This is a genomic window from Trinickia sp. (assembly GCF_051953955.1).
GTDB lineage: Bacteria > Pseudomonadota > Gammaproteobacteria > Burkholderiales > Burkholderiaceae > Trinickia.
The window spans coordinates 1-87,975 of the sequence record NZ_JBQCIF010000132.1; the positions used below are offsets into that span (position 1 = coordinate 1).

General features: G+C 63.9%; 67 protein-coding genes, 1 tRNA gene and 1 pseudogene. 35 read left to right on the forward strand and 34 right to left on the reverse strand.

What is annotated here, in order from left to right:
* Positions 1 to 141: YbiU family protein (locus tag ACTHNZ_RS24700; protein WP_440545288.1), on the forward strand; the 141-nt coding region annotated here is incomplete at its 5' end.
* A gap of 98 nt (positions 142 to 239) precedes the next feature.
* On the opposite strand, the gene ACTHNZ_RS24705 is transcribed toward ACTHNZ_RS24700, so the two are convergent.
* The 3 genes from ACTHNZ_RS24705 to ACTHNZ_RS24715 form a co-directional block, all read right to left on the reverse strand.
* Positions 240 to 326 (reverse strand) — tRNA-Leu (locus tag ACTHNZ_RS24705).
* 111 nt (positions 327 to 437) lie between these two features.
* A complete protein-coding gene (locus ACTHNZ_RS24710) occupies positions 438 to 2,195 on the reverse strand; it encodes a ShlB/FhaC/HecB family hemolysin secretion/activation protein (protein WP_440545223.1) in 1,758 nt (585 codons plus the stop codon).
* Positions 2,196 to 2,266: 71 nt separating this feature from the next.
* Entirely contained in the window at positions 2,267 to 2,800 is a 534-nt protein-coding gene (locus tag ACTHNZ_RS24715) for an acyltransferase (protein WP_440545224.1), read from the reverse strand.
* A gap of 761 nt (positions 2,801 to 3,561) precedes the next feature.
* On the opposite strand from ACTHNZ_RS24715, the gene ACTHNZ_RS24720 reads away from it, so the two are divergent.
* A complete protein-coding gene (locus ACTHNZ_RS24720; protein ID WP_440545225.1) occupies positions 3,562 to 5,139 on the forward strand; it encodes a hypothetical protein in 1,578 nt (525 codons plus the stop codon).
* Here ACTHNZ_RS24720 and ACTHNZ_RS24725 read toward each other — a convergent pair.
* From ACTHNZ_RS24725 to ACTHNZ_RS24740, 4 genes are all read right to left on the reverse strand, one after another.
* The gene (locus ACTHNZ_RS24725; RefSeq protein WP_440545226.1) at positions 5,075 to 6,397 is read right to left on the reverse strand and encodes an O-antigen ligase family protein; all 1,323 of its coding nucleotides are present in this window, start codon (positions 6,395 to 6,397) and stop codon (positions 5,075 to 5,077) included. The two genes, ACTHNZ_RS24720 and ACTHNZ_RS24725, sit on opposite strands and share 65 nt — an antisense overlap.
* A gap of 18 nt (positions 6,398 to 6,415) precedes the next feature.
* Positions 6,416 to 7,591, reverse strand: a complete 1,176-nt coding sequence (locus ACTHNZ_RS24730; protein ID WP_440545227.1) for a polysaccharide biosynthesis/export family protein — start codon at positions 7,589 to 7,591, stop codon at positions 6,416 to 6,418.
* An 18-nt stretch (positions 7,592 to 7,609) separates the two neighbouring features.
* The gene (locus ACTHNZ_RS24735; RefSeq protein WP_440545228.1) at positions 7,610 to 8,992 is read right to left on the reverse strand and encodes an undecaprenyl-phosphate glucose phosphotransferase; all 1,383 of its coding nucleotides are present in this window, start codon (positions 8,990 to 8,992) and stop codon (positions 7,610 to 7,612) included.
* 95 nt (positions 8,993 to 9,087) lie between these two features.
* Positions 9,088 to 10,005, reverse strand: coding sequence for a helix-turn-helix domain-containing protein (locus ACTHNZ_RS24740; protein ID WP_440545229.1), 918 nt, complete (start codon positions 10,003 to 10,005; stop codon positions 9,088 to 9,090).
* A gap of 590 nt (positions 10,006 to 10,595) precedes the next feature.
* Between ACTHNZ_RS24740 and ACTHNZ_RS24745 the strand changes: the two genes are divergently transcribed.
* The 15 genes from ACTHNZ_RS24745 to ACTHNZ_RS24815 all read left to right on the forward strand — a co-directional run bounded on the left by ACTHNZ_RS24745 (position 10,596) and on the right by ACTHNZ_RS24815 (position 31,181).
* Positions 10,596 to 12,140, forward strand: coding sequence for a mannose-1-phosphate guanylyltransferase/mannose-6-phosphate isomerase (locus ACTHNZ_RS24745; protein ID WP_440545230.1), 1,545 nt, complete (start codon positions 10,596 to 10,598; stop codon positions 12,138 to 12,140).
* Positions 12,141 to 12,227: 87 nt separating this feature from the next.
* Positions 12,228 to 12,398, forward strand: coding sequence for a hypothetical protein (locus ACTHNZ_RS24750; protein WP_440545231.1), 171 nt, complete (start codon positions 12,228 to 12,230; stop codon positions 12,396 to 12,398).
* A 103-nt stretch (positions 12,399 to 12,501) separates the two neighbouring features.
* Positions 12,502 to 14,784, forward strand: a complete 2,283-nt coding sequence (locus ACTHNZ_RS24755) for a polysaccharide biosynthesis tyrosine autokinase (RefSeq protein WP_440545232.1) — start codon at positions 12,502 to 12,504, stop codon at positions 14,782 to 14,784.
* A gap of 89 nt (positions 14,785 to 14,873) precedes the next feature.
* Positions 14,874 to 16,001, forward strand: a complete 1,128-nt coding sequence (locus tag ACTHNZ_RS24760; RefSeq protein ID WP_440545233.1) for a glycosyltransferase family 4 protein — start codon at positions 14,874 to 14,876, stop codon at positions 15,999 to 16,001.
* A 28-nt stretch (positions 16,002 to 16,029) separates the two neighbouring features.
* On the forward strand, positions 16,030 to 17,463 hold the full coding sequence (locus ACTHNZ_RS24765; RefSeq protein WP_440545234.1) for a hypothetical protein: 1,434 nt from the start codon (positions 16,030 to 16,032) through the stop codon (positions 17,461 to 17,463).
* A gap of 59 nt (positions 17,464 to 17,522) precedes the next feature.
* A complete protein-coding gene (locus ACTHNZ_RS24770) occupies positions 17,523 to 18,557 on the forward strand; it encodes an ATP-grasp fold amidoligase family protein (RefSeq protein WP_440545235.1) in 1,035 nt (344 codons plus the stop codon).
* Between the two features lie 212 nt (positions 18,558 to 18,769).
* Positions 18,770 to 19,777 (forward strand): glycosyltransferase family 2 protein, encoded by a 1,008-nt coding sequence (locus tag ACTHNZ_RS24775; RefSeq protein ID WP_440545236.1) that lies wholly within the window; start codon positions 18,770 to 18,772, stop codon positions 19,775 to 19,777.
* A gap of 87 nt (positions 19,778 to 19,864) precedes the next feature.
* Positions 19,865 to 21,181 (forward strand): lipopolysaccharide biosynthesis protein, encoded by a 1,317-nt coding sequence (locus ACTHNZ_RS24780; RefSeq protein ID WP_440545237.1) that lies wholly within the window; start codon positions 19,865 to 19,867, stop codon positions 21,179 to 21,181.
* A 264-nt stretch (positions 21,182 to 21,445) separates the two neighbouring features.
* Positions 21,446 to 22,405, forward strand: a complete 960-nt coding sequence (locus tag ACTHNZ_RS24785; RefSeq protein WP_440545238.1) for an MBL fold metallo-hydrolase — start codon at positions 21,446 to 21,448, stop codon at positions 22,403 to 22,405.
* 55 nt (positions 22,406 to 22,460) lie between these two features.
* Positions 22,461 to 24,197 (forward strand): FAD-dependent oxidoreductase, encoded by a 1,737-nt coding sequence (locus tag ACTHNZ_RS24790; protein WP_440545239.1) that lies wholly within the window; start codon positions 22,461 to 22,463, stop codon positions 24,195 to 24,197.
* A complete protein-coding gene (locus ACTHNZ_RS24795) occupies positions 24,194 to 24,406 on the forward strand; it encodes a DUF2783 domain-containing protein (protein WP_440545240.1) in 213 nt (70 codons plus the stop codon). Before ACTHNZ_RS24790 ends, ACTHNZ_RS24795 begins: the two co-directional genes overlap by 4 nt.
* A gap of 169 nt (positions 24,407 to 24,575) precedes the next feature.
* On the forward strand, positions 24,576 to 25,943 hold the full coding sequence (locus ACTHNZ_RS24800; protein ID WP_440545241.1) for a TolC family protein: 1,368 nt from the start codon (positions 24,576 to 24,578) through the stop codon (positions 25,941 to 25,943).
* Positions 25,944 to 25,945: 2 nt separating this feature from the next.
* Positions 25,946 to 26,989: an efflux RND transporter periplasmic adaptor subunit gene (locus ACTHNZ_RS24805; protein WP_440545242.1), complete on the forward strand. Its 1,044-nt coding sequence runs from the start codon at positions 25,946 to 25,948 to the stop codon at positions 26,987 to 26,989.
* Positions 26,986 to 30,063, forward strand: a complete 3,078-nt coding sequence (locus tag ACTHNZ_RS24810; RefSeq protein ID WP_440545243.1) for an efflux RND transporter permease subunit — start codon at positions 26,986 to 26,988, stop codon at positions 30,061 to 30,063. Before ACTHNZ_RS24805 ends, ACTHNZ_RS24810 begins: the two co-directional genes overlap by 4 nt.
* Before the next feature lie 44 nt (positions 30,064 to 30,107).
* A complete protein-coding gene (locus tag ACTHNZ_RS24815; RefSeq protein ID WP_440545244.1) occupies positions 30,108 to 31,181 on the forward strand; it encodes a cytochrome C nitrite reductase in 1,074 nt (357 codons plus the stop codon).
* Between the two features lie 127 nt (positions 31,182 to 31,308).
* Here ACTHNZ_RS24815 and ACTHNZ_RS24820 read toward each other — a convergent pair whose 3' ends face one another.
* The 7 genes from ACTHNZ_RS24820 to ACTHNZ_RS24850 all read right to left on the reverse strand — a co-directional run bounded on the left by ACTHNZ_RS24820 (position 31,309) and on the right by ACTHNZ_RS24850 (position 39,260).
* Positions 31,309 to 32,319 carry an ABC transporter substrate-binding protein gene (locus tag ACTHNZ_RS24820; protein WP_440545245.1) on the reverse strand — a complete coding sequence of 337 codons (1,011 nt, stop codon included), beginning with the start codon at positions 32,317 to 32,319 and terminating at the stop codon, positions 31,309 to 31,311.
* A 73-nt stretch (positions 32,320 to 32,392) separates the two neighbouring features.
* Positions 32,393 to 33,766: a sensor histidine kinase gene (locus ACTHNZ_RS24825; protein WP_440545246.1), complete on the reverse strand. Its 1,374-nt coding sequence runs from the start codon at positions 33,764 to 33,766 to the stop codon at positions 32,393 to 32,395.
* Positions 33,763 to 34,440 (reverse strand): response regulator, encoded by a 678-nt coding sequence (locus ACTHNZ_RS24830; RefSeq protein WP_440545247.1) that lies wholly within the window; start codon positions 34,438 to 34,440, stop codon positions 33,763 to 33,765. Before ACTHNZ_RS24830 ends, ACTHNZ_RS24825 begins: the two co-directional genes overlap by 4 nt.
* A 162-nt stretch (positions 34,441 to 34,602) precedes the next feature.
* Positions 34,603 to 35,652 carry an ABC transporter substrate-binding protein gene (locus tag ACTHNZ_RS24835; protein ID WP_440545248.1) on the reverse strand — a complete coding sequence of 350 codons (1,050 nt, stop codon included), beginning with the start codon at positions 35,650 to 35,652 and terminating at the stop codon, positions 34,603 to 34,605.
* A 91-nt stretch (positions 35,653 to 35,743) separates the two neighbouring features.
* Positions 35,744 to 36,628 carry an ABC transporter permease gene (locus ACTHNZ_RS24840; RefSeq protein ID WP_440545249.1) on the reverse strand — a complete coding sequence of 295 codons (885 nt, stop codon included), beginning with the start codon at positions 36,626 to 36,628 and terminating at the stop codon, positions 35,744 to 35,746.
* Complete coding sequence (locus tag ACTHNZ_RS24845; RefSeq protein ID WP_440545250.1) at positions 36,625 to 37,467, reverse strand: ABC transporter ATP-binding protein; 843 nt, start codon at positions 37,465 to 37,467, stop codon at positions 36,625 to 36,627. The genes ACTHNZ_RS24840 and ACTHNZ_RS24845 overlap by 4 nt, the downstream gene beginning before the upstream one ends.
* 272 nt (positions 37,468 to 37,739) lie before the next feature.
* Complete coding sequence (locus ACTHNZ_RS24850) at positions 37,740 to 39,260, reverse strand: DcaP family trimeric outer membrane transporter (protein WP_440545251.1); 1,521 nt, start codon at positions 39,258 to 39,260, stop codon at positions 37,740 to 37,742.
* Positions 39,261 to 39,526: 266 nt separating this feature from the next.
* On the opposite strand from ACTHNZ_RS24850, the gene ACTHNZ_RS24855 reads away from it, so the two are divergent.
* A complete protein-coding gene (locus ACTHNZ_RS24855) occupies positions 39,527 to 41,113 on the forward strand; it encodes a methyl-accepting chemotaxis protein (protein WP_440545252.1) in 1,587 nt (528 codons plus the stop codon).
* On the opposite strand, the gene ACTHNZ_RS24860 is transcribed toward ACTHNZ_RS24855, so the two are convergent.
* The 9 genes from ACTHNZ_RS24860 to ACTHNZ_RS24900 form a co-directional block, all read right to left on the reverse strand.
* Entirely contained in the window at positions 41,114 to 41,323 is a 210-nt protein-coding gene (locus tag ACTHNZ_RS24860; RefSeq protein ID WP_440545253.1) for a hypothetical protein, read from the reverse strand. It abuts the gene before it with no gap.
* A 406-nt stretch (positions 41,324 to 41,729) separates the two neighbouring features.
* Positions 41,730 to 43,259 (reverse strand): trypsin-like peptidase domain-containing protein, encoded by a 1,530-nt coding sequence (locus ACTHNZ_RS24865; RefSeq protein WP_440545254.1) that lies wholly within the window; start codon positions 43,257 to 43,259, stop codon positions 41,730 to 41,732.
* A 207-nt stretch (positions 43,260 to 43,466) separates the two neighbouring features.
* Positions 43,467 to 44,039, reverse strand: coding sequence for an AidA/PixA family protein (locus ACTHNZ_RS24870; protein ID WP_440545255.1), 573 nt, complete (start codon positions 44,037 to 44,039; stop codon positions 43,467 to 43,469).
* A 182-nt stretch (positions 44,040 to 44,221) separates the two neighbouring features.
* On the reverse strand, positions 44,222 to 46,465 hold the full coding sequence (locus ACTHNZ_RS24875) for a TOMM precursor leader peptide-binding protein (RefSeq protein WP_440545256.1): 2,244 nt from the start codon (positions 46,463 to 46,465) through the stop codon (positions 44,222 to 44,224).
* A 130-nt stretch (positions 46,466 to 46,595) separates the two neighbouring features.
* Positions 46,596 to 46,955 carry a BMA_0021/BMA_0022 family TOMM bacteriocin gene (locus ACTHNZ_RS24880; protein WP_440545257.1) on the reverse strand — a complete coding sequence of 120 codons (360 nt, stop codon included), beginning with the start codon at positions 46,953 to 46,955 and terminating at the stop codon, positions 46,596 to 46,598.
* A gap of 1 nt (position 46,956) precedes the next feature.
* Positions 46,957 to 47,316, reverse strand: a complete 360-nt coding sequence (locus ACTHNZ_RS24885; protein WP_440545258.1) for a BMA_0021/BMA_0022 family TOMM bacteriocin — start codon at positions 47,314 to 47,316, stop codon at positions 46,957 to 46,959.
* On the reverse strand, positions 47,313 to 51,398 hold the full coding sequence (locus ACTHNZ_RS24890) for a TOMM system kinase/cyclase fusion protein (RefSeq protein WP_440545259.1): 4,086 nt from the start codon (positions 51,396 to 51,398) through the stop codon (positions 47,313 to 47,315). Before ACTHNZ_RS24890 ends, ACTHNZ_RS24885 begins: the two co-directional genes overlap by 4 nt.
* Positions 51,399 to 51,408: 10 nt before the next feature.
* Entirely contained in the window at positions 51,409 to 52,242 is an 834-nt protein-coding gene (locus ACTHNZ_RS24895; protein WP_440545260.1) for an FHA domain-containing protein, read from the reverse strand.
* A 241-nt stretch (positions 52,243 to 52,483) separates the two neighbouring features.
* Positions 52,484 to 53,185: a cytochrome b/b6 domain-containing protein gene (locus ACTHNZ_RS24900; RefSeq protein ID WP_440545261.1), complete on the reverse strand. Its 702-nt coding sequence runs from the start codon at positions 53,183 to 53,185 to the stop codon at positions 52,484 to 52,486.
* A 366-nt stretch (positions 53,186 to 53,551) separates the two neighbouring features.
* Here ACTHNZ_RS24900 and ACTHNZ_RS24905 point away from each other — a divergent pair, with 366 nt between their 5' ends.
* Positions 53,552 to 54,937, forward strand: a complete 1,386-nt coding sequence (locus ACTHNZ_RS24905; protein ID WP_440545262.1) for an NCS2 family permease — start codon at positions 53,552 to 53,554, stop codon at positions 54,935 to 54,937.
* A 337-nt stretch (positions 54,938 to 55,274) separates the two neighbouring features.
* On the opposite strand, the gene ACTHNZ_RS24910 is transcribed toward ACTHNZ_RS24905, so the two are convergent.
* Positions 55,275 to 55,544, reverse strand: coding sequence for a hypothetical protein (locus ACTHNZ_RS24910; RefSeq protein ID WP_440545263.1), 270 nt, complete (start codon positions 55,542 to 55,544; stop codon positions 55,275 to 55,277).
* Here ACTHNZ_RS24910 and ACTHNZ_RS24915 point away from each other — a divergent pair.
* Both ACTHNZ_RS24915 and ACTHNZ_RS24920 read left to right on the forward strand, forming a co-directional pair.
* Positions 55,543 to 56,676 carry an NHL repeat-containing protein gene (locus ACTHNZ_RS24915; protein WP_440545264.1) on the forward strand — a complete coding sequence of 378 codons (1,134 nt, stop codon included), beginning with the start codon at positions 55,543 to 55,545 and terminating at the stop codon, positions 56,674 to 56,676. The genes ACTHNZ_RS24910 and ACTHNZ_RS24915 overlap by 2 nt on opposite strands.
* 311 nt (positions 56,677 to 56,987) lie before the next feature.
* A pseudogene (locus tag ACTHNZ_RS24920) lies at positions 56,988 to 57,182 on the forward strand (MFS transporter); the annotation flags it as partial.
* A 42-nt stretch (positions 57,183 to 57,224) separates the two neighbouring features.
* Here the strand turns inward: ACTHNZ_RS24920 and ACTHNZ_RS24925 are convergent.
* On the reverse strand, positions 57,225 to 57,989 hold the full coding sequence (locus ACTHNZ_RS24925; RefSeq protein WP_440545265.1) for an IclR family transcriptional regulator: 765 nt from the start codon (positions 57,987 to 57,989) through the stop codon (positions 57,225 to 57,227).
* Positions 57,990 to 58,205: 216 nt separating this feature from the next.
* On the opposite strand from ACTHNZ_RS24925, the gene sauS reads away from it, so the two are divergent.
* From sauS to ACTHNZ_RS24940, 3 genes are all read left to right on the forward strand, one after another.
* On the forward strand, positions 58,206 to 59,651 hold the full coding sequence (gene sauS, locus ACTHNZ_RS24930) for an acylating sulfoacetaldehyde dehydrogenase (RefSeq protein ID WP_440545266.1): 1,446 nt from the start codon (positions 58,206 to 58,208) through the stop codon (positions 59,649 to 59,651).
* On the forward strand, positions 59,648 to 61,282 hold the full coding sequence (locus ACTHNZ_RS24935) for an AMP-binding protein (protein WP_440545267.1): 1,635 nt from the start codon (positions 59,648 to 59,650) through the stop codon (positions 61,280 to 61,282). The genes sauS and ACTHNZ_RS24935 overlap by 4 nt, the downstream gene beginning before the upstream one ends.
* A 79-nt stretch (positions 61,283 to 61,361) precedes the next feature.
* Positions 61,362 to 62,744: an MFS transporter gene (locus ACTHNZ_RS24940; protein WP_440545268.1), complete on the forward strand. Its 1,383-nt coding sequence runs from the start codon at positions 61,362 to 61,364 to the stop codon at positions 62,742 to 62,744.
* An 80-nt stretch (positions 62,745 to 62,824) separates the two neighbouring features.
* Here ACTHNZ_RS24940 and ACTHNZ_RS24945 read toward each other — a convergent pair whose 3' ends face one another.
* A complete protein-coding gene (locus ACTHNZ_RS24945) occupies positions 62,825 to 64,462 on the reverse strand; it encodes a GMC family oxidoreductase (RefSeq protein WP_440545269.1) in 1,638 nt (545 codons plus the stop codon).
* 356 nt (positions 64,463 to 64,818) lie between these two features.
* Here ACTHNZ_RS24945 and ACTHNZ_RS24950 point away from each other — a divergent pair, with 356 nt between their 5' ends.
* Complete coding sequence (locus ACTHNZ_RS24950) at positions 64,819 to 65,811, forward strand: AAA family ATPase (protein ID WP_440545270.1); 993 nt, start codon at positions 64,819 to 64,821, stop codon at positions 65,809 to 65,811.
* Positions 65,808 to 67,547: a cobaltochelatase CobT-related protein gene (locus ACTHNZ_RS24955; protein ID WP_440545271.1), complete on the forward strand. Its 1,740-nt coding sequence runs from the start codon at positions 65,808 to 65,810 to the stop codon at positions 67,545 to 67,547. Before ACTHNZ_RS24950 ends, ACTHNZ_RS24955 begins: the two co-directional genes overlap by 4 nt.
* Before the next feature lie 107 nt (positions 67,548 to 67,654).
* Here the strand turns inward: ACTHNZ_RS24955 and pta are convergent, their stop codons facing one another.
* The 3 genes from pta to ACTHNZ_RS24970 form a co-directional block, all read right to left on the reverse strand.
* Entirely contained in the window at positions 67,655 to 68,698 is a 1,044-nt protein-coding gene (gene pta / locus ACTHNZ_RS24960) for a phosphate acetyltransferase (protein ID WP_440545272.1), read from the reverse strand.
* Between the two features lie 13 nt (positions 68,699 to 68,711).
* Complete coding sequence (xsc, locus tag ACTHNZ_RS24965; protein ID WP_440545273.1) at positions 68,712 to 70,529, reverse strand: sulfoacetaldehyde acetyltransferase; 1,818 nt, start codon at positions 70,527 to 70,529, stop codon at positions 68,712 to 68,714.
* Between the two features lie 150 nt (positions 70,530 to 70,679).
* A complete protein-coding gene (locus tag ACTHNZ_RS24970) occupies positions 70,680 to 71,084 on the reverse strand; it encodes a nuclear transport factor 2 family protein (protein WP_440545274.1) in 405 nt (134 codons plus the stop codon).
* A gap of 371 nt (positions 71,085 to 71,455) precedes the next feature.
* Here ACTHNZ_RS24970 and ACTHNZ_RS24975 point away from each other — a divergent pair, with 371 nt between their 5' ends.
* The 3 genes from ACTHNZ_RS24975 to ACTHNZ_RS24985 are packed head-to-tail and all read left to right on the forward strand — an operon-like array spanning position 71,456 to position 74,143.
* Positions 71,456 to 72,313, forward strand: a complete 858-nt coding sequence (locus ACTHNZ_RS24975; RefSeq protein ID WP_440545275.1) for an ABC transporter permease — start codon at positions 71,456 to 71,458, stop codon at positions 72,311 to 72,313.
* 25 nt (positions 72,314 to 72,338) lie between these two features.
* The gene (locus ACTHNZ_RS24980) at positions 72,339 to 73,358 is read left to right on the forward strand and encodes a taurine ABC transporter substrate-binding protein (RefSeq protein WP_440545276.1); all 1,020 of its coding nucleotides are present in this window, start codon (positions 72,339 to 72,341) and stop codon (positions 73,356 to 73,358) included.
* Between the two features lie 41 nt (positions 73,359 to 73,399).
* A complete protein-coding gene (locus ACTHNZ_RS24985) occupies positions 73,400 to 74,143 on the forward strand; it encodes an ABC transporter ATP-binding protein (RefSeq protein WP_440545277.1) in 744 nt (247 codons plus the stop codon).
* 100 nt (positions 74,144 to 74,243) lie between these two features.
* On the opposite strand, the gene ACTHNZ_RS24990 is transcribed toward ACTHNZ_RS24985, so the two are convergent.
* Positions 74,244 to 75,059 (reverse strand): IclR family transcriptional regulator, encoded by an 816-nt coding sequence (locus ACTHNZ_RS24990; RefSeq protein ID WP_440545278.1) that lies wholly within the window; start codon positions 75,057 to 75,059, stop codon positions 74,244 to 74,246.
* 291 nt (positions 75,060 to 75,350) lie between these two features.
* Here ACTHNZ_RS24990 and ACTHNZ_RS24995 point away from each other — a divergent pair, with 291 nt between their 5' ends.
* From ACTHNZ_RS24995 to ACTHNZ_RS25010, 4 genes are all read left to right on the forward strand, one after another.
* Complete coding sequence (locus ACTHNZ_RS24995; RefSeq protein WP_440545279.1) at positions 75,351 to 76,766, forward strand: NAD(P)/FAD-dependent oxidoreductase; 1,416 nt, start codon at positions 75,351 to 75,353, stop codon at positions 76,764 to 76,766.
* Between the two features lie 160 nt (positions 76,767 to 76,926).
* Positions 76,927 to 79,884: a molybdopterin-dependent oxidoreductase gene (locus ACTHNZ_RS25000; RefSeq protein WP_440545280.1), complete on the forward strand. Its 2,958-nt coding sequence runs from the start codon at positions 76,927 to 76,929 to the stop codon at positions 79,882 to 79,884.
* Positions 79,881 to 80,621, forward strand: coding sequence for a 4Fe-4S dicluster domain-containing protein (locus ACTHNZ_RS25005; protein ID WP_440545281.1), 741 nt, complete (start codon positions 79,881 to 79,883; stop codon positions 80,619 to 80,621). The genes ACTHNZ_RS25000 and ACTHNZ_RS25005 overlap by 4 nt, the downstream gene beginning before the upstream one ends.
* A gap of 74 nt (positions 80,622 to 80,695) precedes the next feature.
* Complete coding sequence (locus ACTHNZ_RS25010; RefSeq protein ID WP_440545282.1) at positions 80,696 to 81,643, forward strand: dimethyl sulfoxide reductase anchor subunit family protein; 948 nt, start codon at positions 80,696 to 80,698, stop codon at positions 81,641 to 81,643.
* Between the two features lie 27 nt (positions 81,644 to 81,670).
* Here ACTHNZ_RS25010 and pdxR read toward each other — a convergent pair whose 3' ends face one another.
* From pdxR to ACTHNZ_RS25030, 4 genes are all read right to left on the reverse strand, one after another.
* The gene (pdxR, locus tag ACTHNZ_RS25015; protein ID WP_440545283.1) at positions 81,671 to 83,221 is read right to left on the reverse strand and encodes a MocR-like pyridoxine biosynthesis transcription factor PdxR; all 1,551 of its coding nucleotides are present in this window, start codon (positions 83,219 to 83,221) and stop codon (positions 81,671 to 81,673) included.
* Positions 83,222 to 83,398: 177 nt separating this feature from the next.
* Positions 83,399 to 84,844 (reverse strand): LutB/LldF family L-lactate oxidation iron-sulfur protein, encoded by a 1,446-nt coding sequence (locus tag ACTHNZ_RS25020; RefSeq protein ID WP_440545284.1) that lies wholly within the window; start codon positions 84,842 to 84,844, stop codon positions 83,399 to 83,401.
* Positions 84,841 to 85,581, reverse strand: coding sequence for a LutC/YkgG family protein (locus tag ACTHNZ_RS25025; protein ID WP_440545285.1), 741 nt, complete (start codon positions 85,579 to 85,581; stop codon positions 84,841 to 84,843). Before ACTHNZ_RS25025 ends, ACTHNZ_RS25020 begins: the two co-directional genes overlap by 4 nt.
* Complete coding sequence (locus ACTHNZ_RS25030) at positions 85,581 to 86,372, reverse strand: (Fe-S)-binding protein (RefSeq protein WP_440545286.1); 792 nt, start codon at positions 86,370 to 86,372, stop codon at positions 85,581 to 85,583. Before ACTHNZ_RS25030 ends, ACTHNZ_RS25025 begins: the two co-directional genes overlap by 1 nt.
* Before the next feature lie 196 nt (positions 86,373 to 86,568).
* On the opposite strand from ACTHNZ_RS25030, the gene ACTHNZ_RS25035 reads away from it, so the two are divergent.
* Together ACTHNZ_RS25035 and ACTHNZ_RS25040 are read left to right on the forward strand one after the other, a co-directional pair.
* Complete coding sequence (locus ACTHNZ_RS25035) at positions 86,569 to 87,243, forward strand: FadR/GntR family transcriptional regulator (protein ID WP_440545289.1); 675 nt, start codon at positions 86,569 to 86,571, stop codon at positions 87,241 to 87,243.
* 196 nt (positions 87,244 to 87,439) lie between these two features.
* Positions 87,440 to 87,975: SDR family NAD(P)-dependent oxidoreductase (locus ACTHNZ_RS25040; protein ID WP_440545287.1), on the forward strand; the 536-nt coding region annotated here is incomplete at its 3' end.

An 87,975-nucleotide genomic window follows, 5' to 3' on the forward strand; every position in this document is an offset into this window, starting at 1 on the left:
AAACGGCAACTGCCGACATTCCAGAAAGGCGAGAGCCCGCCCGACTTCCCGGCAGACAACTTCGAGTGCGATTTCGTCGGCCGCGCGACCGAAGCCAGTTTGACGGAACTGGGAAAACGGCAGCTCGGATTCGATCTCTAGTCCCCGCATACCAGCATGCGGGGGAAAGTGTGCAGGCACTTTGCTTCCTGGGCGTGATAATGAAAAAAGGCCAGCTAAAGCTGACCTTTTTAAATACTTGGTGCCCAGGAGAGGACTCGAACCTCCACGGTGTTGCCACCGCTAGGACCTGAACCTAGTGCGTCTACCAATTCCGCCACCTGGGCTCGCTGCGAAAGCGAAGGCGCTATTGTAGCCAGTCCGGCGCGGCTGTCAACGGCCATCGACAAATAAATTTGCCCGTCGACACTGCCGGCCCTGAGAGGGCGCGATTTCCCTCAACTCCCGATCACCACGAACACCTGCGCAATCGGCGCCTTCGATCCGCCCGGCACCACGGCCCGCAGCGGTTGCCCATACGTCAGCCGAGCATTGACGAACCGCGACCACTGAAACCGCACCCCCATGCCAACGCTCGACAACATCCCCGCCTGCACTTCGCCAGGCTGATCGATCTTGTTCCAAACATGCCCCGCATCGACGAATGCGAACGGCTGGAATGCGGGCCCGTCATCGCCGAAGAACGCGAACGCGGGCGTGCGCAACTCGGTTTGAACGTTCCATCCGCGGTCGCCCTGCACGCTGTAAGGCTCGTACCCACGCAACGTGTCATCGCCACCGAGCCCCATCTCTTCGCTAGGCAACAACGTATTGGGCGTCCATTGAAATCGCCCGCGCGCCGAAAGCATGAAGCCAGCCCCAATCGACAAGCTGCGCTCCCCAAGCAGCTGCAAATACGTGTACCGTGCCGTCGCGCCATTGCGCATGGTTTGAAACGCGGTGTCGTTATTGTCACCGTCGAGACGCCCCGGGCTGCCGATCAACGCGGCATTCGCATGCGTCTGCCCGAGCGCATCGCTCTTGCTCGCGTCGTAGGTCACGAGAAATTGATGCACGTGCGTATTCGCATTGAAAACCTGCACGCCGCCGAACTCCAAGTCGTTATTCGAACGCTTGAAGTCGTAACCGACCTGCACCTGCTGCTGCCATCCATCGACGAACGGCAAATGCCGGTCGTAGCGGAAGCTGAACTGCGAGGATATCCCCGATTGATTGAAGCTGTTGTCCAGTCGTGGCGTGCTCTGTGCAAAGAGGCCGAAGAATTCGACGCGATCGAACCAAGGCAGCGGCGCCGAATAGTTGAACGAGTGCGCCTGAAACCGCGGCCGATTCGGTCGTCCTTCGATCGGCGGATTGCCGCCGAATAAATCGTTGCTGGCCGTGTACTGGTAAGAGATTTCTTGATCGAGGCCGAACAGATTCCCGTAGTCGATGCCCGCGAAGAACCTGTCCCGCCCCAACGAGGCTACGCCTGCGTTGTCATAGCCTGCGGTGACGCGAAGCGGGAGGCGATCGCGCGTCTGCAGAATCACATCCGTCGAATTCGTGGTCTGCCCGGGTGAATACACGACGTCGACGCGCCGATACGGATTGGCGTTCAACAGCGCAAGCCCCGTCGAGACATCGGATTCGCGAATCGCACCGCCGCTCTCCAACGGCATCTCGCGCACGAGTTGCGCTTCGGAGAAATAGCGGTTGCCGCGCGCGGTGACTTTTCCTACGTGGAACTCCGTCACGGCGATGCGAACGACGCCGTTGCTGACATCCTGCTCGGGAACGTAGACGTCGACCAGCGGTTCGCCCTCGGCCCGGAACCGCTCGATCACGGCGCGCCTGATTTCGGCGAGTCGAGCGAACGTCAACGGATGGCCGATGTCGTTCGCGAAGCCGGCGAGGAAAGCGTCGTCGAGCGGGGGCAAATTGATCGCCGCGACCTGCTTGCCCTCCGGCAGGGTTTGGGAACGCACGACGGTATGCCCGTCATCCTTCACGAAAACGAGGCCTCGCAGATCGGCAACCGCCACGCGCTGCGAGCCGCTTTCCGGAGCGCCAGGCGGGGGCGGGGAAGTCGGCCGGCTCGGTGCCGGCGGTGGGGTGGGGGCCACGTCTTTGTACGATTGCGCCGCGGCTGTGGCGCTGATCACGGCCAATGCCGCCCCCGTCCATCTCAGCTTGCCGCCGTATGTCTGCCTCATGCGCATTGGTGCTGCGTCATAGGTTTATCGTCCCCGTATGGTGCGTGGCCCCAATGGCCCGGTGCGCTGCGCTAGGTGCGCTCGATATCCTTGATCTTTCGCGCAGGCACCCCGCCCACGAGCGTGTACGCCGGCACGCTTTTCGTCACCACGGCGCCGGCTGCCACCACGGCCGCTTCATGAATCGTCACGCCCGGCAAGATCGTTGCCCCCGCGCCGATCCAAACCTTGTCTTCCACGCAAATTTCATGATGGTCGAGTCCGCGGCCGACGTTCGGATCGAACACGACGTCATGCGTCGCCGTTTCGAACGAGACGCGAGGGCCGATCTGCACGTCGGCGCCGATCGAGATCCGGCTGTTGCGGCAAGCGAGCCGAGTCTCGGCGTTCAGGTATGCGCGGTCACCGATCGAGATGCCGCGAATCGTCTCTTCGTTCAGGCTCAACTCGACGCTCAACGGCCCGATGATGGTCACGTCTTTGCCGATCGCCATGCCGGCCCTGCGATAAAACGCGGGACGCACGCGATTGAAAGGTCCGTAGGTGGGCATGGCGTTGCCGAGGCTCATGAACACGTGTCGTTTGAATGCCGTCAATAGCTTCATTGTGTGCCTGCTGACCAGCGCATTGCGCTCCGACAGTCGAGCGTAACGCGTTCACGCCCTGCGATCCTCGAGCTGGCGCATTGAGCGGGCGTTTTGTCGCAAATTTCGGCGTTAGCCCGCAGGCGGGGGGGCGACCCGCTCCCTTATTCGCTGGCGCAAAGCCACCGCCGCCAAGCGACTGAAATCGTCATTGATCGGCCAAACTCTGACGCATATGGGGTCGATATCTCTTTTAATGCCCCAATGCACGTCATTCTCTGCGAGACGAAATACTTTCCGAAATTCCTACAAACATGTGCCGGAAATTAGGGCATCCACCTATGTGGTATCGGTAATTGTGCGCCGCCTAACCGTAACAAAAAGATACGAAAATACACACCTCGGCAACTTCGACCGCTTGGCGTTTCCTGCGGCCGTACTGTCGGAAGAATCCTACACATTCTGCTGACGACCTACGTGATGTTCCTCCTAGGCTGATTTCGCCAGTTTGTGCGTTCGCCCATACTTCGCGTCAACCCATTGCAGCCCTGATCCTTCAAGACACGGCGACGCGTCGACGAAGCGGTGAGGCACAGCAGGTCTTCCCGAAAGCGATGCACCAGGCTGCGGCTCGAAGGTTTTGGATTTAGTTAGGACACCTAATCATTTTTCGTTGCTCGCGCATTTATCGGGAAAGGTTGGTTTCGGTTCGTCTTCGTCGAGCCGCTGCCCCGTTCGCCTCGATGGCTCGAGCTGATCTCGCCCGTTAAGAGACCCGCAACATGAAACGACGTCAATTCCTCGGCTGCCTGACGGCAGCGGCAAGCAGCTACGTCCTCGTCGCCTGCGGCGGCGGTGGTGGCGGCTCAGGCGCGGGCAGCGCTTCGAATGCGGCAGGCAGCACCGGCGCAGTGGCGAATGCGAGCACGGCGACGACCTCGACGGCTTCGCCGAACGGCACGACCGTGCCCTCCGCCGCCTCTATCGTGGACAACAGCGCAAACGTTTGGACTCTCGCGAACGGCTACATCTATAAGAACGGCGTGAAAGATCCCGTCTCGTACAACGTCATCATGCTGTTGTGGTACGGCGGCGCTGTCTACCAGGAAAACACGAGCAAGGCGTTCTACAAGTACACGGGCACGACCTGGGTGGCCAGTCTCGATCCGCGCCTGGGCGGCACGTCGGCGGACGGCACGACGATTCCGCCGGCGCCGTACATCATCGACAAGGCCAATAACCAGTGGACGCTGTCGAACGGCTATATCTACAAGAACGGCACGAAGGACCCGTACTCGTACAACGTGAGCCTATTGCTTTGGTACGGCGGCATGATCTATCAGCAAGGCACGGGCGGGCAGTTCTACGTTCTGACGTGGATGAGCACTTGGAAGCCTTGCCGCGATCCGCGCGTGAACTTGGCCGCGACGGCCGGCTCGTTCTACGGCATCAACGGACACTACGATTATCCGTTCACGGCGTCGCAGGTGGTGACGGCGCTGCAAGCGCTCGGCTGCACGACCTATCGCGTGGGCTGCGTCAACACGTCGACGCAAATGAATTCGCTCGTCTCGCTGGCGCGGGCGTTTCAGACCGCGAACATGACGCTGTTCACGCTCATCGACTACGGGCTGCGCGATTCCACGGGCACGCTGTACTCGAGCGAATCGGCCGCCTACAGCGCTGCCTATTCCGGCTCCGCGGCGATTGCGACGGCCCTTGCGCCGTATGGCGTGACGATGTACGAGTGCGGCAACGAACTGACGCGCGATCCGGCGATCATTCTGAACTCCGCGACGGCCGGCACGAGCAATGCCGATTTCAACAACGCGAATTGGCCGATCATGCGCGGCGCGATCCGCGGCATGATCGACGGCATCAAGTCGGTGCAGCCGAACGCGAAGGTGGGCGTGAATTTCTGCGTGGCCGACATCGCGGCATCGGACATGCTCTGGGACGGTTTTCAGCCGGACGGCTCGGGCGGCCACCAGACGGTGCGCTGGGACATCACGACGTGGCACAACTACTCGCCCTACGGCGACATCTTCAACGTCGGCACGGACGGCGCGGGCCCGGGCTTCAACCTGCCGTCGTACTGCAAGGCGCGCTACGGTGTTCCGTTCATGATCACGGAATGGAATCTCGCCCCGGAGCAGAACGAAACGGCCCGCGCGAGCTACGTGACGCAGCAACTCGGCGAGTTCTACGCAGCACGCAAGACGCAAGGCATTCAGTCCGTCATGTACTACGAACTGACGAGCGGCGACTACACCTACGGCATCGTGCTCGACAATCTCACGCCGATCCAGCCGACGTACGGTTCGTTCCAATCGTTCGTGCAGAACCACCCGGATAACTGATCATGCGGGTAGGTACGCGCCGCGGCGTAGCCGGCGGCGTGGGCCGCCGCATGAAGGCCGGGTAGGTGACGCGCACGCGCGAAGCGAGCAGCAGCGAAATGACGAGTGCGATCGGCAGCATGTTCGACGGCGTCGTCAAGCGGTGCTCGGTGGCCGACATCGCCAGCAGGCAGACGGACGCGAGTTCGACGAAGCGGTAGGCGATGAAGTTGCGGCCCTGCTCGCGCATCGACGCTCGCGTGCCTTGCTGGCACCAAGTCACGAGGCGCCAATAGAACGCGAGCATCAGCGTCAAGCCTACGATGCCGAGCTCCGCGAGGATGTTCAGATACGAGTTGTGCGCGTGCGAATCGGTGTGTTCGGCCGTGATGCCGACGGCTCGCCCGAATACGCCGAAGTAGTTGACGACGAGGGAAATCGTATCGTCGAACGAACCGAATCCCATGCCGACGAGCGGGCTCTGGCGGAAGTAGGCGAGGGCACGCGGCCACAGCCACTCGTACCGAATGTCGAGATTGGCCACCTTTTCGTCGGGATTCTCGATGCTGAACTGATAGCCCATGTAATCGGTCGAGCCATGCGTATGGTAGGCCGCGATGAAGAGCGATGCGGCGATCAGGCCGGCGACCATCGTGGCCAGCATCCAGCGTTTGCGGCCGAACACGACGTAGGGCAAGAGCACGAGAATGCCGAACATCGAGCCGCGGCTGTACGTGGAAAACAGCATCATCGCATTGGCCGCCATCAGGGCCAGCATCGAGCGGCTACGCTTCATCGAATAACAGGCGATGCCCAGGCACAGCAGGATGGCCAGGAATCCGCCCGCTGCATTACGCGCGATGAAGTAGCTGCCGAACGTATCGGCAGGGTTGCGGAAGATCGTCAGCACGCCGTTCTGGGCGACATACCACAGATAGAACGGCACGTTGATGAGCACGGCAAAGCAGTAGAAGCGCCGCAGAATCTTATTCAGATCCCAGCGGTGCATATAGACGCAGCCCGCCAAGATCGGCACGTACGAGATGAAGAAATTCCCGTCGTGACGATAAAAGTCGAATTGAAGGAACGAGGCGGGGTTGTAGTACAGCGTCGAAACGAGGGCGAACGCGCCGAACATTACGAGCGGCGTCATGAACGCGGGATAGCGGCGCCCGAAGAATCGCCACCCGCACAGCACGATCGGCACGAAGCCGATCGCGCTGATAGGAACGAAGTTCGTGACGCTGAAGATCAGCGCGATCAGTGAAACGTAAGCCACGTTCGCTCGCCCTCCCGGTTACTTGGTCACGATGGCTGCCGTCAAGCCGGCATTGATCGCAGGCAACAGCAGGCTCAGCACGCGGTTGAAGCGGACGAGCGGGCCATTGTCGACGTAGACGACGTCCTTCGGCCGCAGATCGAATTGATTCGCCAGCAGCATCGAAACGGGCGAGGCCGAATCGAGGTGATATACCTGCGGCTTGCCGTTTTCCTCGCGAATCACATAGAGCTGCCGAGCATTCGAGGTGCTCTGGTTGATGAACCCGGCTTGGCTCAGGGCTTCGCTCAGCGTGAGCTTGCCGTCGGTGGTCGGTGTGGCGGCGATCGGCTTGTTCACTTCGCCCATCACGTAAGCCGTGTTCTCGTCGCGGCCCGTCACGCGCAGCATGTCGCCCGGGGCAAGCATGATGTCCTGCGGATTCTTGCCGTTCTTGATCAGGAGCGTGAGATCGATCGGGTACGACTTCCCGTTGCGCGTGAGCGTCAAATGCGCGCGATCGGCGTTCGACGTGAACCCGCCGGCACGGTTGATCGCCTCCGTCAGCGTCATCGGAATGTCGTTGATCGCCTGTCCGCCCGGGGCGCGCACCTCGCCGTCGACGTACACCTGCGAGGAACGGTACGAGGCCACGCGCACGGTCACCTGCGGCTCGCGGAATTCGCGGCTCAGATCCGAGTGGACTTCACGCTGAACCTGTTCGATCGTTTTCCCGGCTGCGTGAATCGGATGCGAGAGATAGGGGAACGAAAGATTGCCGTTGCCGTCGACCACGAAACCTTGCGCCGGGTCGCCTGGCTTCGCGTTTTGCACTTGCTGGCCGAGTGCGGCGGCGAGTTCGGGGTGATCCCACACGGTGATTTGCAGCACGTCGCCGGGGCCGAGGCGATAAGGGCCCGGCTTCGCGAACAAGTTCAACTCCTTGGCCAGTTCCATCTGGCCCGCACCGCCGTTCAACTGTCGAATCAGATTCAGATCGATCGCTTGGATCGGAATCTGCTCGGCTTGTTGAACGGTGCCGTCAGGCGATGACGAAACGGGAATGGACGGCGGTGTCTCCATATGCTGGCCAGGAACCACGGAGCATGCGGCGAGCAGCGTCGATAGCACGGCGATCGTCATCGTGCTGGTCTTGGCGGCGTAGCCGCGCGTCGAACCCGAGTTCTGGGCAAGCTGTTGTAATGTCGTTTTCATTGTTTGGCACTCCATGCATCAATAAGCGTTCGTGTGGCGCAGGCCCTTGAAGATCGTCGCAAGGATGATCCGCATATCGAGCCGGAACGACCAGTTGCGCAGGTAATAGAGATCGTGGGCGACGCGCTGCTCCATCTTCTCCACACGCTCCGTTTCACCACGAAAGCCGTTCACTTGCGCCCAGCCCGTGATGCCCGGTTTGATGCGATAGCGATGGATGTAGCCCTGAACGATCGGCTGGTAGAGGTTGTCGTGCTCGATTGCATGCGGACGTGGCCCGACGACCGACATCTCGCCGCGCAGCACGTTGATGAACTGAGGGAGCTCATCTAGGCTGGTACGGCGAAGAAAGGCGCCCACGCGGGTCACGCGCGGATCGCCTCGCTTGGCTTGTTCGAGCACGCCGGCTTTCTGCTCGTGCACGCGCATCGAACGGAATTTGTAGATCGTGAAGACGCGGCCGTCCACGCCTTTGCGGCGCTGCCTGAAAAAGACGGGGCCGGGTGAGCTGATCTTGACCGCGATCGCGATCCCGATCATCACGGGTGCCAGCGCGAGCAGGGCGGCAGCCGCGAACAAGCGGTCGAACAGATCCTTCTTGATCAGTGCGCTAGGCGGCACCGGCGAGGCAAGCAAGTTGATCGTCGGCAGACCGAGCAGGCTCGTCACGCTGCCCTCGAACAGCGAAAGCGTGCGCACGTCCGGCATGAAGCGGATATTGACGAGGTCGTTGCGGAATTCGTTGACGAGCTTGAGGATCGCCGCTTCCTCGGTCAGAGGCAGCGCGAGCCAGACCTCGTCGAGCTCGTGCTCGCGCACGAACGAAGCGAACGCGTCGTGGGCTTCGAATACCGGAATTTCCGGATGTGCGATCGGCGCCGCGCCGGGCTTGATGTCATAGATCGCGGTGGCGCGAAAGCCTGTCGTCGGCGAGGTTTCGATCTTGCGGATGATATCGTCGCAATGACTGCCGCAGCCGGCGATGGCCACCTGATGCAAGTTCATGCCGGCCGTGCGCACGCGGCCCAGCAGCGCATGCATCCAGAGGCGCCCGCCGATCATGGCGACGCCCGACAAAACGGTCCAGTAGCCGAACCAAAGGCGCGATACGAGCGTGACCATGTGCAACGAAAACATCAGCGCCATCGCGCCGATCTGCACGAGCGCCCACGCCAGCGCAACTTGCCGGATCAGTGCCCGTTTCGAGCGTCCGCGCCACGATTCGTAGACGCCGAACGAGGGGAACACGAGCAGCGCCAACACGCCGGAAAAGGCGACGAATGCCCAGTACAGGCGGCTGTCGGCAACGCCTTCGAACCGCAACTGCGATGCGATCATGGCGCCGAGCACGATCATGCCGACGTCGAATACGCGCGCCCAAAGATCTTGTAGTCCTCGCATTTCTTCACTCCCAACACCATTGATCGTCGGCTTCGCGCCCTGTCTGCGGGCGATCGGCACGTCGTTGCGCGAACCGGCTCGCGAAGCGGGAATGTCTACTGACTCAACGCATGTTTGCGATAGACGGTGGGTGACACGCCATACCGTTTGCGGAACAGCCGGCCGAGGCGGTCTCCGTTGCCCATGCCGCAGCGGCGCGCGATTTTGTCGACGGGCAGCTTGGTGCCCACGAGCATCGCGCAGATCGCTTCGAATCTGAGCTGCATCAGATACTCGAGCGGCGTGACGCCAAATTCGCTCTTGAAGCGGCGCAGGTAGTTGCGCACGCTCATCGCGGCGACGGCGGCCGCGTCGGAAACGGAAATGTCGCTACCGAAGTTCTCGCGCATCCAGCGCGTCGACTCGTGAATCTTGTCGACGGTGGTGTTCAAGCTCGGCGTTTCGCTGCGCGATTTGACGACTTCGCCCACCGACGGCGGCAGGCTGCTCGCGATTCGCAGCGACATGTCTTCGCCATGATCGGTCGCGATCTGGGTCAACGCCATTTGCGCGGCCTTCTGATTGAGCGCCCAAGCCGGCATCGAGCCGGAACCGATCCAGAAGACGGGCACGCTCGGACGCACGTGCGCGCCGATATCCACGCCGAACGCGGAGGCGGACGGGGGGCGTGTCGCGCTCGCATGCCCCGGCGCGGCGGACCCCGACAGCCAGCGCGCAAGCTGCACGTCGAAGCCCGATGTCACACGAACGTCGTTGCTTGCGACGTATAACGCGTGGAAGTCGCCGACCGAATAGGCGTCGAGCCGCTGCGTCATCACGGCGATGGACGAGGAGCTGGTGACGGGCCCGCCGAGCTTCGACAGCAGCGAGACCCGGTAGGGAGGCTGGCCGCTCGAGAAACGCATCAGTGCGTTGGCCAATTGAAAGACCTCGCTGATCACGCCCGTCGTGAACAGACAGTGACCGTCGAAGATGAGGATCCCGATATGGCGCGCGTCGGCGAGGGACGTCATCTCTCGCCTCATGACGTGCGGTGAAGTAAGTACAGTGGCGTGATCCACGAATCTTTCCTCCGCATGGTGAACACACATAGGGTGTTGCGGTGCATCATCGTAATCATCATGATGCCATGTCGATTTTCGTAGAAAAACCTGGCCGAAATCGCCGTGTATTTGGCGCGTGGGGTCGTGTCTCCAAAAGTTATTCGATGAAGTAATTTTTAAAATTTTGTTATAAATTTTTACAACCGCGCCTTTTTTTTATGCACCCCCTCGGAGCCCCTCGAATGAAGCCGGGGACAGGTCTGGGCGCCTTGTGGGGCCGGGTTCGGTAAAAAATATGGCCTATTAGTCGGAAAGATTGGCGATCCGGATAATTGCATCGGTCTGCCATTTACCGATGTTAAGCCTATGGGCGTTTGTAATGTTTGTCCCGTCTCAACTAAATGCGCCAACAGTCCGGCATTTTGCGACCATCGGTATAACGCTTTCGGTTGTGCCGCTATGCTTCACAGCAACATGAGCCGAAGCGGTCGGTGGGATTGTCGTTTCCGCACGATCTGCCGCGTGGCTCATGCTTTCGGACCCACTAGGAGAACAAGCTGATGAGTACTCCTGTTGAAACAAGGGAGAGACCGCGTGCGAACGGTGCCGCGACACCCGCGGCGCAGCTACGCGCACAGCACGCGCTGGCCGCGCAATCGGCACTGCGTACGCGGGCCGTCGTGCTCGCGGGCGGTTCGGGCACGCGGCTATGGCCGCTCTCGCGCAAGCATTTCCCCAAACAACTCGTCGACGTGCTCGGGGCAGGCTCGTTGCTGCAGATGACGGTCCGGCGGCTGCAGAAACTGGCCGACGTCGAGCTGTCGATCGAGGCGTCGCCGATCATCGTTTGCGGCGCCGAACATCGTGCCATCAGCGCTCAGCAATTGGAGCAGCTCGGCATCGAGGGCAATTTCATCATCGAGCCGAGCGGACGCAACACGGCGCCCGCGCTGTCGCTCGCCGCGCTTCATGCGCTCGAGGACGGCGGGGACGCCGTGCTCGTCGTGATGCCGGCCGATCACATGATCGGCGACGTGGCGGCCTTTCAACGCGCCGTGGCGGTGGCCACGCGTCACGCCGAGCGCGGGGCGATCGTCACGCTGGGGATTCGTCCGACGCGCGCCGAAACGGGCTACGGCTACATCGAGCCCGGCGACGACATCGACGGCACCGCGCGCAAGATCGCGCGCTTCGTGGAGAAACCTCCGATCGAAGCGGCACGTTCTTACCTGGCCTCGGGCAAGCACTTCTGGAACAGCGGCATTTTCGTGCTGCGGGCTAGCGTGTGGCTCGACACCTTGCAGAAAATGCAACCCGAGACCTACTCGGCCTGCTCGGCTGCCTACGAAGCCGGACAGGATAGCGCCACGGGCTACAAGCCGCACGAACAGTTGTTCGCCGACGTGCCGTCGGACTCGATCGACTACGCGGTGATGGAGAACCTCGCGCGCGGCGGCGACGTCGAAGGCGTGATCGTGCCGCTCGAGGCCGAATGGTCCGATCTCGGTTCGTGGGATTCGGTGTGGGATGCCCTCGGTAAAGACGCGGACGGCAACGTGGCGTCGGGCCGGGTGCTGATGGAAGACGCGCATTCGTGCTACGTGCGCGCCGAAAGCAGGCTCGTGTCTTGCGTCGGAGTCTCCGATCTCGTCGTCGTGGAGACGGCGGATGCGGTGCTCGTCGTCGACCGTTCGCGCGTGCAGGACGTCAAGCGCATCGTCGGACGGATCGCGGATCAGCAAGGGCCGGAAGTCGACGCGCACCGCAAGGTGCAGCGGCCATGGGGATGCTACGACTCGATCGACAAGGGCGAGCGCTTCCAGGTCAAGCACATCGTGGTCGAAGCCGGGGCGCAGTTGTCGCTGCAGCTTCACCATCATCGCGCCGAGCATTGGATCGTCGTTCGCGGCACGGCTCTCGTGACGCGCGGCGAAGAGCAATTCCTGCTCGGGGAAAATCAATCGACGTACATTCCGCTCGGTGTGAAGCACCGGCTCGAAAATCCGGGGAAGGTGCCCCTCGAACTGATCGAGGTTCAATCGGGCGCCTACCTGGGCGAGGACGACATCGTCCGATTCGAGGATGTCTACGGACGCGCGACCTGAAGTGCGCGGCTGCTCGGGGCTTCATCCGAGCGGCCGCGGCGCGTTTGCCGGCGGAGCATACGTGGCAACCGTTTTTGAACTCGATCCATGAACGTTTACGACGCTGCGTTGGAGCATGTCCGAAATTCGATCGGAACGGCGGAGGTGTTGGGGCTGAAGTCCTGCGCCGTCCTCGTTTCCGATCTCAAGCTCCTGCTCGAGATGCTGGAGGACGCCTTGCGCGACCAGCAGGGCGGTACGCAACAGAAGGCGCAATAACGGCGGACGCGATCTAAGCAACGCTACATTTTCGAGGACGACGCCCGTGAATGATTTGGCTCTCAATTCTCTTTACGTGCAGACAAGCGGCGAACGCAGCCAAATGTCCGCACGCGACATGCTAAGGCTGCTGCGCGACCACATCTTCGAGGTGCTGGGCATCGCGCTGGCAGTGACTGCGCTCGCGCTCGCCTACGTGTTCATCGCGACGCCCATCTACGAAGCCGACGTACTCGTGCGCGTGGATCAGCCCGAGCCCAATGCGCTTGGGCTTTCCACGCTCAATGGGCAGCAAGGGCAGCAATACGCGCCGCCGGCCCCATCGCCGTCCGCCGAGATGGCCGTGATGCAAAGCCGATCGGTGCTCGAACCGATCATCGAAAAATACCGCTTCGACGTGACGATCACGCCGAAGACGATGCCGGTGATCGGCTACATCGCGAACAAGTTCGCGACGCCCGGAGAGCCGTCGCGCGCGTGGTTCGGCATGAGTTCGTATGCCTGGGGCGGAGAGCAGGTGCACATCGGCCAGATGACGGTGCCGCATTCGCTCGAGGAACGCGATTTGACGCTGATCGCGCAAGAGGGCGGCCGCTATGAACTGCGCGGCCCGGACGGCACGATCCTGACCGGAAAGGTGGGCGAGCTCGCGCGCTCGAGCAATGGTGTGTCGATGCTCGTCACGCAGCTCGTGGCGCGGCCCGGCACGCAGTTCGGCGTGAAGCACTGGGCGATGCTCGATGCGATCAAGCGCTTCAGCAACAACCTGAAGGTCAGCGACAAGGTCAAGGACACGGGACTGGTCCAGATCGCGTATACGGATTCTCATCCGGGCATGGCCGCCGACGTGGCCAACGCGATTTCCGAGCAATACATGGCGACGGCCGTGGCGGCGAAGCAGCGCAACGATACCGCGACGCTGGCGTTCATCAACCACGAACTGCCGCGTCTGCACGCCGAACTCGAAAAAGCCGAGCAAGCGCAGTCCGCCTATCAAACGAACGCGCAATCGATGCAGCCGACGACCGAAGCGCAGGCCTACCTGCAAGGCGGCATCGATTTCGATCGGCGCATCGCGGATTTGCAGATTCAGCGGACCCAGTTGCTCGACAAATACACGCCCGACAGCCGTTGGGTGCGCAACATCGATCAGCAGTTGAGCCAGTTGCAGGCGCAGAAGGATCAGTTCAATGCGCGCTTCACCGCGATGCCGGCGTCGGAGCGCAAGAACGCCGATCTCGCGCGCAATGCGAAAGTCGCCGAGCAGGTCTATCTCGGCATGACGCAAAAGGCGGAAGAGTTGTCCGTGCGCCGTGCGAGCACGACGGGCGGCGCCCATATCGTGGACGCGGCGGAAGTCCCGTTCAAGCCCGTCAAGCCCGAGCCGCTGATCATTTTGCCAGGCGGCGCCGCGCTCGGTCTGTTGCTCGGCGTGACCTCGGTCTTCGTGCGCCGGCACGTGATGGCGGGCGTGACCGATCCGCTGTTCGTCGAAGCTCGCCTCGGCGTGCCGCTGATGGGCGAGGTGTTCTACAGCCAGCAGCAAGTGCGGTTGGACCAGGAGATCGGTGCGCTTCAGCGGCGTTCGCTCGCTTCGCGCAGCAGCCCGTCCAAAGCGGGGCCTCCCGCGCGCTTGCCGCAGCGCCAGGAACCGAGCGACGGCCGCATCGCCGCGGCCGGGGCAGGCGTTTCGAAGGTGCTGGCCGACCGCTATCCGGACGACCCCACGATCGAGGCGCTGCGCAGCGTGCGCACGGCGCTTTCGCTCGACTTGGCCCACGCGCCGAACAACATCGTCATGATGGCGGGGCCGACGCCGTCGGCCGGCAAGAGCTTCGTCGCGGCGAACATGGCCGTGCTGCATGCGGAGGTCGGTGCGCGGGTGCTGCTGATCGATGCGGACATGCGCAACGGTCACCTGGCGTACTTCTTCGGCCAGCCCAATCGCGGCGGCCTGTCGGAAGTGCTCAAGGGCGCGATGCGGCCGCACGAGGCACTGCGGCGCACGAGCGTGGAAGGGCTGACGCTGATGTCGTGCGGCAGCCGCATCACGAATCCGGCTGCCTTGCTGATGCGCCAGAATTTCCGCGACATCTTGCAGCAGTTCTCGCACGAATACGACCTCGTCATCGTCGATACGCCGCCGTTCCTCGTCGTGACGGACGCGGCAATCATCGCGGGCGACGCCGGCGCGACGGTGTTGGTGCTGCGCTCCGGCATGCAAAGCGAAGAGGAAATCGCCGAGACCGTCAGAAAGCTCGAGCGCTCGGAAGCGCGCGTGTCGGGCGCGGTGTTCAACGCCATTCCGCCGAGCCGCAGCCATCGCTACTACGGCTACTACGGGTCGGGCGACGATACCGAGCCCGTTTTCGACGCGACGGCATGAGCCTAGCTGCGGCCGCGCGCGACGCGCGGCCGCACGGTTCTCGCGCAGCCCTGTCCCGTTTCTTCTCGCTTTTTCAATTCAGGAGAACTATGCATCTCGTGGTCAACGGGAAGTTCACCGCGCAGCGCCTCACGGGCGTCCAGAGGGTCGCCTACGAATTGATGCGCGCCGTGCGCTCCGTTAAGGCATCGGCGGACGAGATCGAAATAGCCGTACCCCCCAACGCGGTTGCGTCGGCCTCGCCGATCGATCGGCAACGACAGGTGCCTTGGCTCAAAGGCGATCTGTGGGAACAAATCGCATTGCCGCTCGCCACGCGCGGCGAGTTGCTGCTCAGCTTGTGCAACAGCGGACCCGTATTCAAGCGGCGCCACGTCGTCATGGTGCACGACATGGCCGTCTACGACACGCCTCACACGTTCTCTTGGACGTTTCGGACGTGGTATCGCGTCAAGTTCGCGATGCTGATGCGCCATGCGCCGATTTTGCTGACGGTGTCGGCATTCTCCAAAGCACGCATCTGCGCCCTGCTCGGCGTCGACGAATCGCGCGTGCGCGTCGTGCGTCCGGCCGTCGATCATTTTGGCCGCGTCGCATCGGAACCGGCAATCATCGAGCGGTTGTCGCTCGCCGGCATCAAGTACTGCGTGATCGTCGGCAGTCTCGATCCGCGCAAGAACCTCGCGCGGGTGCTTGCCGCCGTCGAGCGCCTCGGCCATCTGCGCGACGTGAAGTTCGTCGTGGTGGGCGGCGCCAATTCGCGCGTGTTCGCCTCGTCGGGATCCAACGAGCGCGCCGCGGCGGCGCCGCGCTCGAACGCGCAGATCGTGCGAGCCGGCTATGTGTCGGACGGCGAGTTGAAAGCGCTTTACGAGCACGCGGCTTGCCTCGCGTTTCCTTCGTTATACGAAGGATTCGGATTGCCGCCGCTCGAAGCCATGTTCTGCGGTTGCCCGGCCATCGTCTCCCGGCATCCCGCGTTGGCCGAGGCATGCGGCGACGCGGCGATGTCGTGCGACGCAGAGTCGGTCGAGGACATTGCCGAAAAGATCGAACGGATGTTGACCGACGATGCGTTGCGTGAAAGCTACCGCCAAAAGGGTTGGCAGCATGCGCACGCGCACGGGTGGGACAAATCGGCGCGCGAATTGATGAAGATCTTGAGAGGCGAAAGCTACGAAGCCGAATCGGCATTTGCCGTGCGGTCGGCCGCATAGCCCGTGAGCGGGACAGAGGACGCATCGGATGACGGATCAGTTCGAATTCTCCCATCGCCGTCGCGCCTTGTTGGTTGCGATGGCGGCTGCGGGCGCGGCGTCGAGCGTCGGGGCATCCGCGGCTTCGATGCGACGCGTGGCGAGCGCGCCGGGTGGCGGCACGCGGCGGATCAGTCAGCTGATCGGGGCCAACGGCTGGCCCGTGACGCCGGCCGACATCGATATGTGGAAGGCGATGGGCATCACGTGGGGCCGCGACTCCGTCGGACCCGGGCAGCGCCATTCGCCCGAAGACCCCGTCGAAGTCGACAAGACGGGGGCCGCGTTCGACCACGATCTGCCGCCCGCCATCTTGCAGAACGATCGCAACGGGATTCATTCGCTGCTCTTGCTCGGCTATACGCCGAAATGGAACGCGAGCGTGCCGGGCGATAGCCGCTCTGCACCGAAGGACGACAGCGTGTGGACGCGCTACGTCGAGACGGTCGTGCGCACCTATGTCGCACCGCCTTACAACGTGCGCCATTTTCAGATCTGGAACGAGGCGGCCGGGCCGCTCTCGGGCGGCGCCGCGCAGGCGACGTTCTGGCACGGCGGCAAGCATCTCGCCGTGCAGCGCGCGCAGCACGCGCAGGTGACGCCGTACGACCGGGCCATGCAAGACTACGTCGAACTCGTGCACGTGCCGGCCGCGCGCATCGTGCGCAAGTATGGCGGCTATGTCGTCTACGGCGGCTGGCCCGATCAGGGCGGGCTCGAAACCTACATGAAGTGGCTCGAGTACCGCAGCCCGGTCGCGAAAGCCCGCATGATCGATTGGGTCGATTATCTCGACACGCATTACCTCGGCGTCGACGCGTTGACGCCGCTTTACGAGCGCTATGTCACGAACGGTCCCGCGCGCGGCGTGTGGCAGACGGAGATCGGCGATCGTTACATGATGGATCCGCATTATTTGCCGATGTATTTTTTTAAATTTGCGGTTTGGGCACTCGATCATAATTGGGACGACCCCGACAAATATGTGTCGATGATCTATCACTGGGACGGGTTCGAGCCATATCGCCTCACGCATCGCGGCAATCCGCGGACTTACAACGTATCGGGCAGATCGCTCATCGTGCTGAACCAGACCGTCGGCGGTGCGCTGGCCCCCTTCGAGGGGCACGTCGCCTTCGATAGAAACGCGTCGGGCCTGGCGCTGCGCTCGGGCAGCGACGTCGTCATTCAAGTGCGGGCGAGCCCGGGACGGAAAACGGTGAGAGTCGATGGCTGGCAGGGCAGTCATTCAGGTGTGCGCATGATCGATGCATTGACGGGCGAAGCGGCCGATGCAGCGGCCCTTTCGGCGCGTGTGGACGGCAGTAGCGTCTCGATCGATCTTGACGTCCCCGAAGACGTGAACGGAGGAGGGGCGGCACCCGTGCATCTGGCCTATCTCGTCGTATCATCGCGCGCCTGAATGCCGACGGGCGCATGAGAACGGAGACGATGACTCGAGAGTCATCAAGGAGGATCGACGTGAACGAGCTCGAAACAGGACGGCGTCCGCATGCCGGCGATGGCCGGGGCGCCCAGGGCGGTGCGGCGATGGCGGCCGCTGCGGCGGCGCACGGCGCGTCGTTGGATTTGGGTGAATCCGCGTTCGGCGGCGCCATCAGGACGGCATGGCACGGCGCCAAGCAGATGATTCCCGACTCCGCGTTCATCATGCTTCAGCATCGCCGGCTGATCGGACGATGGCCCAATTTGCGCCGGCCCACGGCCTACAACGAATCGATTCTCCTGCGGAGCCTGCATCCGGATCCGCGGTGGGTGAAGTTGACGGACAAGCTGACCGTGCGTGACTACGTGCGCGAAAAAATCGGCGAGCGGCATTTGATTCCGCTCGTCGCGGTGCCGGCTGAATTCACGCGCGAAGTATTCGACGCGTTGCCTGCATCGTTCGTGATGAAGGCAAACCATGGATGTTCGTTCGTCAAGATCGTGCGCGACAAATCGACGACGTCGTTCGAAGCATTGCGCGCACTCGCGAATCGATGGCTTTCGATCGACTTTTCCCGCTACTCGCGCGAGAGACATTATCGCTTCATCGCGCCCAAGCTTTACTTCGAGCAGTTGCTGGTCGACGAATCGGGCAAGATTCCGGCGGACCTGAAGCTGCACATGTTCGGCGGCCGCCCGCAAGGACCGCGCATACAAACGATGGTCATTGCAGACCGCTTCGGCGATGCGCGCGGCGACCTCTACGACGAGCATTGGCAGCGAATGGACGTGAGGTTCGGCCCCTATCGGCCGAGCGATGTGCCCGTCGCGCGCCCCAAGAACTGGAACGAGATCGAGCGGATTGCCGTGCGTCTCGCCGAGGACTTCGATTTCGTGCGCGTCGATCTGTATTCGATGGGCGACGAAGTGTATTTCGGCGAATTGACCTTTACGCCGGGCGCGGGCCTCATGCGCTTCACGCCCGACAGTCACGACTACGACTGGGGTGAAATGTTGAGGGCGTCCGCCGAGGGTTTCGAACGCATGCGGCGTGCAGCTTGCTTGCCATGATTCGAGCGACCTAATCGGTCAAGACCTCGGGATTTTCAGCCCGGTTTGCCTGTCCCTATTTATTGTTGGTTACTCTGCGATGCAACACAAAGGCTGCCGAAAGACCCACTTGGCCAGGGCAGGGAGCGAGGCGGAGACTGCCGACGATTGAATTTTTTAGGGCTGCTCCGCGCGTACCCTAGTCACCGATTGCCAAGAGGAGAAGCGTCCCGATGAAGTCCGTCACGATCGCGATCTGCAACTACAACTACGAGCGATTCCTTGCCGAGGCCATCGATTCCGCGCTCTCGCAGGATTATCCTGCGACCGAAGTTCTCGTCGTCGACGATGGCTCGACCGATGGATCGCGCAAAATCATCGAAGGCTATGGCACGCGCATTCGCGCCGTGATGAAGGAAAACGGCGGGCAGGTCTCGGCCTACAACCGTGCCTTGGACGAGATCGACAGCGAATACGTGATTTTGCTCGATGCCGACGATTTGCTGTACCCGAACGCCGTTACGGAAGTCATGCGGCGGTTCAATTCGGGCGACTATGCGAAGGTGCAGTTCCCGCTGGACGTCATTTCGCTAGACGGGACGGCGACGGGTGTGACGGTGCCGCATTCCGGGGCACCGGCCGATTGTGGCACGCTGCTGCGTCAAGGATGGCTATATCCTTCCCCGCCGGCGTCGGGCAACGCGTACCGTTCGAGCGCGCTGAGACGGTTCTTTCCGATTCCCGAAACGTCGGAGGGCCGCTACGGTGCGGACTTTTTTACGATCTACGGCGCCGCGCTGGTCGGGCAGGTCGCTTCGATCGAGCACGCGTTGGGCGCATACCGCGTACATAAATCGGCACGCGAGGACGTGTCGTTTGCCAATTCGGAAAAAAACAGCAAGGCGCCGAAGGCCTACGCGGCACGTTGGGGCGCGCTGCGCTACCTGGCAAAGCATCGGCTCAATGTCGAGCTGCCGGAAACATTTCATGATTTCTCGCACGAGAAAGCCATTTTTTGCAGCGAGGTGTATGGGGCTCCGCTGATCGATAGATGGCGCTGGTTCGCGTTCGATTCGCGCAACTACCTGCACTCGATCGTGGCAAACCCATTTTGGGGCGTCACGAAAAAAGTCGGCACGATCGGCCTGACATGCCTGTGCCTCTTTCCGTACGCACCGCTTTCGAACTACGCGGTGCGCTTCATTTCCAATCCGCTGGCGCGCCGCAGCGCCGCTCACTGAACAGCCGCGCTCGAACGACGAGCGCGAGGTGGGCAGGCTGGCATGGCGCGCGCCTCGCTCGAAGGCGGCGGCCGATGAAATATTGCTATGGACAAGAAAGAAAACACGCGCGTACTCGTTTTCGTGTACGTCGGCTACATCATGAGGTACTTGTACCTCCTGGTGGTCATCCCGTTCTATGGGCGTGTGCTCGGCGTGACCGAGTACGGCCGCGTGCTCGCGGCCATGTCGCTGATGAACGTCATCTGGATGCTCGTGAGCTTCGGCTTCACGTTCGTCGGCATGCGCGACGCGTCGAAGGCGCATGAAAAGCACGAGCACAACCAGATATTTTCGCTACACGTCAGTGCGCGCATCGCAATGGGGTGCCTGTTCGGCGTCGTGGGCGTCGTTGCGACGTTTTGCTCACCCGTCCTTTCGCAGCGTCCGCTGATCGGCATTTGCGCGACGCTGCTCGGCGTGATCAACGGATGCAACGTCAGTTGGCTGTTTCAAGGACGGCAGCACTTCCGGACACCGATCATCCTCGAAGTGATCGGCTTCGTGATGAGCCTCGTGCTCGTGCTGTCGCTGGTGCATGCACCGGCCGATTCGACGATGGTGCTCGTGAGCCTGCTCGTGGCCGGCGTTGCGACGACGGCGATCGCCTACCAGATGACGGTGAAGGACCTCGGCTGGCCGCGGCTGCGCTTGCGCGGCATCGCGGCGCTCATGCGCGATTCGACGATGTTGTTTCTCTATTCGACGGGCTCCGTCGTGCTGACGTCGGCATCGACCTATCTGCTGACGCTGCTTTCGACGCCGACGGAAGTCGGTTATTACGGCGCCGCGGAACGCTTTGCCTCGATCGGCCTGAGTCTCATGGGGCCCGCTTCGCAAGTATTCATTCCGACGATCTCGCGGCAACTCGCGCAAAACGACCATCACGGCGCACGCGTGACGACGCGGCGCGGCGCCACCTTGCTGCTCGGATACGGCTTTCTTGCGCTGGGCGGAGCACTGGTGCTCTCGCCGTTCGTCCTGCCGTTGATTCTCGGGCAAGCGTTCAAGCCAAGCGCGCACGTTCTGCAAACGTTCGCCTGGATGTTCCCGTTCTCGGCGTTCAACCAGTTCGTCGGGTTCTACATTCTGCTGCCACGCAAGAAGGATCGCCTCATGGCGGTTGCGGGCCTCATGTCCGCGTCGGCCAATCTCACGTCGGCGCTTTTGCTCGCGCCGCACTACGGCGCCGTCGGGATGGCGCTGGCACGGGTCATCGGCGAAGGGACCCTGTCGCTCACGCTGCTCGTCTTCGCCTGGCGCACGGGCCTGCTCGGCGCGATTTTCGGGCGGGCGGTGCCGGGGGAGGAGCCGAAGCGCAAGCCGGTGCCCGGTTCCGCACGTGAGGATAGGGCGGCGGCGTGAGGCGCCCTTTCCGCAGCCACGCGCCCCTGCCGTATCGACTGACCCCCTCGACCTTCGGTCCAGCCTACGGCTAATCGCCGGCTGGCGCCCATCAAGCCATTGCGCGCAAGCCTCGCGCGCTCGACTCCATTCCATTCGACGGTGATCGCGCTCGGCGGCGGCCCGATAGCCGTCGGCGTCGATTCGGCCTACCATGGCTCAATTCGGTCCTCGACTGAGACCGGGAGCACGTCGATCAACATGGAACCTTGGAGCGAGACAACCATGGCAAAGGCATTTGCATCGCAGGCCGATCTCGAACAAAAGAAAATCACGTTCACGCAGCTTTCGGAGAACGCTTATGCGTATACAGCCGAAGGCGATCCCAATTCGGGTGTCGTGATCGGCGACGATAGCGTGCTGATCGTCGATACGACGGCGACGCCCGCGATGGCGCAAGACTTGATCGCCAAGATCCGTTCGATCACCGACAAGCCGATCAAGCACGTCGTGCTGTCGCACTACCATGCCGTGCGCGTGCTCGGCGCATCGGCGTACTTTGCCGAGGGCGCGCAGAACGTCATCGCGAGCCGCGGCACGTACGAGATGATCGTCGAGCGCGGCCAAGCCGACATGAAATCGGAAATCGAGCGCTTTCCGCGCTTGTTCGCGGGCGTGGAGACCGTGCCGGGGCTCACGTGGCCGACGCTCGTGTTCGAGCGCGAGATCACGCTTCATCTCGGCAAGCTCGAGGTCAAGGTCATGCATTTGGGCGCGGGCCATACGAAAGGCGACACGATCGTTTGGCTGCCGTCGCAGAAGGTGCTGTTTTCCGGGGATTTGGTCGAATACGACGCCGCGTGCTACTGCGGCGATGCGCAGCTCGAAGCGTGGCCCTCCACGCTCGACGCGCTCGAGGCACTGGGTGCCGACAAACTCGTGCCCGGGCGCGGCCCCGCGCTCGTCGGGCCAGAACAGGTGAAGGCGGGCATCGGTTATACGCGCGATTTCGTCACGACGCTGCTCGATAGAGGCCGCGAAGCCGTGGCACGCGGGCTCGATCTGAAAGGCGCGATGGCACTCACGCGCGAGGCGATGGACCCGAAGTTCGGCCAGGTGTTCATTTATGAGCACTGCCTGCCGTTCGACGTCACACGGGCCTACGACGAAGCGAGCGGCATCGTGCACCCGCGCATCTGGACGGCCGAGCGCGACCGCGAAATGTGGGCCGCGTTGCAGGAATGAGCGGGGCGACGAGCGGTGACGAGCGGTGCGAGGGAAGACAGCGGGGAGACCGAGCATGACGATCGATTACCAGCGGTTGCGATTCGACTATCGCCCTGCCGCGGAACAGGCGGCCGGTGCGGCGATGCGAGTCCATCCCGTGGTCGTCGTCGGCGCAGGCCCCGTGGGGCTCGCGACGGCGATCGATTTGGCGCAGCGCGGGATCGACGTCGTGCTCGTCGACGATGACGACAGCCTCTCGTCGGGCTCGCGCGCCATTTGCTTTTCGAAGCGCTCGCTCGATATCTTCGATCGGCTCGGATGCGGTGAGGCGATGGTCGAGAAGGGCGTGCGATGGCATGTCGGCAAGGTGTTCCTCAAGGACGAACTCGTCTATTCGTTCGATCTGCTGCCCGAAAGCGGCCATTGCCGGCCTGCGTTCATCAATCTGCAGCAGTACTACGTGGAAGGCTTTTTGATCGAGCGTGCGCGGCAACTGCGGAACCTCGACATTCGCTGGAAGAACAAGGTCGTCGGTATCGAACGTGACGACGACGCGAGCGACGGCATGGCGAGCGTTACGCTCGCGATCGAGACGCCCGACGGCGAATATGCCCTGCAGGCACGCTACGTGGTGGCGGCCGATGGCTCGCGCAGCCCGTTGCGGCGGCTGCTCGGACTCGAAAGTCACGGCCGCACGTTCAAGGATCGTTTTTTGATCGCCGACATCAAAATGGAGGCCGATTTTCCGACGGAGCGCTGGTTCTGGTTCGATCCGCCGTTTCATCCGAATCAGTCGGTCCTATTGCATCGACAGCCCGACAACGTTTGGCGCATCGATTTCCAACTGGGCTGGGATGCCGATCCCGTGCTCGAGAAAACGCCCGAGCGCGTCATCCCGCGCGTGCGTGCGTTGCTCGGCCCCGACGTGGCATTCGAAATCGAGTGGGTCAGTGTCTATACGTTCTCGTGCCTGCGCATGGACAGCTTTCGCCACGGCAACGTTTTGTTCGCTGGCGATGCCGCGCATGGCGTCTCGCCGTTCGGCGCGCGCGGTGCGAACAGCGGCGTTCAGGATGCGGAGAATCTCGCCTGGAAGCTCGAGATGGTGTTGGCGGGCCGCGCGCCCGACCGCTTGCTCGACAGCTATGCGCGCGAGCGTGAATACGCGGCGGACGAGAACATCCTCAACTCGACACGTTCGACCGATTTCATCACCCCGAAAAGCGCGGTGAGCCGCGTCTTTCGCGATGCCGTGCTGACTCTCGCACGGCGTTATGATTTTGCGCGGCGGCTCGTCAACAGCGGCCGGCTTTCGGTGCCGGCCATTCTGCGCGACTCGACGCTGAATACGCCCGATCGCGACCGGTTCGACGGCGGCCTCGTGCCCGGTGCGGCCTGCGTCGATGCCCCCGTGCTGCGGGACGGCGAGCCCGACTGGCTGCTTGCGCATCTCGGCGGGCGGTTCACGGTGCTGTCGTTCGCCGCGGCAAGCGGGATCGACCCGAACGAGCGAGCGGCGATCGACCGCGCGCGCTCGATGGGCGTGCCGATCGACGTCGTCGTCATCGAGCCGCACGCGTCGTTGGAGGCGTCTCGGGCGCCGCGGGGGCTCGCGCTAGCCGACGGTGTGGCGGCGATCGGCGGGAAACGGTTGATCGACGCGGAGGGACGCGTCGCCGAGCGTTACGATGCGTTGCCGGGCACGGCATACCTGCTGCGTCCGGATCAACATGTTTGCGCGCGTTGGCGGCGGACGCAGCCGGCGGACATCGCGGATGCGCTTGCACGCGCATTGGGGAGATCGGCATGACACTGAATCTGCGGCCCAATCTCGCACGGCCGGACGATTTTTATGAAGCGCTGATCGACATGCATCGCGACCTCAGCGATGCGCAGAGCCAAAGCGCCAACGCGCAACTGATCTTGTTGCTGGCCAATCACATCGGCGATCACGCGACGCTCCTCGAGGCGATGCGCATCGCGCGTGAAGGGGTGGTCGGCCCCGGATCGGCCCCATAAGCATCCCTTAAGGCAGCGCACCGCAGACTGCATCAGTTTTCGAGGTGACGCGCGGTGCGCCACGCATCGGAAACGCCGTAAACGGCCGGACGGGACGCATGAACGCATCGCGGGCCGAGCCGTCTCCCCCTCTTTGCGTAAGACTGTCGAAAGGTCTGGGCTGCACGACATGAGAAGCAGACTGTTGTCCATGCTGGGCGCGTTGGCGGGCGCACTCGCGTCCGGCGGATGTGCCTCGTATCATCCGTTACCGCTTGCCGAGCACGCGCAATTGGCCGATCGCATCGGGGCGATCAGGCATACGCTGCCCGCGCCGGAACCGGGGGGGAGCGCCGTGGCGATCGATGTCGATCGTCCGCTCAGCGTCGACCAAATCGGCTTGCTCGCCATCCTCAACGATCCCGAGCTCAGAACGGAGCGCGGCGAGTCGGCGCTCGCCCGAGCGGACGTGACGCAAAGCGCCACGCTGCCCAATCCCTCCGTGAGCCTCGGCTATGCGGCACTGCTGGGCGGGCCGGGCACGACGGGCGCGTTCACGGCATCGCTCGCGCAAGACGTCGCCTCGCTCGTGACCTATCGAAGCCGCGTGGCGTCGGCGCGGGCGCACGTGGCCGAGGTCGACGCGAATCTGCTGTGGAACGAATGGCAAGTCGCGCAAAAGGCGCGGCTGCTGGCCGTCGATATCTATTGGGGCGAGCGTTCGATCGAGCGCAGCCAAACGCAGCTTCGCGCGGTGCAGCAGGCGGCTTCGGCCGTGCAGGGCGCCGTGAGCGCGGGCAGCATGAGCCTTGCGGAATCCGGCCCGTTGTTGGCATCCGCGGCGTCGAGCGAACGTGCGCTCGGATCGATGCGCCTCGACGAGCTCAAGAACTGGCAGGATCTGGACGCGCTGCTTGGCCTGAGGCCCGACGTCAGATTCGCCATTGCGAAGCCCCAAGTTCCCGAGATCGCGCCCGACCTGGATCGGCAGATCGCGACGGTGTCTACCCGGCGCCCGGATCTCGTTGCCCTTCAGCTCGGCTATCGCTCTGCCGACGAAGACGTTCGCGCCGCCATCCTCGGCCAGTTCCCCGCGTTCGTGCTGGGCGGCTCCTATTCATCCGACACGTCGGACGTCAGAACGGCCGGCCCCACCGCGACGTTCGATTTGCCGATATTCAATCGGAACCAGGGGGCGGTGGCCAAGACGCGGGCGACGCGGCTCATCCTCCACGAGCAATATCAGAGCAGGCTCGACGATAGCGCGTCCACTGCGCTCGCGCTCGCCGCCCGCAGCCGCCGCATGACGCTCGAGCTCACGCAGGCCGAGCGCGCGGCTGAAGCGGCCGAAGCACGGGCTGCTGCCGCGAAAAGCGCCTATCAGCAAAACGATCTCGACGCGCGCACGCTGGTCGATTACGAATCGGCGGCGTCGGATCGGCGCCTCGATGCAATCAATCTCGAGCGCGGCCTCGACGAGGCGCGCATCGGGCTCGCCTTGGAACTCGGCTTGGGGCTCCCTTCAACCCGCATCGCCCCGCTCGACCCCGTGAGGTAAACGTGAAGCACCGATACATTCTGACGGTGGCCATGCTGGCCGCCTGGTCGAGCTATGCCTTGGCCGACGCCGGCGAGCCGAGCGTGCTCGTCACGCAAACGGCCTTGCGGCAGGGCAGCCTGCCGCGCACCGTGCAAGCGTATGGCGTCGTGCAGGCATCGGCCGGCGCGAGCCGAACCGTGACGGCGGCGACGTCCGCGGTCGTGCAGGCGCTGTACGTGCGAGAGGGTGAAGAGGTCGCGGCCGGCGCGCCTTTACTGCAATTGAAGCCGAGCCCGGAGACGACGGCCGCTTACGTGCAGGCGCGATCGGCGCTGAAAGTGGCCGGGCAGTTGGCGGCGCGCACGCAGCAGATGGCCGCGCAACATCTCGCGACGGCCCAGCAGTTGGCCGATGCGCAAAAGGCCGAATCGGACGCGAAGGCGAACTTGGCCGCCTTGGACGCGCAAGGCGCGGCCGGCGCGCAGGTGCTGCGCGCGCCGTTTCGCGCGATCGTCCTACGTCTATCGGCCACGCTGGGAACCTTGGCTTCCGCCGGCACGCCGTTGCTCGAGCTCGCGAGTGCGGAGAAGGCGGTGCTCAAGGTCGGCGTCGTGCCCGCACAGGCGATGCTCGTCGGAAAGGGGGATGTCGCCAACGTCGCGGCCGTAGGTGGGGATCAGCGCTGGCCCGGCACCGTCGTGCAGCGAGGATCGATGGTCGATCCATCGACCGGCCTCGTACCGATCGAAATCGCTTTGCCGCCCGGTCATTTCTTGCCCGGGGAAGCCGCCGATGCCACGATCACCGTCGGCAAGACCGAGGGATACGTCGTGCCTCATGCGGCGATCCTCGTGAACGATCATGGGGATACCTACGTGGTACAGGACGACGCGATGAAAGCGCGGAAGGTCGACGTCAGCGTGGCCGGCACGCACGCCGACGAGGACGTCATTCGCGGCGACGGCCTGAACCCCGGCCAGCCCATCGTGCTCTCCGGCAATTATCAGTTGGATGACGGGATGCGCATGCGCGTCGCCAAGCGGGACGGGAAGGAGGCGCAATGACGTTTGCCGGATGGCTCCACCGACATCGCCTCCCTGTCCTGGCCGTGGCTTTCGTCCTGACGCTGGCCGGCATTTACGCTGCGATCAGCTTGCCCGTCGGCCTCTTTCCGTTGACGAGCTTTCCGCGCATTCGCATCGAGGTCGATGCGGGCGACATGCCGGCCAAGCAAATGCTCGTGGACGTGACCGAGCCGCTCGAAGCGGCTGCCCGCGCGGTGCCGGGTGCCGTCGACGTTTCTTCCACGACCTCGCGCGGTTCGGCGGAAATCTTCGTGGATTTTCCGTGGGGCTCGGATATGAGCCGGGCGCTGCTCAGCGTCGATGCGGCGTTCGCTCAAAAGATGGCCGACCTCCCGCAGGGCGTCACCTATGGCGCCATTCAGATGAGCCCGAACGTCATCATGCCGTTCGTCTCGTATGCGCTGCAATCCGATAAGACGTCGCTCTCCGATTTGAGGCAGATCGCGCGCTATCAGATCCTGCCGATGCTGACGGGCATTGCGGGTATTCGGCGCATCGGGGTGCTCGGCGGCCAGACGCCGGAAGTCGAGGTGTCGATCGCGCCGCAGACGCTGCGAGCCTATGGGTTGACCGTATCGGATGTGGCGCAAGCGCTTGCGTCGACGAATACGGTGGCGGCCGTCGGCCGGCTCGAAGACAACGATTTGCTGTACTTGGCCGTCGAGAACAATGCCTTCACGTCGCTCGACTCGGTTCGTCGGGCGACCGTGCATACCGGCAAAGGCGGCGTCGTTCCGCTCGAGCAGATCGCGCAGGTCAAGATGGGCTCGGAGCCGCAATGGCTGCTGGTCAACAACGACGGCCATGCGGCGGTGACGTTCGACGTCTATCAGCAAGACCGCGCCGATTCGCTGAGCCTCGCCAAGCTCGTGACGCAGCGTCTCGATGCTTTCATGAAGACGCAACCGAGCGCGATCCACCTGTACAAGTGGTACGACCAGACCGAACTGGTCCGTTCGTCGATCGCCGCGCTCGAGGAGGCCATCGCGATCGGCCTCGTATTTGCCGCGGGCGTCCTCTTCGCTTTCTTGCGCAATTGGCGCGTCACGGCCGTCGCGATGATCGTCGTGCCGATGTCGGTGCTGTGCAGCGTACTGATTCTGTGGCTGCTCGGCATGACCCTGAACATCATGACGTTGGGCGGCATCGCCGCGGCGATCGGACTGCTGATCGACGACGTGATCGTGATGATCGAGCATATCGCACGCCGAGCCGGCCATCCCGACGAGGAAGACCCTCACATCGGCGTGCTGCACGCCGCGCGCGAATTCCTGTCGCCGTTGTTCGGCTCGACGCTTGCCACCACGATCATCTTCGTGCCGCTGGCGTTTTTGGACGGTGTCACCGGCGCCTTCTTCAAGTTTCTGTCGTTGACGATGGCGTCGTCGCTGATCATTTCGTTTTTTCTCACGGCGTTTACCGCGCCGCTGCTCGCGAGGGCGATGATCGACTTCAAGGCGTGGACCGACCCCGGGCACGGCAAGGAGACATGGCTGCGGCGCACGCACGCGCGTTGTCTCGACGCGATGTTCCGCGCGCCATGGCTGATCGTGCCGGGGCTCGTCGTTTTGGCCGGTGCCGGGTATCTTGCCTATCAACACGTCGGGACGGGCTTCTTGCCGCGCATGGACGAGGGCGGCTTCGTGCTCGACTACCAAACCGCACCGGGCACGTCGCTTGGCGAGACGAACCGCGAATTGCGGCAGGTCGAGGCGATTCTCAAGAACGATCCCTATGTCGATACCTATTCGCGCCGTACCGGGGCAGGGCTCGGCGGCGATCTGACCGAGACCTATCAGGGCGACTTCTTCGTTCATCTCGTCGATCCGTCGAAGCGTCCGAACATTTGGAAGGTCATGGACGGCATTTCGAGCGAGGTGACACAGAAGGTGCCCGGCATCGACTTCGATACGCACCAACTGATGAGCGACATGATCGGGGACATGGTGGGCCGTCGCCAGCCGGTCGTGATTCAACTGAGCGCGAAGGATCCCGACGTGCTGGGCTCGGTGGCGAAGAAGGTGGCCGACGCGATCGGGAAGATTCCGGGCATCGAGCCCGCCTCGGTCGACACCGGTGTCGTGCCGGCCGGTGACGCGCTCGAGATCAACGTCGATCCGGCTGCCGCCGCGCTCGAAGGCATGACGCCCGCCGACGTCAAAGAGCAGGTGTACCACTACCTGAACGGTTCGGTCGTGACGCGTTATCTCGGCAAGGTCCAAGATGTCGGCGTGCGGCTTCGGCTCAGCCCGCCGCAAAAAGTGATCTATCGCGACACGCTCGGCGAACTGCCGATTCGAGGCCCGAACGGCCAGCTGTTTGCCTTGAGTACGGTGGCGAAGACGCGCTTCGTGTCGGGACAGCCGCAATTGACGCGCGACAACCTCCAGCAAATCGTCGCGGTGACGGCGCAGATCAGCGGGGCACACGATCTCGGCTCGACGATCGCCGCGGTGCGCACGACGTTGCAAAAGCCGGGCGTGTTGCCGCCCGGCGTGACCTACGCGTTCGGCGGCGCCTACAAGCAACAGCAGATGGCCGTCAAAGGCATGATCAGAGTGTTCGCGGCGGCCGTGACCGCTGAAATCATCCTGTTGCTGTTCCTCTATCGCGAAGCGCTCGTGCCGCTCATCATCATGGGGACGTCGCTGTTTTCGACCGGGGCGGTATTCATCGGCCTTTGGGCTACCGGCGTCGAGCTCAACATCACGGCCATGATGGGGATGGTGATGATCATCGGCATCGCGACCGAGATGGCGATCTTCCTCGTTTCCGAGTACCAGTTGCTGCGCGAGACGATGGCACCGCGCGAGGCGTTGCGCGAGGCCGCCCTGAACCGTCTGCGCCCGATCACGATGAGCACGCTGGCGATGATTCTCGCGCTCGTCCCGCTCGGGGCGGCGATCAGCGGATCGGGCGATCAGATGCTGCAGCCGCTCGCGATCGCGATCATCGCGGGCGCATTCGTGCAACTGCCGCTGGTTTTGTTGGCGATGCCGGTCATCATGGGGCTGACGGTGCGTCGAAGCGAAGCCGCATCCTCATCATCATGAAAGGGGAGCGCTGCGCCTTGCCTAAATCATTCACGGACGAAACGATGTCGAACCTTGCCCGCACTGCCGCCATTGCGCTCTCTGCTCTTTCGCTTACGCTCTCATTCTTTGCTTGCGCTGACGCGGCCGAGCCCGCTCGCTTGGTGGACCGCATCGTCTTGCCCGGCGCCCCATTGAAGAGCTTCGACATCGGGTTCGCTCAGGGGGGACTCTACGCGCTGTCCGATCGGTCCAACGCAGCCGTCGATCTGATCGATACGCGTAGCCATAGGCTTTTGGCGCGCGTGGGGGGATTCGCCGGAGGACGGGGCGACCAAGCGGGACCGAACGGCGTCGTCCTCGTCGATCAGCGGCAGGTGTGGGCCGGTGACGGCAATAGCCAAGTCCGGATCATCGATCTGAAATCGCATCGTGTCGTCGCACTGGTCTCGACGGGCGGCGCCAAGCGCGTCGACGAGATGGCCTACGACCCGCGCGATCACTTGATCGCGGCCGTCAACGATGCCGAGGAACCGCCGTTCGTTTCGTTGATTTCCTCCAATCCGCCTTATGCCGTTCAATCGAAAATCGTATTGAAGCGCGCGACGAGCGGCGTCGAACAGCCGGTTTGGGACCCGCAAAGCGGCAAGATCTTCGTCGCGATTCCCGAGCTCGACGGCAAGCCGGAAAGGGGCGCGGTGGGTATCATCGATCCGAAGCAGGGCAAGCTCGTGGGATTCGACGAAGTGGCGGCATGCATGCCGGCGGGACTCGTGATGGGGCCCGCGCCGCAAATGCTCGTCGGATGCAGCAACGATGCCGTGCATGCCGGATTCGCGGCGCGCTCGCTGCTGCTCGATGCCAGGACCGGCAAGGTCATCAAAACGTTCAATCGCGTCGGCGGCTCGGACGAGATCTGGTACGACCCGAGCACTCGGCGTTACGCGTTGTCGGCGGTCGCCAACCCCGGTGGCCCCGTCGTCGGCATCATCGATGCCGTGCATCAGCGCTGGCTCGGCAATCTGCCGAGCGGTAACGAGGCGCATTCGGTTGCAAGCGACGACGGCACACTCTTCGTTCCGGTCGCCGCCGGCGACAAAGCCTGTCCGAACGGGTGCGTCGAAGTATTCGCGCATTGAAGCCGCGCGATCATTCAGCCGTTCAGGCGCTGGGGCGCTGGGTCGCTGGGTCTCTCAGCCGTCGCGCCGTCGGCGAAAGCGCAAGGCTCATCCATTTCGTTCCGCGCGCCGCGCCGCTGCCAGGCGGTCACTCGCCCGGTTCGTCCAAAAACGCCGTCGTGTAGGTCTTCGACAAATCCACGTCGGTGGCTTCGACGCTCGGATCGATCGCGGAAAGAATGGCAAGTACCGTCCGCGGGCCACTTTCCGGCATGCGGCCATCGGTGGAAAACGCGGGCTGAAATGCCTTGACCGCGGCAACGTAGAGGGCCTTCCTCTTCTCGTAGTAGCTGCGCGGCAATTGATCGACGATTTGCTCGGCGCTGTGCGAGTGGATGTATCGCAGCGTTTCGACGAAAGCGTGCGTGAGCTTGCGTGCCTCGTCGGGATGCGACTCCACCCAAGCCACACGCATGTAGAGACATCCCGACGGGTAGATGCCGCCCAGCGCCTCGCGCGTGCTCGCTTCGGTTCTCAGATCGATCAACACTTTGGCTTGGCGGCTCGCGAGCAGTTCGGACGCCGTGGGATCGGTCGTCATCCCCGCGACGATGAGGCGACGGCGCATGGCGTCGATGAACGTTTTGCCGGCATCGACGGGTAAGAGCCGATAGTCGTTCCTTTGGAGCCCGAACTTCTTCGTCAGGTACTCGGTCAGAAAGTCCGTTGAAGATCCCAAGCCGGTCACACCGAGCGTGTGCCCCTTGAAATCGGCCGGCGATTTGATGCTGGCCGCGAATGCCGACGAAACGAGCTCGACTTCGCCGGGCGCCGAGGCGAACTGGACGAGCGATTCGACGTTGGTGCCTTTGCTTTGCAGATCGATCGTGTGATCGTAGAAGCCGACGACGCCTTGCACGGCGCCCGCGATCAACTCGTCCTCGGCATTGACGCCGGCCGGTTCGGTCACGACGTCGACGTCCAATCCCTGCTGCTCGAAATAGCCGAGGCGCTTGGCCAGTATGGCGGGCAGGTAGATGATCTTGTCGATGCCCCCGACCATGAGGGTGATCGTTTCCCCGGCGCAGGCGGTGCTCGCCGCCGAGCACGTGCCAAGCACGAACGCGGCTGTGACGACGGCGTTTCTTACGGTACCCATCCTGGTCTCTCCGTTTTATCTTTTGTACTTGCACGTCGCGAGGCGCCGCGTCGTGCAATGTCGAGCATGGTGCTCACGTTTCGTCGAACGGCAGCCGGACGATGGCGCTCAATCCGCCCGTCGGCCGTGTCTCGAGTGCGATCTGCGCACCGCATGCTTTCACGGCTTCGCTGACGATCGCAAGGCCGAGCCCGAAGCCGTCGTTGTCCGACATGCTGCCGCGGCTGAAACGCTCGAACACGCGCGCCTTCAGCGCTTCGGCAATGCCGGGTCCCGTATCGTCGACCTGCAGAACGGCGCCGCCTTCATGGGGCCCGACGTGAACCGTGACGTGGCTGCCATGCGGCGTATAGCGGATCGCGTTATCGACGAGATTGAACGTGATCGCGTGCAGCAGTGTCGGATACGTCCAGATCGAAACCGCGGCGCTGTCGGCGCTCAAGCCGAGATCGATCGACTTGTCGTCGGCGAGGACGGACAAATCGACGAGTACTTCCTGCACGAGCTCGAGGACGTTCGCTCGTTTCCGCGGCAAATTGGCGCCGCGGCTCGACTCGGCGTGCGACAAGCTCAGCAACTGATTGATGAGATCCTTCTGCCGACGGGCGCTGGCACGGATGGCGCGCAACGTCTCGCTCAGTTCAGGGTCGCGCGACAGATGCGCGGCGTAGTCGAGCTGTGTGCTCATGATGGCCACCGGCGTGCGCATCTGATGAGCGGCATCCGCGATGAATCGCTTTTGGATGTTGATTTGAGCGGTCAGGCGCGTTGCGTACTGGTTGATGGTATCGACGATGGGGCGCAATTCCCGCTGAAGCTGCATCGTGCCGAGCGGCCGAAAATCGTCGGTCTCACGCGCTTGCAGGTCGCGGCGCAAGGCGAGCAGGGGCTTGAGCTCCAGCGTGAGCCCGATCACCATGAGCGCGAGGGCGAGCGCCAATAGAGAGGATTCTTGCACGAGCACGGGACGCCACAGCGTTTGCAGCAGATGATGATAGGCATGGCGGCTTTCCGCCACGCTGACGAGAATTGCAGTCGTCTGGCCGCCGCGATAGAGGCGGCGCGTCAACGTGACCATGCGCAGGGCATCGCCGTGGTATTCGAGATTGCTGTAGCGCGGGGCATCTTCGGGCGCGAGGTCGCCCTTCGTCAAATCGGGCCACCCGGCCAGCACGTCGCCGGGCGCCGTCCGCACCTGGAAGTAGACGCGGTCTTGCTCGCGCGAGGCGAACATCTGCAGCGCCGCGGGGGGCGTCTCCGCGCTGATTCGGTCTTGTTGCCAGCGGACTTGGCCGGCCATCACTTCGGCCGATGCGAGCAAGCGGCGGTCTTGGACGAGCAAGGCGGTGCGCCGCGCGTTTTGCCAAGAGACGATGGCCATCAAGGCCAGCACGAGCGTCATGGGCACGAGCACCCACAACAGCAGCCGAACCCGAAGCTGGCTCATGTTGCCGCGTTCGCGTCGCGCAGCAAGTATCCGAGCCCGCGCAGCGTGAGGATGCGCGCTTGCGAACCCGACAGCTTGCGGCGCAGGCGGTGCACGTAAGTTTCGATCGCGTTTTCGCTCGCTTCGCTGCCGATGTCGAACACCTTCACCATCAACTGCGCCTTGGTGACGGTCTTGCCTTGGCGCAGCATCAGCGTTTCGAGCACGTGATGTTCGCGAAGCGTCAATTCGAGCGGCCGTCCGCCCGCGCGGAATTCGTGCGTGTCGAGGTCGAATTGAAGGTCGGCGCATTGAACGACGGATTGGCTACTGCGGCCGTGCCGTCTGATCAGCGCCTTGATGCGCGCGACGAGTTCGCGCATTTCGAAGGGCTTGCCGACGTAATCGTCGGCGCCGAGATCGAGGCAGTCGACCTTGGCATCGACCGAGCCGTTGGCGGTGACCACGAGCACGGGCGTATCGTTGCGGCGGCGTCGAATGCTGCTGAGAACGTTACGTCCATCGATCCCGGGCAGACGAAGATCGAGCAGCAGCAAATCGTATTGGGACCGGCTCATGCGATCGATGGCGGCCGTGCCGTCGTGCACGCATTCCACGTCGAACCGCTCCGCCTGCAGCGCTTTGCTGAGCCAAAGCGCGAACTCCAAATTGTCTTCCACGAGCAGCAATTTCATCGAGGCCACCAAGCTTCCCGTCTACTCGCCGCCGATGCGGACGGCCTGTCGAGTCGGGGGCATTCGCGCTGCCGCGAATATCCCCCAATACGCTTGCCGATTTGCCGGGAGTATTTTAATGATCAATGGAAATTAAATGTCTCCCGGATATTGCGCAATCGGTTATTTCCCTGCATTCCCCTCTTTGGCGAGCATGGCATTGGCTTTGATCACGTAGTCGTCCGTGTAGGTCTTCGCGAGGTCGATCGGCTTGTCGATCTTGCCCGCAAGCTTTTCGACAGCCAGCACGGTTTCCGGGCCGTTCTTGGGCATCATGCCGTCGGGCAGGAACTGTCCTTTATCTTGCGCGAGGGCGTCGATGTACTCCTGCTTCGACGAAAGCTGATTGCTGACGAAGTCGGGCGGGAGATTATTGGCGATGTCGGCCGCGCTATGCGTGTTGATCCAGTGCATCGTGGCGACCATCGCGTTCACGACCGCTTGCGTCTCGGTCGGGTGGGCCTTCACCCAATCGGCGCGCGCGAGCACGCTGGCCGTCGGCCAATACCCGCCGAGCCATTTGTTGACGCCGGGACCCGTCGCGAGGTCGATCGCCGAGACGCCGACCTTCATTTTCTCGACGGCGTTGACCGTCGGCTGCGTCGTCATCCCGCAGACGATGCGATGGTGCTTGAGCGCGCCGATCAGCGTCGGGCCTGCTCCCACGCCCACGCGCGTGAAGTCCTTCGACGTGAGGTGATAGCGGGCGGCCAGATACAGCGTGAGGTCGTCCGTGCCGGAACCGACGTCCGTGACGCCGACGGCCTTGCCTTTCCAATCGGCCGGTGTCTTCACGCCGGAATCGGGCGTGCACATTTCGCGCTCGCCCGGCGCGCCGCTCAGTTGCACGATGCCGATCACGTTCTTGCCGTGCTGCTGGAATTCGAGCGTATGCACGTACCATGCGCCGGCCATGTCGACCTGTCCCGACACCACGGCATCCTCGGCGCCCACGCCGCCCGCCGTTTCCGTGCTCAACTGCATGTCGACGCCGTACTTCTTGAAGAAGCCGAGATTCTGGGCCAGTTGATACGGCAGATAGATCTGCTTGTCGATGCCTCCCACCATCAGCGTGACCTTGGGCAGCGGGGCTGCCATGGCGGCGGAACTGAATACCCCCGCGGCGCACGCCAGAGAGGCCAGCAACATCGTCGCGCGTGATTTCTGCTTCATGACACACATCTCCTTGGTTATCGGAGATCCCATGGCGGGATCTCTTATTGGGTAGACCTAACCTAACTGAACTGCTATCGCCGTTCCGGCTTCACGCGTCGGCTCGGCCGCCGTCGTTCGCGGAAGGCGGTTGCCACGAGAGCAGTTTCTTCTCGAGGATGCCCATGAGCACTTCCGCGCTCAGTGCGATGATCCCGATGACGAGCATGGCGCCGAATACGCCGTTGGCGTCGAACGTGTTTTGCGCGGTGGCGATGACGAGCCCCAGGCCCTGCTGCGCGCCGAGGAATTCGCCGACGATCGCGCCGATGATCGCGAAACCCAGTGCAACGTGAAGGCTTGCGATGATCCAAGTCATGGCCGAGGGGAAGACGACGTGCCAGATCACTTCGAAGCGCGACGCGCCGAGAATGCGAACGTTGGCGATCAGATTGCGATCGACGCTGCGCACGCCTTGGAATGCGTTGAAAAAGACCACGAAGAAGACCAGCACGGCGGCCAGCACCACTTTCGACGGCATGCCCAGGCCGAGCCACATGACGAAGACCGATCCGAGCACGATCCGGGGCAGTGCGTTGACGACTTTGATGTACGGGCCGACGACGTCGGCGAGATACGGGATTTCGCCGAGCAGCACCCCGAGCAGGACGCCGCTCGTGACGCCGGCAACGAAACCGAGCAGCGATTCTTCGAGCGTGACCCAAATCTGCAGCCAAAACGAACCATAGGCCGTGCCTTTCTGCGCCCAATCGACGAGGCGCGTGACGATGCCGCTCGGCGAACCGAAAAAGAACGGATCGATGACGCCCCACGAGGTGAGTAGCTGCCAGCCGCCCACGATGAGCACGAACAATGCGATTCGTCCGAGCAGCACCGCTGTCTTGCGGCGCTGCGCGCGGCGCCGCGCATTTCCCGCCACGTCGCTCGGATCGACGGCCGCTGATTTCAGTTGTGTGCTGGAGTTCATGCTCGTCATGCCGCATTCCCCTTGAGAGTGGAAACGGACGCCGTGCGCGCATAGGCTTGCTCGACTTCCTCGCGCAGCGACTCCCAGATTTGTTGATAGAGATCGAGGAAACGCGGATGAAACCGGATTTCCTGCACTTCGCCGCGAGGGCGCGGCAGATCGATGTCGAATACGGCTTTGACGGTGGCAGGCCCGGCCGTCATGACGACGACGCGATCGGCCAGCGCAATGGCCTCTTCGAGATCGTGGGTCACGAAGATCACCGAAGGACGGGTGCGCTCCCACAGGCGCAGCAGCTCGTTGGACATGATGGCGCGCGTTTGCACGTCGAGCGCCGAGAACGGCTCGTCCATGAGCAGCATCGAGGGCTTGTTGATGAGCGCGGCTGCAAGGCTCACACGCTTGCGCATGCCGCCCGACAGTTGATAGGGGAAATAATCTTCGAAACCGGCGAGCCCGACCGTGCGCAGCCATTCGCGCGCTTCTTCGGTCGCTTGCTTTTTCGGGACGCCGCGGAAGATCGGGCCGAGCGCGACGTTCTTGAGAATCGATTTCCAGGGCAGCAGGGCATCGTTTTGAAAGACGAAGCCCGCATCGCTCGTGATGCCGTCGACGACCTCGCCCGATACGCGCACGACGCCGGCGCTCGGCCGATAGAGCCCCGCTGCGAGCGTGAGGGTCGTGGATTTGCCGCAGCCGGTCGGACCGACCACGGCACAGAACATTCCGGGCTCGATGACGAGGTCGACGTCGCGCAGCGCGGTTTTCTCGGAGCCGTCGCGCGTGGGGAAGCGCTTCGTCACCCCGGAGAACTGAACGCCTCCTCGCCTCGTTGAAGTTTCTGACATGACAAACCTTATTTCATGGGCCCATCGCTGACCGATGGGCGGATTGCATTGATCTTGCGCCGCCGGATTTTTCCGTTTCGCGCTCCTGGCCGATCGCCTTTTCGGGTATCCGTTGCTACGGGACGGGAATCGGAAAAAGCGGCGACTTACCTGATGACGTTGCGTTCGTTGCTGTGCTCGAGTGGCCGGTACGTCCTCCGTGAAAGGGCGGCATGCGGGACCGGGTTTTCCGCATGCCGCTCATGCTGAGGGAATGGCTATGGCGATGGCGATCAGAAGTGCCAGATACCGCCGGCTTCGACGCGCCAAGCCGCCTGGGTGCCGAGGCCGGTGCCGGCTTGGAAGGTCTTTTGCCCGTACATCGTTTCGAGGCCGACGTCGACCGTGGGAACGGGGCGGTAGATCAGGTTGACGTGCACCGTCTTCGTGGTGACGGCGTTCGTCGGATCGGCAGGCAGCCACGAAGCGAGCTGCTGATGGTTGTAGCCGAGGCCGAGATTCGAACGCAGCTTGTGGGTCCACCAGTGCTGGAAGAACAGTTCCGCGCCTACGTCGGGCTGAATTTCGATGTTCGTGGCGCCGGTGGGATTGGCCGCCGTGCCGTTGTTGACGGCGAGCACGGAGGCGACGTTCGCGCCGAAGTCGTCGGGCAGGTAGCGGCCCAACGCGCCGTACCAGACTTGGCCGCCGACGTTGTCCTTGCTGTGCGGAAGATTGAGCGTCACGCCCATCAAGGCCGCCGCGCCGAACTTGGTCTTGCGCGCACCGTTCATATCGGTAAAGCCGAGGTCGCGCGCAATGCCGGACACTTGGAAGTGCCCCCAGTCGCCCTCGCGTTCGTACTTCACCGAGAGGTCGGGGAACGGATTCGTTTTCGTGTTGGCTTCGATGTTGTCGCGCGTGTCTTGATAGCCCGTTTGCGGGTTTTCGAGCGCGAAGGACAGAGCACCGCCCTTGCCGAGCGACATCGTGTATCGGACTTGCGGCGTGCGTGCGGCGGGCAGGCCGGCGGGGCCGGCATTATCGAACGACTCCAACGAATCGGGATCGTCGATGAAGTTCGAGTTCGCCATACCGACGAGGAACGGCCCGATCGTGCCGTAGGCCGTGACGATCCGCGCGCCCCAGCTGTTGTTCTGCAACGCTTGGTTGTTGTCGCCGCCCGACGTGAAGCCGTAGAAGTCTAGGCCGAAGTTCGTCGTGATGTTCCCGTAGGGGCTCGGCGTGCTCGAGCCGACGACCAAGCGCGACACCTTGTCCTGGAAGTGGAACGTGCGTTCCGATTGCGCGCGGGCATTGCTGCCCTTGGGATCGAGATTGCCGATCGCGAATTTCGGGCCCAGGTTCTCGGTCGGATCGTAGATGCCTTGGAAGTTGATGAACCCGCCGATGCTCAGCGACGTATTGGTGCCGGGCACGAGGAACGAATGGGGCATCGCGCCGCGCTGAACGTACTCTGCCGAGGTGCTCAATTGCTCGGCTTTCATGGGGGTGAGCTCGATGCCGGGCGCTTGCGCAACCGCGACGGGACGCGCCAACTGCTGCGCTTGCTTCTGTTGCGTGGCCGCCTGCTTCGCTTGTGTCGCCGCTTGTTGTGCCTGCGCGGTTTTCAGTTGCGCGATCTGCGCCGATAGGTCTTGGACTTCCGCCTCGAGCCGGCTCAGTTGGTCAGCATGCGCAGCCGGCGCCATCGTCAATCCGGCGACGGCGCAGCAAAGGACTTGCGCCGCTAGCGAGGTTGGCCGCTTGACCCACCGCGGACGCTGGTTGCTCGTATTTGCCCACCTGTTCATCCATGTCTCCTGCATTTGATTGTTTTCCAAGTACTGCTTGGCGCATGTGCCGCATCGATCGCGAGAAGCAGTGAGACGCATGGTAGGAATGGCTAGCTGTCTACCGGCTGTCAGCAACGGCGCATTTTTGTCCGTACTTACCCGAGGCAGACGTGGGGAAGGCGCTTCGGCCGGATCGTTGTTACAAACCTGGCGGCCGCTGACAGCTTTCTCGGAAAGAGCCTGCATACAATGCGCAAAAACAACCACATGCTGGGCTTCAGACCATGAGCGTCTTTTTCAAAACGATTAAATTCAAGATTTACGCGTCTTTTCTCGCGTGCATTACGCTGATGGTGGCGATCGGTTTATCGGGGCTCGTCGGCGCATGGAGGATGGCCAAGAATAATGAGGACTCCTATTCACGCGTGACCGTGCCGATCGTCAAGCTCTCGGAAGTGCGCGCGCTGCAACTCAAGGTTCGTGTCGCGCTGCGGCGCATGCAAGCGCTGCGCACCGACACCGGCGTTCAGCAAACGTTGCCCGGATTGCAAGCGGACGTTCAGGCGCTCGATCGCGGATGGGCCGCTTACACCCGTGGCAGGATGTTCCGGGACGAAAAGGAGCACGCGATCGTCGACACCGTCTCGCAAGCCCTGCCGGCCTTCAAAGCGAAGGTAGCGGGCATCGTCACGGTGCTGAAGACGGACAACTTCGACGCGGCCGATGGTGCCATCGCGTCTGCGGAGCAGCTCTCCGATGCACTCGGCCTTTCGCTCGAGCAAGATGCCGCCGTCAACGCGGCAAAAGCGCAGCGGTTCGCGAGCGACAGCCGCTCGACGTTCGACATGGTGTTGTGGACGAGCATCGCTTTCATTGCGATCGGCGTGCTGATCGGGGGCGGCGTTTCAATGTTTCTGATGCGCGCGATCGCCGCGCCGCTCGGCAAGGCGGTCGGCATAGCCGGGCAAATCGCCGAGGGCAAGCTCGGCAATCGCATATCGGCATCGAGGCGCGACGAATTCGGCAAGCTGCTCGACGCTTTGCGCAAGATGGACATGCAGCTCGGCAAGACCGTGCGCGACATCGTGTCGACGTCGGAGACCGTGAGCTCGGCGGCCGACGAAATCGCGAGCGGCAATGCCGATCTGTCCGCGCGCACGGAAACGCAAGCGGCTTCGCTCGAGGAAACCGCATCGAGCATGACGCAGCTGACCGAAACCGTGAAGCACAACGCCGACAATTCGCGTGAGGCGAATGCGCTCGCGACGAATGCGACGATGATGGCCGACGCGGGCAATCGCGTGGTGCAGAACATGGTCGGCACGATCGCCCGCATCAGCGAGAGCTCGACGAAGATTTCCGACATCACGAGCGTGATCGAGGGGATCGCGTTTCAGACGAACATCTTGGCGTTGAATGCGGCCGTGGAGGCGGCGCGCGCGGGCGAGCAGGGCCGCGGCTTCGCCGTGGTGGCGGCGGAGGTGCGTTCTCTCGCGCAGCGTTCGGCCTCCGCGGCGAAGGACATCAAGGAGTTGATCGGACGATCGGTCGAGATGATCGAGGATGGTTCGCGGCAGGCCGCCGAAGTCGGCACGACGATGGAGGAGGTGAAAGACGCGATCAAGCGCGTGGCGCAAACGATCGGCGAAATCGCGGTGGCGTCGAGCGAGCAAAGCCGCGGGATCGAACAGGTGAGCCAAGCCGTCGTACAGATGGACGAGGTGACGCAGCACAACGCGGCGCTCGTCGAGCAGGCGTCGGCCGCGGCACAGTCGTTGAAGGAGCAAGCCGCTAGCCTGCGCAGCGCGGTATCGTCGTTCAGGCTAGCGGACGATGAGGGGCCCGCGAATCTCGGGGCTTTTGCGGCGTGACTAGCTGCGGCCGCGCGAGCCGTCGCTGCCGAACCCGGTGCCCCAGCCGCCATAATGGCCGTCCGACCCGTAGACGACATGGCCGGACGCTGATGCATCGCGTTGCGCGCTCATCGTGGACGTGCAGCCGGAGAACAGCACGAGCGCGAGCATGGCGAGCGCGCCCGATGCGATCCGGCGCGGCTTCGAAATGACGAATGACGATTTCATGGCGAACTCCTTCGAATGCGTTGTGCATCGCGGAAAGGTGCCGGAAAGCGGCGACAAGCGCCCAGTCACGGCATCCTCACGCAGTCGATGCGATGGATCGAGTCCCCAGATTATTGCACTGCAACCTTAAGTTTTTCTTAGCGGGCGTGTGACTCGCCCGCCGAACTCATCGACTTGCCGATGCGCTCCGTCGACGCCAAGCCATCGCGCCGGCCGGATGCGGCCCGTCCGTCTGAGTTGCAGCATCGGCTGTGCCGCAGCCGCGGTGATCGTCCGCCGTCTGCGGATCGTCAGGGTCGGCGGCGGCCGTTCGTGACTCAGCCTCCGCTCAGCGGGGAATCGAGCCGGCCGGTGGCGCTCGGCGGCGAAGCGCAGGCCAACGAAGCACCGGCCAACGAAGCACCGGCTAAGGAAGCGTAAGCGAAATGAAGTTTCGTGCATCGTCGCGCTGGATCAGCAACGCGACTTCCTTGCCGCCCCGCGCAATCGAGCGTTCCAATGCTTCGGCCGAGGCGACGGATTCGCTGTTGACGGACAACACGATGTCGCCCGCTTGAATCCCTGCGCTCGCCGCCGCACCCGCGGCGGTATCCACCATCACGCCGTGCTGCACGCCGGTCGTGCCGCGCTCCGAATCGCTCAATGCATGGACGGTCAAGCCGAGCCGCTCGAGCGCGCTGCCCTGCGCGGGCGATGCGGCACGTGCGTCGGCGTGATCGGCGCGCGAGGCGACGACGATCGCGGTCAGCGGGATCGTTCTTCGATTGCGGACGATCGTGAGCGCGACCCTGGTGCCGGGCTGCAATGCGGCGACGTAGTCGGTCAGCTCGGCTTGACGGGCGATCGCCTTGCCGTTGACGTGCGTGACGACGTCGCCGGGCTTCAGGCCGATTGCCGCGCTGCCGTGCGTGCGCTGCGCGGCGTCGACGACGAGCGCCCCCATCGCGTGCGGTAGACCGAATGCGGCGGCGAGCCCCGGATCGACGTCCTGCAACTGCACGCCCAAGCTTCCGCTGGCCAGCTTGCCTTGTTCCTGCAACTGGGCACGCAGTTTCAGAACGGCCTCGATCGGAATTGCCACCGCGAGGTTCCGATATTGCCCTGCATCGGCGTAGACCTGAACATCGACGCCGATCACCGTTCCGTTGCGGTCGAGCAGCGGGCCGCCCGAGACGTCCGGTTCGCCGGCGATGTCGGTTTCGAGAAACGAGAACGTGCCGCCGTTCGCCAGCGCATGCGGCGTGACGCTGACGAGTCCCGAGGAAACGGCATTTTGCGGGCCGTCCGGCGCGCCGATCGCGAGCACGCGCTCGCCGACGCGCACGCGCGTCGAATCGCCTAGCCGCACCACGGGCAACTTCGCCGCGCGTTCGATCTGAAGCAGGGCGATGTCGCTTTGCGGATCGACGGCGAGCACGTCGGCTTTGAATTGGCGTTTGTCGGTCAACGTCACCGTGACTTGCTCGGCACGATTCACGACATGGGCCGTCGTGACGACGACGCCATCGGCACTGACGATGAAGCCGGAACCCGTGCCCCAGACGACCCGCGGCGGATTGGGCACGCTCGGCTGCGAAGGCGGCGCCGATATCGTTCTGAGCAGCGCGAAAACGGGATCGTCGGCGTCCACGTTGTCGAGGCCCGGGGCGGCGCCGCTCTGGCCCGCTTGATCGCCGGACGGGTCGGCCGTTGCCGCTGTGCTGACGTTGACGACGGCCGGCCCATAGCGATCGACCATCGCCGCGAAATCGATCTGCGCCGGCGCCGAAGTCGAAACGGGTGCCGGAGCCGGCGCATGGGCCGTCTTGGCCGGCGCAACCGCCGTTGGCGCAGCCGCTGCCGATGATGGAAGAACGGCCGCGCCGCCGAGCAATATGATCGTCGCTGCGGTCCGGCGCACGGTCGAGGCATAGGCCCCCGGAATTTGGCTTCGCACGGTTCACCCCCTGCATTGGTTATTCATGCGGGCGGCCGCGCCTTTCCTTTTTAACCGGTCATCGAGTGGTGCCACGGGCGTCGGTCTACCTGCGAGCCCATTGTCGTGGGGACTGCGTGGCGGCGCTGTGAGCCAGCGCACGGTGCGCGCGAAACGAATTCAAGGGGCCCGAACGCATCCGTTGCGATGCGAACGGGCCCCACTCTCTCAGGCTAAGCCGTGCTCATAGGCAGGCTGTTCTAGATGGCCGTGGATCGTGATCGAAGGGTCCCAATAGAAGTACCCTTGGATATTCAAGGCCGCGCCGTGCGCGCCCTTGGCAACGTAAAACCAGACTTGATACCGTTCCATTCCCGTTCCGGTGACGGGGCAATCGACACGGTAGCTGCGCGTGCGCGTTCCTTCGCCGTCGTGGGGATTCACTGTCCCGTCGGCTCGTAGGCGCGGCAGCGCACGCCACGCTCGAGCGAGCCGGGGCTTGGCCGCACCCGTGGTCGGCAACCCGGCGAAGCGCTGAAGGCGGTAAATGACTGCATGCTCCGTGCCGCTGCCCGGAAGCGAGACTGTCCGCCAGCGCACGATGTCCCCGCTGAAGGCGGTCAGTGCCAGATCGGCGGTAGCCTGCGTCGCCAGATCCGGCACGTTCCGCATTGCCGCGACCAGACAAGCATCGTCATGATCGACGGCGGTTGGCGCATTCGGATTACGGCTCGCATTGCGATACTTTTCGTTCAACGCTTGTATATCGAATACGATGGCGACGTCGATTATTTTATTCAATGGTCGGCCTCCGTCGCGCTTTCCCCGTAGCTAGGAAACGCGTTCGACACCTCAGCATCCGATGCACGCCTCGGGCACCTTGGTCGGCGAACGCCTTGCCTTCCCAAGGAAGATATGGCAATGCGCGAATAAACGCGATTACAGTCGATTACGCCAAATGGTGGGTCGGCGGGGGGGCGCCCTCAAAGAAACAGCAACGCTCGGTTGAGCTCCGTTTCGTCGCGGGGACGGTCGAGCCAGCCCTGGGAGACAGGCACCGTGTAGAGCCTTTTCGCGCCGAAGCGCGGCCAAAAGTGACACAGCCCCGGCACGATCGCTTGTACGACGGTCAGGCCGGTGTCCGGCCGCGTTTTGTCGACGACGAGCGTATCCATGCCGAGCGCGGCGAGGCGGCCCACGCAGTATTCGGCGTCGTGCGCGAGATTGGCGCCGCCTACGCGGGGCCAGGTGGTCGCCGTGGTCGCGGGCACGCCGGTGTCGGGATAGAGGAATCGATCGGACGTCAGTTTGGCGCTGTCCCAGGGCGGCGGGGCCTTCGCGGCGACGTCGAGCAGTTGGTTGACCTCGGTGAGCGCGCGTTGCAGCGCAATCGCCGGGTCGAGGTGGCAGCCGAAGCCGATCGAGAATCGCCCGCTCTCGGGTTGGCGCGCGAGCGCGGCGAACGCCGGGATGCGCACGTCGTGCGTGATGTCGATGGCCCAGAGTGTCCATCCCATCGATTCATATTCTTTCGACAAGGTATCGAAGTACGGATCGCGGAAGCTGGCGATATCGACTGCGGGCCGTGGAATCTGGTTGTACCACCAGATCGCGACGGCGTCGCGCTCGATGAGTTCGAGCAATCCTTGCAGCACGGCTTCCTCGAAGCGGCTGCCGGCCGCGCTGCCGTTCGGGTTGTGGATGCAAAAGCTCGCCGCTTGCGCATCGGGCGTTTCGGAAAAGCAATAATCGAGCGGCACCAAGCGCATCGTGCCGTCGACGAGCGACCAAGCCGGCGTCCAATCGATGATCGTGTCGACGGTGAAGCGCCGCGGCACCTGCTTGCGCGGATCATCGGTCGCGGCATTGATCGCTTCGCGCGCCGCGAATTGAAGCGCGCTGAATTGTTGGAGGTCATTCACGTGAATCGGCGCGCCGTTTTGCGAAGCGTCTTCCGCCAATTGCGCCATGCTGCCCCTGATCGTGGCCTCGTCCCCTTGATAGACGCCGCTGAAGCGCTCGAGCGTTTCGCAAAGCGCGCTGACGCGCGCTTGCGCCTCGGTCCTGCCTTTGCCCGAGGCGATTTTGTCGAACCGGTTGCCGCGGGCGGGCAAACGCGGGCAAACGAGGTAGCCGGCGACATAGACGTACCGCGATCCAGCGTGCCGGCCAGGCATCGGATGCAGATACGCAATGGGGCCGGTGACCGGAGAGACGAGATGCTGGTATCGCTCGAACGTCGTATGCGCGTCCTCGGTCCGATAGCCGCCGGTACGATGACCGTTCACGGCGGCGGGGGCGAGCACGGGCCGCCGAAATGCCTGCTCGCGCATCAACGCCGGATTGCCGCAGCAGGGGCACTGCGGACGCTTGACCAAGCGGTGCCATCGGGCTTCCAACGTATCGGCGCGGTGCGTGAAGACGTGGTGGGTCGCCCGAATGCGGCGCTCCCGATTCACGACGATTTGCTCGACGAAGCTGGCGACGAGCGCCGCCGCGGCGCGCAGGCTCGCAGCGCTGTGGACGGCGTGTCCACGCGTGGCGCGCTCGCCGTGCCGGCGTGCCAGCAGCGCTTGGACCGGGCGATTGAGGCCGATCCAGTACCGCACGCAGACCATGCAGGGGCTTGCCGTTTCGCCGTTCGTGCCGAGGAGGGGGCCGACGTGCGTTTGCACGCCGGTGGGGTTGACCAGCAGCAGTTGCGCGCCGCGGGCCGTGGCGCGCTCCTCCGCGATCAACAGCTCCGGATGCATATAGCTATCGCACAACGCGACGACGATGGGCGCGTCATGAGAGACGTCGGTGGAGACGTCGATGCCGGCCGCGCGCAACGCATCGATCTGCGGTTGCGGATCGACACCGTAGGCTTCGACCGCGACGCGGATCGTTTGGCCGCGAGCGCAGGCTTCGTCGCCGTCCAACCCCGATCGTTCGTAAAAGCCACGCACAGCGTCGAGCGAATCGGGTTCGTCGCCGCGCACATAGCCGCGTTGCCGGAAATGATCGAGTGCCCGCACGATTTCCAGATCGGAAAACCGCATCGATAAAGCCGCGACGATCTCCCCGATCGTCATCGCCTCTCGCACGCATGCGGCCAACGCGGGAAAGATCGGACCCGTCAGAACGAAGCGCTTGAATTCGTCGACGATATAAAGCGTCTCGGGCCCATCGTCCAGCAGCAGCAAGTGAGGCTTGAAACGCAGCTTGCGAGAAAGGTCGTCGAGCATGCGCGCTCCGCGTGGAAGCGAACGCGCATGCGCGCTCGCGAGTGTTTCGGCGCGTGCGGGGAGGACAGCGGCCGCTGCTGCTGCCCATACGGCCGCACGAGCATCTTCCTACAACCGGCTTGATTTACCCTCAGCAGCAGGTGAACAAATAAGCCGGACCGGCATCGTTATAGGCAGCCAGTGCGATCGGTTCTTCGGCCGCGTCGGCCGGGCGCGTCGGAACGCCGAACGTCATCGCATGGGGGGGCAGCGTCCAGGTTCCTGTTTTGGGATCCCAGCCGAATCCCTGTTGGGGCTCGGGCTCCTTGACCGTCAGATCGACGAGCCACGGACTGCGGTAGTCGAAATATCGGGCGAGCGCATCGGTTGCATCGGCGAGCAACGCTTGCTTGAATTCAGGATCGCGCCAAGCCAACGCAATCGCGCGCAGGTAAACCTCCTGCAGTTCCAGCAGGGATTCGTAGCTCGGGATGCCGTTGTTCATTGCCATGTCAACGCTCCAGATAAGTCGTCACGGGATTGAGGTGCTTCGCGTTGTAGGCGGCGAGGGCCACGGCCATTTGTTCCTGAGCCGGCGCCGGCGGAAGGATGAGTTCGAGCGCGTTGAGCTGATTCGTCTTCCAGCCGCCGACGAGGTCGGGCAGCCACGTCGACGTATCCCGCTGCACTTTCAATTCGACCGGCACAGGGTATTCGTAGCCGAACTGTTTCTGGAGCGCGTCCTTCGGGTCTTCGACCAATTTATCGAGAAACTTCGGGTCGTTCCATGCGAGGGCGATCGCTTGGATGATCACGGCTCGGAACTCGAGAAACTGGTCGTAGGTCGGTAAGATCGGCGATGGTTGGGTCATTGCGCTTCTCCGGTGGTTGAGTGTGCCACTTCTTCCAGCATGCGCAGTTCGGTCTGCGCTATTTCAACGATGTGCCACATGGCTCCCTGGCGCGCCGCGTCGAGCGCCTGCGTGCAAGCGTCTCGCGCCGCGGCGAACGATCCGCCGTCGCGGCTCTCGCGCAGACAGCGCGCTTTCGTGAGCAGCAACTGCGGCAGGTAATAGGCCTCGCCCGTCGAGTGCGACAGTGCGAGGCATTCTTCGATCACGGCGAGCGCGGAGGGCCAATCGCCGTGCCGCGCATCGAAATCGGCCAGCAGCGAGGCGTAGAACGTGAGCCCGAGCAGGCAGCCCGTTCGTTTCAGCGCATCGACGTTGGCGGCCGCCGTGGCGCGATCGTCGACGCACCATGCCTGCATGATCGCGGCGTAGCGCTCGACGGCATTGAGCCCGTAGATCCTCGACAGATTCAGAATGGCCGCGGACGTTTCGCGGGCGCCGTCGCGATCGCCGACCCATTGCTGCATGCGCGCCAGATACATCATCGTCACACCGATCGTCGGCAGATTGTCGCTGCAAGTTGCGGCCCATACGGCGTCGCGCGCTTGCGCCACCGCTCGCTCGGAGTCGCCGTCCATGCACCAGTGCACCGCTGCGAGCGAGGACATCGCCCAAGCGTGCGTATCGAGGCCGAAGACGCGGCGATGATCGTGATCGCGCGCGGGGACATACTGGGCGAGGGCCGACTCGAGCGCGACGCGCGCTTGCGCGTAGGCGCCGTCCATCCAGTGGTTCATGGCGAGAATCGTGTCGGCCACCATCGCGAGATCGTCGTGGCCGGACGTGTCGGCGAGCGCGGTCAGTTGCGCCCCGATGCGGTGCGACGCCGTGCGATTGCCGGCGACGTGGTGATAGAGCGCGACGGTCCACAGCGCTCTGCCCGCGAGCGCCGTGTCGGATAGCGTGGGGGCTTGCGCGAGCATGCGGTCGGCGGACTCCAGCACGTGCGGCGCCCCCCATCCATAGCGAGCCATCAGCGCGTGGGCGAGCGTGAGATCGATCGCCACGCAATCGGCGTCGTGGCCCGGATAATCGCAATGGCCGAGCCATTCGCGCGCCGCTTGCGCGTAGTGGATCGCATCGTCGTGCAACGCGCGCTCGAGCGCCCGGCGCGCGGCGCGCATGCCGAACGGCACCGCTTCCGCAAAGGCATGGGCGCGCGCGAAATGATCGGCGATGCGCGACGAATAGGCGACGGAGTCATCGCCTGCCGCGTGCTGCGACAAGGCCTGGGCGACGCGCAGATGGCTATGGCGCCGCGCCCTGGCCGGCATCGATTCATAGGCGGCATCGCGCAGCAGCGCGTGACGGAAGACGTACGTGACGCCGCTTATGCGGTGTTGCGCATAAAGGATTCGGCCTTCGAGCAAGCGATGCAGATCTTCTTCGACGACGGTTGCGGAATGCGGCGACGCATGCGTCAAGAGCTGCGCGTCGAATTCCAGCCCGATCGCCGAAGCCAATTGCACCGTGTCGCGCGCGCCGTCGACGCGTTCGAGCGCAAGCTCGAGTACTTCGCGCAAACTGCCGGGCAACGGGCCGGTTTCGCTCGTCGCGAGCGGCGAGGCGGGGGTGACGGGCTGCGCGAACGCGCCGCGCGACTCCAATTCGCGCACGAGTTCTTCCACGAAAAGCGGAATGCCGTCGGCACGGCTGACGAGCCGGTCGAGCGATGCCGCATCGACCTCGACGTCAGGCATCAACGTCGTGGCGAGCCGGCAGGCGGCGGCGCGCGAGAGGCGCCTCAGCGAGAGCCGCTCGGCACGATGCTTCCACCGCTCGAGTTGCTCAGGCCGCGACGTCAGCACGACATGGACACGCTCGCAGCGTGGATGCCGCAGCAGCGCGTCGAGAAACGCAATCGAGACGCTGTCGATCCACTGCGCGTCTTCGACGATCAGAAGGACGGGGCCGCCGGGGCTCAGCGATGCCACGAGTTGGCCGAGCATATCGAACAGCGCTTGCTGTTGGCGTGCGCCGGACCAGCGCGTCAGATCGGCACCGAGCGGCCGCCCAAGCCATGCCGACAGCGTCGCGCGCGCGGCCGCGAGTTCGCTTTCTTCGAGTTCGAGCAGGGGTTGGAGCGCGAGCAACGGATCGGGGCCGCCGGGCGCTCGGGCATCGAGGTGCCAGCGCGCCTTCACGAAGCGCAGCAGCGGCGCGAGCGCGTGATTCGTCTGATCGGGCAGGCAGACGCAGTCGGCGTAGGCGTGGCCGCGCGAGCGGACCGTTTCGCGCAGCTCATGCACGAGGCGGGATTTGCCGATGCCCGCCTCGCCGACGACGAGCGTGGCGCGCGCGCCTGCCGCGCGGCCCGGCCCGTTTGTCTCGACGCCTTGCCACGCGCGCAGCAGCGCGGCGAATTCGCGCTCGCGGCCGACCATCGGCTGTGCCTGCCCGTGCTCGAGGGCATCGAACGGCGCGTGCTCGTAACGCTCGCCGCGCAATTCGTGGACTGGCTGCGGCGCCGATCCGGGAAGCGCGAAACGCTCAGGCAGCGCGATCGAGTCGATGTGGCGCTCGAGCCGCCGCGCGGTATCGCCGCTGAGCACGATGCGCCCGGGACCGGCCGCGCGCAGCAAACGCACCACGGCGCTCGCCGTCGTACCGCCCGCCATCGCGCCCGCTTGCGATGCGATCATGCCCGTGTGGATGGCGGCGGCCACCTCGACGCGCACGGCGGCGCCGCCGCTCGGGCCGGATCGCGCTCCATCTTGCTCGAGCGATTGCGCCGCATGCCGCGTCATTTCGAGCGCGGCGCGGCATGCGCGCTGCGCGGGGCGATCGATGCCGTCGGGGTAGCCGAAGTAGAACAGCAACGTGTCGCCCAGCGCCCCGACCGCGTTGCCGCCGTAGCGGATCGCGATATCGGTGCAGCGCGTGAGCCATTGCGCTTGATACGCGTCTAGCGCTTCGGACGAGACGTTGGCCGCTTCCGGCGCATCGTCCGCGACGATCGAGACGCTGCAGCTCAGCGCCGTGGCTTGACGGACCTCCGCGGCGCTGAGCGATGCGGCAGACGGTGCGTCCGGTTCTCTGCTGGACCACGAGGGTGCAGCGCGGCGCGCGGGACGATAGCGCAGTGCGCCGACGAGCGCGGCGAAATGGACGGCTCGGAAGCGTTCGGCGAGGTCGTCGGCCGAATCGGCGCGTTGCCGCGGATCTTTGTTCAATGCATCGCGCAGGACGGCGCCGAGCGGATGGGTGGCGATGGCGGGCGGCAAGGCGACGTCGACGGGGCTCAACTGCTGATAAAGAATTTCCGCCACGCTCGCGCCCTGCATGACGGGCTGACCGGTCAGGCATTCGATGACGACGAGGCCCCACGCGTAGAAATCGCTTTTTGCGGTGGGGGGTTCGCCGCGCAACTGCTCGGGCGAGCAGTATTGGGGCGAGCCCAGCACCTCGTCGGAGCGAGTCAGCGTGAGCTCATCGCCGAGCTGTGCATTGGGGAGCAGCGTGCCGATGCCGAAATCGAGGATCTTCGCCTGCAGCGCGCCCTCGGTCGATACCACCATCACGTTTTGCGGTTTCAGGTCGCGATGGACCACGCCGCCGCGGTGCGCGTGCGCGAGGCCGTCGAGGACCTGCGCCATCAAGGCGCCCGCGGCTTCGGCCGGCAACGGTCCGTCCGCCGAGAGCATCGCGCGCAGCGTTCGCCCCGGAACGTGTTCGAACACGGTGAAGAGCCGCCCGTCGGCCGTTTCGCCGCTGTCGAGCAGCGCGACGACGTTCGGATGAGCGAGCCGCGCGCACAGCTGTGTCTCGCGGCGAAAACGAGCCCGCGAGCGGGCGCGCTCGCTTGCATCGCGCGTCGAGTCTTCTCTGAGGACCTTGATCGCGACGCGTTCTCCGGTATCGACGCGCGATGCCTCATGGACACGGCCCGTCGCGCCCTCGCCGATCAGCGGGCCGAGCCGATAATGGTACTGGCCTACCAGTTCGCCGTCGGGTTGCGGGCCATGTGCCGGAGCAGGCGCGGCGGGCGTTGCCGAGGCCAGCGGAATGGGCGTCGTACCCGACGAAGGGAGTGCGCGAGACATGTACCGGGCTTTAGCGCATCGACGCGCGAGCAATTTCGATCGCGGACGGCTCGAGCGACGAAGCCTGTGTGGGCGCAGGCCGGGTTTGGAGGGCCGCGCTGAGAGGGGACTGGCATTCGAGGCTATCGGCGCGCACGATGCGAAAGGGCATCGAGCCGAACCGCACGCCGCCGCGCCGGCGCTCGACGAGTTCCGGCGAGCCCGGGGTCAGCACGGCGCCGAACTGCATGCGTGCGCGATGAATCTGAACGTTGACGTGCGACAGGTCGAGCCCGAGCATCTGCGCCAGGATTTCGAGGTCGATCCAGCCTTGCGAGGCGTTGTCGTAGCCGGCTTGCGCATCCGCATGGCGCTTGCGCGCGAGCGTGACGAGGCAATAGTGATGAGCGCGCATGCCTAGATCGAGCGCGGCGCCGCGCGTATGCAACGTGGCCGCGACGTGCTCCTCGTTGCGGCTGACGCTGAAATCGATGCGCTGCAACGGTGACTCGCATTGCGCCGCGCTCGGCAGGGCCGCCGTCGTGTCGTGCGGGGCGGCTTCGGCCGGGGCGTCGAGATTGGTCACGTGCCAGGGGGTCGATGCCGGACTGCCGAAGTGGAGGATGTCGCCGATGCTCAACGCAACGTGCCGGCCTTCGCTGACGAGCGTGCCCGAGACGAGCGTGCCGTTGCGGCCATGATCGTGCAATTCCCACCGCGCGCCTTTCCAGCGGATCGTGGCGTGAATGCGCGACACGAAAGGATGCTCGATGACGGTATCGCAGCGGTGAGCATCCCGACCGACGACGTGATCTGCCCGCAGCAAGCAGGATTGCCCCGTGAGCCCGCTTATCAGTATTGCCATTTCGCTACGCCTTTAATGAACGCGCGATCGTCATGCGGCCGCGCCGCGCGCATTCGTCGACGGCTACGTCAATGCGTTCAACGAAATTCGAATAGATGGGCTTCGATCATAGGGAAGTCGTAACTCGCCTGCAAGCTGTGATTGCGTGTAATTGGGTGTAATGGACGAGATATACAGAGCAGTCTATTTGTATCGGGTTGGGCCTGATGCACGGGTCCGATGGAGTCGATCGCGATGCGTCTTACATGTATTTCGCGAGCGCCGTCACGGCGGCCGCGGCGACGATCAACAGCAACAACGCGAGCGTTGCCGGCGCGCGCCGCGGCTCGCCGACGTCGACGGGCACGGTTTTGCGACCGGTCAGCATCGGCCGCAGCAGATTGTGACCTTTGACGACGGCATAGAGGACGATCGCGAACACGTGAAGCGCGACGGCCGCGACGATCGCGTCCCACAACAACGCGTCATGGAGCACCGAGATCGCGTAGGCGATCGGCGCCGGCACGACGGCGGTCAGCCGTCCGACGTCCGAGACGTCGTTGTAGTCGAACAGCCCGGTCAGCGTTTCGCCAAGCAGCAGCGCCAACAGCAGCAGAACCATCCAACCGCCGGCCGGATTGTGGCCTACTTGCAGATCGGGGCCGCGCTCGCGCTCGAATAGATGCCGCAGGTGGCGCACGGCGGCGGCGGGCGCGGCGACGAAGCTGTGAAAGCGCGCGGTTTCGCTACCAATGCAGCCCCACAACAATCGGAACAATACGAGCGTGAGCAGGGTCTTGCCGATCCGGACGTGCCAATCGAGCAGATTCAAACGGATGGTCACGTAGGCCGCCACGACGAGCACGACCGTGAGCCAATGAAAGAGCCGCGTCGGGACATCCCACACGCGTACGGTGTGCGCCGAGGGCTGTCGCGGCTCGGCTTGTCGTTCGTTCGTCTCCAAGCGCCTACCTCCTATCGCCGGTGCCCGTTCGCGGGGCGGGTGCCCCGAAGCGTCGGCCGATTTCCGCGCGATGGCGCCATTGTGCCCCCGTTCTTCGCTTTCGATCGCACAGGTCAAATATTCGTCATCACGATTTCACACTAGGCGTAAACGCGTGGTCCGGGGCGGCCAAACCCTGCTGTCATGCGGATATAAGCGCGCTGACATGGGCTGCATGCTCCTCGTCTGATAGGCCGTCGATGCGGGTTCCTCTAACCTTCGCTACGTCGAAGCGCATTGACGACCCCAAACCTACCTACTAGATCCGAGACAAACCTGACGACGGCTACCGAGGCCGTTTCAGCATGCTGATAAAGGAGCAACCTCATGAGTGATACCCCCGCGCAGCCGACCGTCGGCGTCGGCTCAACCACCGGCTTCGGCCCATCGGGTGTCATCGATCGATACTTCGGGATTTCCGCGAAAGGCAGCACGCAGCGCGGTGAAATCGTCGCGGGTGTCACGACTTTTCTGGCCATGGTGTATTCCGTGTTCGTCGTGCCCGGCATGCTGGGCAACGCGGGCTTCGATACGAGTGCCGTGTTCGTTGCCGTCTGCCTCACGACTGCGTTCGGCTCATTGCTGATGGGCTTATGGGCGAAGCTGCCGATTGCAATCGGCTGCGCGATCTCGCTCACGGCGTTCACCGCGTTCGGGCTCGTGCTCGGCAAGGGCATCTCGCCTTCGGTCGCGCTCGGCGCCGTGTTTCTCATGGGGATCGTCTTCACGGGCATCTCCGTCACCGGCGTGCGCTCGTGGATATTGCGCAATCTGCCTGCCGGCGTCGCGCACGGGACCGGAATCGGCATCGGCTTGTTTTTGCTGCTCATTGCATCGAACGACGTCGGTCTCGTCGTCAAGAACCCCGGCGGCGGCTTGCCGCTTGCGCTCGGCCACATCGGCGCATTTCCGGTGATCATGTCCGTGATCGGGCTGGCCGCGATCTTCGGCTTGGAGAAGCGGCGCGTGCCGGGCGGGATTCTGCTCGTCGTGGTGGCGATTTCGCTGATTGGTCTCGTATTCGATCCGAGCGTGAAGTATCACGGCATCTTCGCGCTGCCTTCGCTGAGCGCACCGGGGCATGCGTCCTTGATCGGTGCGATGGACATCAAAGGTGCGCTTTCGGTGGCGGTGCTGCCGAGCGTGTTCGCGCTCGTGATGACGGCCGTGTTCGATGCGACCGGCACGATTCGCGCGGTGGCGGGGCAGGCGGGTCAACTCGACGAGAACGGGCGCATCATCAACGGCGGCCGCGCGCTGACCGCCGATTCGTTGAGCTCGATTTTCTCCGGCTTCTTGGGCGGCGCACCGGCCGCGGCTTATATCGAATCGAGCGTCGGCGTGGCTGCCGGCGCGAAGACGGGCCTTGCCGCCGCCGTGGTCGGCGTGCTGTTCCTCATCGTCATGTTCTTCTCGCCGCTGGCCGGTCTGGTCCCCTCGTATGCGACCGCGCCTGCGCTGATGTACGTCGGGCTGCTGATGCTGTCGAACGTCGGCAAGCTGCATATGGACGACAAGGTCGATGCGATGTCGGGCCTCGTGACTGCCGTGTTCATCGTGCTGACGGCCAATATCGTCACCGGAATCATGCTCGGCTTCGCGACGCTCGTGATCGGCCGCCTCGTGAGCGGCGAGCACCGCAAGTTGAACGTCGGCACGGTGTCGATCGCTGTGGTGTTGGTGGCGTTCTACCTTGGGGGCTGGGCCATTTGAGCTGAGCACGCTGCCATTCGAGGCGCGTTGTCGAATGACGTTGCAGCAGGGTCGGCAACGTCGTGACGAGACGATGCGAGGTAGTCTCCTTCGCCATTTTCTTCGTTGGTGGATTGAAGCCCGGGAACGGTTGTTTCCGGGCTTTTTTTATGGGCGAGTGCGAACGGAATGCGAAATCGGCTTGTGGCTCAGGCGAGAGCGTCGAGTGTACGCGTCGTCAATCCCCGATGCGCGCGGTGTGTCATTTTGTGCAAAGGTGGGCTGTAGATTCATCGAGGGATGATATATTTCGCGACAAACGAGATTCGAGGGTATCGTAAAGCAACATTGCAATACCTTAATAACGACTTACAAATTCGGGGCTTAGAGAGATGCCGCGCAGTACGCCTGATTTCCACTCGCCGCGCAATGCGGCGACGTCGTCGAGCATTGCTGTAATCCATGACAGGCGGATCGTGCGCGCTGGGCGCACATAACCCGTTGCAGCAGGCTCATCTATCGAATGCCTCCGGGCGCACCTAGCCACACTGGCCAGTGTGCGGATCCATTCGCATGTCGTCTCCGGTGATTCCTTTCCGTCTTCCATTAGCATTTCCATAATGATCATGCGTACTTTGCACTCGTTTCGCCCCGTCGCCCAATTGGCCGTGGCCGGTATTCTCGCGTTTGCCCTGACCGGTTGCGGCGGGGGCGGTGCGGCAACGACGACCTCTTCCGGGACGACGTCCTCCGCTCCAACCTCCACCCCCTCGGCCCCGGCAGTGCAAGTATCCACGCTCGCGGGATCGGGCGCGACGGGCTCGGCCAACGGGCAAGGCACGGCCGCGTCGTTCAACGATCCGGTCGGCGTCGTCGTCGATGCCAGCGGAAACGTATGGGTAGCCGATACGGGCAACCATCTGATCCGCAAGATCGACGCGAGCGCCAGCGTGACGACGGTCGCGGGCTCGGGTGCTCCCGGCTCGGCCAACGGCCAGGGAACGGCCGCGTCGTTCAATTTTCCGAACCGCATCGCCATCGATTCGAGCGGAAACATCTATGTTGCCGACTCGACCAACAACCTGATCCGCAAGATCGACGCGAGCGGCAACGTCACGACGTTTGCGGGGTCCGGCGCCTCAGGCTCGGCCAATGGCCTTGGTACGGCCGCATCGTTCAATTTCCCAGCCGGCATTGCTCGCGACGCGAACGGCAACCTCTATGTGGCCGATTTGGGCAACAATCTCATTCGCAAAATCGACACGAGCGGCAATGTCACCACGTTTGCCGGGTCCGGCGTTCAAGGTTCGGCCAACGGGCAAGGCACGGCCGCGTCGTTCAACGGTCCGCGCGGCATCGTCGCCGACGGCAGCGGAAACCTGTACGTAGCCGACTCGCGCGGCAACCTCATCCGCAAGATCGACGTGAGCGGCAATGTCACGACGCTCGCCGGTGCCGGCGCACAAGGTGCAGCGAACGGGCAGGGTACGGCCGCATCGTTCAATACCCCCGAGGGCGTTGCTGTCGATGCGAGCTCAAACGTGTATGTCGCCGACACCGGCAACAACCTCATCCGCAAGATCGACGTGAGCGGCAACGTCACCACCCTCGCAGGTTCCGGCCAAGGATCAACGAACGGCGGCGCCACGACCGCGTCGTTTTTCTCGCCGTCGAGCATTGCCGTCGACGCAAGCGGAACCCTATACGTGGCCGATACGCTCAACAATCTCATCCGCAAAATCGTGATTGCGCATTCATAACTCGGCAAACTGAAACGTTTTTCCCTCTTTCGTCCCAGAACGGTTCAGGGCGCCCCAATTCCCTTGAACTGCCGTTTTCGGCTCAGTCAATAGAAACGACCGGCCGCCACGCGATGAGCTAGGCGGTACGAACAATCGCCCCCTGGAGGAGACGCTCGAGGGGGGCTCCCCGCGCCCGCGCGCGGCACGGTCTTCTATCGGAGGAGCCGTCTCATGTCATCTGAGCCAGGCATCGATTCCCGCATGCTTCGCCGCGTCGCACTCGCCAGCGTGATCGGCGCGACGGTCGAATGGTACGACTTCTTCTTGTTTCGGGGATTTTCGCGAGCGGTCTCACGCCCATCATCGCCACGGCGCTGTGGAAGCTGAGCGGGGGAAAGTGGTGGACGATTTGCGCATACGCGCTGTTTTCGGCGCTCGTATCGGCCTGTTCGGCACGCGCGATCGAACGCGGCCGAAATGGTCGCTTGCCATCCGGTGACAAACGGGCGGTGAGCTTGTCCTGACGCCGGGAGGTGGGGGCGCCCACCTCCCCACCAGCCGCCTTTTCACATCCGAAAAGTCTTCGCGGTTTCTTCCGCCGTATGCCGAAGATCGGGCTCGAACGCAAGCAGATCGTCCAACGCCATTCTTCCCACGGGGGCTTGCACCGCAATGGCCGCGCAGGCGCGATGGCGGTCGAGCATCACCGGTACCGCAATCGCTATCAGGCCCTGCAAGTGTTCCTCGTTGTTGATGGCGAGCCGGCGCCGCCGTGTCACGGCCAGTTCTTTGCGCAGCGCGTCGCGGTCGGTGATGGTTCGCTCCGAATACGCACGCAGCGGAAGCGTTTCGATCATTCGCTCTCGCCGGTCTTTCGGCAGAAAGCTGATCAAGAGCTTGCCGCTGGCCGAGCAATGCAGCGGCACGTGCGAGCCCGGCTGAAGATGCATGCGCAGCGGCCATTCGGTTTCGACGCGGTCCACGTAGACGACGTCGTTGCCGGACAGCATCGTCAAGTTGCAGGTCTCTCCCACCTTCGCGACCAGTTGGTCGAGCAGTACGTGCCGCGCGGCGGCCGGGCCCGCGTGCATCAGCACGTTCACGGCCAGCGTGCGCACGCGCGGCGAGCATTCGTAACGCTTGTCGCCGGCACCGCGCGTGACGAGCCACGCATCGGTCAGCTGAACGAGGATGCGATGCACGGTTTGCTTCGGCAGGCCAAGTTCGTTCACGAGATCCATCAAGGAGAGTGGGGCGCCCGCCGCCGCCAACGTTTCGAGTACGCGAAACGCACGCACCGCTGCCGCGTTCGATTGATTCGATGTCGACATCGTCTCCTCTCTTGATCGCGTGGTGCCGCCGCTGAGCACACTAACTGCATTGTGTATCGGAATGCCCGGATTTCGGGACCCGGGGAAGTCCCGAAATCTGCGGTTTTCGTGGTGAGGCTCGGTGCTGTCGACGAATGCTCGAGAAACGGGACTCGCGATGCGCCGGCGACGCCTAGATTGGCTCTACCGCTAATTCTTTCGATCGGAGTGCCACGTATGAATGTCAGGGCAACAGCTACCGAAACCGCCGAGGCGCATGCGGACGAGGCAGTGAACGAGTGCGTCGCCGCGCTCGTGGCGCGGGCGCGCGAGGCGCAGCGTGCGTTCGAGTTCTCGGGCCAAGCGACGCTCGATACGGCCGCCGCCGCTTGCGCGTGGGCGATCATGGAGCCGGCGCGCAATCGCCAACTCGCGGAACGGGCGGTGCGCGACACGAGCCTTGGAAACATAGACGACAAGATTCGCAAGAACTGGCGTAAGACGCTGGGGTTGCTGCGCGATCTACACGGGCAGAAGACGTGCGGCGTCGTGGCGAATGATCCTACCAAGGGCATCGTCGAGATCGCGCGAGCCGTGGGTGTCGTGGCCGCGGTGACGCCGTCCACGAATCCGGCTGCGACGCCGGCGAACAAGATCATCAACGCGCTCAAGTGCGGCAATGCGATTATCGTCGCCCCCTCGCCGAAGGGGCATTCGTCTTGTGCGTTGCTGATCGACTTCATTCATGCGGAATTCGCCAAGGCTGGGCTGAACCCGGCGCTCGTGCAGTGCTTGCCCGCGCCCGTCAGCAAGGCGGCGACGGCCGCGCTGATGCGGCAGGCCGATCTCGTCGTCGCGACCGGTTCGCAATCGAACGTGCGCATGGCCTATACCAGCGGGACGCCCGCCTTCGGCGTCGGCGCAGGCAACGTCGCGTCGATCGTCGAGCGATCGGCCGATCTGCACGATACGGCGCACAAGATTGCGCTGTCGAAGACGTTCGACAATGCGACGAGCTGCTCATCGGAAAACAGCGTCGTCGTCGAAGACGCGGTGTACGACGCGATGTTGTCCGCCCTGAGCCGTTGCGCAGGCGTGCTGCTCGACGCAACGCAAAAGGCGCAACTGCAAGCCGTGATGTGGCGTGACGGCAAACTGTCCGAGCATTGCACGGCCAAGTCGGCCATGGAAATCGCGCGCGCGGCGGGGCTCGATGACGTTGCGAGCCGGGAGCCGCGGTTCCTCATGGTGGAGGAGACGGGCTTCGGTGCGGAGCACCCGTTCTCGGGGGAAAAGCTCTCTCCCGTGCTGACGATCTACCGCGCGCGCGACATCGCGGATGCGGCAGATATCGTCCGCCGCATCTACGCCTACATGGGCGCGGGGCATTCCGTCGGATTGCATACGGCGCGGGCAGCGCTTGCGGTGGCGCTCGGCGAGCAGCTTCCGGTGGCACGCGTGATCGTCAATCAGGCGCACTGTTTCGCGACGGGCGGCAACTTCGACAACGGCTTGCCGTTTTCGTTGTCGATGGGGTGCGGCACCTGGGGACGCAACAATTTTTCGGGAAACCTCGACTTCCATCATTACCTGAACGTCACGCGCGTCGCGTATCCGATCGCCGAAGAAATGCCGGAAGTCGATGCATTGCTCGGCGACTATTTCCGGAGGGTCGCCCGATGAGCGCGCCAGCGACCGTGCGTGCGCTCATCGATGAGCGCGCGATTCAACATCCGAACAAACCGTTTTTGCTGTGGGCCCCGGATCCTAGCGACGATGGGGGGCCGATGAGCGCTTCCCGTAGTGCGGCCGTGACGTTTTCGGTGCTGCGCGAGCGCTGCCGCCTGCTTCAGGCACGATTCCACGCGGCAGGCTTGCGGCCGGGCGACGTCGTCTCGGTGTTTCTGGGCAACGGCGTTCAAACGGCCACGCTCTTGCTGGGTGCGATGTACAGCGGACTCATCGTGCATCCGCTGAATCTGCTGTGTCAGCCGTCGCAGCTGCGCTATATCGTCGAGCACTCTGACTCGCGGATGATCTTTTTCTGTGACGAAACGTCCGACGCGATCGCCGCCGTTTGTGCCGAGCTGCGCGAGCAGGGCGTGGCCCGAGACATCGCGCTTGTCCACACGGCTCCCGATGCGATCGAGGTGCCGGCGTTGCCGGCTGCCGAAGCGGCGCTGTCCGGAGCGACTGAGCCAGCGAGCCTCGGGAGCGGCGACGAAGTGCCCGCATCGCTGCCTGACGGTCCAGTGCCCGCGGACGTCGCGCTGCTGATGTACACGTCCGGCACCACGGGCGCGCCGAAGGGCGTGCTGTTGAGCCACCGGAACCTGTTGGCCAACGCGCGCAGCATCAGCATCGAGCATCGGCTAGGCGCCGACGATCGCGTGCTGGCATCGCTGCCGCTTTACCACATCAATGGCCTGGTCGTGACGCTCCTCGCGCCGCTGTATCACGCAGGCTCCGTCGTCATGACGCCGCGCTTTTCCGCGCGCACGTTCTGGCGCGAGGCGGCGCGTTCCGGGTGCACGTGGATCAACGTCGTCCCCACCATCGTCGCTTACCTGCTCAACGCCGACGAGCCGCGAGGTCTGGACCTGTCGGCGCTCAGATTCTGCCGCAGCGCGTCGGCGGCACTCCCGGCCGAGCATCACCGGGCGTTCGAGGCGCGTTTCGGGATCGGCATCATCGAGACGATGGGAATGACGGAGACCGCGGCGCCGATATTCACCAATCCATACGAATCGCAACGGCGGCGGATCGGCAGCGTGGGCCTGCCTTCCGGCGCCCAGGCGAAGGTCGTCGATCGCCAAGGACGCGAATGCGCGGCGCACGAGGCAGGCGAAATCGTCGTGCGCGGCGAACAGGTGATGCGCGGCTACTACAAGCGCCCCGACGAAACCGTCAAGGCGTTCACGGCTGACGGGTGGCTGCGCACGGGCGATCTCGGATATCGCGACCGCGACGGCTACTTTTATATCAACGGCCGCTCCAAGGAACTGATCATCAAGGGCGGCGAGAACATCGCGCCGCGCGAGATCGACGAGGCGCTGTTGCGCCATCCGGGCGTGCTCGACGCCGCGGCCGTCGGCGTGCCGGACGCAGCTTATGGCCAGGAGATCATCGCGTTCGTCGTGCCGCGCGAGGTGAACGGGACGGGTGCCCCGAATGCCGACGAACTGCGCGCGCATTGCCTGCGCGAGCTCGGCCGCTATAAGACGCCCAAGGAAATCCGCTTCGTGACCGAGTTGCCGCGCGGTCCCTCGGGCAAGGTCCAGCGGCTCAAGTTGCTCGCGCCCGCGCCCGATTGAGGCGTGTCGGCTTCGGTGCATCGCGCGACGTGCGATCGACGTCGCCATCATCAAGAAAGAGATAGTAGGAGACAACAGCATGAAACAGCGTGCGCAACGCGTGAAGACGCGTCACATCATTTTGGCGGTGATGTGTCTCATGTATTTCATTTCATATATCGACCGAGTCAACATCGCGGTCGCCGGACCGTTGATTCGTCACGAAATGGGGCTGACGACCGTGCAGCTCGGACTCGTGTTTTCGGCATTCGCGTATCCGTATGCGGTCATGCAGATCATCGGCGGCTGGCTATCGGACAAGTTCGGTCCGAAGCTCGTGCTGACCGTCCTTTCGCTGATCTGGGGCGCGGCGACATTGGCGACCGGCTTCGCCGGCAGCGTCGCGATGCTGGTGGTGCTGCGTTTTACGCTCGGAATCGGCGAGGGCGGGGCATTTCCGACGGCCACGCGTGCGTTCACCTACTGGATGCCCGTTTGCGAGCGCGGCTTCGCGCAGGGCATCACGCATAGTTTCGCCCGGCTCGGTGGTGCGGTGACGCCGCCGCTGGTGCTGGCCGTCGTCGTAGCGGGCGGCTGGCGCGACGCCTTCCTCCTGCTCGGCATTGCGAGCCTCGCTTGGACGGTGCTCTATTTGTTCGTATTTACGAATTCGCCGGAGCAGAACCGCCGTATCACGTCTGAGGAAACGGCCGAGATCGGCTATCGAAACGGCGACTGCGAGCGAGCCAAGCAGACGGCAACGCCATGGCGCAAGCTGATTCACCGGATGTGGCTCGTCACGTTCGTCGACTTCTGCTACGGCTGGCTGCTGTGGGTCTATCTGACGTGGCTGCCATCCTATCTGAAGGAGTCGCGGGGATTCGACCTGAAGCATCTCGCGCTTTTCACGGCATTGCCGCTGCTCGCCGGTGTCGTCGGAGACACGCTCGGCGGCGTGGTGTCCGATCGGATCTACAAAATCACGGGCCGGTTGCGCTTGGCGCGTTGCGCGGTGCTCGTCGTCGGCATGGGAGGGTCGCTCGCCTTCCTGTTGCCGATGACGTCCGTATCGAGCCCGATCGAGGCGGTGTGGCTGCTGACGGGATCGTTCTTCTTCCTCGAGATCACGAACCCGGTCTTGTGGACGTTGCCGCTAGATATCGCCGGCAAGTATGCGGGGACCGCGGGCGGAATGATGAATACGGGCTTCGGCGTCGCGGGGATGATCTCACCGGTCGCCTTCGGTTATCTGATCGAACGTACCGGCAGCTATAACGTGCCGTTCATGGTATCGGCGGCTTTGCTCGCGTTCGGTATCGTCGCGGCGCTTTTCATCGACACGGCTCGCACGGTGGAGGCCGACGAGGAGCGCGAGCGGCGCGAGGGCACCGCGCAGCACGATGCGTTTGCCTTTCTGGACACGGTGCCGGCGGTGCGGATCGAGCGGCACACGCTGCGCCGGCCGCTTCGCTGGTGGCGGTGAGGCGGCGTGACGGCGCCGCGGCGAAACGTACGCATGGCCCGGCGCCCGTGGCGGCGGGCTGCGAGGAGCGTCGCTGCCGTTCAGATTCCGGTTGCCGCGAGCTCGGGCTTCGATGCGGCTTGCCGGGCGCGGTCTTCGAGAATCATGTCGGATGCCTTCTCGGCAATCATGATCACCGGCGCGTTGGTGTTGCCCGATACGAGCTCCGGCATGATCGACGCGTCGACCACGCGCAAACGGGAAACGCCATGTACGCGCAACCGGTCGTCGACGACTGCCAGCGGGTCGTGGCCCATTTTGCAGGTGCCCGCCGGATGGTAGATCGACTGACTGAATCGGCGGGCCGCCTCGAGCAGTTGCGCGTCGCTTCGATACTGCGGGCCGGGCGTGAACTCGGAGACGATGTGCGGCGCGAGCGCCGGCGCGGCTGCGATGCGCCGAGCGACCTTGATGGCCCCGACCACGATCGGATGATCGCGCTCGTCGGACAAATAGTTCGCGTGAATCAGGGGGTACTGCAGTGGGTCTGGCGAACGGATTTCGATATGTCCGCGGCTGAACGGCCGCAGCTGACAGACGGATGCCGTGAACGCGGAAAAAGGATGTGCGCCTTCGCCCGGCTTGTCCGCGCTGAGCGGCTGCATGTGGAACTGGATGTCGGGCCGGTCGGCGCTCGGGTTCGAGCGGGTGAAGATCGCGACTTGACTGGCGGCCAGCGTGAGCGGGCCGGTGCGCCACAGCGCGTATTGCAGTGCGATCCACGCCTTGCGCAGCGGATGGTTGACCTCGTCGTTGAGCGTGCGTTCGCGTGTGCGGAAAACCAGCCTCACTTGCAAATGGTCCTGCAGATTGCGTCCGACGCCGGGCAGATCGACCCGCACGGGCACCCCCGCGCGTTGGAGGAGTGCCTTGGGTCCGATGCCGGAAAGTTGCAGAATCTGCGGCGAGCCGATCGCGCCCGCGGCGAGGACGACCTCGGCCCGCGCGCGTACCGTCGTGCGTTCGCCGTGATGCAGATACTCGATGCCAATGGCGGTGGCACCTTCGAAGAGGATCCGGCACACCTGTGCGTGAGTGTGGACGTGCAGATTCCGGCGTGCGCGGGCCGGCCTCAAAAAGCCCCTTGCCGTGCTCCAGCGAAAGCCCTTGTGCGCTGTCTGCTGGAAGTAGCCGACGCCTTCCTGCCGGGCACCGTTATAGTCGGGATTGAAGGGAATGCCGATCTCTTGCGCGGCTGCGATGAACCGATCGGCGATCGGGCGGCGCAAGCGCAAATCGGAGACCTTGAGCGGCCCGCCTACGCCGTGATACGCGTCGGCACCGCGCTCTTGGTCTTCCGACTTCTTGAAGTAAGGCAAAACGTCGGCATAGGCCCAGCCGCGATTGCCGAGCGCTGCCCATCGGTCGTAGTCGTCGCGTTGCCCGCGCACGTAGAGCAGCCCGTTCAGCGAACTGGAGCCGCCGAGCACTTTGCCGCGCGGCCAATCGATTCGACGCCCTGCGACATGCTCATCGGGCTCGGTTCGATAGCACCAATCGAGTTTGGGATCGTGCATGGTCTTGAAATAGCCCACGGGCACGTGAATCCAAGGATTGGTGTCGGGGCCGCCCGCCTCGAGTACCAGCACCGCATTGCGCGAATCGGCGCTCAAGCGGTTGGCCAAGACGCAGCCGGCCGATCCCGCGCCGACGATCACATAGTCGACTTCCAGTTCCATGAGCGGCGTCCCCTGTCATTGCAGCGCAAGCCGCGCGATACCGTGCGATGCCATGACGGCCTGCTTCTCGATCCAATGTCGCGGAAGCGGTGGGCAGAGGCAAGCCGAGCGCCGCTCGCCGAGCAAAACTGAAACGGAAACTATCGATTCGGGATCAAAACGGTTCGAGGACCGACGAGAGCCGTCGGGGAGCATCGAGAACCGAGAACGGCACGGGGCACGGCCGTGCGCTTTGGCTGTACCAGTCGAAAGGAGCCCTCTGGTTCTAGCTTCGACCGAACCCGGCCGATAAGATTTCCCCGTATTTCCGATCGAAATTCGATGAAGCGTACGTGCCTGAGGAGAGCGGTGTGACGATGGAATTCATACGGGAGATGCCCGATCGCGTGGTGTCCGTGCGCGAGCATTTCGGCATCGACACGGCCCTGACGGTGCCGGCCTTCGGCGAGCGCGACGATCACGTGCCCGACGTCGATCCCGCTTATCGCTTCGACGAGCAAGTCACGCTCGCCATCCTCGCCGGCTTCACGCGCAACCGGCGCGTGCTGGTGCAGGGCTTGCACGGCACCGGCAAATCGACGCACATCGAGCAGATTGCCGCACGGTTGAACTGGCCGTGCGTGCGCGTCAATCTTGACGGACACATCAGCCGGCTCGACCTCGTCGGCAAAGATGCGATCGTCATGCGTGACGGCCGGCAAATCACCGAATTCCAAGAGGGCATCGTGCCGTGGGCATTGCAGCGTCCCGTTGCGCTGATCTTCGACGAATACGATGCGGGGCGGCCCGACGTCATGTTCGTCATCCAGCGCATTTTGGAGCGCGACGGGAGCTTCACCTTGCTCGATCAGAACCGCGTGATTCGTCCGCATCGCTACTTTCGGTTGTTCGCAACGGCGAACACCGTGGGCCTCGGCAATCTCAACGGCTTGTATCACGGTACGCAGATGCTCAATCATGCGCAGATGGATCGCTGGAACGTGGTCGCGACGCTCAATTATCTGCTGCCCGCGCAGGAGGCGGACATCGTGCTGGCGCGCGTTCCCGAAATGGCCGATCGCGCGGGCCGGGAGCTCGTCGAATCGATGGTCGCGATGGCCGCACTGACGCGAAAGGGCTTTGCGACGGGCGATCTTTCCACGCTGATGTCCCCGCGCACGGTCATCAATTGGGCCGAGAACTGCCAGATCTTTCGCGATCCGGCGCTCGCGTTTCGGTTGACCTTCTTGAACAAGTGCGATGAATCCGAGCGGCCGATCGTCGCCGAATATTACCAACGCTGCTTCGGCGTCGAGCTTTGCGAGTCGGCGGCGGACGGCGAGCCGGGTTCCAGCTTGCCGCGCGCATGACGTCGACGATGCCCTCGCACGAAGCCCTATGCGCCGCGGTGCGCATCGAGACGCTCTGTGCCGCCGCCGTGCGCGCCCTGACGGGAGACGCCGCGTTGCGCTATCGCGGAGGCCGGTTGAGCCGCGCGGCGCTGCCGCTTCCGCTTCATGCACCGCATTTGATCGGCAATCCGTACGAGGACGCGTTGCCCGCATGGCGCGGCGCGGCCGACTGCGCCGCGGTGCGGCTGCTTCATTCCGATCCGGCCTTGCATCGCGCGATGATGCCCGCTCATCGTGTCCCGCGTTTGCTGTTCGAACTGTTCGAGCAGGTGCGTTGCGAGGCGGTGCCCCAGCGCGGCATGCCGGGGCTCGCGCACAACGTCAGGCATCGCTTCGAAGGCTGGCTGCGCGCGTACCATCATGCTGGGCTCGCCGACGATCATCTGGGCATGCTGATTTATACCGTCGTGCAAGTCGTCTGGTCGCGCGTGACGGGCTGGCCAGTGCTCGAAGGCACGCAAGACCTGATCGAGGCCACGCGTGCCGCCATCGCGCCGGCGATCGGCGCCGAGCTTGCCGGCTTGCGCCGTCATCGGTTCGATCAACGCGCCTATGCGAGCGTTGCATTGCGATTGGCGCAGCGGGTGGCCGCGATGATCGATCAGGCGCGCGACGCATTTTCTTCCGATGCGAAAGACCCAACGCGTCAACGCGAGACCGCCTTGACGTCGTTCTCGCTGTGGGGTGATGCCGAGTTCGATTCGGAGCAATCGGGTGAAGCCTCCCCCGGCAGCGCCGTCGCGAACGGCCACGGCCTCGCCGGCCCGAATGCCGGCTATCGCGCTTACACGACGCAATACGATCGCGAGGTGCGGGCCGGGATGCTCATGCGTCCGGCTTTGCTGCGCGAGTACCGCGAGCAGCTTGATGAGCGCATTGCAGCGTCCGGTATCAACGTCGCCCGGATTGCCCGGGTGCTGCAGGCGGCGCTTGCCTCGCCCGAGCGCGATGGCTGGTCGTTCGGCGAGGACGAAGGGCGCATCGACGGTCGGTGTCTAGCGCAGGTCATCAGTTCTCCCGGCGAGCGGCGCGTGTTCACGCGAGATAGGGTGCGGCCGCGTGCTCATTGCATGGTGGGGTTCCTCATCGATTGCTCTGCGTCGATGAAGGCGCACGTCGAAAAGGTTGCGATGCTGACCGACCTGCTCGTGCGCGCATGCGAACAGGCGGGCGTGGGCACGGAAGTGCTCGGCTTTACGACGGGCGCTTGGAATGGCGGCCGCGCAAGGCTCGATTGGCTCGCGCGCGGACGGCAACCGCGTCCGGGGCGGCTGAACGAACTCAGTCACATGGTCTTCAAGCGTGCCGAAGACACCTGGCAGCGCGCGCGCCCTGATATCGCCGCGCTATTCAAGGCGGACCTGTTCCGCGAAGGCGTGGACGGCGAGGCGATCGAATGGGCGTGCACGCGGCTTGCCGCCCATCCGTGCGCGCGGCGGATTCTCGTGGTCGTCTCCGACGGCAGCCCGATGGATGCCGCAACGGCGCACGCCAACGATTCGGGGTATCTCGACGATCATCTGAGAGACGTGTTGGCACGGCACGAGAGGCTGCGCGACGTCGAAGTGATCGGGCTCGGGATCGGGTGCGACCCGAGCCTCTTCTACCGGCATTGCGCCGCGCTCGATCCGGCGGCTAGGCTCGATATGGCTCAGTTGGCGAGGCTAGCCCGATGGATCGGGACGCGTCGTTGATGTGGCGTAAGGGCGGCGGCTTAGAGGCGGCGGCTCAGGGGCGGCGGCTCACGGGCGGCTCAGGGGGGGCTCGGCGGCGGCCCGTCGCTGGCGATCCGTTTAAACGTTCAAGCGGCGTGCGGCGCGCTCGACTGATGCCCGGCCCGATCGTGTGCCGCTTGCGCTTGAACCGCGGTCACGGCGATCACATAGTAGATGTCCTCGGCGCAGCAGCCACGCGATAGATCGTTGGCGGGAAAATGCAGGCCTTGCAGTAGGGGCCCGATCGCTTTCGCGCCGCCGATGCGCTCCGCGAGCTTGTAGCCGATGTTGCCGGCATCGAGATTCGGGAAAACCAGGACGTTGGCGTGGCCGCCCACCTGCGAATGCTCGATCTTGCGTTCGGCAATCTCGGCGACGAGCGCGGCGTCGAGCTGGACGTCGCCGTCGATGGCCAGATCAGGCCGCAATGCCTTCACGCGCTGGGTCGCTTCGATGACTTTATCGACGTGCGCGTGATGCGCGCTGCCGCTCGTGGAGAACGAGAGCATCGCCACGCGCGGCTCTTCCATCAGCAGGGCGCGCGCACTGTCGGCGGCTGCCATCGCTATTTCGGCCAACTGCGCCGCGTCCGGATCGACGACGAGCGCGCAATCGGAGAAGACGAGCCCGCCCTTATAGCGATGAAACGGCTCGCACAGCATCATCAGAAAGAAGCTCGACACGAGCTTGAACGACGGCTCGAGACCGATCAGCCGAATCGCCGTGCGCACGACGTCGGCGCTCGTGTGCACGGCGCCGGCCACCGATCCGTCGGCATAGCCGAGCCGCACCATCAAATCCGCGAATACGAGCGGCGCGAGCACTTCACGTTCGGCAAGATCGCTCGTCATGCCTTTGCCGCGACGCAGTGAGAGCAGTTCGCCGGCAAACGCTGCTCGCCACTCCGACACGCCCGGATCGACGATGACGACGCTCTCGTCGAGCGCCAGCGCCTCGCGCCGTGCCGTTGCGCGTATGGCGTCCGGATTGCCGACGAGCGTGATCCGAGCGATGCCTTCGCGGTTCGCGCGAACGGCAGCCGCAAGCACGCGCGGATCTTCGGCTTCGCAGAGCACGACGCGCATCGGCGACATGCGCGCGGTTTCGACGATGCGGTTCAGGGCTTTCATCGGGATCGAATCCTCAGACGTAGTCCTTGTACTTGTCGAGCAGGCGCACGGGCTTGGACAATGCATCGCGGCGGAACGGGTCGCCCAATTCCCGCGTGCACATGATCTCGATGATCGTGGTTTTGCCCTCGTTCATTTGCATGTCGATGGCTCGCTCGAGCGCCGGGCCGACGTCTTCCAACTGATCGACGACGATGCCTTCCGCCCCCATGGCGCGCGCGATGCCCGCGAAGCTCTGATTGTCGAGTTCGCCGGCCACGAAGCGGCGGTTGTAGAAGTCGACTTGGTTCTTCTTTTCCGCACCCCACTGGCGATTGTGGAACACGACGGCGGTGACGGGAATGCCGTGGCGCACGCACGTCATCGTTTCCATGAGGCTCATCCCCCACGCGCCGTCGCCTGCATACGAAACGGCCGGGCGGTGCGGCGCCGCGACCTTGGCGCCGATGATCGTGGGGAACGCGTAGCCGCAATTGCCCCAACTCATCGCCGCAAAGAAGCTGCGCGGCTTGTTGAAGCGCAGATAGCTGTTCGCGACCGAGTTGATGTTGCCGATGTCGGTCGAGACCATCACGTCTTCCGGCATCGCTTTCTCGAGTTCGCGCAACACTTGGCGCGGGTGAAGGTAGCGGCCGCCGTTGAAGGTGCGCTCCTGCTCGTTTTCCTCGATCATGTCGAGGCTGTAGCTATCGAGCTCGTGCGTCCATCCGTCCAGTTCCTTCTCCCAGGCGGTCTTTTCGCTTGCGATTTGATCTGCGCGCTCGTTCCGCGTTGCATCGCAAGCTAGCGAGCGATCGGCCAGCCGTTGCGTGAGCGCAACCGCCGCTGCCTTCGCATCGCCGCAGATGCCCACTGAAATCTTCTTCACGAGCCCGAGCATCTTGTGATCGGCGTCGATCTGGATGATCTTCGCGTCCTTCGGCCAGTAATCCATTCCGTGTTGAGGCAGGGTGCCGAACGGACCTAGGCGCGAGCCGAGCGCGATGACGACGTCCGCGCGCGACAGCAGCTTCATTCCGGCCTTGGAGCCTTGGTAGCCGAGCGGGCCGCACCACAACGGATGGTTCGCCGGGAACGAATCGTTGTGAAGATAGCTGTTGACGACGGGGGCGCCCAGGCGCTCGGCCAGCGCCTTGCACGCTTCGACGGCGTCGGCCATCACCACGCCGCCGCCGGAGATGATCACCGGGAATTTCGCTTCTGCAATGAGATCGGCGGCCTCGTTCAGGCTTTGTTCCCCGCCGGGGCCGCGGTCCAGTTTGCGCGGCTGGGGGATTTCGACCTTGATCTTGCCGTAGAAGTAGTCGCGCGGGATGTTCAGCTGCGTCGGGCCCATTTCGGCCTGCGCGCGGTCGAAGCAGCGGGCCGTGAATTCGGCCATGCGCGCGGGGTGCGTGACGTGCCCTTGATACTTCGTGAATTCCTGGAACATCGGCAACTGGTTCGCCTCTTGGAAACCGCCGAGCCCGATGCCCATCGTCCCGGCCTCGGGCGTGACGATCACGACGGGGCTATGCGCCCAATAGGCGGCCGCGATCGCCGTCACGCAGTTGCTGATGCCGGGGCCGTTCTGGCCGATCACGACGCCGTGACGGCCCGATACGCGCGCATAGCCGTCGGCCATGTGGCCGGCGCCTTGTTCGTGGACCACCGGAATGAGGCGGATGCCGGCCGGCGCGAAGATGTCCATCGCGTCCATGAACGCCGAGCCCATGATGCCGAACATGTCGGTGACGCCGTTGGCGGCCAGCGTATCGACGAAAGCTTCGGACGGTGTCATGTCTCGAGGTCCGCTGGCCGTGGCGCGGGGGGAAGTGGAGGGTTCGCTCATGGGTGTCTCCCGGTCATCGTTAAACGGAATTTGTCGTTCCAGATACTAGGCAGTGCCGACCTCGGGTCAAGGCATTGCGCGAGCCGACGACGAATTTGGAATGAAATGAAATGATTCGTTTCGAAAGGCGAGGGGCGGCGCGCGCGTGCGTCATGCCGGCTGCTTCGGCCGCTCCTTGCGGAACGCGCGTTTGACCGCGATGCGCCCAGCGCGGAACTCGAATAGGTCGCAGCCCGCCGCTTCGATCCGCCAGCCTTCGGTGTGCGTCCCGGTGAATACCCATTCCGATACCCCGCGCTCGCCGATGACGTAATGGCGGCCCTGGCCCCAATGCGCATCGGGGAACGTCCGGAACACGGCCTCGAACGCCGCGCGCACGGCGTCGCGGCCGGTGAAGCGCGTCCCGTGGACTTCCGGGCCCCCCGCCGCTTCGAACACGCAGTCCTCGGTCATCCATCCCATCAGCGCGTCGGCATCGTGGCGATTGAATGCGTCGGAAAAGGCGGCGAGCGTATCGGCCGTCACGCGGGAAGCGGTAAGGCTCGTGTCTGTCATCGGTGTCTCCTAAAGGGATGGGGATGATTCAAGCCGCGAGGCGCGAGGTCGCGAACGCGCGAGGTCGCCCGAATGCGGCGTCCGGATGCGGCGTCCGAATGCGGCATCGATAGGGAGACGTTAAAGGGTGGCCGTATGGGGCGGTAGCGCCAGTTCGGCGGTTTCGGTTGGGCCAGCGGCGATCGTCCGGCCGCCACCGGCGGCGCCTGGCGCTGGACCCATAGGATCCTTTTGCCTGGCACTACCGGGGCGCTTATTGATTGACAATGCTTGATTCAACGAATGACTTTGCACTCGGGTGTGGGGCGAAACACTGAAATCGGTGCGCGTCGGCGCTGACTATACTTTTTGTGGGACATAAGGAGACGGCAGTGAGAGTAAGAGCCCTACCTGAACACGGAAAGACGATCGAGCGCGCAACGGCGCGCAGCGAGGCGAAGATCAGGCTGCGTCGTGCCGGCACGCGGATGAATTCCTATTGGTTGACGGTCGGCGTGCTCGTCGTATCCGTGTTGCTGTGGCAGGCCATATCGATGGCGGGCGTCTTTCCGCCGTTCGCCTTGCCTTCGCCGGTGGCGGTGTGGCAGGCGTTCGTCGACATCGTTCGCAACGGATATGGCGGACAGTCGCTGATCGGCGATATTTTGATCAGTTGTTTTCGCATCGTCGTCGGTTTCGTGGGGGCGATCGCGATCGGCGTGCCCGTTGGGTTGTTGATGTCGCGCAACAAGATCATTTTCGATCTCATCGACCCGCTGCTGCAATTCGTTCGGCCGGTGCCGCCGCTCGCCTACATTCCGCTGCTCGTCGTCTGGTTCGGCATCGGCGAGCTGCCGAAGGCGATCCTCATTCTCGTCGGCACGATTCCCGTCATCATCATCGGCACGATGTCGGGCGTGAAGAGCACGCCGCCGTTGCGGATTGCCGTGGCCCGCACGCTAGGGGCAACCAACGCGCAGATCTTCCGCAAGATCGTTTTGCCTTCCGCGTTACCCGAGATCTTCACGTCGATGCGCGTGGGCATCGGGGTGGCGTGGACCTGCCTCGTCGCGGCCGAGCTCATCGCCGCCAGCAGCGGTCTCGGATGGCTCGTGCAGTTCGCGGGGCAAGCGCTGCAAGTTGCCGTCGTGATCGTGGGCATCGTCATCATCGGGGTGATCGGCTATGCCATGGAGCTCGTGATTCGCAAGCTCGAAAATTGGATCGTGCCCTGGCGCGGACACGATTGAGTGCCACCATCGGAGGAGACAAGACATGAAAACGAAATACGGATTCCAGCTCGCGGGTGCCGCCTTGTTGATCGGAGGCTGCTTTGCGGCCGGTCTTGCCTGCGGGCAGGAAAAGCCGAAAGTCGTCATCGGCTACGAGGACAACGGCGCCGATCCCTACATGGTCTCGATGGCGGAGCACCTGTTCGAACATCGGATGAATGCGAACGTCGAGTACAAGCTGTTCAGCTCGGGGCCGGCCGCCATGAGCGCGCTCGCGTCGAACAGCCTGTCGTTCATGTGCGGGCTCGGCGTGCCGCCGCTCGTCACGGCCATCGCTCAGGGCTTGCCGATGACGATCGTCTATAACCAGGAACGCTATACGAACGCGGCGGGTATCGTCGTGAAGCCCGAAAGCGGCATTCATGACGTCGCGGGCCTGCAGGGCAAGAAGATCGCGATCGTGGCCGGCTCGCAAGCATCGTTCGAATTGGCGACGTTCCTGGCCCAGGCTCACGTGCCGTACTCGTCGGTGACGCAGATCAACATGGCGCCCCCGCAAATGCGGACTTCCTGGGTCACGGGAGCGATCGACGCCGCCATCGTCTGGGATCCCGTGTTCAGCGCACTGCGGGCGGCGGGCGGCAAAGCGATCAAGACCGACGGCGATTTGCCGCGCGGCGCATCGAGCTACAACGTCTGCATTGCCAACGCCGATTGGGCGAAGACGCATCCCGACCTCGTGAAGGGGTTCGTCGCGGCGCTCGACGACGGCTATCAAGTCACGCGAAAGGATCCCGACAAGGCGATCGACGAGATGGCCCGGCAAACGGGTGTCACCGTGGACGTCGCCAAGAGCGAGCTCGCGGGCTACGAGCTCTTTTCGGGGGCCGACCAAACCACGCCGAAGGTCATGGGCTCGGGCGCGGCCGTCAAAACGTCGGCGACCTACGAGACGTTGGCCAACACGGCCAAGGTGCTCAAACAGATCGGGCGAATCCAAACCGTGCCGGCGAGCTTCGAGGCCAACGTCGCGCCGCAATATTCGCAATCGCTGGCTCATTGAGCCGCGGCCACTGAATTGAATGCTCATTTTCTCGGCAGGAGATGGACTTGAATATCGTCATCGATTCCCTTTACAAGACCTTCGGCTCGATCTCGGCGCTCGAGAACATCAATCTGCAGTTCCAGGGCGGCGAGTTCGTCACGGTGCTGGGGGCATCGGGCTGCGGCAAGACGACCTTGCTGCATCTGCTGGCCGGGCTGACGTCGCCGTCGAAGGGGAACATCTTCATCGACGGGGAGGTCAAGGACCAGCCCGGCGAGGACCGTGTCGTCGTGTTCCAGCAGGCTGGGTTGTTCCCCTGGCTCAGCGTCGAGGAGAACATCGAGTTCGGACTTTCGCTTCATTCGGTGCCGAAAGCCGAGCGCCATCGGGCCTCGGCGGACATCTTGCGCACGATCGGCCTTGAAAACTTCGCTCGGCACAAGCCTTACGAGCTGTCGGGCGGCATGCAGCAGCGCGTGGCCATTGCCCGCGCGCTCGTGATGAAGCCGAAGGTGCTGCTCATGGACGAGCCGTTCGGCGCATTGGATGCCCAGACGCGCAGCGCCATGCAGACGTTCTTGACGGCGCTTTGGGATCAGTTGCGATGCACGATCGTGTTCATCACGCACGACATCGACGAAGCGATCTTTCTCGGGACGCGGCTCGTCGTGCTGTCCGCCCGGCCGGGCCGGGTCGCGCTCGACGTTCCCATCGAACTGGAGCGGCCGCGTACGCCGCAAGTCGCGTTCGAGCCTCACTTTCTGGAACTGAAGAAGCAGGCGATGGGCATTCTTGCGCATTGACCGAAGCGGCGGCCCGCGGTGCTCACAGTGCTCACAGTGTTCGGCAGTGCTCGGCGCTGCGCGGCCTACGGCGGGCGGCGCGCCGCCGTTGCGGCAGCATTCAGCCGTCGTCGCGCCCATGCAAAAGCGGCGCCAAGCGGTTCGCGGCTTCCCGCATCCGAGGGACCGCCTTCAGTAAATCGTCGAGCGTGGCGCGCGCGGTCGGCGCATGCACGGCCAGGGCTGCCAGCACCGGGCCGCCGGCGGCCATTCGTACCGGCACCGCGACGGCCACCATGCCTCGCACGAATTCCTCGTCGTCGATGCCGACGTCGCGTCTGGCGAGACGCTCGAGCTCAGCGGCGAGGCGGTGGGTATCGGTGAGCGTCCTATAGGTCATCTCCTTGAGCGTGAGCCGTGCCAGCATCGAGCTGCGCTCGGCGGCGGGCATCTTCGACAGAAAGAGCTTGCCGCTCGCGGTGCAATGCAGCGGCACGCGCATGCCTGGCCGCATTTCGAGCCGCAATGGCTCGGTCGTTTCGACGCGCTCGACGTAGAGCACGGCGTCGTTATCGAGTGCGGTCAGATTGCAGGTTTCGCCGAGCACGTCGACGAGCGCGCGCAAGACAGCGCGGCATGCGCGCGTAAACGTATTGTTCGAAAGCGTCGACAGCGCCAGTTGCGCCGCGCGCGGGCCGAGCGTAATCGCTCGATCGTAGCCGCGCGAATCCGGCATGTGCATGACATAGCCGCGCGCCTCCAACGATTCGATCATGCGCAGCAGCGTGGCCTTGGGAATGTGCAAACGTGCGGATAGCTGCGAGAGCGTGTGCGGTTGCCCCGCCGACGCGAGCGCTTCGAGCACGGCAAGCGCGCGCAACACGCGTGCATCGTCTCGGGCGGCCGCATCGGCTGGAACGGGAGGCGGGGCGTGCATGGATCTCCTACCGAGCGAAAGAAACGAAAGTGAACCGTTTTGCTCCGCTTTCCAGAATGCGCCATTGCGGCGCGTATTGCCTATGCTCGTTTGCGCTGATAGATGAAACGGGAAACGAGTGCGCCTCGGTGCCGCTGCGTGGTGTTCATGCGCTGGTCCAAGCGAATCCGCGTCACTGGTTCTACCTTCGCAAAATTCGCCTACCTACACTTTCTGCAACGGATCAGTGACGCCCGAACGCCGGCGCACGATCGGCCAACGAAAAAACATACGTCATTAGGAGTCCTTATCATGGAATACAGCTCAGTCGAGCGAGCGGCTAGCGGTTTCGTCGGAGGCGCGCCCGTCGATCGGCGCTACGACCCGACCTACGATCCGCTCGTCTCGCCCGGCCCCGGGCATGGCAAGGAGTACGCGCCGACCTATTGGGTGGCGACGGCCGGTACGCCCCCGGCCGACGATGGCCCGATCTCGAAGGACATCGACGTCGACGTGGCGATCATCGGCTCGGGCTATACGGGCCTTGCGACGGCGCTGTGCTTGGCGCGCGAACATGGCATCAAAGCCGTCGTGCTCGAGGCGAACCGCACGAGTTGGGGTTGCAGCAGCCGCAACGGCGGACAGGCGCAAAACGCATCGGGGCGGCTCTCGCGTTCGCAGTGGATCGAGCGGTGGGGCAAAGGTGTCGCCTTGAAGATGCACGAGGAGATTCAAGAAGGATTCGACCACTTCAAATCGTTCCTAAACGAGATCGATTGCGATCCGCAGCCAGGGGGGCACTTCCTGATCGCGCATCGTCCCCGCATCATGGAAAAGCTTGCCGCCGAGGCCAAGGTTTGGAAGGATGTCTTCGGCTATCCATCGGAACTGCTGAGTGCCGAGACGTTTCGGCGCGAGTTCCTGAACGACCACGAAGCCGCGGGCGCCTTGCATGAACCTGAAGGCATTGGCATCCATGCGGCGAAGCTCGCGTTCGGTTATCTGCGGCTCGCGCGCGAAGCGGGCGCCAGCGTCCATACGAGCAGCCCCGTGCTCGGATGGGAGACGGTGGGCGGCGTGCATCGCCTGCACACGCCGGGCGGCATCGTGCGCGCCCGCGCGGTGGGAATCGCGACGGGCGCCTACACCGCGCAGACGCTGCATCCTTCGCTGCGCAGCAAAGTGATGCCGATTCTGTCGAACTCTATGGTCACGCGCGTGCTGACCGACGAGGAAATTCGCGCGTGCAACTTCCGCACGACGCAGGTTCTGACCGACACGCGCACGCTGCGCTTTTATTACCGCTTCCTGCCCGACGGCCGATTGCAGATCGGCAGCCGCAGCGCGATCACCGGCCGGGACGCGCCCAATCCGCGCCATCTCGATCTGCTGAAAGAAGGGATGGCACGCAAATTCCCGGCGCTGCGCGGCGTGCAAATCGACTTTTCGTGGTGGGGCTGGGTCGACGTCAGCCACGACATGATGCCGCGCGTATGCCAGCCCGATCCGAAACAAGCGGTCTATTACGCGCTCGGATATGGCGGCAACGGCGTGTCCTATTCGCAGCAAGCTGGCAGGCGGCTGGCAGAGCGCATCGCGGGCAAGACCGCGCATCAGACGCTGCCGATCTTCACGAGCCCGCTTCCGGGCCACCCGTTCGCGCCGTTCCGGCGCATCGGCCAGCGCTTGCTCTACCTTCAGTACTTCAGGCGCGACGAAAGACCTTGAGTGCGCCGCTCGCCTCTGCGCTGAAATATCGCACCGGCCGATAGTTGCGATCGTCGAATACGACTTTTTGCCGGCCCCACCGGCACGTAGCATTGAGTGACTGAATGTCCGCTCGGGCCCGCGCAGGGCCGGCGACCCTATCCGCGAACGAGGAGGGACGATGGACCATCACGCGCGCACGCAGGACGAGAAGCTCGAGATCAAGACGACGACTTGCTACATGTGCGCGTGCCGTTGCGGCATCCGCGTTCATTTGCGCAACGGCGAAGTCCGCTACATCGACGGCAATCCCGATCACCCGTTGAACCAGGGCGTGATCTGCGCGAAGGGCTCGTCGGGGATCATGAAGCAATACTCGCCCGCGCGGCTGACTCGCCCGCTGTTGCGCAGGCCGGATGCCGAGCGGGGCGAAGCCCAGTTCGTGCCGGTGTCGTGGGAGACGGCGTTCGACTTGCTCGAGCGGCGCCTCGGGCATCTGCGCGCCACCGATCCCAAAAAGTTCGCGCTCTTCACCGGGCGCGATCAGATGCAAGCCTTGACAGGGCTATTCGCGAAACAGTTTGGTACCCCTAACTATGCGGCACACGGCGGCTTCTGTTCGGCGAACATGGCGGCCGGCATGATCTATACGATCGGCGGCTCGTTCTGGGAGTTCGGCGGCCCGGATCTCGACAACGCAAGGCTGTTCTTCATGATCGGAACGGCCGAGGATCATCATTCGAACCCGCTGAAGATCGCGCTATCCAAGTTCAAGCGGGCAGGCGGGCGCTTCATCGCCATCAATCCGGTACGCACCGGCTATGCGGCCATTGCGGACGAATGGGTTCCGATTCGCCCCGGCACGGACGGCGCGCTGTTCATGGCGTTGATCCGAGAACTGATCGAGCAGGGCGCGTACGACCGTGCGTTCGTCGAGCGCTTCACGAATGCGGGCGAGCTCGTCGATCTGCGCGAGGGATGCGACACGTTCGGTTTGTTCGTGCGCGACGCCGATGCGCCGGAAATCAACTCGCTCTTCCCGCAGAATCGCCTTTGGTGGGACGCGCGCACGAATCGCCCCGTACTCAATCACGCTGAAGGGGCGCAGCCGGCGCTCGAGGGACGATACACGCTCGATGACGGCACGCCGGTTGCGCCGTCGTTTTCGCTGCTGCGCGAGCAAGTCGCTCATTGCACGCCGCAATGGGCGGCCGAGATCACGGGTGTTTCCGCGGATACGATTTCGCGCATCGCGCGCGAGATGGCCTCGGTCGCGCGCGAGCAGCGGATCGTGCTGCCGATCGCGTGGACCGACTCCTGGGGCAAGACTCACGATACGGTAGAAGGCGCGCCGATCGCATTCCATGCGATGCGGGGGCTCGCCGCGCATTCGAACGGCTTCCAGACCATCCGCGCGATGGCCGTCTTGATGTCGCTGCTGGGCACGATCGACAGGCCGGGCGGCTTTCGTCACAAGGCGCCGTATCCGCGCGCGGCGCCCCCGTCGGCGAAGCCGCCGAACGATCCGTCGGTCGTGAAGCCGAACACGCCGCTGGCGACGGGGCCGCTCGGCTGGCCTGCCGCGCCGGCCGATCTGTTCGTTCACGAGGATGGCTCGCCCGCTCGCATCGACAAAGCCTTCTCATGGGAATATCCGCTGGCGGTGCACGGGCTCATGCATTCCGTGATCACGAATGCATGGCGCGGCGATCCCTATCCGATCGACACGCTGATGATATTCATGGCCAATATGGCGTGGAATTCGTCGATGAATCCGGTGCAAGTGCGCAAGATGCTCGTCGACAAGCGAGATGACGGTGAATACAAAATTCCGTTCCTCGTCGTTTGCGATGCATTCGAATCGGAAATGACCGCGTTTGCCGATTTGATCCTGCCCGATACGACTTATCTGGAGCGTCATGACGTGATGTCCATGCTCGATCGGCCGATCTCCGAATTCGATGGGCCCGTCGATTCCGTACGGGTGCCGGTGGTGCCCCCTACCGGCGAATGCAAACCGTTTCAGGAAGTGCTGATCGAACTGGCGAGCCGGCTCCGGTTTCCGGCCTTCACCACGGCCGACGGCCGGCGCAAGTTTCGGGACTATCCGGATTTCGTCGTCAACTTTCAGACAGCGCCCGATTCGGGCACCGGGTTTCTGATCGGCTGGCGCGGCAAGGACGGCACGAAGGCCGTCGTCGGCGAGCCGAACCCGAAGCAGTGGGAGCAGTACGCCAAGCACAATTGCGTCTATCACCATCGATTGCCCGAGTCGCTGCAGTACATGCGCAATTGCAATGGGCCGTATATGCAATGGGCCGTCGAGAACGGAATGCGCAAGTACGCGGTGCCGGTCGTCATCCAGCTCTATTCGGAAGTGATGCAGACGTTTCGCCTGGCCGCGCAAGGAAAGACGAAAGGCCGCCAGCCGCCCGATCACCTGCGTGAGCGCATCGAGCGGTATTTCGACCCGCTTCCGTTCTGGTACCCGCCCCTGGAGCACGACGCGACGGCGCTCGATCGTTTTCCGCTTGCGGCGATCACGCAGCGGCCGATGGCGATGTATCACTCGTGGGACTCGCAGAACGCGTGGCTGCGTCAGATCCATGGCGAAAACCATTTGTTCGTCAACCCGGCAATGGCGGTGGAAGCCGGCGTGGAAGACGGCGGCTGGCTCTACGTCGAATCTCCGTGGGGCAAAGTGCGCTGTCGCGCGCGCTACAGCGAAGCCGTCGAGCCCGGCACCGTATGGACTTGGAACGCGATCGGCAAGGCGGCCGGCGCCTGGAATCTGGGGCCGAACGCCGGCGAGTCGCAGCGCGGCTTCTTGCTGAACCACGTGATTACCGACGAATTGCCGAGCGGCATGCGGGCCGGAGAGCGAATGTCGAACTCCGATCCGATCACGGGGCAAGCCGGGTGGTACGACGTGCGTGTCCGCATCTATCCGGCCGAGGCCGAGGCGGCGACCACGCTGCCGCAATTCGCGCCGATGCATCCGCTGCCCGGTTCGACGAGCGTGCTCCAGCGCGTGCAAGCCTATTTCGCCGGCAAAGGCGAGTTCGCGGCGCGGCTGCTGCGGGCGGCAACATCGGATGGCGCAGGTAGCGGCGCGACTCGCCAAGGAGATGAACCATGACTCAAATGGCCCTCGTCATCGATCTGAACGTCTGCGTGGGTTGCCAAGCATGCGTGACGAGTTGCAAGGAATGGAATACGTCGGGCGAGGCCGGAAGCCTCGCCGACGTTCGGCCCTACGACGACGATCCGTCGGGCACGTTCTTCAATCGCGTGCAGACGTACGAAGCGGGCGTGTTCCCGATGACCGACACGATCCATTTCCCGAAGTCGTGCCTGCACTGCGAGGACCCTCCGTGCGTGCCGGTCTGTCCGACGGGCGCAAGTTACAAGCGCAAATCCGACGGTATCGTGCTCGTCGATTACGACAAGTGCATCGGCTGCAAATACTGCGCGTGGGCGTGCCCCTACGGTGCACGGGAGTTGGACGAGGGCCGCAAGGAGATGACGAAATGCACGCTTTGCGCGGATCGAATCGGGAACGAAGCGCTGCCCGAACGCGATTGCAAGCCCGCGTGCGTGCTCGCATGCCCGACGTCGGCGCGACTCTTCGGCGACATTCATGATCCCGAGTCGGACGTCTCGCGCGCGATTCGCGACCGCGGCGGCTATCAACTGATGCCCGAATGGGATACGAAGCCGTCGAATCACTACCTGCCGCGCGTGAAGACGGAATCGTCCTGCGGCTGCGGTCAGCATGCGCAGTGCGGGGAATCGCCCGTGTCCGAGGAAGCGACGCTTCAAGCGCAACTCGAACGCGGCGAGGTGAATCTGGCCGCATTCGCAACACACCGGTAGCTCGGCGAAGGTCGAAGCGGACCCACGACCGTCGGCGCATCAATGCGTCGACGCATTGGCCTAGAGGAGCCCTTATGCGGCCAGCTTTTTCAGTCATTTTCCTTACGACGCTCTGCGGCGCGGCGCAAGGACTGCTACTTACGCTCGTCGCGGTCGAAACGGTTTCGCGCGCCGCCGGCATTGCGGTGCCGTCTGCGTTCTATGTATCGGGAGCAGCGGTCGCGGTCGTGCTCGGCGCGCTCGGGCTTGCGGCATCGTTCTTCCATCTAGGGCATCCCGAGCGGGCATGGCGAGCCATCACGATGTGGCGGACGTCATGGCTCTCGCGTGAATGCATCGCCTTGCCGATTTTTCTTTTGCTGACGGCCGCTTACGGCGCTGCGCATTGGGCCGGCGTCAGCGCGACGCTCAGGATCGGTGCGTTGGCCGCGGCTGCAAGCGTCGCGCTGTTCGTCTGCACGGCCATGATCTACGCCTGCCTGCGCTTCCTTCAGGAATGGGCGAGCCCCTATACGCTCGTGAACTTTGTCTTGCTCGGGTGTGCCTCCGGCTGCACGCTCGCCAGCGCGTGCGCGGCGTGGCTCGCGCCCGGGCTCGTGGGCGGGCTGGCAGTGTGCGCCTGTGCGCTGACGCTCGCCGGATGTGCGACGCGGCTCGCATCGCTGACCCGGAACGCACGTCTGAAGCCGAAGTCTACGGTGCAAAGCGCGACCGGCATTCGGCATGCGAAGGTGGAGCAGAAATCCCGCGGCTTTACGGCAAGCGCATTCAACACGCGCGAGTTCTTTCACGGGAAAACCGCCAACGCGCTCCAGTGGGTCAAGGTGAGCTTCCTGGTGGGCGCGTTCGCGGTGCCGTTCGTTCTGACGGGCGCCAGTGCGCTGGCGCCGAGATCGGCTTCCGCGGCCGTCGCAGTCGGCGCGGCGTTCGTGATCCAGTATGCGGGGCTGCTGGCCGAGCGCTGGTTCTTCTTCGCGGACGCGCGGCACCCGCAGAACATCTACTATCAGCGTGCGTCGTAAGCACCGTCGTTCGCGCGCCATGCTTCTCTATCCGTCTCGGCGCGCCCCTTGCTGTACTTGCACGCATTGCGCAAGTGCCCGCACGCCGGGCTCGATCTTCTCCGGCGCGATGGCCGAGAAGCCCATGCGGAAGCAACGGCGTGCTTGGGCGTCGTCGTTCATGAAGAAGACGTTCCCGGGCTCGATCACGACGCCCACTGCCTGCGCATCGGCGGCAAGGCGTTCGGCATCGAGCCACGCCGGCCCCTCGACCCACGACGACGCACCGCCCGTAATCGGCACGTAGCGCGCTTGCGGCAGGTGAGCATCGAGTGCACTCATGAGGGCCTGCGCGCGTTCCCGGTATGCATGCGCGAGCCGCCGCAGCAATGCGTCGTGATGCCCCAGCGCAAGGAACGTCGCAAACGCGCGTTGCACGTAGCTGGCCGGATGCCGAACCATCAGCCGTCGCAGCGCGCGCAGTTCGCGGATCAATTCGCGCGGGCCGACGACATAGCCGAGCCGGAGGCCCGGCGCGAAGGTTTTCGACAAACTGCCGACGTAGATGACCCGATCGGCCGTGTCGAGGCTTTTGAGTGCGGGATGCGGCGTGCCGGAAAACGTATTCTCGCTTTCGTAGTCGTCTTCCACGATCACGAAGTCGTGCTTGCGCGCGCATTCGAGCAACGCGCGGCGGCGCTCGAGCGGCATCGTGGCGGTGGTCGGGCATTGGTGGCTCGGCGTCACGTAGACGTAATCGCAGCTTGCCAGCGTGGTGTCGAGCACCTCGGGGGAAATGCCGTTTTCGTCCACCGGAAGGGCGAGCAACCGCGCATTGCGGTTCTCGAAGATATTGCGTGCGTCCGGGTAGCCCGGGTTTTCGAATCCGACGGTCGTATCCTTATCGCAAAGTAGATCGGCGATCAAATACAGGGCTTGCTGGCAACCGATCGTAATGACGATTTCGTCGGGCATCGCAAATACGCCGCGCCGCGGCAACACACGTGTGCGTATCTGCTGGATCAGCGATTCGTCGTCGCGCTCGATGAGATCGGGTGCCCAGTTGCGGATTTCCATGATCGACAGGGCTTTCATGCAGCACTCGCGCCAATCGTTGGTCGGAAACAGCGATTGATCGAACTGCCCGTAGATGAAAGGAAACTCGTAATGTTGCCAATTCGCGGGCTTGACGATGTTGCGCTGCCTCGATGGCGGGTGGGCGATGCGCTGGCGCCAGATCGGCCGGCTCGCCGTATCGTCGTCCTCGACGGCTTGCTCGTACGCCCGCGCGGCCGGCGTCGCGTCGTGACCCGGCACGCCGCGCAGCATCTCCGGGTTGACGAAGTGCCCGCTGCGCTCGCGCGAGATCAAATAGCCTTCTTCGACGAGCATTTGATAACTGAGCACGACCGTATTGCGAGCGACGCCGAGCTGATCGGCCAGCTCGCGGCTAGACGGAAGCGCGACCTCGGGCTGCAATTGGCCATCCAGGATCGCGGCGACGAGCATTTGCCGGATCTGGTCCTGCAGGCCCGTCTTCGATGCCGATGACCGCGTAAATTGCTGGGCCCATAAAGCGGTCGGGGTGCGGCTCGGCATGCTGGCTCCTGTACGGTGCGCGAACGAGGATCGAATGCGCGAAGCGATGCTGCGTATCTGCATCATAAATGCGATGCCTGATCACTTCAAATCGGCGCGCTCGAGAGTCGTGCACCGCTGCCGGTACAGTGCCGGCAGCGATGCGATGCCGCACGCGACGACGCTTTGCCGCGACGCTTACTCGGGTTGCCCTCGCTCCCGCAATAAATCAGAAAGGCTGCGCGCGGCCGGCTTGAGCGGCGTTCGATGCGGCGTCCAGCCGGCCTGCTTCGAAGGCGTCAACGCGTTGAGCCGCGTTGCTAGCCAGCGGAACACGCGATAGCGGATGGGCCGCGCAAATGCCCCGCTCCAGAAACGCCAGATCAATCGCTCCCCGCGGCTGTACTTCGCGCCTTGGCCGCGCACCGCGTGCGGCGCTTGCTGATCGGGCGCGCGATTGGCTTCGGTCCGCAGGCGAATCAACAATTGAGGAATCGGAATGCGGACGGGGCACACCTCGCCGCACGCGCCGCACAGGCTCGATGCCGTCGGCAGGTCCGCCGTCGCTTCCAAGCCCAGCAAATGCGGCGACAGGATCTTGCCGATCGGCCCGGGGTAGGTCGTGCCGTAGGCATGGCCGCCGATGCGCGTATAGACGGGGCAGTGGTTCATGCATGCGCCGCAGCGGATGCATTGCAGCGTGGCACGCAACTGCGTATCGCCGTAGGCCTGGCTGCGGCCGTTGTCGAGCAGCACGAGGTGCATTTCGCGCGGGCCGTCGAGTTCCCCCTCGCGTCGCGGTCCGGAGATCAAATTGAAATAAGTGGTGATGGCTTGGCCCGTCGCCGAGCGTGTCAACAAGCTTGCCAACGGCACGATGTGCTCGAGCTTTGCGACGACCTTTTCCATCCCCATGATGGCGATGTGCACGTCGGGCACGGTGGTAGAAAGACGCCCGTTGCCCTCGTTTTCCACGAGCCACAGCGTGCCCGTGTCGGCTGCGGCGAAATTGACGCCGGACAACCCGATGTCCGCTTCGGCGAAGGCGTGACGCAGCGCGCGCCGGCCGGTTTGGATCAACGTGTCCACGTCCTCTGTGTAGGAGCTGCCGGGAATGTGCTGCTCGAACAGCTTGCCGATGTCGCCGCGCGTTTTATGGATGGCGGGCATCACGATGTGCGAGGGCTTTTCGTCGGCGAGTTGCACGATGTATTCGCCCATGTCCGATTCGACACACCGTATGCCGCGTTCGGCGAGGTAATGGTTCAACTCCATTTCCTCGCTGGCCATCGACTTGCCTTTGATGACGCGGCGTGCGCCGTGAGACTTTGCGATGCCGAAGACGATCTCGTTCGCCTCTTCGGCGGTTTCCGCCCAATGCACGCGTACGCCCGCAGCGGTCAGTTTCTCTTCCAATTGAACGAGTAGCGCCGGCAGATTCGCCAATGCATGTCGACGGATCGCCTCGCCCAGATCACGCAGTTGTTCGAGTTCGTCCGCGTCGGGAAATTGCGCCGCACGCTTGCCTTGCAGAAAGGTCATCGCGCCGCGGAAGCTGCTGCGCAAGGCGTCGTCGGCCAGTGCGGTTCGCGCGCGCGCCTTGAATTCGGTGGGAGAAACGAATTGAACCGTATGCTCGCTCATGATGTGGCTCCCGCCGCCATGTCGTCCGGGTCGACGATGACAACCCACAAGCGGCTCGGACCATGCGCGCCGTAGGCCAGCGTTTGTTGGATGTCGGAGGTTTTCGAGGGGCCAGAGACGAGCACCAGGTTCGTCGGCATGCCCTCGGACCACCGCTCGGCTCGCGCCGCCGCATGCAAATCGCGGTGAAGCGTATCGGCGTACACGAGCGCAATGTGCAGCGGTGGAACGAGCGAAACCGTGCGTGGCGTTCCTGCGTCCGGTGCCAGGATCACGGTGCCGGTAGCCGCGATGCCGGAGCGCGCGACGGTGAAGCCGGCATCGACCGTGTCGAACAGTTCGGTCTTCCATTGCTCCAGCGGGCGCAGATAGGAAATCGCCTCCACGGAGGGCGGCAGCGCATCCGACAACGCCGCGCCTTCCGCGCTGGCGGGATCCATCAGTAGACGGCGGATGCCGCTTTCGTGCAGTTGCTGCGCGAGCAGTGCCGGCCAGGAGCGCGCATCGGCCCGCCATACTCGAGCGCGCGCTGTCTCCAGCATCGTTTGGAAGACTGCGGGCAGATCGAGGGGCGCCGTGCCCTGGCGCTCGAGTCGCGACGCATAGTGTGCGTCGATGCGCTGGCCCAACCGGGCAGCATTGTCTATCGCGGAGTGGGAAGCAGGCGCGGCGCGCAACCGCGCCAGCATGCGCTCGCGCGAGGTCGAATCGATGGTCGGTTTCGTGCGTGCGCTCATCACGCCTCTCCATTTTCGGGGTTCGTGCGGCGCCATAGGAAACTCGCGAGGTGCTCGACCGCCAACGGCGCCCCCGATTGCTGCGAGGCGTGTCCGATGTTGAGCAGACAGCCACAGTCGGCCGAGACTAGCCGATCGCAACCCGCGGCGCAGGCCGAGGCAATCTTGTCTTTCACCATTGCGCCGGATATGTCGGGGTGCTTCAGCGAGAACGTGCCGCCGAAGCCGCAGCATTCCGATTCGCGTACGTGCTCCACGCGCGTGACGCCGGGAAGGGCGTCCAGGAGCCGCACGCCGTGTTCTCGAGTGCCCATTTCGCGGCGGGCGGAACATGACGTATGGAGCACCACGCGCTCGGCGGCCATCGCGCCGCCGGTCGTTTCGCTGAAATCGAGTCGTAGGACGTGCAGCAAGAATTCGCCCAATTCGTAGACGCGATTCGCGAGCGCGCGAGCACGGGCAGCCGCATCGGCATCTTCGTCGTCCTCGAACAACTTCGGCCAGTGATGACGGATCATGCCGGCACAGGAGCCAGACGGCACGACCACCGGCCAAGGCTCGGAGAACAGATCGAGTTGAGCGCGCGCCACCTCGCACGCTTCCCGAGGGTGGCCGCTCGTGTAGGCAGGCTGCCCGCAACAGCTTTGCTTGCGCGGAAAGTGGACCGTCAGGCCTTCGCGTTCGAGCAGCCGGACGGCGTCGAGCCCCGCTTGCGGCACGAACAAATCGATTAAACAGGTAGCGAATAAATAGACGTCGGTCGGGGGTGGGGGATAGCGTCGTGCCGTCATTTTCGTTCCACTGGGAAGAAGGGCGCTTGCGGCGAATGGGCCGTGGCGGCGAAACCCGCGAGCATTGACGCCATCATTGCGGCCGCCGAGAATGACTGCAAATTGGTTGGACCAGTTCGATGAGGCGAAGACGATGGATGGTGCGAGGCGGGTGGCAACGGCAGGCGCAGCGGGCGGCGGGCGCGTGGAAGCGGTGATGCGGCGCCTTGAAACCGCTCTGCTCGACGGTACGTGGACGCCGGGCATGCGTTTGCCGTCGGAGCGGCAACTTGCGGAGCAATACGGCGTGGCGCGCAATACGGTGCGCGAGGCGTTGCAGCGGCTCGCCGCGCGCGATCTCTTGCGAACCCGGCGCGGGGCAGGCGTGTACGTGACCGATCGGCTGCGCAGCGGTATCGTTTCGCCTTGGGGGCAACTCGTGGCCGATCATCCCGCGCTACGCGAGGACATTTTGGAATTCCGCCATGTCTTGGAAGGCGCCACCGCTTATTTCGCGGCGCTGCGGGCCGATGCGGCCGACCTCGAGCACATTCGCGCATTGCTGAGCGAACTCGAGCGGGCGCGCGAGGCTGACGATAAAGCGGCGGAAGCCGATGCCGACGCAAAACTGCACGATGTCATCGCGCGGGCGTCGCACAACACGATGTTTTTGCATTTGCATGCGAGCGTCGTGGGCATGCTGCGCGAGCACATCGCGATCAACGGTACCGGGTTGCGTGAGCAGCACCCCGACGCTTCCGAGCACCTGCTCGTCCAGCATCGCGCGCTGTGCGAAGCCATCTTGGCCCGCCGCCCCGAGCAAGCGCGGGACGCCATGCAGGCGCATATCGATTTCGTTGGCGCTCATGCGCTAAGCGAGGGCGAACGATAAAAACAGCACCCCCTAAACCGAATAAACCGGAAAGGCGGAATAAACCGGAAGGAAACCGGAAGGAAACCGGAAAGAAAGCGGCCGATTCGGATTCGTTATCGGCGGATGCGCGTTTCGGATTGTCCTGCTATTGCAGCGCTTCTATAGTCCTCGTCAAAGGTAGTCCAATCCAGGCACGGACCGAAGGGGTGGCACTGTGAACGAGATCGATCTGAAAGGGCGTGTCGTCGTCATTACGGGCGGCGCGCGCGGAATCGGCTACGCCGTAGCCCAGCGCGCGCTGCGCTCGGGCGCGGCCGTGGCGCTGTGGGACGTCGATGCCGAGCGCCTCGAACGCAGCCGCGGCGAACTCTCGGAGTGGGGCACGGTTTCGGCCGTTGCCGTCGATCTCGTCGACGAAGCAGCCGTCGAAGCCGCGGCGGCTTCCACGTTTCGCGAACACGGCTCGATCGACGTCTTGATCAACAGCGCCGGCATCACGGGCGGCAACGGTTCGACCTGGGAGCTCGATCCGGCCGTGTGGCGCAGGGTCATCGAGGTCAATCTGATCGGCTCGTACCTCACCTGCCGTGCCGTCGTGCCGCGCATGCTCGAGCGCGGCTACGGCCGCATCGTCAACATCGCTTCGGTGGCCGGCAAGGAGGGCAACCCGAATGCCTCGCACTACAGTGCGTCGAAGGCGGGCTTGATCGGATTGACGAAGTCGCTCGGCAAGGAGCTCGCCAAACGCAA

What these genes read in the sequence shown, in the direction of transcription:
- ACTHNZ_RS24710 (WP_440545223.1), bottom strand. Translation starts at nt 2,195, where the DNA reads ATGAGGCAGACATACGGCGGCAAGCTGAGATGGACGGGGGCGGCATTG.
- ACTHNZ_RS24715 (WP_440545224.1), bottom strand. Translation starts at nt 2,800, where the DNA reads ATGAAGCTATTGACGGCATTCAAACGACACGTGTTCATGAGCCTCGGC.
- ACTHNZ_RS24720 (WP_440545225.1), top strand. Translation starts at nt 3,562, where the DNA reads ATGAAACGACGTCAATTCCTCGGCTGCCTGACGGCAGCGGCAAGCAGC.
- ACTHNZ_RS24730 (WP_440545227.1), bottom strand. Translation starts at nt 7,591, where the DNA reads ATGAAAACGACATTACAACAGCTTGCCCAGAACTCGGGTTCGACGCGC.
- ACTHNZ_RS24735 (WP_440545228.1), bottom strand. Translation starts at nt 8,992, where the DNA reads ATGCGAGGACTACAAGATCTTTGGGCGCGCGTATTCGACGTCGGCATG.
- ACTHNZ_RS24740 (WP_440545229.1), bottom strand. Translation starts at nt 10,005, where the DNA reads ATGACGTCCCTCGCCGACGCGCGCCATATCGGGATCCTCATCTTCGAC.
- ACTHNZ_RS24745 (WP_440545230.1), top strand. Translation starts at nt 10,596, where the DNA reads ATGAGTACTCCTGTTGAAACAAGGGAGAGACCGCGTGCGAACGGTGCC.
- ACTHNZ_RS24750 (WP_440545231.1), top strand. Translation starts at nt 12,228, where the DNA reads ATGAACGTTTACGACGCTGCGTTGGAGCATGTCCGAAATTCGATCGGA.
- ACTHNZ_RS24755 (WP_440545232.1), top strand. Translation starts at nt 12,502, where the DNA reads ATGTCCGCACGCGACATGCTAAGGCTGCTGCGCGACCACATCTTCGAG.
- ACTHNZ_RS24760 (WP_440545233.1), top strand. Translation starts at nt 14,874, where the DNA reads ATGCATCTCGTGGTCAACGGGAAGTTCACCGCGCAGCGCCTCACGGGC.
- ACTHNZ_RS24765 (WP_440545234.1), top strand. Translation starts at nt 16,030, where the DNA reads ATGACGGATCAGTTCGAATTCTCCCATCGCCGTCGCGCCTTGTTGGTT.
- ACTHNZ_RS24775 (WP_440545236.1), top strand. Translation starts at nt 18,770, where the DNA reads ATGAAGTCCGTCACGATCGCGATCTGCAACTACAACTACGAGCGATTC.
- ACTHNZ_RS24780 (WP_440545237.1), top strand. Translation starts at nt 19,865, where the DNA reads ATGGACAAGAAAGAAAACACGCGCGTACTCGTTTTCGTGTACGTCGGC.
- ACTHNZ_RS24785 (WP_440545238.1), top strand. Translation starts at nt 21,446, where the DNA reads ATGGCAAAGGCATTTGCATCGCAGGCCGATCTCGAACAAAAGAAAATC.
- ACTHNZ_RS24790 (WP_440545239.1), top strand. Translation starts at nt 22,461, where the DNA reads ATGACGATCGATTACCAGCGGTTGCGATTCGACTATCGCCCTGCCGCG.
- ACTHNZ_RS24795 (WP_440545240.1), top strand. Translation starts at nt 24,194, where the DNA reads ATGACACTGAATCTGCGGCCCAATCTCGCACGGCCGGACGATTTTTAT.
- ACTHNZ_RS24800 (WP_440545241.1), top strand. Translation starts at nt 24,576, where the DNA reads ATGAGAAGCAGACTGTTGTCCATGCTGGGCGCGTTGGCGGGCGCACTC.
- ACTHNZ_RS24810 (WP_440545243.1), top strand. Translation starts at nt 26,986, where the DNA reads ATGACGTTTGCCGGATGGCTCCACCGACATCGCCTCCCTGTCCTGGCC.
- ACTHNZ_RS24815 (WP_440545244.1), top strand. Translation starts at nt 30,108, where the DNA reads ATGTCGAACCTTGCCCGCACTGCCGCCATTGCGCTCTCTGCTCTTTCG.
- ACTHNZ_RS24820 (WP_440545245.1), bottom strand. Translation starts at nt 32,319, where the DNA reads ATGGGTACCGTAAGAAACGCCGTCGTCACAGCCGCGTTCGTGCTTGGC.
- ACTHNZ_RS24825 (WP_440545246.1), bottom strand. Translation starts at nt 33,766, where the DNA reads ATGAGCCAGCTTCGGGTTCGGCTGCTGTTGTGGGTGCTCGTGCCCATG.
- ACTHNZ_RS24830 (WP_440545247.1), bottom strand. Translation starts at nt 34,440, where the DNA reads ATGAAATTGCTGCTCGTGGAAGACAATTTGGAGTTCGCGCTTTGGCTC.
- ACTHNZ_RS24835 (WP_440545248.1), bottom strand. Translation starts at nt 35,652, where the DNA reads ATGAAGCAGAAATCACGCGCGACGATGTTGCTGGCCTCTCTGGCGTGC.
- ACTHNZ_RS24840 (WP_440545249.1), bottom strand. Translation starts at nt 36,628, where the DNA reads ATGACGAGCATGAACTCCAGCACACAACTGAAATCAGCGGCCGTCGAT.
- ACTHNZ_RS24845 (WP_440545250.1), bottom strand. Translation starts at nt 37,467, where the DNA reads ATGTCAGAAACTTCAACGAGGCGAGGAGGCGTTCAGTTCTCCGGGGTG.
- ACTHNZ_RS24850 (WP_440545251.1), bottom strand. Translation starts at nt 39,260, where the DNA reads ATGAACAGGTGGGCAAATACGAGCAACCAGCGTCCGCGGTGGGTCAAG.
- ACTHNZ_RS24855 (WP_440545252.1), top strand. Translation starts at nt 39,527, where the DNA reads ATGAGCGTCTTTTTCAAAACGATTAAATTCAAGATTTACGCGTCTTTT.
- ACTHNZ_RS24860 (WP_440545253.1), bottom strand. Translation starts at nt 41,323, where the DNA reads ATGAAATCGTCATTCGTCATTTCGAAGCCGCGCCGGATCGCATCGGGC.
- ACTHNZ_RS24875 (WP_440545256.1), bottom strand. Translation starts at nt 46,465, where the DNA reads ATGCTCGACGACCTTTCTCGCAAGCTGCGTTTCAAGCCTCACTTGCTG.
- ACTHNZ_RS24880 (WP_440545257.1), bottom strand. Translation starts at nt 46,955, where the DNA reads ATGGCAATGAACAACGGCATCCCGAGCTACGAATCCCTGCTGGAACTG.
- ACTHNZ_RS24885 (WP_440545258.1), bottom strand. Translation starts at nt 47,316, where the DNA reads ATGACCCAACCATCGCCGATCTTACCGACCTACGACCAGTTTCTCGAG.
- ACTHNZ_RS24890 (WP_440545259.1), bottom strand. Translation starts at nt 51,398, where the DNA reads ATGTCTCGCGCACTCCCTTCGTCGGGTACGACGCCCATTCCGCTGGCC.
- ACTHNZ_RS24895 (WP_440545260.1), bottom strand. Translation starts at nt 52,242, where the DNA reads ATGGCAATACTGATAAGCGGGCTCACGGGGCAATCCTGCTTGCTGCGG.
- ACTHNZ_RS24905 (WP_440545262.1), top strand. Translation starts at nt 53,552, where the DNA reads ATGAGTGATACCCCCGCGCAGCCGACCGTCGGCGTCGGCTCAACCACC.
- ACTHNZ_RS24915 (WP_440545264.1), top strand. Translation starts at nt 55,543, where the DNA reads ATGCGTACTTTGCACTCGTTTCGCCCCGTCGCCCAATTGGCCGTGGCC.
- ACTHNZ_RS24910 (WP_440545263.1), bottom strand. Translation starts at nt 55,544, where the DNA reads ATGATCATTATGGAAATGCTAATGGAAGACGGAAAGGAATCACCGGAG.
- ACTHNZ_RS24925 (WP_440545265.1), bottom strand. Translation starts at nt 57,989, where the DNA reads ATGTCGACATCGAATCAATCGAACGCGGCAGCGGTGCGTGCGTTTCGC.
- sauS (WP_440545266.1), top strand. Translation starts at nt 58,206, where the DNA reads ATGAATGTCAGGGCAACAGCTACCGAAACCGCCGAGGCGCATGCGGAC.
- ACTHNZ_RS24935 (WP_440545267.1), top strand. Translation starts at nt 59,648, where the DNA reads ATGAGCGCGCCAGCGACCGTGCGTGCGCTCATCGATGAGCGCGCGATT.
- ACTHNZ_RS24940 (WP_440545268.1), top strand. Translation starts at nt 61,362, where the DNA reads ATGAAACAGCGTGCGCAACGCGTGAAGACGCGTCACATCATTTTGGCG.
- ACTHNZ_RS24945 (WP_440545269.1), bottom strand. Translation starts at nt 64,462, where the DNA reads ATGGAACTGGAAGTCGACTATGTGATCGTCGGCGCGGGATCGGCCGGC.
- ACTHNZ_RS24950 (WP_440545270.1), top strand. Translation starts at nt 64,819, where the DNA reads ATGGAATTCATACGGGAGATGCCCGATCGCGTGGTGTCCGTGCGCGAG.
- ACTHNZ_RS24955 (WP_440545271.1), top strand. Translation starts at nt 65,808, where the DNA reads ATGACGTCGACGATGCCCTCGCACGAAGCCCTATGCGCCGCGGTGCGC.
- pta (WP_440545272.1), bottom strand. Translation starts at nt 68,698, where the DNA reads ATGAAAGCCCTGAACCGCATCGTCGAAACCGCGCGCATGTCGCCGATG.
- xsc (WP_440545273.1), bottom strand. Translation starts at nt 70,529, where the DNA reads ATGAGCGAACCCTCCACTTCCCCCCGCGCCACGGCCAGCGGACCTCGA.
- ACTHNZ_RS24970 (WP_440545274.1), bottom strand. Translation starts at nt 71,084, where the DNA reads ATGACAGACACGAGCCTTACCGCTTCCCGCGTGACGGCCGATACGCTC.
- ACTHNZ_RS24980 (WP_440545276.1), top strand. Translation starts at nt 72,339, where the DNA reads ATGAAAACGAAATACGGATTCCAGCTCGCGGGTGCCGCCTTGTTGATC.
- ACTHNZ_RS24985 (WP_440545277.1), top strand. Translation starts at nt 73,400, where the DNA reads ATGGACTTGAATATCGTCATCGATTCCCTTTACAAGACCTTCGGCTCG.
- ACTHNZ_RS24990 (WP_440545278.1), bottom strand. Translation starts at nt 75,059, where the DNA reads ATGCACGCCCCGCCTCCCGTTCCAGCCGATGCGGCCGCCCGAGACGAT.
- ACTHNZ_RS24995 (WP_440545279.1), top strand. Translation starts at nt 75,351, where the DNA reads ATGGAATACAGCTCAGTCGAGCGAGCGGCTAGCGGTTTCGTCGGAGGC.
- ACTHNZ_RS25000 (WP_440545280.1), top strand. Translation starts at nt 76,927, where the DNA reads ATGGACCATCACGCGCGCACGCAGGACGAGAAGCTCGAGATCAAGACG.
- ACTHNZ_RS25005 (WP_440545281.1), top strand. Translation starts at nt 79,881, where the DNA reads ATGACTCAAATGGCCCTCGTCATCGATCTGAACGTCTGCGTGGGTTGC.
- ACTHNZ_RS25010 (WP_440545282.1), top strand. Translation starts at nt 80,696, where the DNA reads ATGCGGCCAGCTTTTTCAGTCATTTTCCTTACGACGCTCTGCGGCGCG.
- pdxR (WP_440545283.1), bottom strand. Translation starts at nt 83,221, where the DNA reads ATGCCGAGCCGCACCCCGACCGCTTTATGGGCCCAGCAATTTACGCGG.
- ACTHNZ_RS25020 (WP_440545284.1), bottom strand. Translation starts at nt 84,844, where the DNA reads ATGAGCGAGCATACGGTTCAATTCGTTTCTCCCACCGAATTCAAGGCG.
- ACTHNZ_RS25025 (WP_440545285.1), bottom strand. Translation starts at nt 85,581, where the DNA reads ATGAGCGCACGCACGAAACCGACCATCGATTCGACCTCGCGCGAGCGC.
- ACTHNZ_RS25030 (WP_440545286.1), bottom strand. Translation starts at nt 86,372, where the DNA reads ATGACGGCACGACGCTATCCCCCACCCCCGACCGACGTCTATTTATTC.
- ACTHNZ_RS25035 (WP_440545289.1), top strand. Translation starts at nt 86,569, where the DNA reads ATGCGGCGCCTTGAAACCGCTCTGCTCGACGGTACGTGGACGCCGGGC.